Genomic DNA, 115,343 nt, shown 5'->3' with positions numbered 1-115,343 from the left:
CTTCAATTCCTAAATTTCCTAATTCTTTTTTTGCGTTAAACAGAGTTGTTTCTTGTACATAGTCTCCTCTTAAACTTGATTCCTCTATTTTTTTATTTAGAGTTTGACCACCATTTTCATACCAAGTGTATAAAAATTCATGAAGCAACCTATCATTTACTACATTATCTTTTGGAAACTCATTATTGAAAATATCATTTATTTCTTTTATTATCCCTTCTTCTGAATATTGTGTGCTTATATTTGCTTTCTTCAATGTATTCAAAATAATTTCCCGTTCACTTTCATTACTAGCGGAATTTAACATCGCTTGAATTGTGTCGTTTTCATTTTTTAATTCAAAGTTTTTACCGTAATCATCAGTTTTTATTGAATTTAACCCTAATAGCCCTGCCATTTGTATGAATGGGAAATTTTCATTATTTCGCCTGTCTATCATTTTTTCTTGTTCTAAATTTACCATAGTCAGTAATGCTGGATAATGAATATCCCCCTCAGCTAAATGAGTACCACCTAAAAAGCGTTGATTATTCTTTTTCATGTCATTCGTTATGGGTAATTGTGTGGTTTTTGTTCCTAATTCTCCAAGAGATTTATGATTCTTATAATTATACCAAGTTGCTGTAGTAAACCTTCTTGTATCTTTCATCCTTATTCCATCATACTTGTCATACCATTTTTTCGCGTTTTTATTTTTCTTTACAGATATGGACTGTAAGTCTCCATTTTTATGGATTAGTGCATACGGATATTGTTTAATATTACTTTTCTTACAAAACTGGCATCTAAGTTCCGGGTTTTTTCGTGAAATATCTTCTATAGAGTAGTATTCATGAACGTTATTACAATTTTGGTTTTGACAATAAAAAACAAATGGAAACAGAGAGTACTCAACCTCATCTACTTCTCCAAAATAATAAAGTTCATCTACATCTGGGAATAAGTTATTGTTTAGATCAGAATTTAATGACCAATCTGAAACATATTTCTTTACAGCTTTAAGTAAATGGCTAGTATTTTCACTTAACTTATTAACCTTTAAATTTGTTACTTTATACCACCTTTTATCTTCCATGAAAACTGATTCTGGAAGGTGTCTAAACATTATTTGACTTTTTCCTCTTTTTATTTTTCTCACTAATCTTTCCTCCTTTCACTTACTAGAGAAGCATTTCTTAAAATATGTGAAGTTTCAGTATCCATTCTAAGTTCAATACCTTCTTCTATATCTCTAAAACTTGTAATAGGATTGAGTGCTTGTTCATCTTTTAGTTTTATAGTTGATGATTTAGTTAATAACAAATGTTCTTTTTCTTTGAATAATTGTTCTACTAATACATTTACTTTAGTTTTAGCTGCTAGCGTAAAATAATCGTTGTCTGTTCCGTAAATACGTTTCAACTGCTCAATTAAATGCAATCTCACCGAATTATTTCCACTTGTATTCAAAGCAACATAATCACGAAATAAGCCACAATTATAAATAGTCTTATTATGATTTTGTGAATGAATGTTTAAAAGTATTCCAGATAGTAAGCCAGGCAACGACCTCTCCACTGCCTTTAAGGAATGCCGATTAATTGGAACTGGGTCAACTAGTCTATCCATAAACTCATGATTTTGCATAAAAAATTGATATTGTGAACGTTCTCTTAAGTCATTTGGCCTAAAACTTACTAGTACTATGCCAACATGGGATCTAGCAGATCTACTAGATGCTTGTATATACTCAGCTTGTTTTGATGGCATACCAGCCATAAAGAAATTGTTAATTCTATCGAGGTCGACACCGTGACTAATTAAACTTGTAGCTATTAGTAAATTAAGCTTTTCTCTAAAATTCACTTCAACACCTTGTGACTCAATTTTATCCATGACTTCAATTATTTTATCCATATCATTTTCGCCAGTTAAAATTTCAGACTTCAAGTTTATTCCTAGCGACTGCAACTCTTCCACTCTTCTAGATATATCATTTCCAGTAGCTTTTTTATTAACATAGATTGTAGATAGATCATAAAGTGAGAGAAGTTCTTCAAAATCCTTCTCAGATTTTATAGTCTCAAAATTAAAGTATTTATAATTGCCTGTAGAATATAGCCTCTTTATTTCATTTTGATATAAATACAGCGTTCTACCAATTACCTCCTCTTGCGAACGAGAATGAGGTAATACCCCCAAGTACAGTCTCCTTTTAATTTTGGGAGTACTTGTTGCATAAAAAGACTCCCCTTTTTTATATCCCATTGACGGATACTTTCTCGGTGGACGTAAGTATAGATGATTAATATGATGTTCATACGATTCAATAGTTGCTGTTGCAGCAATGATTTTTGGTAAATGAGTTTCACTTTTCCCAAAAGAGCGAGCCATTTCGTTTAATGCTCCTTCATAGTGTCCATTAAGAGCACCTAATTCTTCTTTAAGTAAATGTAATTCGTCTTGTATAAATAATAATGGCACAGGATCATAAAATGTTTTTCTAATATCTTGCACTATCTTTTTGTGCTTTAAAGTTGACTTTGCTTGTTCATTACAAGACTGATATTCATCGTACATTCCTACAATACATCTATCTGAGTAATAGCCATGCTTAGAACATATCCCTCCAACTTGGCCAAAAATATGAGAGAATTCTCTATACCTTCCTAATATAGCTAGCTTATCAACCGTTCCACACAACACACTTGGTACAAAACGATAAACTTCTGAATCAGTAATATATACAGGGATATGCCCCTTCAAAATATTACTTTTTGCCACAAAGCAATTATCATTTGTACACCTATGTATAAATCTCCAAGCACTCTGATCAAACTCTAAATTTAATTTATTTTTGCACATTGGACATTTATGAATTAGCATTTTCCGCATTTTTGTTCTCTCATTTTCAAAATACTTTTTCATTACTTTTCCCTTAAGAAAATTATCTGTATTGCTTCCTCCTGCGAAAAAACCTATTGAAAAAGGCACTCCTTTATCTATAAAATTATTTTCTTGTCTATACTTCTCTGCGTATATAATAACTTTTGCCAATCGATCTAACTGGTTCTTTGAAAGCATTCTAAGAGGGAATCTAATCCAAGAGCTACATCCCCTTTGCTTACCTCTTAAGCGATCATAAAATAAAGTAGTAATAATTAAACCAAGATAAGCCTCTGTTTTACCTCCTCCAGTGGGGAACCATAAAACATCAGCATATTGGGAGGATTTATAAATTTCCTCTTTCCTATGTTCATCTTCAGACATTTCCCTATAGTACAAACTTGGTAAAATCCTAACAATAAAGACAATTTGGAAGAGCCTCCAAGAATCATATTTTCCTTCTACTGATTCATGAAAGACCTTATTCATTATTATAAAAGCGTCCAATAACTTCTGTTCTTTTTTTAAAGAATATATTCCTAATGCAAAGGATTCAATTTCTTCCTCAAACTCTTTCATATCTTTAATACACTTTTTCAATTCATCTTCAGTGCTAAACTTAACTTCTTGATCACCTTTATTATCAATAAAACCTTTCCATTGATGATGAAATTTTTTCATCTCATATAAAATATTTTCTAAAGATGTAAATAAGGTATCCTCAGTAAATAGGTCTGTAAACTTCACCGCTAAATCTGACTTAGTACGATAATAATCTTGAAAGAATGAAGGTATTGATTCTGTATAGAGAAAAAGGTTTTCTTTCTTATAATTTGATAAACCCACACAATTAATGCCTTTCACTTTATACTCTTTATCGAATTTATAATCATCTATCGCACCATCAAATTCAAATGACACATGATTCCCTTTTTCCAAATTTATAGCAAATGTGGTATCAAAAAACTCCAGTGAGTGACCACTTGGTTTTTCCCCCTCTTGAAGGTTTGGTACTAAAGTTTGATTAATTAGATTACAGCTTACCTTAATTAAGTCTTCTCCATGCTTTCCTTTATAAAACACTGGATCAATAAAAATACGTCCATCCCAATCAGGAAAGTTTAGATTTTTATCTCTAATTTTGTTAATGAAGTCATTGAACTCTTGATAATCTGCAGGCTTTTTATTTAGTGCAACTACCCCAGTTTTAGCTATATAGTCTTCTTTTACTGAAAAACTATCCTCTCTATCTGATAGTTTTATAGTCGCTTTTTCAATAAATTCTCTAAGAGATAATTCCTGTTTTTCTAAATTGTTTATATCTATATTAAATTCAAGGTTAAATTTTACTTCATATTGTTCATATCTTTCTAATAATTTTAACCCTTTATCCCTATCTTGATTTTCCGGTTTTATTGTTTGTTTGTGTTCAATATAATCTTCATTTAAATAATCAAGTGAATCCATTTGTTGTTTAAACTCTGGAAAAAAGCGCGGATAAAGATTAAACTTACCTGATATAGTACCTTTCACGATATCCTCACTTGGACCAACTAAAAACTCTAAGCCCATGTTACAGTTCTTAGCCAAACTTTTAAATTGAGGCTGGGGATCGACTCCATTTTCAGTTGATACTTGATTTGTAAACTCATAATTTGGGAAGAGCACACCTGAAAAAAACCTTTTAGAAGGTTCTTCACCAGTAACCAAATATTCTTCTGAACCTTTAAGCCCCTTCTTTAATACGTTCTCCATATGTTCCACGAATTTTTTTTCATCATTGTTTTTTAAAATTTGATTGCTTTCCATATTTAACAATGCCTCCTTTATAGAACTCTTCACACTTTTTACTGGTTAAAACCTTACCTACTATACGTGCATCTGCACTATATTCTTTTTCGGCTTCTACTTGTTCTACTTCAAAAAAGCTCAATAAATCCATAAGGTCGTTCTTCGAAATTCTAATTTCATTTCCTAGGTCAATCCAACCTAAATCCTCTAACCATCCACTCCCAATATATTCTCCCGCTTGTTCAGACGCCATTTTCCCAAGGGATTTCCCTAATGCAATATGAATTCCCCATAGCTCTTTCATTGCTTTAAATATTGATTGAACACGGTCTAGATACTTCTGGTCTTCTAATAAAGTAGCAATTGCTAAAAGATTTTTATATGATCTAACTAAATTCACATTACCATTAACCCAATTAGATACTGTTAGAGTTGACTTTACTTCCCCCCCAACCCTATTAATTTCATTAAGTATTAATTCTTGAGTGTGTCTTTTATAATTACCACTTCTATGATATTTGTGCCACAAAACATTCATCATATCTTTCCATTCGCTAATATTTGACTCTATCCATCGCATAAATAATGTATTTGATGATAATTTTAAAACTTCATTAAACAGCTCTTCTCTTTCGTCTTTGTTAATTTTAATCCAAATATCACCAGATTTAAGCTCCAAAGGCTTTACATTTTTAACCTCATCTTCATTAAATAATTTAGCCTTTACTTTCTGTTCGAGTGGTAAGAACGTATATTTATCATTAACACTATGAACAAACTTCTCCTTGATTCTTATTTTCACACAATTGAAAAATACACTCCCTTGAGTATCAATAGTTGAATTCACTATTTCTGATAAGTTAATATTCTCGTCACTTATTCCTTCACTAATTATTTTTATTAACCTTTGGTCATCAAAACGTTCGATTATCTTATTTTTTGTCTCAATTGAGGAATCCATATTGCCTTTAACCAACTCATTTAAGTTATACTCATGGTGTTTAATATCAAAAATTAAATTATTTACAGAAGTATAATTTAAACTATCGCCAAACAATTTGTAGAAGCTATTTTTAAATTGCTCTCCATATGGGTTATCTTTAATTTTATTTATTTGATACTTTAATAAAGGTAGCTCATTATAAAGTTCCAATATATTCATTTCAGTCTTATTTGAGTAATAAAATGAACTAATATACTTTTTTACCCAAGGGTTAGTTAAAATTATTACATCTGGTTCAAGTGATTCTTCTAAATATATTTCTTTAATTTGTTTTTCAGCCCATTCTTTTTGTGTTACTACATCAATCTTATTTAGCTGATCTAAGCCTAATTCCATATAACTTCTCAACCAAACTTTCAATTCATTAGAAATAATCTTTTCTGAAACAATAATAAGTATTTTCTTATTATCTTTTAGATTATTATTTAATACTTCACATAATAGAACTCCTCTTGGAGTTGCATCCATTTGATATAAATCTTCATATACATCCCTGACACAATCAATTAAATCTGGCATTAGTGTATGAGTTATTACTTCTTCTTCAAAGTCTTCGCTAGGAATCTTTGAAAAAGTATTTATGAGTTCTTTTATTGTAGGTTTAGTACTAGGCCATAACGTCCTCTCATACCAGTTTAAAGGTATAGGACTAGAAAGAATTTTTGTAAATAAACTACTAATTTTTTTAAAGCTCTTAGGCTGGTAGCCATTTTTTTTATAAGACTTAGAAATGAGACTATATATATAAGAAACTTTTTCGTGAAAACTTCTCATACCTCTAACTGAATTTATATTAACTATTTTTCGGGCCTCTTTAATAAATGGAATAGAGGTTTGCAAGCTCCATGCTGAAGAAATTGGGCTAGGTAAAGATTTTTTGTTTAACTGAAAGGTATTTGTAAGTTCTTCTAAGGTATTGTAGGTGATTGGAATACTTAAACCTATTCTATTAGCTATGGTTAATGAAGTATCATCATTACATGGCCCAACAACAATCACATGTTCTGCTTTAGATTGAGCCCACTTTAGAAGATTCAATGCTCTTTTTCGGTGATGAAATGGTAGAAGGTCAATTATAATAACTTGTGGTTCTTTTTCTAATTTCTCGGGAAGCTTATGTCTATATGCACGATAAAATGCAATCCAGGGTAGACTATCATCTTTCAAATTTTGTTTTCTTTTCTCAGAAGAAGAATCATTAAAGTTAAACAACTTAAATTTATCAGCCTCAATATTAAAAATATTTACAAACTTTCTCAAAAAGTTCTTGTTAATTGAGGTTCTCCATATGTGTGATAGCATTTCTATATTATCTGAAAGCACTAATATTCCAGTACCCGGTTTAAATCGGCCCTCATTAATTTTAGTCAAACTCCCTGCTAAATGCTGTAGTACTAAATGAAAAGATAATAATAATGAAAAGCCATAAGAGTACGGAGGTATAGAATAAATGATATCACCTTTATTCTTTTCTTTCTTAGACTCTAAAAAGGCCTTAAAAGAAGTTGTTAAAATAATATTATCTATATCGAACACTTCTACTTTAGCAGTTTTTTTATCTGAATCCAGAGTTTGAATTGATTCAGTTAACCCATACTTTTCATGATTAAGCATACCTCTTGCATAATCACTATTAGAAAACTCCAGAAAATTACTCAAATCATCTTCTTTTATATTTTCATTCAAAACAATCTTGTTTGGGGTGATAGATTTATTTGCCTCCAGCCTCTGCTCATTAGTTAATCGGTTCAAAATAACCACCTCTTAAATACATATATTTCTATTTTAAAGTAATCTAAGTACTAACAAAAGGTTTTTCCAATTTTTGCACCATTTCTTTAACGAATTTTTTGAATATTATTTGTGTTCAAAAACAAACAATACCCCTTCATGCAGTGCATGAGGGAGTATTGTTTGTTTTAAAAAACATTAAATTATTGTTCAACAGTTAAGCCAAAAAACTATAAGATATGGTGTTACATGAAACGAAGCTCCAAAATCATATATACTGCTAACTTTAAAAATTGTATTTCTTCAATATTTTCTTTGACCTTAAACTGTAATTGAGGTCAGGAGCAACACCTTTATACAATACTAACACTCTGTCTATAGATGTAGCTTTCCCTTGAGTCTTTCCCCAAATCCTAGTTACTTTATCTTTAGATGGGAGGTGATCTTCAACTATTCCATAAAGGTTGAGATTTGTTTCAAATTTGACATTCTCCCAAACATACTCTGCTAAGTTCAATGGGTCTTTACCTGGTTTTGCTACATCTCCAATAACGAAGCATGCTAATCCTCCATCTTGCAAAACTTTTTCACTCTCTCTAATTATATCAAGCATGAAATTCACATATCCGGATAGTGTATGATTATCATCTAGCTTTAAGCTTTTATCGATTAAATCAATATCCTCCCCTAATAACCACAATCTAATCCAATTGAATGTTCCATAATTAACAACCTTTAGGTAAGGTGGAGAAGTGAAAATCATTTTTACATTTTCGTTTTGTATATGCTCATTTTTAATTCGAGAAAAATTCTTAGCATTTTCTAAGTATGAAAACCCTTGTTCTACTGGCTGATTATCTTTATATACCCTTTGTACTTTTTTTAATAGTTGATCAAACACATCTACCTTGGGCTTAACTAGTCCATGTTTTTCTATGTAATTTTTCACATAGTTTGGTGACATTGAAAATGTATTAGGCATACTAATTGATAAATAACTTGTACCAGACTTATTAACTTTCCCGTGCATAATACCTGTTAAGCAAGCTAATAAAAATATATCTGCATTTGAGCAATTTTCTTTCCAATTTGAGAACTTCTCTTTTATAAATAATAATTGTGGCAAAGTAAGTTCATTATCATATAACATTTTAATTTTCAAGGGAATTTTGTTTATCTGCGTTATATCAGGTTTAACATACTCATTTCGTAACTCTTCTACTCTTTTATATAACTCCTCTACACTTGGGGGGGTAGTTTTTGCTCTAGTCAATAAATATGCCAATGGATTTAAATCAACACCTATACCAATTCTGCCTGCTATACACGCTTCTAATGGAGCGGTTCCTCTGCCGGAAAAAGGATCAAGTACTACATCTCCTTGTTTAGTAAACTGTTCAATGAAGTATCTAGGTACCCCGGGAGGAAACATTGCTAAGTAAGAGCAAATCGGATGAAAACTATGTCCCCACCTTTTAGGCATATCCCTCCAACTATATGATATTTTTCTTTTTTTATCTGGATAGTTTAACATTACCACCATAAAACACACCTCATGACTGGTTTTAACAATATAATATACAATGATTTTAACATAAAATACTAATTATAGACTTAACTCCATCTATTATATCAATTTTGTTCATCTATATTTCTTTATAATTTCATCAAAACGTTCGCGAAGCTCCTTTCTTTTTCTTGAATGATTTGCTTTAACTTCCTAAATTGTACTTAATTTTACTTTTTTCTTTCTCTTAAACTGTACTACCTTTTCTTTACCTTCCTGCATTGCAACCTTCCTTAATAAATTGATATATAAAAATAAGCGCCTGACCCCCCACTGCAGTAAAGCGTTAACACACTGGGGGGTTAGGCACTTTTTTTCGGATAAGGCATATGGATGCCTCCGCCTGCTCCATAGTTATTGATAAACACTTGGCTGGATCGAATGTGATCAGAGGGGCTCCGCCAACGTTTTCGCTCTGTTATCAGCCCATAATCGGTGTCATTGGCAAGGCGGATCGCTTCGTCTTCCCCATCAAATTCGAATACAGTAAAAAGAAGAGCTATTCCAGCTCTTCTTTCGAATCTTTAACTCCTAATTATATTACTTTTGAAGGATAAGGATATCTTCTCTTAGATCATATTTGTGAGATGTACTCTTCTTGTGTTGCCACAAAAGGATCTCTGAGCTACTGTAACCGATTTTCAATCCTATTTCTTCAAGTATTTTTGCTGTTTGTATATGAACCATCTTAAAGGCATGTGAATCGCTCACTAATAAAGCAATCTTGCCGCCAGGTTCTAAAACTTTATAGCATTCCTCAAGAGCCTTAAACATTCCTCCAAAGTATTCCCAGACCAGTTTTGTATATAATTTTTCAAATCCGCTAGTTGCACCATCATGGTCAAGTCTTTCTTGGATCAGGTCTGTAACTTCTCTTATACTTTGTAAATCTTCTACAGTCTCCCTATCATTATCATCTTTATATATATTAGTTGTAGAGCCTCTAATCATTCTCTTTTTAATAGTTCTAAATTCTTGTATGTCACTTGCTAGCTCATCAAAGATTAGTTCTAACCTTGTATGTTTAGTATACTCATGATCACCTGGATATGGTGGTGAGGTAATCATTAATTTTACTGAATTAGGTTCATAATAGTCACTAATTTTCCTTGCATCTCCAAGGTGTACAGTTGAAGGTGTGTTTTTTTGTTCCTGATTTAATGATTGCAAATCATTTATCATTCTGTTTATCTTTTCGCTAAAGACACTATATACATCTACATCATCTTTAGCTTTTTTCACACCAAAGCCAGGACCATAACTCACATTAGAAATTGGGACTAAAATTGATGATAATGACATTTTAAATAAATCAGTATACTCACTATCAATAGTATCTTTTATTGCCTCTTTTATTATATGCGCTTTTACAAATGGTTTGTCTGACATATATCTTTCTGAAAGCATTTCAGGTCTATATTTATCTGCATATTCTTTAAAATCTATTAGATGAATACTGTTATCAAAAATTGACATTTGTGAGTGTGAATAATCTTGCTCTGCAGTCCAGTCAACTTTCGAAAATTCCTGTTCAACTTTTTCTAGTAATTTATTTTTATTCTTAATGATCCCCTCAATGTCTCGAGTCCAGTCCAATTTAACTGATGCAGCAAAAGCCATAAAATCATTTGCATCTACTCCACTAGAAGGGATACCAAGATATTTACAAGCTACTAATGTAGTCCCTGAGCCCATGAATGGATCTACTACAAAATCTTGATGAGTAATATTTTCTCTCTCCAACATAAACTCTGGAAACTTAGGCGTATATCCTAATACAAAATTATACCAATTATGAAAAGGAAAATTATTAGCAGAAGATGCCCTTCCACTTTGAGTATCAATAATGGGTTCTATATCTATCTTTTTTAATTCATCACAAACTGGACAGGTTGTTCTGGTGGGTGGGTGATATGTAAAAGCCATGTAGTTTCTATTCCTTTCTGTTCGAAAACTCTAATGTGTTTAGTCACTTATATCAAACATCATTATAACAGAAAAGAACATTTTAAATCAAAGCCAAGCTGTAATTTGAGGATCAAAAGTAACTTTAATGAATTTGTACATTTTTAATTCTTCATCCTCTTCCTCAAATAACCCTATATCTATTCCATTTATAACCATGCGTACAGCTACAGGAATTATATCCATGTGAGGCATTTTACTTTGTATGGTTTTATAACCACCTAAGAGTTGAACTAAATTAATATCATCTCCTGTACTTAATGCTTTAGCCTCACAAGGAAAGAGAGTGTCATGCTGTTCGCTATAATACAAACCATCTATTTCATTTGGTTGCCACTTTTTAGGGTTTTGTACCCTTATTACTTGATTAGGCTTATTATAAAAGGCATGGGATAACACATCACAATAGTCAATAACAGAAAATAAAGCGCCTTCATCTCTGCCTAAAAGTCCCTTATTTATAATTGAGTGAGGAACAGTATTTTCTATTACTACTTCCAGATCAGGGATTGATGGCCATTCCAACCAAGCATTAATAGATTTACCAACACCCACATAAACAAACTCACCTGCTAGATTACCCTGTGGAGATCTACCAGTTCTTTTCCTAAGATCATATCCATGTTCATAAATTGTATCGGGTAGTCTAGATGCTATCCCTGTATTTTTCCTTGTCAAGTCTAAAATTGTATTTGATATTGATACTGGTTCATTAATACCGCATGCTCTATATCCTTCTGCAATATCACTTAATGTAAATAGATGATCTTCCCCTATTCCTTTCTTACCATTGTCTGTTTTTTTATTGAAAATGTACTCTAGCATAGGATGTTTTTTTGACCTATACTTTTTCCCATCATAATAAATAGGCATATTTTAAAATTCCTCCCCCTCATTAAATTCTACTAACTCACTTAAAGACACTTGCAAAGCTGTAGCTAATTTATAGAGATTAATTAAGGAAATATTTCTTTTCCCTGTTTCAATCTCTGTATAATATGACCTTGTGAACCCTGCCTCCTCTGCTAGTTGTTCTTGTGTGTAATTCTTTTTAACCCTAATTTCCTTTAAATGCTTACCAAAGTTTTTTAATACTGTATTATGTAAATTGCTATTCTTTTCCATAATATTAATGTTGCAAAGTTTCGCCACTTTATCCACCTGATATAAGTGACATTGTTTCAATTTGATTGCAAAACTTAATTACAAAAAATAAAAAAAAGCCTTAAGCATATAACGGCTTAAAGCCTTTAGCAATGTAATTCAGTTCTTATACTCATAAACATCCTAAAGTACAAATATTATTTCTTAATCATGTACCTTGTTCCATTTAAATGCTAGTCATGTTTATGGTACTTCTAACTAAATTTAATTTTGATAGATCACTCTTTTAACTATATAAGAAAATCAAATATGCCTGACCCCACTACACTAAAGCGTGAAATTTTGTGGCAGGAACTATATAATTCTTAATCTACGACCTTTACAGGAAATCAGGTCTGCCTTTCCAAATGTAATGATCTTTAGTGCGACCAAAAATGGAATGAGCAAATCCCGCGAAAAGAAAGCGCCTGACCCCCACTGCAGTAAAGTGTTAACTACTGGGGGGCAGGCACCACATTTCCAGCCTCTACGTCACAGAATAAAAAAGTTGTCTGGAACTCTATTAGGAAACTTATTAAATATTTGATAATTACCAAGTGATTTTTGGTGATGAAGTAACTTTCGCACCTTGGATGATGTCATCTGCACCTGTTCCTACACCTATTTGCAAATCATAGAGATGAAACAATGTACCGTAATCGTCTTTTGATGGTGATTCCAGTTCATCATAATTAAATGAAACATTAGAGGATAAGTTCCTTACAAAGTTATCGCCTAATTCCTTACGTGTCTCTTCATTGAGACTTGCTCCTACTTGGAGGGTCATCGTTATCTCATCGCCGTTTACTTCAATATAAGCATCCTTTACGCCCTCGTACCCCATTATAGTATCATAGGTCATTTCTTTCATTTCTTCTGTAATTTCTACATCATCTGATTGTATAGTAGTTTCTTCTTCACTTACTTCTTTGGTCTCTTCTTCTTGCCCATTTGTAGTTTCTTCTCCAGTATTTGTTTCATTTTTTTCTGTAGATTCTGAAGCATCCTCGGAACAAGCTACTAACAGAATAGCAAATAAAAGCATAATTATGACTAACATTCTCTTTTTCAATTGTGTATTCTCCTTTCTTGATATCGTAAAATTAGAAATGCCTTCAAAATTATACCATCGTATAATTATTAGTCAAACGCTTATTACTAGGGACTTACACAATTTTATATAGTCCCTTTTGTATTTCCAGTTCTTGCAATAAAAATAAAAAGAGTGCCTGACCCACACTGCAGTAAAGCGTTAACTCACTGGGTATCAGACACTATTTTATCCAATAGTGACTACCAATACAATCACAATTCCAATACCTGTATACAAAAATGACCGGCAGTCAGCCGGTCTTTCGTTATACCATCATTCTAATAAAAATGTACCGTCGTTTCAGCTGGTTTCGTTTCCGATAAAATTTTTCCGTGGCGGATCGAGTAACGGACAGCCGACTGCTTTCTTACCGCTTCGTATTCATCTTCGGCATCGAGTATAATCAAGTTGGCTGGTCGACCTTCGTCTAAGCCATACTTGTCTCTCAGGTTTAAAATCCTGGCACTATTTTCAGTAATGAAGTCCATGCCCTGTTTGATTTGATCATATCCCATCAGGTGGGAGAGATGGAGCCCCATATGAAGAACTTGCAGCATGTTGCCTGTTCCGAGCGGGTACCACGGATCGAAGATGTCATCGTGACCAAAACCTACGTTGATGCCGGCTTCCTTTAATTCTTTTACCCTCGTTAAACCTCTCCGCTTTGGATAGCTATCGAACCTGCCCTGCAGATGGATGTTGACGAGGGGGTTAGCGATAATATGAATGCCGGACATCTTCAACAGACGGAACAACTTCGATGTGTAGGCATCGTTATACGAGCCCATGGCGGTCGTATGACTCGCAGTCACCTTCTCCCCCATACCTCTTTCTAATGCCTCTGTTGCGACGACTTCCACAAACCGGGATTGTTCATCATCAATTTCATCACAGTGCACATCGACAAACCGGTCATATTCTTGAGCGAGATCAAAAGCAATTTTCAAAGATTCCACCCCATACTCGCGGGTGAACTCAAAGTGTGGAATAGCTCCAACCACATCTGCTCCAAGCTTCAAAGCTTCTTCCAGCAATTCTTTTCCATTCGGGTAGGAAAGAATGCCTTCTTGTGGAAAAGCAACGAGCTGAAGATCGACCGCTTCTTTCATTTCTTCTTTTACTTCTAACAGAGCTTTCAAGGCGGTCAGCTCAGGATCTGTGACATCGACATGGGTACGCACGTGCTGGATGCCGTTTGCGATTTGCATTGCCAGAGCCTGCTTTGCTCTTTCTTTTACATCCGCTGCGGTCAGCTTATCTTTCCGTTCCGCCCAGCGCTGAATTCCCTCAAAAAGAGTACCGCTTTTGTTCCACTCGGGATCTCCGGCAGTCAGGGTCGTATCCAGATGGATATGCGGTTCGACGAATGGAGGGATGACAAGCGACCCTTCTGCGTTGATAGTGGTGTCATCTTCCTGGTTTATTTGGTCCTGCGTAATCTTCTGGATGACGCCATTATCTATCACTATCGACCAAAGGCCTTCTTTTCCTCGGAGTTTTGCTTGTTTAATAATCATACAACTTCTCCTTCTTCAACTTGGTGGTGTACGGTCTGTTCGGCTAACTTAGACAGCACAGTATAGACAAGGATGGAAGCAATCAAAGCATTCACTGGTGCAATGCCTGGTACCCATTGGGCGGCCGCGACACCTGCTGCCCAGGCGATGATTCCGGTCCATTTAACTTTTTTGAATGTCTGCTGTTCAAATGCAGTTATGTCTTTACGGCGGTATAAATAATAATCGATTAAAATAATCGCTCCAATCGGCGGCAGGGCAGAACCGAGCATCGTCAGCCATCCGATGAAATTGTTATACAGCCACATCGCGGCCACTGTTCCGACAATCCCGTTAAAAATGACAACTTTGTTTTTAGTGATTTTCGTAATGCTTGAGAAACCAAGTCCAGAAGCATAGAGTGCATTATCGTTCGTTGTCCAGATGTTCATCCCGAGTACCAGAATGGCTGGAATAATCAGACCTTGCGTGAACATCACTTCGGATATATCCGCTTTTCCTGTCGCCATCGCACCTACTGCACCGAATAGAAACATAAGCGAATTCCCAATGAAAAATGCAATGACCGTGCTTGTGACGGCAGATTTTTTCGTTTTTGAAAAACGGGTGAAATCAGGGGTTAACGTACCAGCACTAATGAAGGAACCGATACAAATCGTCAGTGCAGCCGCAAGTCCAAGTGATTCAGACGGGCTGTGCGCCATCAGTTGCTCAAAGCCACCCATGCTTCCAGCCGCTCGAAAAACGGAAAAGCTTCCAAGAATCGTAATCAGGGGAACTGCGATAAAGCTGAGCAACATCAGCGCCTTCATCCCGAAGAAAGCCGTAGCTGTCATTAACACTCCAGAACCAGCGATCAGCCAGATCATATCGATGCCGGTCACTTTCTGAACAGGAAGAGCGAACATGACCACTCCGACACCAAACCATCCGACCTGCGTTCCGCCAAGCAGCAGCGAAGCAAGGTAGGATCCTTTTTCACCGAAAGCATAACGGCTGAGCAAGTGAGTGGAAAGACCAGTTTTTGCAGAAATATAAGCAAGAGAACCTGTATAAGCGCCAAGGATAAGGTTACCGAGCAGGACAATCGCCATAAACTGAACAAACGTTAAACCTGTACCAAGTGTTCCGCCTGACCACATGCTCGCTGAGAAAAAAGTGAGTCCCATCATTACCATTAGCATCTTCCAAAATCCGTGCCGTTCTGACTGAGGTACAGCCTTTAATGCAAAATCGCCATCTGTCATTTTCATATTCGATTCCTCCAGTATCTGTAATAGATACCGGTACCGGGAGCGGGAAAGATCCGGCATAAAAAAAGGCTTCCTGCCGTTATCCGACAAGAAGCCCTAAGATGCTGCATGAAAAAGATACAACTCTCTCGGAATTGTACGTCTTTCACAGATCTTTCCTTAAAACGCTGTCCTTGTCAGCCTCACGGGACTGAATTAAAGGTACCAGTATGTTGTTAGTCAACATTATGACAAAATACAGGGGAAGTTGTCAAACTTTTTTTTGCCTAACTCCCCTTCTTCTGCCACTAGAAGAATAGTTTTTCATATATATTTGCTTCCTAATGCACTGCTCCAATATCCAATCAGAACATGGTTTAATCATCCGAAACGAATGAATATATTATCCCCCAACCTTAATATCGAAATGTTGGAGGATTTTCAGTTTTAAGTAAGAACTTTCCAGGTACTCCAGCTTTTAAAGTAAACCTCCATAAATAATCGTAGAAACAATCACGATTACAATCCCAATTAACGTTTCATATGGCAGTGCTTTCAGTCGTTCTTTCATATGCATGAAGAAACTATCCCGTGAAATGTGAAAGAGGGGACCATGCGGTAAATGATCAAAAGAAACCGCACCAGCATTGATCATCGTTGCAGCAGCTAAAGCGCTGACTCCATTCTCTAACAATATTTCACCAAACACATTACTGGAAATCGCCGCAGAAGATGTCGCTGATGCAGTCGCTAACGCCATAAACGAACCTGAGAGAGGTGCTATGAAAGAGATGGGTAAATCAAATGTTTTCAAGCCGCTCATAATCATGCTATTGAGTGAGGAATTCACGATAATGCCGGCTAACGTCCCCGTCGCTAGTATTAAAATGGATATACCAGCCATTTTTTGAAGCCCACTTGACATATAAGACTTTAAATCTGTTGTTTTTCTCATCACGACCGCCCCAAAGAGCCCTCCACCTGGCAATGCAAGTAATGAATCAATTTTAATTTCGAATAACGGTTGTAAGGATAGGAGAAAAATCGCAAACAATGGCCCTGAAATGGCCGCAAAAAAAGGAGGCTTATTCATCTCATCTGTCTTTTCTTCCCTGTTTTTAGTGACCATCGAACCTTTAATATTTATTTTTTTGGCAATAAAATATGTAAACGCCGCTCCGACGACCGCTGGTACTAGTCCAGCAAACATGACGCTCGTTAACGGTAAGGAAAAGCTTTCAGCCGCTGCAATGGTATTCGGGTTAGGTGACATTACATTTCCTGCTCTCGACCCACATACGACGGCGATTAAAACACTTAGTCTTGAAACTCCGGTTCGTTTGGCAATCATTAAAGCAATCGGGGCCACTGTAATAACAGCTGCTGCGATAAACACACCTACTGCTGTTAAAACTAATGTGGATACCGTAATCGCTAATAAAGCTCTTGTTTCTCCCATTCTTGTAACAATCGTATTCGCAATGACGCTGGCCGCGCCTGATTCTATTAATACCCCAACCAAGACTCCTGCTGCTAAAATCCGTAATACGGCTGGTGTCAGTAATTGAGCACCTTCGATCATGAAGTCGAGGGTAGTTGCTATATGAAGGCCTCCGACAATTCCGCCAGCTAAAGCACCTGCCATCATGGCATATGGAGGGTTAATTCTCCTGAATATCAAGATTATCGTTAACGCCATTGCTACTAACACACCTAAAATACTAACCTCTGAATTGATTGGCCTCACCTCTCTTTCCTAGTTCTTAATTAATGCCTGACCCCAAAAGATCAGACGCTTTTATGTAGCCTTTACCCTTTTTTGATTTTTGGTGTATAAGTTTTTTCCGGGCCATCATCAAAAGTAATAGCAATTTGCTTTTTATCTGCCTTTCCCTTGTAAATCATCTCTTTAGTTACCATACCAGTTATTTGTTTCGGATTCACTATCGAAGCAAGACCTAATAATAACGTTTCTTCCGAGCAAAAGTGCCTGACCCCACTGCAGTATGGCGTTAACTCACCGGGGGTCAGGCACTTTAAATTTTTCCATTGTAATCCGATCCACACGTTTGTTACGAAATTACGTTTTTTTGATGTCTTTAACGAAAATTCGTTATAATTGGAGGAAAGAAAAGGAGTGGATAATTTGCATATACGACCAATGAAACAGGAGGAACTCCCATTTGTCCGAAACCAACGGATCGGCTGCTACGAGGAATACAAACCGCTTGTGTCCGAAGAACACTGGAACGCCTTGAAAGGAACGCTTTCTTCTGAAGATGACTTGAAAGAAGGTGTGAATATCTACGTTATGGAAGAAAGCGGAAGCATCATCGGAAGCATTGTACTTTTTCCTGCTAATACAGAAGCTTATGAGTGGCTGGAAGAAGTAGCTGACTATCCAGAAATACGGATGCTTGCAGTAAATTCCGTTTCCCGAAAAAAAGGAATCGGTAAATCCCTCGTTCTTCATTGTATCGAAACTGCCAAAAAAGAAGGTCATGCCCATATTGGTCTACATACTGCTGATTTCATGAAAAATGCCATGGCACTTTATACAAATATGGGATTTGAACGTATCCCTTCCCAGGATTTCGAACCTGCCAACGATGGTGTCATTGTCAAAGCTTTTAAAAAACCACTCAGATAAAACCTGAGTGGTTTAAACTTCATAACTTCGCTTCTTTTGTCACTAGAGGAATTTATCAGATGGAAATACAATTGCCACCTTTCTCCCACTGTTTTTCAATGACACTTTTAACATGCACGGCGTCATTTTTGCATATGATATAAAGGATGACACATGCTTTTATCCCTCTTTAAATACAGCTTGACAGGCAAGCCGATAACCATCGTCTATTTTCCCTCTCAGCTTTTTTTGCTCCCTGTCATTTACAGAAGTGATCAAAGCATCTCCTTTTAACACGTTTATCTGACACTTTCCACACGTTCCTTTTTTACATTTATAATCCAGGTTGATTTTTTGGTTTAAAGCTGAATCTAACACGGTAACGTTATGTACAGGGGTTACTCTATAAGTCGCTCCATGCTGCTCTATTTCCAGTTGTTTTTTTTCTGATTTAGAAGGTGCTGTCCTGCTTTTCTCTTCCTGGTTATAAGGTACTTGGCTGCCCGGCTTTAAAGAACCGATCGTCAACTTTTTAATCACATGAATCACCTTTCTGTGCATTGTGCTCGTTAACTTGATTCAAAATGTTCTTGACCATCCACTTATTATCACTTAAAATGATGATAATGAGAATCGTTATCAAGTGAAGGAGAGGTATCATGATGAATAAACAAATAAGCGGATTCGAAGATATGAATACCATCCTTGCGAACGAAAGAAAAATTGGTGGAGTCATTGAAAGCGATTATCTCCGCCTTTCTACTGGGGATGAATATAATAATATCGTCATCACAAAGGTCGAGTTATTAGGATCTGCTCTCTGTTCTATTGGATGTGTCACCGAAGAAGGTCAGCTGTTGATTGTAAATGCAAAAGAAGTCAGCATCATCCATCAGCCTAAACATAAGAAAATTCATGAATTATCCAATCAATCCTACAAACATACAAAGATGCAAGAGAAACTAAAGTATTTAAAGCGCCTTATTGAACTCAATGAGGGAAGCTATAACCCGTTTTTCCGTGAGGAAGCCTTATTGGTAATCAAAGATATCGGCCTGAAAAATGTTAAAAAAGAAATAGATGTCAGTGCCGTTTACCCCGAGGAAAAGATTTATACAATCGCCTGACCCAAAAATCACAAATATGCGCAACAAGGTCAGGACTCACACAGGGTCCTGACCTTGTTGTATGTTACACATTATTCTTCACTAGGTTCAAGGGTGCATATGGCGGTAGGACGCTTAATTCTCAATACAATCGCTTCATATACCCGGAATAGATAGTTCATGTTTTCTTCATCGAGGAAAGATGTATCAAAATCACTGGCTATCGCAAGATCAATATTTTGTTTCCCTGCGTCGACCACAACTCCACGGCTTCCTTTGATCATAGGCGATTGGAATACGCCGGCAGTCATCAGTTCACGCACATGATCAATTTCTAATACATGGGTATCCTGATGAACACGATGGATCAATGCGTATAGTTCTGGAGAAAGCACCAGAGCAAATGGACCCGTATGCCCCATCTTCAACAGTTTATTTCTCGCCTCTACCACATCGGCAAATGCATTCCCCGACTTCATCCAATCATTACGGATGTGGGACAGCTTCCCTTTTATATTCATGATCCCTTTGAGATCAAATTCCTTTGCACCATTAAAAATCAGGTCATCTTCCACAAGGGCACATTGCTGTGCAGCATTGGCAGAAGCCGAAAAATCAATTGGACTGCCAAGGGTTTTGGCTTGTTGTATATCTCTCCAATAAAGGATAAAGTCTTTATACAACAACGGTACCGTCAGATTGACACGGCGTGCGGGGTTGGAGAGCTCGGAATCCTGCCCTTGCAGACTAATTCCTCCACGGCCCGGTGCTTCGTATATGTCTGTCGGGACCGATTGTACTCCTTCTCCCAGTGGACCATATATATCAATAAAGCGTCTGCCGACCAGCTGTTTTTTTGCATGATCGAACACGGTCTGGTCCAATTCGTTCCATTCTTCATTACTTAAAGGTGAGTCTGCAAATAGTGTTGTTTTATCCATACATTGACCTCCTTATGAGTGCTTTAAGCTTCCTACTGTAAGCTTTTTCCGAGTTGTGTACTTGTTTGGTTCTTCCTTTTTTTCAACTTCCCCGGCAGGCAGGGAATACGCCTCAACTTTCAGGCTTTTGTCGATATCCTCTTTTTCATCCGTAGGCACCGAAGCCTGATAGTCAGCCATCTTGAATTCTTCATTCAATCGTTCCAGTAGCTGTTTGGATTGCTGGTAATCTTCTGCTGTCATATCACGTAATTTCTGGATCGGCTGTTCAAATTCTGTATCCTTAAAGGTATACAAAGATAGATCCAGATGTTCAAGAAAGTTATGTAACCCGAACTTCTCCAGACTGATATCCTGCAACAGGTATACAAACTCTCTGTCGTCCGTTGATACACTCCCCTCGTTACGATTAATCTGATTAAGCTGGGGCAATAATTGATCCAATCGGTCTGAACGATGATCTTCTTCCTCATAAATATGATGCCAATACAGGCGCTCGTGATCATCCTCCGCCTTCTCGATCACTGGAGTAATGATATCTTTAAATTCATTTAAAGCTGTTTGCGTCCGGTTGAAAATTTCTTCCATTTGTTTAAAAGATGACGTCATAAGCACACCTCCTATTGCCCATATTGTAACCGATTTCATTATTGCTTAACAAGCAAACGGAAAGAATCCTATAAAGTGACCCCCACTGCAGTAAAGCGTTAACTCACCGGGGGTCAGGCACTTATAAATTCAGAAAACGTATAGATTCTTTCTCTGATGGTTACATTGGTAAAAATACATGCATAATTATCGCTTTTTTGGAAAGGGGCAGCAGTATGGCGGATGAAAATACAAAATCGACGATGTCGCGACGACGATTTATCAAAAACTCAAGCTATGTCGCAGGAGGCGCCATCGGTGGTGGATTTCTCGGTACCATCCTTGGCAGAAATGTCTTCACCGATAACCAGCAGCAGGCATCTCCTGAGAAAAACAACAATGCAAATGACTACAACCGGGCATTGATGTATTTCACCAGGCAAAAGGACTTCGATATTCTCAGCGCAGCAACCGAACGGATTTTCCCGGAGGATGAAAACGGGCCAGGAGCTATCAAATTGGGGGTTCCCTACTTTATTGACCATCAATTAGCTGGAGCCTATGGCCATAACGACCGGGAATATATGCAGCGTCCATTCTATCCGGGTTCTGACTTCCAGGGTTATCAGACACGGCTGAAACGGCATGAGGTGTTCATGGTAGGCATCCAGGCGATTGAAAACGAAAGCCAGAAGGGGTTTGATTCCTCCTTCCTGGATCTCGAAGATAAACAAAAGGATGAAATACTGCAGAAATTCCAGGATGGTAAGGTAGATTTAAAAGGGGTCACCCCTACCACGTTTTTCGAATTATTACGTTCGGCTACACTGGAAGGCGCCTATTCCGACCCGCTCTATGGCGGGAACGGCAACATGGAAGGCTGGCTGATGAAAGAGTACCCGGGCAACTACATGAGCTACATCAATGATATTGGAAAAGATAAATTTATCAAAAAGGAACCAAAACCATTACGGGCGCATTTCGCTTCGTAACCAAATGGGAGGTAATTAAATGGCTAAGAAGCTGAAGAAAGTAGATGTGGTCACTGTAGGAGTCGGCTGGACTGGCGGCATCATTGCTGCAGAACTGACCAAGCAGGGTGTCCAGGTCGTAGGGCTTGAACGCGGGAAGGCGCGGTCGACCGAGGATTTCCAGCATGTCCATGATGAATACCGGTATGCCATCCGCTACGAGTTGATGCAGGATCTATCAAGAGAGACGATCACCTTCCGTAATCATCGGGATGAACGGGCACTGCCGATGCGCCAGCTGGGATCGTTTTTGCTTGGTGAGGGACTTGGCGGAGCCGGGGTTCACTGGAACGGGCAGACGTGGCGGTTTTTGCCTTATGATTTTGAAATAAAAACAAAGACCGAGGAGAAGTATGGGCCGAATAAACTCGGCAGTGATTACACCCTGCAGGACTGGGGCATCACTTATGAAGAACTGGATCCTTATTTTTACAAATTCGAACAGATGGCAGGGATCAGCGGGGAAGATAATCCGAAAGGTGCACCAAGAAACAATCCTTACCCTACCCCGCCGATGAAAGAAACGCCGATAACGAAACTGTTCAAGGATGCGGCTAAGAATAAAAACCTTCATCCTGTCCATATTCCGTCCGGAAACCTGTCAGAACGATACGAAAATCCTGATGGACAAACGATTAATCAGTGCCAGTATTGTGGTTTTTGCGAGCGTTTCGGTTGTGAATATGGTGCCAAAACATCTCCGAATGTCACGGTTATTCCGACCGCTAAAAAAACCGGGAATTTCGAACTTCGCACCCATGCGAATGTTACGGAAATCCTGTATGACGGAAGCAAAGCGACAGGAGTCAAATATGTCGACCTGCAAACGGGAGAAGAATTCATCCAGCCGGCAGATGTCGTTGTCCTGACAAGCTACGTCATGAATAATGCCCGTCTGCTTCTGCAGGCAGGCATCGGTAAACCTTATGACCCGGAAACACGTACTGGTGTGATCGGGAAAAACTATTGCTATCAAATATTGCCGGGGGCGACCGGATTTTTTGAAGACAAAAAGTTCAACACCTATATGGGAGCGGGGGCCCTGGGTGCGGCCGTCGATGATTATAATGGCGATAATTTCGACCATTCCAAGCTTGATTTCATTCATGGCGGTGTGCTGGCCATCTCACAAACCGGACAGCGGCCGATCAACAACAACGTGGTACCGAATGATACACCGAACTGGGGCAAAGAGTTCAAAGCCCAGTCCATCAAGTATTATCACAGAAACCTTGCAATCGGTGCGCAAGGAGCATCAATCCCGCATCGGAACAACTATCTGAGCCTGGACCCGGATTATAAGGATGTGTTCGGCTTTCCGCTGTTGCGCATGACGTACGATTTTACGGAACAGGACAGGAAACTTCACGATTATTTAAGTGGCAAATGCGCCGACATCATGAAAGAAATGGGCGCTGACATTGTGGAGCCAAGAGAGATCAAAGACCATTACAGCATCGTTCCTTATCAGACCACCCACAACACGGGCGGCGTGATTATGGGGGCTGACCCGGAAACCTCAGCCGTGAATAACTACCTGCAAATGTGGGATGCAGATAACCTGTTCGTGGTCGGTGCCTCCGCTTTTGCCCATAATGGCGGATACAACCCTACCGGAACCGTGGGCGCTTTAGCATACCGGGCAGCGGAAGGTATCATGAAATACAGGGAAAATAAAGGTCAATTAGTCAAAGCAAAAGCAGCAAGCAAACGAGCGTAACCATTTTCTATAAAAGGAGAGACGACCATGGGACTGACTAACATAGGAATACCGGGGCTGATCATCATACTTGTCGTGACACTGATCATTTTCGGACCCAAGAAACTGCCGGAAATCGGAGCTGCATTCGGACAGACATTATCAGAATTCAAAAAATCAGCCAATAGCCTGATGAATGATGAATCTGACGAAAAAAATGATGATAAATCCCCGAAAGCGTAAACCAGGCCTAAGGGGGGAATAGTATGCGAGAAGTCAAAGCCGAAATCGAAAACTACCCGACGGAAGAACAGACACTGGTCGAACATCTTTCTGATCTACGGAAAGCGGTCCTCTATTCTGCCATCTTCTTTGTCGTTTGCTTTGTAGTGTTTCTTTTATCTGTTAACCATGTCATCCCGTTGTTGACAGACGACCATAAATTAGTGATGCTCGGACCGCTGGATGTCATCCGTTTCTATACCGGGATAGCCGCGAGTCTGAGCCTCGGGGTGTCCGCTCCCTTTATCGGCTATCAGACCTGGAGGTTTGTCAAACCAGCACTGTCTGATAAAGAAAGCAAGACAGCTCTAACGTTCATTCCCGGGATTTTTTTCAGTTTCCTGGCTGGAATTGCCTTCGGTTTTTGGGTGATTTTCCCGACCGTATATGGATTTCTCCTAAATATCGGAACCACTAATTTCAGCATGATGATCACGGCAAAAGAATACTTTTCTTTCCTGTTGATGACTACGATACCCATCGGATTCCTTTTTGAAATACCGCTCGTACTGATGTTTTTGACAGCCGTGGGAGTAGTAACTTCAGAAAAACTCGGCAAAGTGCGAAAATACGGTTACCTGCTGATGGCTGTAGTGTCCGCCCTGATTACACCACCTGATATCATATCGCAGTTGATCGTATTAGGCCCCCTGTTCGCCCTTTATGAACTGGGCGTGTTTCTTTCCAAACTTATGGAACGCCGAAGAAAAGCAACAAAAGTATGACACTTTAAAGGAAACTCCAGTATCATTGCAGATACTGGAGTTTCTATATTAAAATCCCTATATTACTTCACTCTGACTTCTTGTCCAATTTGCAGATTTCTTGGCTCAATTCCTGGATTTAAGTCATATAAGTCATCAACTGTGACACCTTGATGAAGGTTTGCAATGCTTGTAAGTGTGCTTCCAGGTTTTACTGTATAAAATTCTTTGTCGTATCCATCAGCTCTGCTGACTCTAACTTCCTGTCCTACTTGGAGATTACGAGGTTCAATGCCGGGGTTTAATTGATATAAGTCCCATAAGTTTACACCTGCATGGAGATTGGCAATGCTTGTAAGCGTACTACCAGGAGTTACGGTGTGAAAGACTTCATTTGGGGTTTGATTATCACTCGTTTCAAAGATGATTTCAGATCCTATTTGAAGGTTATCTGCCTCAATACCGGGATTCCATTCATATATATCGTTTACTGTCACATTTTCATATTGTTGAGCAATACTCCATAGCGTGTCCCCTTTTTCAATGTCTACCGTCACTTTTTCTGCCGAAACACTATTGGAACTAAATCCAAATGTCATACCTAAAGCTAAAACTGGTGCAAGATATTTTCTCTTTTTCATGATTGACCCCTCCTAATAATTAATAAAATATCTTACATTATTTACATTTCGGGATATTCTGTAATTTAAACGTAAAATTTTTGAAAGATAAGTGATTTTTTGTAATAAAATTATATTATTATGTATGAACCACCTTTATTATAGGTTTGATAGAATTTGAAAAACATGTAAAACTTTTTATAGATTCCTGTTTTAATATAAAAAAGCCTGCCCCCACTTCATGAAAGCATTAACTCGCTGGGGGTGGGGTCAGGCTTTTTAAAGTCTTCAGCACTTAATGGACGTGACCTGGCATCTCTCCTCCAATGTTCACATTCATCAAAAAGAGAATCAGACCGAAAATGATCAATAGAACAGCCCATATCAGATCAAAATTAACGATATATTTTCGTATCTTCATCATGCCAATACGGTACACAATAAAGGCTACCACAGTCATTGAAGTAAGCATCGCAAGTTCATGAAATACATAGAGCGGCAGAATGTCAGCAATATGATCCGCTCCTAAGATGAATGGAGAAAGCAGCAGTCCGGAACCGTGGGTAGAGGCTGCGAGAAACGACCAAAGCAGCAGCTGTCCGTACCCTACCTTCAATCCTCCAGTCCATTTCACATGACGAAAATAACGAAACAAACGATAGATCCCGTAGCCAAGCACAATGGAAGCGATGCTCAAATGGACGATATGCAACGGGAGTTGAAATCGGGCGATTGTCTGCAAGAGGACGACCGCTCCATCCCCTAACATTTGCCCTATGCCTATCGGGATAATCGCATAAATGAGCACCCGCCAGTCGTCTTTTTGAACGGCAAGGAAAACGGCGAAGAGCCAGCCCATCGCAGGATTCAGTCCGTGAAAGGCACCAAGAAGGACAGCAATGGCAATCTGACTGCCCTCAGAAACCAGCATTTCCATTTTATTTTCCTCCGATCAATATCATGGATAACAGAACGTATCCGTCGAGCAGTCTCCTCCATCGAGACGGATCTGGTGGGCCCTGCCCTTCTCTAACTGAATCAGGAAATCCCGATCGATTTCCATACCTCCTCCTGAGAGGATATCTACTTTTACCACCGCTCCTTGAATGCCTTCCGGATAAAATTGATCGTCCCAGGAACTGTAGAGGGAATTACTGAAATAAAGCCGTTTTCCGTCCCGGCTTAACTCCACCATCTGCGGCCCGCCGGTGATCCTTTTTCCATTCGGATGTGCTTTCTTGTTCACGATTCCTCCAATCTCCACTTTGCCATTCAATTTCGCGTTAAACGGATCACTGACATCATATTGTCTTAGTTCCCCGGTCCCCCAGCACGGGACATAAAGATAACGATCATCAAGGGAAAGCACAATGTCGGTCACTAACGGCGGGACGGCACCAACGTCTTTGAGTGCCGGCGGAAGCTGATCTTTGTCGGCAGGTTGGGCAGGAATTTCAATAATTTTTTTCACGTCCCATTGCCCATCCTCCTGGTACCACGTCCAAATCGAGCTGGCCAGATTGGTAACATCGGTGACAACACTCACAAATCCATACGTTTTCTTCGGATTATGCGCCGGACGAAGCTCTAATACCATCTGATGCTGATCGCCAAAATCAAGTTCAGTCAAATGCTTTCTGGAACGGCTGTCAAAAAAATGCATTTTATGTCCGTACTTTCGTTGCAAGAGGGCATCCAGGTTTAATCCATTTTCAAAAAGATCCGGTGTTGCCCATTCACTGGTGACCGTCACATCATGAGCGATATGCCACCAAAAGTCATAGGAAAAATGCTGCGGTCCGCGGTCCATTTCCCAGGCACCTAACACATTAAAGTTAAAGTGGTCTAATAGAAGGATACCGCCAGGACCACCGTCACCCTCCCCGGAACCGAGGGCACTGATAAAGATTCCCTCCGGACCACAATGAACGGTATGCAAGCGACTGTAGCCCGTTCGTTCCTTGATTTCTTCCGGTTCAATGGTCCGGACAATATGTGGACGCTTCGGATCTGGCTGCGTATCGACAATATAGATACGGGAAGAGCGAATACCAGGCAGAATCAAATAACGTCTTTCAAGCGTGGGATGAAAAGCGGTAGGACAAAGCGCAGAGCTGCAGGCATTCCAGCCGAAATGATGAAGTTCGTCTTCCTCCTCCCCCGGCAAAAGCAATTGATGAATCAGTTGTCCGTAGGTCTCTGAGTCAGGGTCAAGATCGATCACCCCAAGGGCATCCGGCTGCAGGAGCGCAACATAAGCAAGCTTCTCCCTCGGAGCTTCCATAGCTGATTTAGCAGAAGGATAAAATGTGGGATCAGTACCAACCCACTTAGCCATAATTCGTTCACCTCTCTAAGATAGTTATACTCAGTAGTACAAAACTCAACCACCAATTAATACGAGTGGTTTAGTTGGTTTTGAGTTTTTATAATGTATGTAAGCCGAAACCATTTGATACTTTTTCTTTAGCACAATTTCACAGCCTTTTTTTATAATACTTTATCTTAAATCATTAACCCCCATCCCCCCTAAAGGGATAATTCACATAAAAGCAGCTTCTTTGTTATCTACAATTAAACTTAATAAATTGTGCCTAACCTGGAGTTGGCCAGTTGCATGAAGTTATAAAGAAAGATCACAGCACCCGTAAAGATACTGTGATCATTTGTTATGTTTATTTACTTTTTTACTGCATTGGCTGCAGCTTTAACCAGCTCAACGGTCTGGTCTACTGTATCCATACGAAACTCCTTAAATTCCTCAGTTATATAAACACTCGTATCTTCAGGATAGTGTTCCTGAGCAGCTACGTGCAGATGGCCCCCAGGGATATCGTAGGCACCAAGACCAAGTCTTACACGATTAGAGCGGTATTGACTTTCATTCGATAGATAACTTCCTCCCCCGCCAGCCCGAGCTTTTGAGTCTTCAGTTGGACCATCATCCTGACAAACATAAGGTGCATCCCGGTATTCTGGTGCCAGCCATTCACAGACTTCATTGTTCCTCTCTACCGGCCATGGACCAGTGTCCGCATTAACCATTGCTTCCACTGGCAAAGTAGTCTCGATAAATTCCGGAAGCTCTTCCGGCATTGGCCAATCAGAAACGGTCGGTATCACGCTTGATCGCTCTTCCAGGTTGTTCCCGACTCCTGTATGCCAGCGTCCGGCAAACCCTTCAATTGCCATCACACGAGGGCCTCCCTGGCTGATGGTCATCATCAAGTCTACCTGTTCTTTACTTTCTTCTAAATATGGACCAAACGTATCTTCCACAATACCTTCCTCAAAATCTTCCCATCTTACCGGGAAATTAGCAGCCTGGATGAAAGCCGGCCCATCTTGTGTCATGACCTTTTGTCCATCCAGTTGTAAAGCAGCAGCACCAGATGGATTACTCCGTCTGAATTCCTGTTCCAAGCGGTATGGGTCAAACCCTGTCACTAGTATGCGTTTCACTCCTTTTCCTTTTGGAAACTTTATCGAAGTGATGCCCCTTGATGTATATTCCAGTTCTTTCATTAATTCATTCCGTTCTTCTTCAGAAATTGAAAAGTCAGGTTCCCATTGACGCAATGCACTGGTCATACGTAACCTTGCCCAATATAACGGACGGTCATCGTAGCGATCAAGATCACCTAAATCAGGACGTTTTCCTTGTGCCCTGGCTATCGCAGTATCCCATAACTGCTCCCCATGGTTACTAATCAATTTCTTTGCCTGCTCCACACTTTCCGCTTTACATAGTTGCTCCTCAAACCTTTCTGCAAATTGGGTGAACTCCGCATCATCCATAATCTGTTGAGGGACCGGAGCTCCATCTTCCATTCGCTGCTCTTCCGGTGTTAAAGACACATCTTCGTTATAACAATGACTTTCGGCTTTTACGACAGAAGTTGTTCCAAAACCTGCAATAAGTATAGCTGTCCATGTCATAATAACGGTCCTAAGTTTCAAATGTTTCATCTCCCTCTTCCTCTATTTTCGCTTGTGCTAGTTTACTAGTTTTTATTGTAAGGAGTTCAAGTGATAATTTTCAAACTTTTCTAAGTATTTCTCCGGAAATTGGTAGGTATGACATGGAAATGTAAGTCGAAAGAACTGGGGTATTTTTCGAGTAAATTACTACTAACAAGACATTAACAATAGGAAATCCCCGACTCCGAGATTTCCAATTATTTAAATGTATTGGTCTGTTCGTAGACATAAAAAAAGTGCCAGACCATCAAGACCTGGCACACCATATTTATTTTATTGCTTTTTTTTCCGAGGAGGACCAAAGCCGTATGCCTGGCCATCTTTATGGACAATTTCATCTTCCCAAGGCAGACGATAATTACCTTCCTGAAGATCCTTCATATAAGTATAAGGCGAATCCATGACGCCACCTTCTACTGCGACATAACCTCTATGCCCGAGCTGATAAATATTATTTTCAACAGCCCAATGCTTTCGAGCTTCCAGTGCCAAATCAGGACGTACCTCTCCTGTAATGATTTCGTCAGGTCGGTCACTACCCTCTACTAACGGCACCCCATCGAAACCGACAATCATTCCTTCACCCATGGAATCATTCGTTCCATCACTGCCGCACATAGCTACCGAAGCAGTGTATGCCAAGTTGCAAAACGCATTCGCCTGGTTAGTGATTCGCCAGGAGTGGCGAATTGGGCGCGTGTAACCCGCTGTGCGTAAAATGACGTCGGCCCCTTTGTAAGCTAGTTCGCGACTGACTTCCGGGAACATTCCATCATGACAAATGGCTAATCCTAAGGTGCTTCCATTTGGACCCTCACAAACAGGCAGCCCTACATCTCCCGGTTCCCAAGGTTCTACTGGCGTCCAAGGATGTAATTTTCGATAGTTCAGTTTTATCTCGCCATGATTATCAATGATTAATCCCGTATTGTAAGGATTGCCATTTGGATTATATTCCATTATGGAAAAACAGCCCCAAATATCGTTTTCTTTACAAACTTCTTTGAGCTTAGAAACCTCAGGCCCATCGATTGAGCACATTATCTCGTCATTGGTGTCCATCGAAAGGCCATGCAGCATATACTCCGGAAAAACTACTAAATCAATCGGTGCTGCGAACCGCTTGGCTTTCCGTACCATTTCGCACACTTTCTCTGTCTGTTTAGTCAAATCTTCTTTTGAGTCCACAACCGGAAGCTGCAGCTGCACTAAACCGAGCACTACACCGTTTGGAGATTTATTCAAACCGCCTTAACCACTCATTAACTTGTCCTCCTTTTCCTATTTGTTAATAAATTCCCTATTCTATTACCTGGTAAAACATACAAAGAAGAAAGCGCCAGCCCCTTAAAGGTATAAATCGTTAACTACCTTTAAAATTTACCTATCCTATTTTAGATTGGCCAGCTTTAACTTGAGATTCTTCATGTGAACTATTTCTAACATCATTCAATACCCTTCTTGTTGCATCGCTGATCTCTGCCTTAAAATAAGGTTCATATGCTTCAAGAGGAGCTTTTTTAGTAGAATAGACAGCAATTAATACCCCTATTAGTGACGCAGCTACAGCAATTACAAATGGCACGGTATACCCCATTGCCTTAGCCACCACATACACCACCGCACCGATGGTAATTCCGGCATAGGCTCCTGCTCTGTTCATTCGCTTCCAATAAAGACCCAGGATAACAACCAGGAAAAAGGCTGCTCCAAATCCTCCGTATATATAGACAAATCCCATTGCTAAGAACCACGGTGGTTTAATAGCTAATACAACTGCTACGGCTGCAATAGCAAAGATACTCAACCGCAGCCAGTTCTTGAACTTTCTGTCACTGATCCTTTTGGAAGATATATTCAAGTACACATCATAATAAAGGGAAGTGGCACAGTGCAGAAGCATGGAATTAGCCGTAGATATCGCAGCCGCACAAATCGCTACCAATGTAATACCACCTATGATAGGCGGTGTGAATTCCTGAATCACCAACGGAATAATATAGTCTGTCGTTTTTCCTGCAGGTATGCTTGGTATCAGAACTTTTGCCCCTAACCCGATAATGATTAATGGGCCCATGATGAAGATGAGCACAAGGATGGTGCCCATCACTTGCATGATCGCTACTTTTACATTTTTAGGGGCCAGCATCCGGGTGACCCAGTGTGGGGAAGATGGTGTTCCTAATGAATTAGAGATAAAGATGGAAAACAGCGCACCCAAGCCAAACGTTCCTAAAGGGGATAACAAAATTCCTTCTTCAAGAGGTGGTCCCCCTTCAATGGTAGGAGCAGTAGTCGTTGCAAGCGTTTCTACTATATTACCTAGCCCACCCGTGAGTGACCATATGACGCCACTCGCGAGTAATACACCGACTGTAATCAGGATGGTATTTAATGTATCCGTGGCAGCAACAGACCAGAAACCGCCAACACTTGTAATTAAAATAAATAATAAAAAACCGAATATCGCCAGCTTATAATCAATGCCTGTGATGCTGGAAAACACAATTCCAAATCCAGTCACCTGAATGTTGACTAACAGCAAATAACCAATAAACATTAAAATACCAACAATCGCCTGCAATGTACTCTTTTTCTGAAATGGTTCAAACCGATGCCGGATATACTCCGGAAATGTTCTGGCCGGTTTTTCCGGCCTTCTAATTTTGTAAGCAACAATCGGAATTAAACCTCCACCAAAGCACCAGCCAGCTACCCAGCCTATCACAGCAGCAACACCTGAACTGTATAGATATCCTGGCACCCCAACAACGGAGGCCACACTAACCCAGGTTGCCGCAGTCGTACCAATTCCAAGTAATAAACCCATTCTATGTCCGCCAGTAGTATAATCATCCACCGATTCTGCTGTTTTAAGACTTTTTACATTAGCCCATATAAGAAAAATAATATAAAAACAAAATACAGTTACATACCAAACCATGTATCCATAACATCCTTCCCGAAACTCTTATTTGTATTTAAACAATTTTCCATTAGCTCCCCATCTTTTCACGCCAGACTTCTCGACTTTATAGCAAAGTAACGTGCCTAACAGCAAAGAAAAAACCATTGTTCCAACCCAAGTCATCATTGCGATTACCATATGGATATCCCTCCTATCAACAATTTTTCTGCTCCAGCTTGGTGCCAACCCTCCCTTTTCCAATAAAAAAAAACCCTTCCCTCACGAAGAGAGAAGAGTCGAATACAACCGTTTTAACGTTTGCCTATCGATTCTCATCTTCGGAATAGCTTTCGCCTTCCTCTGAAATTGGCACCGTGCAAGATTTGCCGGTTGCCGAGGTTTCATTGGGTCAGTCCCTCAACCTCTCCAGATAAGAATATTGATAATACTTATAAATAAACTAGGCTTTATTCTATCATAATCAGGTCTTGCGTCAATCACTTTTTAAAATATTTAGTAAATTCATTTGTGTCAAACACTCTTTTGGTGTGTTAAATCCTCCACCACTCCCTTTCTGCTATATTTCCATTTACTGGAGGACCTGGGGTGAATTCGATACTATCTTACACCACCAGCACCTACCCGGCGTGTAACCGTTACAGATGCTGCTTCATCAGTTTCAGAAGTTGCCGTAAATGTCAGTTCTGTCGGTTTGGATCGTTGATAAGGAATCTGTACATAAACAGGCACCTCCACCGTTTCACCGGCAGCTACTTCTACTACATCATGTTGAAGCATGGTTTCCCATTCATCATCTACTTCCGCACCCACGCGGAAAATGTCTGTTTCTTCCCCAGTATTGGTAACTGAGAAGTTATACGTAGCGACTCTACCTGGAACCGCGCGAGCCACTTCTCCAGCTTCCGCTTCGACACTACGTTCAAAGTTGCCTGCTCCATCGAGATGACGAACCGCCACTCGATAGGAAAGGACTCCTTCTTCATCTCTCTTCTTATCTAATACATAGAAGTGAAGACGGTTATGTTCATCGACATATTCATCGACTACCCCTTCGTCCGTACCGGCTTTGAATAAACCATCGGCCAACTGGCGATAATCTCCCTTAGAGTACATGGCAGCGGAACCATCAGGTCTGATGAAGTCCACTTGATCGATATCTTCTGGATGAGAATCAATTGCCCAGATGTACGGTGATCTATCCTCATTCTTTGTTTTTGCCATTAAAACACCGGAATCTGTCTGGAACGAGTCAAACCCAACGCGGTCAACCACTTCAATCGTGTAATTGTCGTACCATTTTTCCCCTCGCTGCATATCGGCACGCCAGTCATCTTCCAAGGAGTTTGCAGGTGTCAAATCTTCCATTTCAATATTGATGCCAAGCAATCCATCACGGCTGAACTCTTCCCCAACAGGTACTTCCCTTGCTGTAATATCAGCAAATACTGGTCCTGTCTCTGCCAGCTCGTCCCGGTTGACATTCAAGTATTGATCTTCGGTAAGAAAACCTTGCTTGATTTTATTACGCAGCATATGATGCGACGGTGCGGATGCCCCTAATGTCGGCATGACCATCCAGCGGGTATGCGGGCCACCCGGGCCGTTGAAGCTTCCGCGGCTCATCAATTCCCACGGTCCAGAGTAACTCCGTGACACAGGGTCGCCAAATGGATTGTTATAGTTATCGCCAAGGTTCATGATGTGTCCAAATTCGTGCGCGAACGTCCCCATTCCGTCATTCTCACCCTGGATGGATACTCCCCTGCCCGCGCGTGACCATAGGCTTTTGGCAGCTACCCAGGAAGTCCAGTCGACATAGCGGGTATTTGCCCAGTTTGGCATATCCGGATATTCTGCCGGCGGACCGAATTCATCGGTCACATCTTCCGGTCCCATGAACATCATTTCACCAAATTCCTGCCAGACACCGGACTCATCATAGCCGGCATGAAGCACAAACGTAAAATCATATTCCTCACCCGATGCTTCTATGTCTTCTTCTGCTATTTCCAAAGCATCGCTTCTCAAATCGTAGGTTTCTTCATATCCAGGAGGCATATTTTCCTTCTGGCCGAACTCACCCATACCGTATTCAAACTCTGTGTGTTCCATCTTGTATGTACCAAATGCATCGATTTCAACCGCCCATTTCCCATAGGAATTTTCTCGCCAGAACTCATTGATAGTGCGGTAGTTATTTAACGCACTCGGCTTCGTCAAAAAGTCTTCCCAAAACTCCGGAATGTCTTCCCTTGGTATGTTGCCATTAACCGGATTACCAGCCAGCTCCGAGCCTTCCGCCTGACTCAAAATAAACTCACGATCCGGAAAGTCTACCACGACAAGTGCACCTTTCAGCACCCTGTCCGGTTCTACATCGGCATTACGCCAATCAATTCCTGGGACCGGTTTATAATCCTCCCACGTCATGTCCTCCGGCAGTTCCCAGGACTGTTCATCAACTGGTTCCGGAAACGAAGGCAGTCCAGGTTGCGCTGCAAAAACTGAAGTGGCTGATCCAAAAGTAAGAAGTAAGACAAATACAAGCGACAATAAACTTCTAACTGATCTCAAATCTATCATCCTCCTTAGTAGATTTGAGAATAATTCTACCACCCTATCTAAGCCTTTAATAATCATAATATTCCAAATTTTGAAAAACAGGTGGAAAGTTGTAAATTACTAGGTATTTATGCAGATTGTTTCTTGTCGAAATCTCGTTTATTATGCTATCAATTTTCATCACCATGATAACCGATTCCTTATCGTCAATACCTAAAATGAAAAAGCCTGACCGCCACTGTAATAAAACATAAAACAGTGGGGCAGACACACGATAAACTATTATTCCAAAGGGATGATGTCCAAAATATATTCCGTTTCTCCAAAACTCCCATTCCCTAAGATCGTGTTCACACACGCAAGGCCGGAACTCCCATTAAGAATGACAAAGTTACTTCCTTCTCCTACTGGGACGGCTTTGTTTCTTCATTCAGGAAAAACCTGCCCAACGAAGTATTGTCCTGCTGCAAATTTTTTCGGGGCTTTGCCGGTTTCTACTACTATATTAGTCAGTCTTTCGATCTCCTCTTCTAACCCTGAGACTTCTTTCTTTTCAAGAAAAGTGCCTGCCCCCCCCCACTCTGGTAAAGCTTAATTCAAGGGGATTAAGCACTTTCAAGACTTCATTTGGCAAATAACTAATTAAGCTCTTACAGGCACAAACAAAGGTTAATATTTTTTGTTCCATATCCAAGCAACTATAGGCTAAACGGCGGAATATATCTGCCATCAATATCGGTAAACTGATACTCTCTGGCTAAATCACCCGCTTTTAATACCTGTCCGCTTTTCTCCATAACATTCGGATCACTAGCCAAAGCTGTGATTCCCCGTCCAACATAATGTGGCGTTTCGGTTCTTGTCAGATCTTCCGACTCCTCCCAATGTTCTTCATCCGCTTCATGATGCTTCAACACAAGTTCCGTTCGCATAAATCCTGGGGAAACGGCAAGTACGGCAACATTGTCTTGTTTTAATTCGATCGAAAGACCATAAGCCATACGAATTAATGCATTCTTCGCTAAGTCATAATAAAACTGTCCGGTGTATTTGCCATCCTCCCAGAAGGTTGTGTGAATAATAATCGATTTTTCATTTTCCCGAAGTAGTGGAATGGCATAGTGATTCGTAGCCAGCTGGGCTCGTACACCAGCAGTGAACATCGTATCCCAATGCTTCAATGGCAATTCCCAGAACGGTTTAGCATCAACCCCAAGATCATGCGCTCCCCACACGTTATTGACAAGAATATCTAACCTTCCCTGTTCCTGACGAATTTGATTGATGACAGACTTTGTTTCTGAATCATCCGTATGATCGCAACGAACCGCCACACCTTTTCCACCATGGGTTTCAATTTCGGCAACCGTGTCATCAATGGTGCCTGGCCAGTCATTGGTGGAATTGCCTCTTGTGCTGCGGCCGGTGACGTAAACGGTAGCGCCAGCTTTTCCTAATTCAATAGCAATGCCCCGCCCGGCACCTCTGCTAGCTCCTGTAACAAGCGCAATCTTTCCATTTAATGATTTCATATCACCCATTCCTTTCATTAACCAAGTACTATCATTATAACGATCAATTCTTGACAACTAGTGTCATATTTCATTAAATAATATAATTATAATGAAAAAGGTGATCAAAATGAGGGGAGATCGTTTAGTATCCATTCTTTTATTATTACAGGCCCAGGGTCAAATGACAGCCAAAGAACTGGCGGAGAAGCTGGAAGTTTCCGAACGAACCATTTATAGGGACATGGAAGCCTTGAGTGGAACAGGGATTCCTGTTATTGCCGAACGTGGAAAAAATGGAGGCTGGTCACTATTAGAAGACTATCAGACAGATTTAACAGGTTTGAAAGAACCTGAAATACGCGCTTTGTTTGTATCGCCTTCTGCGCAATTGCTTGAAGATCTTGGTATGGCCCGAACATCTGAAGAAGCAAGAAATAAACTAGCCGCTTCACTGCCATCTATCTATCGGGAAAATGCTAAAAATGTATGGAACCGAATTCATATCGATACAAGTGGATGGCGAAAGCAAAAAGAAGAAATAACTTCCTTCGAAGTCCTTAAAGATGCCATATGGAATGAAAATAAATTGAAAATCAGCTATCAACGTGCAGACGGAAAGAAGGATGACCGTATTGTAGCTCCCCTTGGTCTGGTGGCTAAATCAGACCTGTGGTACTTGATTGCCTCCAAAGTAAATGGTGAGCTAAGAACTTATAGGGCTTCACGGATTCAGCATGCGGTTCCTGTTAATGAAACCTTTGAAAGACCAGCCAACTTCGACCTTGCCCAGTATTGGAAATCTTCGACACAGGCCTTCGTGAAAAATTTACCTACCTATGAAGTGAGTGTTGAAGTCACGCAGTCTATCTTACCAAGGTTAACATTCACCGGTCGTTTTGCCCGTATCATTGAAATTGGAAATAAGAAAGAAGATGACTGGATACCTGTTAAGCTCTCTTTTGATACAGAAGAGGAAGCAAAGGGCTATATATTAGGATTTGCAAACCAAATAAAAGTAGTGGAACCGAAAGAATTACGAAACAAAATCTTTCAAATGGCTGAGTCCATTGTTAAGTTTTTAAAACATGAAAAATGAAGTAATTATAAAAGTGCCTGACCCCCACTACAGTAAAGCATTAACTGAGTGGGGGTCAGGCACTTTTAAGTCTGGGGTGAATGAAATTCAACCTTACAATGGCGAACGACAGACACCTGCTTCTATGCCAAGACTATTATAATGACCTTTGATCACTTCGATTAACGGGCGATCTGCAGCTTCATCAATCAGCCTTTTATATTCTTCATACCTGCTTCCTTTGTTCTGACACAGGTCCTGCAGCATATCTTTCATTTCCTTGGGATAGATATTTCCAACCATGCTTGAAAGCCCGTTGCAGCCATCCTTTATTTGCTGATCTGCCTCCATGTCCCCTGCTGCATACATTACGAAATCTTCAGGGAAGTCAATATCAGAATGGCGTCTTTTATCGCCGCCATCTTTCATGCCGACAACCTTCGGGTGTCTTCTAAGAAGCTCCCGGAAGGACTCCGTGCTCAAGTCAAAGCCGGTTCTTGGGGGGTTATTATATAGGATCACATCCTTGCTGGTAAGACTCAGCAATTCTTCTACATAATGAACAGCCTGGGCTTGTGTCGGTTTAATATAAGGTGGAAAGCCGAGCAGCAATCCATCGAAAACAGACCCTTCCAACTTCTTTACAAGTCTTTGCGCGTCTTTCAACCTCGTGGTAGCCACCCCAAAGATCAACTCTATCTCCGTGAAGTCCTGTTCGTTAAAATAATCGATGATTTGCATTCTTTCTTCAATGCTCATCGAATGCTGTTCGCCGGTGGTCCCGGAAATGACGACAGATTCGACCCCATTCTCTTTCAAATGGGTAATGATCGGACGGAATCCTCCCACGTTCAGCTGCTCACCTTTGGAAAAAGGTGTTGGAATAGCTACATTAAATTCCTTCATACTTGTGTCCTCCCCTGTGCCTCATTCAACCTGGGTTACTTTTCCTCGCACCACCGCAGAATGAAATCTGCGATAACGTTCGTTACCGTCTTCAAACTGTCAAGGTCAATGTATTCATTGGGAGCATGCATATTGGCGCCGACCGGACCATAGCAGGTAGCCGGGATGTTAAACTCACCGTATGCTCTTAAATCCGTTGTAGCAGTGAAAGCCAGGTTCTCCACCTGATTGCCAGAAATAGCATTATGAGCGTTGCTCATCTCTTGCATGATGGCTTCTTCATTGGAAATCGTGTAGCCCGGCGCAGAGAAACCGAAAAATGTAATTTCCGGTGCCGCTTCTTTCAGCCAATCATCTTCCTTGGCAGCATCCAGCAACCACTGTTTGACTTCTTTTTGCACAGTTTCTGGATCGGTTCCCGGGTAAAAGCCGACTCTCGCATCAAAAGTACACTCTGTCGGCACACTGGAAGCCCAGTCCCCGCCTTCTACTTTACCGACATTGACATTGAGCGGATGCGGGTGATGATCGAAATCAGGGTGTTTAGGCTGGCTGTTGATATGCTCTCGATAATCCATCAGCGCATCCATCAGTTTATGAGCCTTCATGATCGCATTTTGCGCACTCTCTGCCCGTTCGACGTGCGCACCTGCTCCCTTTACTTTCACCTGGAGCCACATGACGCCCACTTGTGAATGAAGGAGACGCAAATTGGTCGGTTCCGGAATCATCGCTCCATCCGCTGTGTAACCCTGGTCCAATAAAGCCAGCGCCCCGTTTCCGGTGCACTCTTCTTCGATGACACTTTGGATCTGCAGGTCTGCGCCCAGCTCTACGCCGAGGTTACGTAAGGCTTTGACTGCGAAAACAATGGCCGCAAAGCCGCCTTTCATATCAAGCAGACCTCTGCCATACATCTTGCCGTCCTTGATGACAGGCGCATATGGGTTCGTATCCCACTGGTCTTCAGGGCCGGCACTGACTACGTCCATATGGCTCTGGAGAATCAGGCTTTTCCCTTGTTTCAGACCGGTGCTTTTCCATTCTCCTACGACTACCGGGCGGTCTTCGTAAGACCAGTTGGGTTCCCCGAAGTTCGCATAGTCTCTCAGCCGCTTCGGATCAACCTCTACCGACTCCGTCTCCAGCCCCATATCCTGTAGATAGTTATAGATAAATTCCTGTACTTCTTTTTCGTTTCCTAACGTACTCGGGAAACTTCCGAGCGTTTTCAAAAACAGCTTTTCTTCTTCCCATAATTCATCGATTTTCTTTTTTACTGACTCTTTGTTGGTTCCCATCACTAATGCCCACCTTATTCCGATATTCTAATCTATTCCTCCGCTAATGCCAGCGTGGTTTGATAGAGCACGTTGGCACCGCTGATGATATCTTCATCCAGCGTCAGTTCCGATGGTACGTGACTCTTGCCGTTGACACTCGGGAGAAAAATCATCGCAGTCGGACCAATATTGTTGATGTACTTGGCATCATGTCCCGCTCCGCTGACAATTTTTCTTGAGGTATAGCCCAAGTCTTCAACACTTTCTTCAATGGCATTGATAATTCCTTCGTCAAAATCGATTTTTTCTGTTTCCCATAGATCCGTCGTCTCGACGTCCACTTGTCTTTCGTGGCATATATCCCGTATAAGCGCCCTTGCTTCTTCTACTGCTTCTCCCCGCAAAGAATCATCGGTGCTCCGGATATCTACGGTGAAATAAACCTCACCTGGAACGCAATTGACACTGTCAGGTGAAGCGGAAATTTTGCCGACGGTTACCGTCACCTCTGTATTCGCGACTTTCTTTTCCAAATGGTGCATGATTTCCGCCGCTGCCATCAGCGCATCTTTCCGTAAATGCATCGGAGTAGGGCCGGCGTGATCCGCTTCCCCTGTAATCGTCACTTCCAGCCAGCTGATGCCCTGAACACCTCCCACGATCCCGATCTGCTTGTTTTCCTCTTCAAGAACCGGTCCCTGTTCGATATGGAGTTCCACAAAAGAATGAAAGTCTCCGAGCCTGTTTTCTTTTTCGCCTTTGTAGCCGATTCTTTGCAGTTCTTCCTGGAAGCTGTGTCCGTCACGATCTGTTCTGCTATAGACATACTCCTGATCAAATACACCGGCTATACCACCAGACCCGAGCATTGGTGGTTCGAACCTCGCTCCTTCTTCGTTCGTGAAATTGACTATTTCCACAGGCCTGTCTGTTTCGATATGATGATCATTCAATGTGTTGATTACTTCAAGTGCCAGCAGCACACCGAGCACACCATCGAACCTGCCTCCTGCCGGCTGCGTGTCGAGGTGAGAGCCAAGTACGACAGGAGGAAGAGCTTTCTTTCCTTCTCTTCTGCCATACATGTTGCCAAAGTCGTCCACCCGTACACGCAGACCGGCTTTTTCACACCAGGTTTTGAATACATCGCGCATTTCTTTATCCTCATCGGAAAGAGCCAGACGCCTTAGCCCTTTCCCGGGGATAGCACCGATTGCCGAGCTCTTGGATAAATTACGAAATAGCCTTTCTTCGTTGATGTGATTCAACGTCATCTCCCTCCTTCTTATCTACAAGCCGAGTTTAATAAAGAAATAACCCCATACTATAACGGATATAAATGTGAACAATACAGAAACCGTAATAATCTGTTTATACTGCTTTTTAATCTTTTGAAGTCCGTCCGGCTGTTTCATGAATTCCTGAATGGTTATTTTGGCCATTCCAGTACTTTTCATCTCTGTGAAGTAATTCAGTTCGTATGAGCTTGGTTTCGTTACAAGCGCTGCAATAATCAGTGTAGCGATCGAGACGAGAAGGGCCAGCATCAGTTCATCCACGCCGGTCGGAAGTGTCATAATTCCTGCCTTAATGAGCTCACCGAATAAGATGAACGAAGCTACGCCTGCAACCATGCTGATGGAAGCTGCTTTACTATTCATTTTCTTCCATTCGAACGAAGCTACAATCGTTGGCAGCCAGCCGACAGCGAAGATGGATCCGGCATAAATGGAAATCCAGTAGATTGCGGAAGGCTGCGCGATGGCGATGGCACAGATGACAACCGCTACGATTACCTGGCCGATTCTCGCGGCAGTAAGGCTTTGTTTTTCATTGAGCTCTTTTTCAAACAATCTTTCATACAAGTCCCGGGATAATGCGAAACCTACGAGAACGAAAAGAGTTGAAGCTGTGGACATGATAGAAGCCATTAAAGCAGCGAGGCCTACTCCGGCAATTGCAGGGGTGGTAAATTCCATAAATCCGACAATCATGGCATTATCCGCTGGAGTAATGTTTGGTTTAAGCACTTGCATGCCACCTGCAGCAATGAAAACCGTCAGCTGCATGAACGGTGCAAAAAACACACCGATAACGGCAGTTTTTAAAATAACGAAGTCATTTTTGGCAGGAAATACACGGGATACAAGGGCAGGCATACAAGTAAAGAAAAGGATCCATACAAGGAACTGGGAAATCGACCACCCAATGGAGCGATCTTCCGTACCGCCGATCGTCCAATAGTTAGGCAGCGTCTCGGAAAGGCCTTTCATCTGTTCAAATCCTGCCTGTCCAATAATCATTGGAGCGATGACAACAGAGATAGCCAGCATCGTGAAAAACATTAACGTATCGGTCACCACGACCCCGTACATGCCTCCAAAAGCGGTGAACGCAATTAAAGCGACCGTAAACAGTACGATAAGCAATTTGAAATTAATTCCTGTGATTTCAGCGAGTACCAGTCCTGCTCCAATGAACTGGATAACCCCGTATCCAACTAATCCGACAATCATAATAACAATCGCGATGATACTGACCCATTTGTTATTGAAGCGTTTATCAAAGAAGTCCGGCATCGTCTTACAGTTTAACGCTTTCATTTTTCTTCCAACATACACAACCGCAAGCAACGTTCCGATCCATGCACCAAATGATCCAAGCGTCGCGATAACGAGAGGTCCCTCTGCATAGGAAACCCCGGCAATTCCTAATAATGTTGCGGCACTAAGATAAGTGGCTGCAAGGGTACCTACAATCAGTAATGTCGATCCCCTTCCTCCCATTGTATAGAAATCATCACTATTTTTAACATAACGGGCAATAAAAGCCCCGACAGCAACATAAATTAACAATACTAATGCAAATATAGTTAACGCCATATGTCATCCCCCCTAAATATTACTCTTGATGTGTTTATTCTCATCTTTCACGTTTTCTTCCTTATCCTCTTTCTTTTCCAACTCCCTGATGACAGGGAGGTACTGCTTTCGCAGAATTGCTATCACTACAATCGCAGATACGGCTGTCACAAGCGTCGCGTTTAAAAATAAAATCAGAACTTCGACATTCATCATTCCACCTCCATTTGAAAATAAAGTCTATTGAATGCCTCCAATGGACAGGTATTTTGTTTCTACGTATGGTTCAATCCCTTCAGGACCACCTTCACGGCCGATGCCGCTTTCCTTCACACCACCAAATGGGGCGTGCGCTGCAGACGGTGCTCCATCATTCCAGCCGAGAATGCCAAATTTCAGGTGTTCCTGGAAATAGATACCGGTTCGGTAATCATTCGTGAAGAAGTAGGCAGCGAGACCGAATGGCGTGCTGTTGGCAATTTCCACAGCTTCTTCGTTTTCACGGAACGTCGTCAATGGAATAACCGGGCCGAACGTTTCTTCCTGCATGATGTCCATTTCTGCCCCGACATTTTCAAGAACGGTCGGATGTACAAAATAATAGCCTTTTTCATCATCCTTTTCATATTGATGACCATAAAGCACCCTGGCACCTTTAGCCACAGCGTCTTCAATCTGCCGATTTATCTTTTCATATCCTTCCCCATTGATGACCGGACCAACATCCGTATTTTCATCCAGTCCGTTTCCGACCTTCAGCTGTTTGACACGGGAGGTCAATTGCCCGGAAAATTCATTAGCGATGTCTTCATGGACCAGGACACGGTTCGCACAGATGCATGTCTGCCCTGCATTTCGGAATTTCGATGCAAGTGCCTGCTCGACAGCATAATCAATATCGGCATCTTTTGCGACGATCAGCGGCGCATGCCCTCCGAGCTCCATGGATACATGCTTCATGGTAGCGGCACTGTTTTTCATCAATAATTTACCGACCGGCGTGGATCCTGTGAAAGTAATTTTCCGAACCAGTTTGCTGTCCGTGAAAATCGGTCCGACGTCTTTCCCGTAGCCATTCACATACTGAACAGCATCTTCCGGGATGCCTGCCTCATGGGCCAATTCTACAAGCCTCATCGTAGTAAGCGGTGTTTCTTCGGCAGGTTTTACGATAAACGTACAGCCGGCAGCCAACGCGGGAGCGGCTTTTCTCGTCATCATCGCTGCCGGGAAGTTCCACGGCGTGATTGCCGCAACGAGGCCGACTGGTTCTTTCGTAACGATGATCCGTTTCGTTTCCGTATGAGAGGGAACAGTCCGGCCATACAGGCGCTTCGCTTCCTCCGCATACCAGTCAATGTAGCTCGCTGCATAGGCGACTTCTCCGCGAGATTCTTTCAACGGCTTGCCGCTTTCCAATGTCATCACTTCTGCTAAACTTTCTGTTTCCGCTTTTATTTTGGCGGACCACTCTTTTAGAAGCGCGGACCGCTGATGGGCATTCACCCTGGACCATGATTTAAATGCATCGTCTCCCGCTTGTATCGCTTTTTCTATATCGGCAGCCGGTGTGACTGCCACCTCTCTCACTACTCCCCCTGTAGCGGGGTTGCTCACTTTTATCGTATGACTCATCACTATTCTTCCTTTCTTTATCAGTCTGCTGCTGCGTCAAATGCTTTATCCAGAATGGCCAATCCTTCTTTCAGCTCTTCATCCGTGATGACCAGTGGGGTAAGAAAACGGACAACGTTACCTTTCACACCTGCGGAGAGCAATAGTAATCCATTTTTATTCGCATAGGAGGTAATAGCCGCGGTTCGTGTTTTGTCAGGGTTTCCTTCTGCATCATTGATTTCGACAGCGACCATTGCACCCAGCCGGCGGATATTTCCAAGGAAATGATGACGGTCTTTCAATTCGTTTAATTTCTCTTCCAATACAGCACCAATCTGCTTCGCTTTATCATTCAGGTTTTCTTCCTCGATAATATCGATCACCGCCAGTGCTGCTTCACAGGCAAGCGGGTTTCCTGCATAGGTTCCACCGAGTTCTCCCGGAGAAGAAGCATCCATGATCTCCGCCTTACCGACGACAGCACTAAGCGGAAGACCTGCGGCAAGTGACTTTGAAAGGGTCATGAGATCCGGTTCGATATCAAAATGCTCACTTGCAAACAATTTTCCTGTACGGGAAAAGCCTGTCTGAATTTCGTCAGCGACAAACACAATTCCGTGCTCCCTGCAGAACTGCTGCACTTCCTGTACAAAGCGTTTTGGAGGTATGATGAATCCTCCTTCCCCTTGTACCGGTTCCATCACGACACAAGCTGTCGTTTCCGGGGCAACCGACGTTACGAAGAATTCTTTGAAGCGATTGATACTGAAATCAATATATTCCTCATCGGTCATTTGCTCTGGCTTATTTGACATATACGGGTAGGGAGCCTGATATACTTCTGGTGAATATGGCCCGAAGTTGAATTTATACGGCTTCACCTTACTGGTCATTCCCATGGTCAGGTTCGTACGCCCGTGAAAAGCCCTTTCAAAGGAAACAACGGCCTGACGGTTGGTATATTTTCTAGCGATTTTCACTGCATTCTCAACAGCTTCTGCTCCCGAGTTGAACAGTATTGCCATCTTATCGAAAGAACCAGGTGTTATTGTACACAGCTTTTCCGCCAGGTTGATGTAACTGTTATACATAATGACGTTGAAGCCAGGATGAAGATAACGGTCGGCCTGTTTTTTTACAGCTTCCGTCACTTTGGGATGCGTATGCCCAACATTAAGCGTCCCGATGGCGCCGGCAAAATCAATCCATTTGCCACCTTCGTTATCCATCACAGTCGCACCCTTGGCGTAGTCAGCGATATGGGTATTTCCGTTTCCTAATCCTTTTGGTATATATTTCTTTCTTTTCTTTTGTAAATCATCTTTTGTCACTGTTTGATCCGTCACTTGTAACCCTCCCTCTAATTTGTAGATTATTATGACAATTATCTGGTATAATTTAAAGGACCAGTTTTTAAAATTTAATGGCACCAGAATAAATAAGGAGGGAAGACCCGTGTTTTTTCAGATAAAAAAAGGGGATGAACATCCCGCTATCTACAAACAGATTTATACACAACTGAAGGACTTGATTCTCGAAGAAGCCCTAACCGAACGCAAACTTCCCTCAAAACGGAAACTCGCGCAGGATTTAGGTGTAAGTGTCAATTCTGTCGCTCATGCCTATGAACAATTGCTTGCGGAAGGTTATATATATAGCGTAGAACGAAAAGGATATATGGTGGAAGATATTACCCGTTATATTAAGAAGGACTGGGAGAACGATCCGTTCCCCGAGGAACTGAAAGAAAACGGCAAGCAGGAAAGTTTTCAGCCGGAGGTTACTTTTTCACACATCGCAACCGATGCGGAGCATTTTCCATTCAAGAAATGGAGAAGGTACCAACAGAATGTAATCAATCATCACAAAAAGCAGCTTTCCATCCTGCCGCACCCCCAGGGACCTTATGAACTCCGCCAATCTATCGCTACTATGATCGCCCTGACCCGCGGTGTCCGCTGCAGACCGGAACAGATTATCATCGGCTCAGGAACCCAGCCACTGATTCACAAACTGATGTCCCTTCAGCCGCGTTCGACCACCATCGCGGTAGAAAATCCAGGATACCAGCGTTTCTATCAGCTTTTAAAAGATATGGATTTTACAGTAGAGCCAATCGATCTCGATGACCAGGGAATTTCTGTTGAAGCTTTCACGGACAGGTGTCCTAAGTGGGTTTTTGTCACCCCGTCCCACCAGTTTCCGACTGGGACAATCATGCCCATAAACCGCAGAATAAAACTGTTAAATTGGGCTGCTGAATCGCCGGACCGCTACATCGTGGAAGATGATTATGATAGTGAATTCAAGTACGAGACGGACCACATCCCTTCGCTTCAGAGTTTAGACCGTAACCGGCAGGTGATTTATACAGGAACATTTTCCAAAACACTGCTGCCGAGCCTGCGTATCAGCTATATGGTGCTTCCTCCTGATTTGTTGAAACGGTACCGCAACGCATTCAGTCATTGGATTGACGGTCCATCCGGGCTCAACCTGTGGACGCTGAAGTATTTTATTGACAAAGGAGAATACAGCAGGCACATCAAACGGATGAATGCGCGCTATAAAACGAAACGAGCGAAGCTCATTCACGAGTTGCGTCGGGTTTTTGCAGATAAAATAACGATTCATGACATTCCTGCCGGTCTTCATTTTCTTGTGGAAATAGACACCAGCCTCTCCTATCAGGACATAGAGGAGCAGGCAAAAGAAAGAAAAATCGAATTATATACGATTCGCCGTTTCTTCCTTCAGAATATCAACATGGCTGAAACCGATAAGAAAAAGCTCATCATCGGGTTCGCCAACATGAAAGAAGAAAAAATACGGGAATCCGTAGAACGTCTGGCTTCTCTATTCTCCTGACTCTCTTCTTTAGTTATTAAAATGCCGCAGCCGCTGTGATCTCCACAACGACCTGCGGCATTTTCTCTGCAAAAAACCTGTAGCAAACACGGGGGTTCTCTACAAGCTGAGAGTAAAGGATTAACTCACGGGTCATCTGACACTTTTCAATTCACGCTTTTACATATCGGTGATACAATTTTTTCGCTTCCTGTACATCATCCACACCATGGATCAACGTTCTTCCGTCTTTAAAAACGACGAACCTCTTTTCTTCCATTTGAAACCGGAGGAGTACCTCATTCACCTTGGGTTCCCCGGCAAGCGGTTCGATCCGCCGGGCTAATCGCTCGAAATTGACGTTTTCTTTCCGCCCTGGTCTGACCTGGACCGTATCCCTTCCGCAAAGGACGGCGGTACGGATGCCTTTTTCCTTTTTTAAATAGGTGAACTGGGCGGCATCAGAGCAGGAAGCACATTGTGGATCCTTGAGTTTTGCTACATCAATCGCACTGTATTCCCTCCCCCAGACATCAAAAGAAACCAAATGCGTCGACATCGGGTGACCGGTAAGAAACCTCAGGCATTCTGACGTCTGATAGGCGGCGGTCATTTGGACAGCAGGCCCGATAATTCCAGCTGTCTCACAGGTTTCTCCGTCCTGTGGAAGCTGATCGATCAGACATTGGAGACATGGTGATTGACCCGGCAGGATGGAAAGCGAGATGCCATGGCTTTTGACACACCCGCCATAGATCCACGGAACTTTATACTTACAAGCAGCGTCATTGATGATAAACCGAGTGTCAAAATTATCAGTTCCATCGATCACCATATCTACATCTTTCATCAACAGCTCTGCATTTTCCGGGTCAAATTCCTCTGCGATGCCTTCTACTTCTATACTGGAGTTGATCGCTTTCAGCCTGGCTTCCGCAGCTTTTGCTTTCGCCCTCGAGCTTGCAGCGTCTTCTTCCGTGTACAATTGCTGCCTGCCCAGGTTGCTCCATTCGATATAGTCGCGGTCGATGATCGTGATCTTTCCAATACCTGCCCTCGCCAGCATTTCAGCATTGGCACAGCCTAAGGCGCCTGCTCCAACGATGAGTACCTGTTTTTCAGCTAAGCGAGTTTGTCCTTCTTTCCCGATCGGGGCAAAACGTTCCTGGCGGGAGTACCGTTCAGCCATCAGGTGACCAGCCCGCTTTCCGGACTGCTTTTTATTCCATAGGCCTTCTTCTCGATTCTTCCCGCCTCATACCCAAGTCTTCCTGCCTGAATGGCGAGTTTCATGGCCTCTGCCATTTTGACCGGATCATCAGCACCAGACACGGCAGTATTCAATAGGACACCATCAGCCCCTAGCTCCATCGCATGGGCGGCGTCCTTTGGAGAGCCGATTCCTGCATCGACGATGACCGGGATCTCAGACTGTTCGATGATGAATTGCAGATTCATCTCATTGATGATCCCCCTTCCCGAGCCGATAGGAGAAGCTCCAGGCATAACCGCATGAACGCCGGCTTCTTCTAATCGTTTCGCTAACACGACATCGTCCGACGTATAGGTGAGTACTGTGAATCCTTCCTCCAACAGCTGCTCGGAAGCTTTTATCGTTTCAAATGGATCAGGTAAAAGTGATCTGTCACAGCCGATCACTTCGACTTTGATCATGTCACATAAACCGGATGCACGGGCAAGGCGGGCAATCCTGACTGCCTCTTCCGCCGTTTTGGCACCAGCCGTGTTCGGGAGCAGGCTGTATTTTTCCAGGTCCAGTTCTTCCAGCAGGTTCGGTTCATCTTCATCAAAAATATTCATTCTCCTGACAGCAAACGTTAGAATTTCCGTTTCCGAAGCAGCCACCGCTTCTTTTTGCATGGCAAAACTCGGATATTTCCCAGTGCCCAGCATCAATCTTGAACGGAATGTCTTTTCACCAATCGTTAACATGTTCATCCTCCTCCAACAAAATGTACGATTTCAATCCTGTCTCCGTCAGCAAGCTTCGTCTCTCCATAGTCCTCTTTATGGATAATTTCTTTATTTTGCTCGACCACTGAGATCTTTTTCTGGATGTCATAAGAATCGAGGAGTTCCGAGACTGTGGTGACATTGTCAGGTAAGTCAATCATTCTCCCGTTCAGTTGTATATTCATAACTGAATGCTCCTTTCCTTTTCAAAACGTTCAGGGGAAAGCATCTCCCGAAAATCCTGGCGTACGTCCTGTTTCGTAATCAGATCCTTCATCATTCGCCCGGTAGCAGGTGCCAGTAGAATGCCATTTCGATAGTGACCGGTGGCAAAGTAAAATCCCGTAACTGCAGGGTGCTCCCCGATAATCGGCAAACCATCGACAGACCCTGGCCGGACTCCTGACCAGAACTCCTGCATCGGTTCTTTTTTCAGTTCTGGAAATACAGCAAACACACGATGCATCAGATCCGCCAATCCCCCGGCGGTTGTACCCGTACTTAAATCGCCAGTATTGGACGTCGCCCCAACGATATACCGCCCATCGGGTTTAGGGACGATGTAAAAATCCTTAAAGAACAAAGCTTCCTTAAAATAATGCCTGCCTGGTTTAATCGAAAAGCATTCCCCTTTTACAGGCACGATCGGATTAGCCATTCCTGCCGCTTCAAACCACCGTCCACTGTCCGATCCAGAAGCTGCCACGACATGACTTGCTGCTAAGGAAGCGTTTTCTAATTGCACAGTGAAAATGTCCTCCGTTTTGGTGATTTCAAGGACATTCGTGTTTTCCAATAAGTCGCCGCCATGAAGTAAGGCCGCTCGTTTCAAGGCCTCGCAAGTTGCTGCTGGTTCAACATGACCATCCTTGCTCATATATAATGCCCCGGATACCTCTTGTGGAAGAGCCGAAACTTTATCTCTAACCTGTTCTGCATCCAGCCATTCCAGGGAGGTGAACGCATGCTTTTTCTCAAGCAGTTCCTGTTTATGCGTTTCATTCATCGCGATTTCCATCATTCCAAATGGTGAAAGCCCGATATCGATCGCTGTTAATGCATGAAGTTCCTTGCTTAAATCCTGATATAAATTTCTGCTGTGCTGACAAAATTGATGGTAGCTGTCTGATGCCTGGTGCTCCGTATGAACCCCAAGCATCCCCGCAGCTGCTTTCGTAGCTTTGCTTCCACTTGCCCCTTTTTCGATTACGACAGCGCGGACTCCACTCTTGTTTAAATAGTAGGAAATTGCATGACCGATGATGCCGCCGCCAATAATCGCCACATCATAATGATCTCTCATGGATCGTTAGCTCCTTTACATACCTTTTTACAGCCTGAAGCGGGTGTGCATCCCCGAATATCCCTGACATGACGGCAATCCCCGCGGCACTTATCCCCTGTAGTTCCTGCAATTTATCGGGAGTGATACCGCCAATCGCGATAACAGGAATATCAATTGAGGAAGTGATATATTTGAGCTCGTCGATGCCCCTAGGCTCCAGTCCTTTTTTGCTGTTCGTAGCATAAACATGACCAAACATCACATAATCGGCACCTTCCGCCTCCGCCTGTCTTGCCGCTTGAAGCGAATGAACCGAAATCCCGACCTTCAGAAAAGGATGCGCCTGTTTCACACTCTTCACCCCGGAGCCCTTTTCTTTGAGATGCAGGTTGGGAACACCTGTCTTACAGGCTATCTCTACTCGACTATGGATACACAGCTTGTCCCTATCAGCCCCGCTTGCGATTAACTTCTCCACCATTGCCTGATAGTCAGCATCACCCATGTGTGGTTCTCTTAAAATAATGGAATCTACCAATGGTTCAATTTCCTTGACCCTTGACCAGGCCCCCGCTTCCACCCTTCCATTCGTCACTGCCACCAGTTTCATACCACCCCACCTTTAAGCCATAAAAAATACCACTTCCCCCGGAGGAAAAGTGGTATGTACCATTTACTTTAGTTGGCAATCATGAAAGATACATAGAGTTTCTCTTTCATGAAGCCCAACGTCGTCACTTTCCTCCGCTGGTGTTTCAAGCCAGATCAGGTTCCGAGGGTCCCAAAGTAATACTTTGATCTCAGCCTTTAAGGAAAGGCACCCCTAGTGAATATTTTTATGCAGTTTTTGGTAAACGCTTCATATATTACACTAAACTATTTTGATAGACTCGTCCAGTCCATTTTCTGATTTTTTAAAAAAAACGCCTGACCCCCACTGCAGTAAAGCGTTAACTCATAGGGTGGGGGCAGGCACTCTTTTCTAATCAATTATATTTTTGAAACCCAGACACTTTTCACTTCAGTATAATTCTCCAGCGCATAGGATCCCATCTCTCGGCCGATACCGGATTGCTTGTACCCACCAAATGGTGAAGCAGCATCAAAAGCGTTGTAACAGTTTACCCATACCGTACCTGCTTTAAGATTATCAGCAATATAATGGGCTTTTCCTACATCTCTAGTCCAAACACCAGCAGCAAGACCATAGTCACTGTCATTGGCCCGGTTGATCAGCTCATCCAAATCATCATAAGGCATGGCTGAAATGACTGGGCCAAAAATTTCTTCTTTGGCAATCGTCATTTCATCCTGTACATTGGCAAATATAGTTGGAGATACAAAATAGCCTTGTTCGGATGGCTTACTACCCCCGACTAATAGTTCCGCACCTTCATCTCTTCCTTTTTCTATATAGCCTAATACCCGGTCCTGTTGTTCGGTAGAAACCAGTGGACCAATTTCTGTGTCCTGATGAATCCCTGCTCCCTGCTTAATTTTTTCTGCATGACTGACCATATCAGCAACGACATTATCAAAATGTTTCTTTTGTACAAATACACGGGAACCTGCACTACATACTTGACCCTGGTTGAACATGACGCCATTCAGGGCACCTGGAATCGCTTGATTCAAATCCGCATCAGGTAAGATGATATTCGGAGACTTCCCGCCTAATTCCAGTGTGACGCGTTTTAAAGTTTTGGAAGCCCTTTCCATAATTTGCTTTCCGACTACAGTAGAACCTGTAAAGGCGATTTTGTTCACTTCCGGGTGATCGACAAGTGGCTGGCCTGCAGTTTCTCCAAATCCAGGAACAATATTAATAACCCCTTCCGGGAAACCAGCCTCCTGAGCCAGCTTTCCCAGGTAAAGAGCAGAAAGAGGTGTCTGTTCAGCCGGTTTTAATACGACGGTACACCCCGTTGCCAGAGCAGCACCCAATTTCCACATCGCCATTAATAACGGGAAGTTCCACGGAATGATCTGCCCAACTACACCGACAGCTTCATGGCGGGTATAATTTAAAAACGGTCCGTTTACTGGAATAGTCTGGCCGACAATTTTGGTAGACCACCCTGCAAAATAACGCATATGCTCGATAGCCAGCGGTACATCTCCGTGTGTCGTTTCCCTGATCGGTTTGCCGTTATCCAATGTTTCCAACTGAGCAAGATCGTCCTTATGTTCTTCCATCAGATCCGCGAGTTTATACATTAAGCGGCTTCTCTCTGCTGTCCCCATTTTAGACCAGGGACCTTCGTCAAAAGCTTTTCTGGCTGCTTTGACGGCTGAATCAATGTCTTCCGGTCCTGCTTCAGACACATGAGCTAACACTTCTCCCGTTGCTGGATTATAGCTTTCAAAAGTCTTTCCGGAGACACTTTCCACAAACTCTCCATTGATAAATAGCCTTTTATTACCAGATAGAAAATTTTCCACTCTTTCCCTTAAATCGACAGCTAATTGACTCATACGATTCCTTCCTCCTTCGTTTTATTTAGTAGGAATTACATTAAATTGAAGTTTATGGCAAGGTGGGGTTAAGTCGGCTCTGTCAACATGCCGACTAATTATCTACCATTTATCTACTACCGTCACTCCGATATTTTCATAGGTTTGCATTTCATTAAAAATTCTGGGTGCTTCTTCCAACGGGATGGTATTGGTAATCAAAGATTTAGGACTTAACTTGCCTTTTTCCACCATTTCAAGCATATATGGATATCTGGAAGGCTGCATGCCAAGGGATCCAATTACTTCGATTTCATACTGAACGATCAGGTCAATGGGAAGTGGAATCATGCCTTCTTCCTCTCTGGTCGTCAACCCAATTTGCAAGTGTCTTCCCCGCTTGCGCAGACTGCTGACAGAAGCCTGGCAAGTTTGTTGAATACCCAGTGCATCAATCGATACATTGGCACCACCCTTTGTAATATGTTGAATCGCCTCTGGAACATTTTCTTTTTTAGCATTCACTGTTGCGACTGCACCTAGTTTTTTCGCAAATTCTAACTTATCATCAGCGATGTCTACCGCAATGACATTAGCACCAAGAGCCGTGGCGATTTGAACCGAGGATAACCCTACGCCTCCGCAACCATGGACAGCAACCCATTCTCCGGCACCTACACGCGCCTGATCAGTCACCCCATGAAAGGCAGTCATAAAACGACATCCCATACCCGCCGCTTCCACAAAGCTGATATTTTCAGGAAGCCGGACTAAATTCGTATCTGCATTCGGTACATGGGCAAACTGACCATAACCGCCCCAAGATGTAAACCCAGGCATCTGAATATTTTCACAGATGTTATGATGGCCGCTTTGACAATAAGGACATGTGCCGTCACCAATAGTAAATGGAACGATAACACGGTCTCCTGCTTTGAAATTTTTTACGTCTTTCCCGACTTCCTCGACCACTCCAGAAAACTCATGTCCTAATACATGTGGCAGTGGAATTTCGATTCCAATCCAATCCCAATCCCCCTGCCAGGCATGCCAGTCACTACGGCATACGCCATTGGCTTCTACGCGGACAATCACCCCTTCTGGTGAAAGCTCAGGATCTTCCATATTCCTAACTGTCAAAGGTTTTTTAAATTCTTCTAAAACTAGTGCTTTCATTTCCACCATCCTTTTTCGTATACAGCATTTGTGTTTCCTATTCTTTACTATCCATTAGCTAACAGTCCTGATGCACCCAAGATTGGCAGTGAATCGATTGATCGAGCTAAACAATCCACCTAACAGAAAACGCTTACAAATTTTACTACGATCAACCTCCTTCTGACTATTTAGAACTTGTCTCAACCTAAATTGATTGCAAAATTCATGCCAACTCTCAACCCTTCTATTCCAAGGGGACATAAATAATTGAATGTTCCAAAATGGTACAACTGTTCCAGTTTGGAACAACGCTATTGAAATATTTCCAATATAATGTAGTAAAATGTCTGAAAATTATGGTAATATTTTGATATCAGTATTATTTATTGTGGAAAGGGTGAAAATGATGCCACAAAATGAAGCTATATGGTTAAAAGAATCCTGGGAACGAAGTCAAATGCAGAATGTGGATCCCTCAATTGCTGGAGAAGCAATTATTGAGGACTCGGAATTCAAGATTTATAGAGAACAATATAAAACCCTTTTTCAGAAAATAATTCCTACCATGGATCGTTTGGCCAGGTGGTTGAAGGGGACCAGCTCTATTGTTAATATTTGTAATCCCTCAGGATATGTATTGGAAGCCAAGGGTGATGTGAGGTTCTTAAAAGATATGCAAGCAATTCATGTACACAGGGGAGCCTGTTGGTCAGAACAGGTGCAGGGTACGAATTCTGTAGGTACGGTCATTATTGAGAAAAAACCGTTAGTTGTAGTAGGAAAAGAACATTATTTGGAAAGAAACCATCGTCTATACTGTGCTGCCTCACCGATTTTTGATTCCTCTGGAAAGCTATGTGCTGTACTAAACATCAGTGGCCATTATAAAAATTATCATCCCCATATCCTTGGTATCGTAGATGTAGCTGCCAGAGAAATAGAGGATCGTATTCTAATTGAAGATTCGAACAACCACCTGATCATCTCTTTGAATTCCGAAGACAATCTTTATCGACAGGCCTTGCTTGCAGTGGATGACGACGGGGTTTTAACAGGCGTCAACCGGGAGGCAAAAGAAATCATTGATATTGATCATCAGTCGCTTGGAAATATCCACCTTTCCGAGATCTTCTCTAATGTTAAACCGCTTCTCAAGCGTTCAAGCATTTTATCTTCTCACAATTTTTTATCTCTCAAAAGTAAAAGGAATAATCAGCTCATATGGAAATCACAGATATTGTATGACAAACGCAAATACATCTCGGGAAAGAGCCAACAAACAAGCAAAAAACATCTACAAGGAAACCAATCCTCCCTATGTAGATTCGATCAAATCTTCGGATGTGACCAAAAGTTTAATGCTGCCATAGAACTTGCCAAAAAAGCCGCCAGCACCGACTATACCATCCTGGTTACCGGGGAAAGTGGCACAGGGAAGGACCTGGTGAGTCAGGCCATCCACCATTCCAGCGACCGGTCTCATCAACCGTTCATAGCTGTTAATTGCGGCGCCATCACCAACTCCTTGCTGGAAAGCGAATTGTTTGGTTACGAAGCAGGGGCTTTCACGGGAGCCAAGCAATCAGGGAAGCCTGGAAAATTCGAGATGGCTGAAGGCGGAACATTATTTCTTGATGAAATTTCCGAAATGCCGCCTGAGATGCAAGTGGTTTTACTGCGTGTATTGAATGATAATACAATTACCCGAGTTGGGGGAACCAAGCCTCTTCAACTTGATATCCGCATAATTGCAGCTACGAACGAAGATTTATGGGAAAAGGTTCAGGAGGGAAGTTTTCGGGCAGATTTGTTTTATCGATTACAAAATCTACATATTAACTTGCCACCGCTGCGCGAACGTACTGATAAGCTGAATATAGCTGAATTTCTCCTGGAAATTATTCAAAAAGAATTGAATAAGAAGATCCTCAATCTCTCTACTGATACTAAACAATTGATAAGCAGCTACGACTGGCCGGGAAATGTTCGTCAGTTAATTGGTGCATTGCGACAAGCTGCTTTTTTAACCGAGACCCGGCATATCGAACCCACTCACTTTCCACACTATATTCTTACTGACTTGAATCAGAAAAAAACGATCAGTTCGCTCAAAGAATCTGAACTACAGACCATTAATGAAACCCTGAAAAAAACTGAAGGGAATATTTCACAGACCGCAAGAATTCTTGGTATCGGAAGAACTACATTATACAGAAAGCTGAAAAATTTAAATTAAAGATTCCTCGGCGTCATTTTCCATTAACTGGAGGACCTGGGGTGAAACATGGTATCTCTCCATCCAAGCTGAGATATATTTGTACCTCTTTCCATCGGTAAATAACAAAAAGTGCCTGGCCCCGAGTGAAATTACGCGATAACTCACAGGATGTCAGACACTTTTTTAATCAAAATATCTTTACCAATAATAAGTGCTGCCCGGATTAAAATACGAATTACACCCATGCCTATTTTGCTGCCCTGGCATCATGCTGCCTTGCCCTTGGCCAGCCCCTGGGAATCCAGGCATCATGCCTCCGCCCGGCATACCGCCTTGACCATTACCTGGTCCAATACCTGGCATACCCTGGCCGGGTCCTGGAAATCCAGGCATGCCGCCTTGACCGGTTCCTCCCTGGCCCGGAAATGGAAGCTGCGGCATCATACCGCCTGGCATACCACTTCCCTGACCTTGGCCGGTTCCTCCACCATTGCCCTGACCCGGCAGTGGAAATTGTTCCAATATATCACCGTATGGTATTCCTTGCTGCCCACCGTTTCCTTGACCATTTTCTTGGCCGTTTCCTTGTCCGGTGCCTTGCCCGCTTCCCCCAGGTGCTCCCTGTGCCGGGACAGGATAACAGATGACAGAGAGTTCGTCTTCGCCGATAGTCCCTTCCATTCCTCCTTCAATTTGTGGCGCACTGTCCTTAGGAAAGCACACCATTGGACCTTGACCGCTATTTTGCTGGCGAGGATAAGGGTTAGCTAGCGGTTGATAAGGATCATAATAATACATGTCATTCGCCTCCTTGATATACACCCTCATCCTATTCATTTTTTTGCAGCTTCGGGTACATTCATCCATAAATTGATTCATCTGCCCATATTTTTAAAGGCTGGAAATGGTGAACCTCTATATTAATGAGAAACTGATAATAGAATGGATTAGGATTGATAACAGCATAAAATATCCCTCCCTGGCTTTCAGGAAGGGATTTTAAAAAGTTATTAAGCTACATCTGTACTGTCCTCTTCCTCATTGGTTTTCGATCTGGAGCCGAGGAAGAAAAGAATTCCTATGATGACTAAAACAGCTGCGAATATGATACTGTTCGCTTCTACGATGCGGATCAGGTTACCAAGGACAATACCTACGACACCGAAGTCAGCATCTCCGAAGGTTGTTCCCTGGAATCCGAGCGAGCCAAGTACCGGCAGCAACAGTGCTGGCAAGAAGCTGATGATGGCGCCATTGGCCATCGAACCAATGATCGCTCCTTTTCTTCCGCCGGTTGCGTTCCCGAACACTCCGGCAGCTGCACCGGTGAAGAAATGAGGGACCAGTCCCGGCACGATGACTTTCAATCCCAGCAACGGCAGGAATAGCATACTGACCAGACCGGCAATAAAGCTGAAGAAAAATCCGATGATAACTGCGTTTCCTGCGAATGGGAAGATAGCAGGACAGTCCAATGCTGGTTTGGCATTTGGAACAACCTTGTCCGCAATACCTTTAAAGGCGGGTACAATTTCACCTAATAGCATACGCACACCAGCTAAAATGATGTAGACACCAGCAGCGAATGTAAGTCCTTGCATAAAGGCGAAGACAAGAAAGTTCTGTCCGCCGCTCAATTCACCTTCAACGAAGGCCGGTCCGGCAGCACCTGCGACGACAAAGAAGAGGATGGCCATCGTCAGGGACACGGAAACGGATGTGTCTCTTAGAAAGCTGAGGGATTTCGGTACTTTAATTTCTTCGGTTGATTTCGAGCCTTTTCCGACAGCTTTTCCTACTAAAGCGGAAACCAGATAGCCGAATGAACCGAAGTGGCCGATGGCAAAGTCATCCGAACCCGTAATTTTACGAGTGAACGGCTGCAGCATAGCTGGGGATAAAACCATCAGGGAACCAAGGATGATCGAGCCCAGGATGATCATAGATGCTCCGGAAAATCCGCCTGTGATTAAAATAACAGCGATTAAGCAGGCCATGAACATCGTATGGTGACCAGTCAGAAAGATATATTTGAAGGGACCGAAGCGGGCGAGAAGAATATTGACAACCATACCGAACAGCATGGTCATTGCCGTCTCTGTACCAAAGCTTTCCTGCGCGAGGGCGACGATGGCTTCATTGTTCGGGATTACTCCGTCTACGGAAAACGCTTCATTGAACATGCTGCTGAACTGACCCAGGGACTGGACAAGTACATTCGCCCCGGCCCCAAGAATCACAAAGCCCATCACGGTTTTCAGTGTTCCTGAGACAACATCTCCGATATCTTTGCGTTGCACAAGCAGTCCGATCAGCGCGAATAAACCGACAAGTATGGCAGGGGTTCCTAAGACATCCTTCATTATTAAATCAATCATGTGTAACGCTCCTTTGTTTTAGATTTAATTCCCGTCGCCTCTTACATATTTTTTTCTAATGCTTCACGGAGCTCATTTTTATCCATCAGGTTTTTCAGTTTCACTACATTTTTATTTCCATCTTCCAGGCTTCCGACAATATCCTCGGAACCTAAGAAGAGGTCTGCTTGTTCCGTCTTTGCTGTCGTCAAGTCTGTATGGGACACTTCTGCTTCTTTCCCCATTTCCTTCAGTGCCGCTTTCACATTCATCTCGACAATCATGCTGCTTCCTAAACCATTTCCACATACCACTAATACTTTTTTCATTTCCGATTCCTCCTCATTTTTTTAAACTTCCACAGTTTCGTCTACGATTTCGATCACATGCTTCGGGTCACTAGCTGCAATTAGCTGCTCGACATTTTCATCATTGGATAACATCTCCGTGAGCTGAGCTAATGCTTTTAAGTGGGTTTGATTATCAATTGCCGCCAGGACGATGACCAGCTGGGCCCGGTGTTTTTCTTTATCTGAAAAATAAACAGGATTTTTCAGTCTTAGAAAACTCATTCCAAGTTTTTCTACTCCTGCTTCAGGTCGGGCATGGGGAATTGCGATTCCCGGGGCAATGACGATATAAGGCCCCAATTCATTAACATTATCAATCATCGCCTGAATATACTCAGGTCGAATCGCCTGCTGTTCAATCAGGGGTTGAGCAGCTGTTTTAATAGCTTCCTCCCAGCTGGAGACATGATCTTTGAAGTGTATCGTTTGTTCCGTTAATAGCTCGTTGAGCATAGGCTTTCGCAGCTCCTTTGTCAGCGGGGTATTTTGTTCTAAAAGATGGACCAGTTCACTTTTCAGTTCTTCTTTCTGGTGAATAGTTGCATAGCGTTCAATCACATCCATCAGCAGATCCGTCGAATCCTTCTCCTGATGCTTCGAATGGAAAAGCTCATTCATCCGTCGCATAATCTGTTCCTTTTCAAGATTGGTCAGGATTGCTGGAACATGGATGACAGGAATTTCTTTTGCCTTAATATAATTGGTAGAAAAAATAACGTTTGCATCAGGTTCGATCGCTTGGTATTCCCTGATGGACATGGTCCTCGTTACATTCAAACCGACAATCAGATTTTCCAATTGGGTGCGCAGCATGTTGGAGGTTCCAATCCCGTTTTCACAAACTATGATCGCTTTGAATTTCGTTTCGACCTGTTTTTTCTCTTTTGTCAGCCACCCACCAAAGTGGAGTGTTATATAAGCCGTCTCTTCATCGGGGATTGTCTCTCCAACATAAAGCTCTAAATGCTTCATCACGCGTTTCGTCAAGTGGAAAATGTCCGGATAATTTTCCTGAATACGATCAGCTAAGTCATTGGCAATTGTCACACCGTACTTCAAACGGTAATACGTCGGCTTGATATGAGAAATCAGGTTTTCCTCAAGCCCTTTTTTATCATCAAACACGACACAGGAATACAATTGGAAGTCAGCTATCATTTCCCGAACCACATTCCGCAGCCCGGACAGTTCACGTTCCGTATAACGGCTGAAGTCATCGTGCTGGACCTTGGAGCCTAATAGATTCATAGTAATGAAGCAAATTTCATCATCCGGGAAGGAAATCTCCCATAATTCTTTCAGTTTATTCGTAATGAGCAGGGATGCCTGATATGCTTCCGTCTGCTGCAGCACCTGTTTTTCTTCTTCTTCCACCACGATATACTTCTGTAATTGGATTCGCTTCATAATCATTAAGATTTGCAGAGATAGAATCTCCACCATCTCATCGGTCAACGTCAATCCTAATGTTTGTTCCGCTTCATAAAGAAGATTTCTTACCGTAAGCCGCTGATCTGTCTCCTGGGACGATTCCTCGGCTCCCGGTTCGATCATCTGATTAATTTCATGGCGGACATGCTGCCATTCCGGATGAGAAAAAATGACGGCCAGGATATCGGAAAGCATCTTCCTTTTCGCTTCCTCCCGGCCACTCAATCGGTAGCCGGCACCTTTCTGATAATACAGCTTCAGCCCTGCCTGTCTGAATTCGTCTTTAATGACTTTAAGAACTTTAGCGACCGTTCCCCGGCTCATGCTCGTCATATCCATGAAGCTCTGCATCGAGGCATCCTGTTCTTCTAACAATATTTTCGCTTTGATGAGCACTTCCCGTTCTTCTTTCGATAATTGATATTGCCAATCCTCAAACCCCGCATCCTTTTGAAGATTCAATTTCGTTTTTGATGACTCAGGCAGATAAACCCCTGCGCCATGCTTGCTTTCAATCGGTGCTAATTCCTGATCCTCTAACCAGCTGTTGATCTGATCGAGATCATAATAAACGGTGCGTTGCGACACGTTCATTTTTGCAACCAGCTCTTTTGTCGGGATGGGATCAGTAGATTGTTGAATGATGGATAATAAGTGTGCACGTCTTTTATCCAATACCATGGGGATCCCCCTTACTTTCTTTTGCCTTCAAGATTATTTTTGCAAAATTATACGGCTATTAATTCGATGGTCATCTTATGACCTTAGTATAACGGCTTATTGATAGTTTTGTAAGGGGTTTCACTGTGCAGAGTTTGTAATGGTATGTTTTGCAATTTTGAACACATAGGTTAAAAGTTTATGTATCAAGGACTTCGTGTGAATTTTTATCCATATAAAGGAAATCTGTTTTATGACACAAAAAGGCCCGACCCCATTCTAATCAACTAGAACTCACTAGGGTCAGGCAATAACAAATTAGTCAAGCTTTATATATTATGATTCTTTTTTTCGTGGAGGACCAAAGCCATAAGCCTGGCCGTCTTTATGGACAATCTCATCCTCCCAAGGCAGATGATAGTTCCCTTCCTGAAGATCCTTCATATAAGTATAAGGCGAATCCATGACACCGCCTTCTACTGCGACATAGCCTCTATGCCCAAGCTGATAGATATTATTTTCGACAGCCCAGTGCTTCCTGGCTTCTAATGCTAAATCGGGACGTACCTCTCCTGTAATAATTTCGTCAGGCCGGTCACTACCATCTACTAATGGCACGCCATCAAAACCGACAATCATTCCTTCACCCATGGAATCATTCGTGCCATCACTGCCACACATAGCTACGGAAGCAGTGTATGCCAGGTTGCAGAATGCATTGGCCTGGTTGGTGATCCGCCAGGAGTGACGAATTGGGCGCGTGTAACCTGCCGTGCGTAAAATGACATCGGCTCCTTTGTAAGCCAGCTCTCTGCTGACTTCCGGAAACATCCCGTCATGACAAATGGCTAAACCTAAGGTACTTCCGTTTGGTCCCTCACAGACAGGAAGCCCTACATCACCCGGTTCCCAGGGTTCAACCGGCGTCCAAGGATGTAATTTACGATAATTGAGTTTGATCTCCCCATGATTATCAATGATTAATCCTGTGTTGTATGGATTGCCATCCGGGTTGTACTCCATAATGGAAAAACATCCCCAAATATCGTTTTCTTTACAAACTTCTTTGAGCTTAGAAACCTCAGGCCCTTCGATCGAGCACATGATTTCGTCACTAGTGTCCATCGAAAGACCATGCAGCATATACTCTTGAAAAACTACTAAATCAATCGGTGCTGCACCGCTTGGCCTTCCGTACCATTTCGCACACTTTCTCTGTCTGCTCGGTTAAGTCTTCTTTTGTCTCCACAACCGGCAATTGTAACTGTACTAAACCAAGCACTACACCGTTGGGAGATTTATTTAAACCGACTAAACCACTCATTACCTTCTCCTCCTTTTCTTTATATTTGTTAATAAATTCCCTGTCCTGGCAACTGCTAAAACATGTGAAGAAAATAATTACCATTTACTGGAGGACCCGGGGTGCATTGCCACGCGTGTGTGATCTCTTTTTTGAATGAAGTATATGATCAGCGTAGCGGCAACCAGTAATCCCATCATCATGTAAAGAGAGCGATAACCTGTAAACGGAATGATGAACCCTAATACATAGGGACCAAAGCCTAGCCCCGCATCCAGAGCGATATAATAAGTGGACGTTGCCAGCCCTACCCGTTCCACTGGTGCCGCCTTGACAGCAATAGCCTGTGTGATCGATTGCATATTTCCAAAACCCAAGCCGATCAGTACACCCGCCGCCAGCAGGTAGACACCATTTCCTGCTGCACTTAGCAGGAACAATCCGGCAATGAACAGGATAAAAGCAGGATACATGACCGACTTTTCTCCTTTAAGATCCATCATCCTCCCAGTAAATGGCCGGGATACGAGAATCGCTATCGCATAAACTACAAAAAATAGACTTGCCGCGTCTACAAGATCAATTTCAATAGCGTAAAAATTAATAAAAGAAAGAATGCTAGAGTAGGCAAGGGATACCAGCAGTACGACCAGAGCAATCGGCAGTGCCTTCAGTTCGATGAAGCTGGACAGGCTGAACTTCTGCCTACCTGTCGTTCCCTTAGCCAGGGCTGCCCCTTTTGGAATCGTGACAAATAATGAACTCATAAAGCTGATGAGGCCAAGAACAAGGCAAAACATAAAAATCATTTGATAACTGGTTTGCTGGCTCATATAAAGCCCGATAAACGGCCCTACAGCTGTAGCAAGGGTGATGCTCATGCTATAGTAGCCGATGCCTTCCCCTTTTCGCGACTGAGGAAGAATCTCTGCAATGATGGTGCCGGTCGCTGTGCTAACTAACCCAAGCGCGATACCGTGAAGAAAACGGGTGAACAACAGAAAGCTGATTCCGTTTTCTATAAAATACAGGCAGGAGGTTAACAGGAAAGCTGTCATGCCGATATAAAGCATCCTCCTATTACCGATCGTGGTAATCATTCGTCCAAGAAACAGCCTTCCGATCAATGTGCCAATGATGAAAATACCGGTCACCAGTCCCGCCTGGCTTTCCGGGGCACCGAACTCCTCTACGGCATACACCGCCATCGTAACCAGTAATAGGTAAAAGATTAAATAAATGAAAAAATTCGCAACGGATACAAGGATGAAATCCTTTGTCCAAAGTCTGCGATCTCCGTTCATAACTAAAACTCCTTAACTGTTGATATTCTGTCTAATCTGTTTCATGATGCCAATCACTTCGATTTGCTTTTCTTCACTGATACCTTTAAGTATCTCCTGTTCAAAATGGTCGATGGCGACCCGGACATCCTGATAAACTGCTGTCCCTTTTTCCGTCAGCTTCATCCGCTTTTCCCTTTTGTCCCGTCCGGGGATCTTTTCGATGTAGCCAGCTTCCTCTAACCGGTGGATCGTCCTCGTTATGGTAGGCTTCTCCACACTTTGATAATGAGAGATTTCCACATTTGAAGCAGGTCCTTTCTGATAAAGGTAATAAAGGATCGTCCACTGTGCCCGCTGCAGGTTATGCCTGGCGAGCTTGAGATTCAGCTTATTCTCAAAGGGCCGATAAAGCATTATCAACTCCTGGAAAAATTCCTGTGCCGTTTTCATGACCAGTCTCCTTTTTTCAATTAGTTATCATGGGTAATAGTTAGCATAGGTAACTATTTGATTTTATCAAATAACTGCCCGGAAAGCTACAAGGAAAAGTTAGACGAGGACACTACAAACTAAAATGTCATTTTTATCGAATTAAAATATTAAATCTCAGCAAAATAAAAAAGTGTCTACCCAAAGGACAAATCTTCACCTCAAGGCAGACACTCTCTATATCATTTTCATCCATTTTACCGCTGTGACCTGCGTTCCAAGGCCAGGCGTAGATTTTATATTAAACTCATCCATCATTTTCTTTGTTCCGGGCAGACCGGCACCGAGACTTCCGGAACTGGAATAGCCCACCGTTAAAGCTTCCGATATATTTATAATTCCGGGACCTTTATCTACTGCTGTAATCCTTAGCCCTTTGCTATGAGTAGCCTGGACCAATTCCAACCGGATCCAGCCATTCCCTGCATAGCGATAAATATTTCTGGCAAGCTCCGAAACAGCAGTAATGACTCTTGTTTTGCTGATCGTCGGAAAACCGAGCATGTCTGAAAACTCCCTGCCTGTTTTCCTGGCAATGACGATATCTTCTTCATTCGTGATAGGAATGACGATAGAATTCTCCATTAACAGACTCCCCTTCATAAAGCATTCCGCTTATATTGGTTCCCTGTAAAGTTCCTTAAAAAAAGCCAAAAGAAGACAAGGTACCTTCTTTTGGCTTATGACCAGTTCTATCGCCTAGTACATTACTGCCGATTTATATTCAAATTATAATTTTTAATACTAAACAACTATGTTACTTGTATTCACTCCATTTGTCAATAGGTTAATAACATTTGGATTCTACCATATAGTTATTCCTCTTCAACCAGATTTTTCAAGTTACCCAGCTTGTTATCCCAATATTGTTCAAAAAAGGAAACCCATTCTTTCACTTCCATCAGCTGTGCGGGCTGAAGGGAGTATATTTTGGCTCGTCCTTCTTTTCGATCACGGACGAGCTGTGCCTCTTGCAATACTTGCAAATGCTTGACGATAGCTGTTCTGCTCTGGGAATAAGTGTCAGCGATTTCTTTGATGGAGGCATCTTTTTCTGCCAATTGCTTCAGGATTTGACGTCTGGTTGGATCAGCGATTGCCTGGTATACGTCATGCCTGGCAGTGGCAGCCATCAGTTTTCAACCACTTTTCGTAAACGATCATCAACAATTTTATCCCAGCCATTGTTCATTGTGTTACGGACATCCTGTTGTGTTCGGTTGGCAGGGCTCATCAGCTCATCAGGTGCACCCCAACCAGAATGAATTAACGTGAATCCGGTCTTGCCATCCAATTCTGACAGATAGAAAGTGATAACCCAGCCTTGCTCTCCCCAGGTAAAGGAAACTTCATTTGGTTCAACTACTTTCAATACCTTACATGCAGATGTTTCGAACTGTGACTTGATGTAAAACTCGTGACCCTCTACAGGTTCAAAATTATTGGGCATGAACCACGCTTCTATTCCCTCAGCGGTAGTAACCGCCTTCCAGACTTTCTCGATGGGAGCATCAAACACTACATTTTTTCTAATTTCAGGCACTGACTTGTTTTTATCACTCATTTTACCTCTCCTTTTATAACACCTTTTGGTTTCATATATAATATAACACCAATTAGTTATATGTCAACACTCTTCAGCCCCACTATAGCTAAACGTTTACTGGCTTGGTTCAGACTCAGTGGCGCTTCAGGTTCTGCATTCTAACAATAATTCCTGTGTGTCACTATATTTTTTTATCTCATCCTTTATACGTTAGATGTGCTCCTTCTTGTAATTTGGGCATGTGATTTTGTGTCCCACGCCCCTTCCATAATATGGTTATTGAATATTCTATAGAGAATACTATGGCGAAGGAGTGAAACGATTGATTGGAAACTTTTTTGGAAGAATCATTTGCAGAGATAATAGGCAGCTGAGAGAACAATTAAAAAAAACTATTAATAAACAAATACAATTGATTATCCCAGCATGTCCGCCGGCAGGAAGGCGCCCGAATATCACAGGAAGATTACTTGAAGTTTATGAAGATATTATCAAGATGCAGCTAGGAGAAGAACACGACAGCCATACCCCAGAAGCCAGTCAGGAGCCAAAAATCGGAATCTATCATATAGACGATATTATCGGGTTTGTACCGGCAACAGAGGGAGGATGCGGTGAAAGGGATCCTCTTGCAGACGAGTTGCAGAACCTTATCGGCCATCGAGTGGAATTAATCACCTCGAGCCAGACAGAGCCCATTACTGGTGTACTGCTTGACGTATCGGCTGAAACTGTCACGTTGGAAGTGGAAGAGCATGACGGCAGCAAACGTGTTGTCACACTGAAATTAAGTGAAGTAACCGGTTATATAGACAGCGGCAGACCGGACCCTGGTAATGAACCAGGAAAAGTTGTCCTTGCTGTTACGGTCCAATGGCCCGAAGGCACGGATCCAAGAGAAGTGGATGTTTCTCTGATCAGGGAAGATACGGAGACGATCATACGTACCGTGGATGGTGTAGCGACATTTGTAACCAACCCAAGCGGGGATATCGTTATCAGAGGTGAAGATATACCTGGTTTCATTACACCTGCAAAACAAATCCGTCTGCCTGGCAGACAGCAATATGTAACAGAAACGCTGGAATATGTCGCAGCCTCTGTACCTGTCGCAGGTGTCGGACTGGACCAGGAAAACCTGCAGCTACTACCAGGTGAAGAAGAACAGCTGATTGCTACGGTCTTCCCTCGAAATGCCAACAACCAGGAAGTCTCCTGGGCGAGCAGCAATCCTGCGGTTGCCACCGTAAATAACCAGGGAGGCGTAACAGCAATTTCTGAAGGGACTGCGGAAATTACAGTTACTACTGCCGAGGGAGGCTTTCAGGATCAGGCAACCATACAGGTTGTCGTAATTGAGAGTGTACGAAATCCATCATCGATTACCGCTGTAAGTAATCAGGTTGTGTTGCTGCCTGAGACTGTTATCGTAGAAGTGAGTAACAACACAATAATGGAAGTTCCTGTGACCTGGTATGATGGGTCCGAACAATTAGGTAACACATTTGTTGTACCGCCTAACCCGGCTGCTTCCTATACACTAAGAGGAGATGTATCCGGTACAAATCAGGATGCTGAACTGGTTATTGAAGTTACTGCCGCCCCCCCTGGAGCTGTGCCTGTAACAGGAGTAAGTGTAATGCCAAACACCGCAACCGTATACGTTGGCAACACACTTCAATTGATCGCTGAAGTAAGCCCGGCTGATGCTACAACAAAAGCAGTCATCTGGTATTCTTCGGATGAAAGTGTGGCAACTGTATCGGAAACTGGATTGGTGACAGCACTATCCCCAGGCCTTGCAGTAATCACTGTCGAAACAGTAGATGGGGGACATCGTGCTATGACGCAATTATCCATTGCCCCTGCTCCTGAAATAGAGTTGATTTATCCAACACAGGAAGTGTATACCCGTCCTCAGGACGTCGTGATCAACGTCGAAAACCTGGTAACTTATAAACCTATTGAGGCACCGACCACGTATTATGTAAAGGTGGAGCAGTCTGGAAGTAATCGGATACTTGGTGAAGGGGAAGTTGTAATCACACCAGATACTATAGAGTTTAACCTGTATACAGCGACACTTTTCGAAACAACACAAAATTATAGTGCCCGCTACTTTGTTTCAATGAGCACAGACCCAAGTTTTCCTCCGGAAGAAGATTTAACGTTACGAACGAACTTCACGATCGGCACCGCCGTTCCATCTGTCCCTGAAGATAATATTCATGTCTCCCTGGAGATGGTAGGCGGGCGTTTGGACGGCAATCCTGAAGGGATAACGTTCATCCTTGCCAGAGAACTTGGTGATATCCCAATCGAGGAATTGACCTGGGAAGACTATTGGGACAGTGACAACCAGCGGTATAGTGATGAAGTGAAGCTGATCGGTGTCACAAACAGCCAGGGAATCGTTGAATGGCAAGTGCCCCGAGAAACGCTGAAGCTTGGAGGCTATGTTTTGCTTGAAGAAACCCCGGCAGGTTATGTCGATAACCTAAATCTCGTAAATCCTGAGTCAGAGGATGGCTCCCTGATCAAAGAAGTCCGTCTCTCAAGAAATGCAACAATTGAACGTAACATCATCAATACGCCTGGAGATTAAAGGTTAGCGTTTATGAAGAGCTTCATCCAGGGATGGAGTTCTTTTTTCTTTGTCAAAATAAAATTGCCTGACCCCCACTTTAGTGATGCGTTAACTTATTAGGGAGCAGGCACTATATATATTAACTTTTAATTAGGAATTGGCCTGTTTGTAATGGTCCCCTGATGAAAATATAACTGCCATCTCCCTTCCCGGTGTTTCCAAATCGAGCTCCGAAGCGTATTGCGATTTTTAGTTTTGTTGTGGATGAAATAAGTGGTCAACACGACATCTGCTCCCAGTGGATGAAGCTCAAAATCATATAGCTCCATTTCATCGGGGTCAACCCCATTCGTAATACATTCTTCCTTGTAAATCATTAGCTGCCAATTTCAAAAAAGTCATCCGCCAGAATGTTATCCAGCTCTTCTGAAGATTTCCGTACTTCCAGATTCAAATGACTCTTCTCCAATTCCTTCATTTGTTCCATCAGATTATTATTCATATCTCCACCACTCCCCTCTCTGCTATATTACCATTTACTGGAGGACCTGGGGTGATCCAATCACCATTCCCAGTATGAAAAGCATTCCGAATGCCCAGTGATGCAAGGCAGCCCGCTTCATCGCCAGCTGTGCTTCCTCCTGCTGAGCTCCAAAAGAACGAGGAATCCGGATAGCAAGCGGAAAAGCGAGGAGCACAACCAGCACTCCAACTGGAACAAAGGAAAAAGTGACAAGTATGATTACCAGCAGATATGCACTAAACAACAACCCTTTCAAAAGACGGATCGCATTCCGGTGGCCAAGCTTCATTGCGATGGTACGCCGGAAGCCTTCGTCTTTTTTGATGTCCCGGATGTTATTGGTAAGCACCATCGAACTGATTAATAATGCAAAAACGATTCCAGTCAGCACAGCCTCCACAGTGATCGTTCCGGTTTGGACGCTGTACCCGAGAAGCGTTGTCACCATTCCCAGAAATAGCCCGGCAGTCCATTCACCAAGCCCGCGTGATGCGAGCGAGCGCCTGCCGGCAGAATAGGAAATTCCCGCAAGGATACCGAGGATTCCTACAACCGCCACCCACCACCCGGTGAGGAATGCAAGCCTTCCCCCAAGGAGCACAGCAGCAGCCATCAGAATCGCACCGGCAGCCGGAACCTGATGATGACAGGGGTACCTGTTTGTGGAAGATCCCTGTACTTTGTGCCAGCGTTCGTTATCCTGGCCATGCCGGAAGTCGAAATAGTCATTGAACAGATTGGCACCGCTTTGGATCAGCAATGCGGCAATAACCAGTAACCCGGTCTTTTCGTAGTGTAATGCATTTTCGCTCCCGGCCAAAAGACTCCCTGCCAGAATGGGACTGATGGTTCCACTCCATGTCAACGGCCGCATCAGCTGCAGCCAGGACAGCTTGCAGGTATAAGGAATGTCCTTCTCCAGCTGTGGTGCTGTTTTGTATGCCCGCACGTTTTTCGCCCCCTTACCATTTCACCATAAGAAAAATAAGCGCCACCAAACTGAGCACTTCCACCGACTCTAAAGCGGCAAGCCGGAAAAGATCCCGCGAAAGGGCTTTCCGGCTGCCAGCTGCTGCTTCTTTCCATAAATAATCGTCCGTGAATACGAGCATCATTTCCCTGTAACCCACAAAAACTCCCCAGAACAAGGCGAATGTTCCGATCGAGAGTGCGGTCAGCCAAAGATGTCCGTACGTGGTGCTGCGAATGGTATCCCAGCTGTGGAGGGGGCCGAATACGGTTCCGAGTATGATACCGGTGAGGACCACTCCTGTTCCCGCCATCGTAAACAAGTAATGCGTGTGCTTCATCAGACCAATGAGGAAAGTACGCTGTCTTTCCACAGGCATTTTTGCTGCCGCGGGAAACACGCCCCAGCCGATAAAAAGAATGCCCCCCGCCCACATGACGCCAAGCAGAATATGGATGAATAGAACCAGTTCGCGCATTTCCCTCCCTCCTTATAAAAAAGAAGCCCGGGCTCCATCAGCGCCTCGATACGTAAGATTTCTTGGAATTCGATGCGTTTTTTCCAACACGAGCCGGTAATTGCGATCGATTGCGCGCAGCATCCCGAGGAGCAGCATCGCACTGATTACCAACTGGATCATTCCCGCGAATATCAATAGCTGACCATCCAGTAAGACCATTATGCCCGCCAGCAGCACTATTTCCACCGAGAACATTTTCACGCTTCGGAGAACGACCGCCGCCGCCAAAGCTAATAGACCAGCATAGAGGACCCAGGCATACACTTCCGGGAGATACATCATATCTTTTCCTCCCCTGCTTCCAAGTCATCGAACCTGCGCTCATCAATTTTAGACAGAATATATCCCCCGCCCAGACCTTCATTGATCATCCGATCCACATCCAAATCAATAGAAAGCAATGCTTGATTCGTCATAAAACATCTCCTCCTTTGTTTTCCATTATCCTCGCCTTAGTCCGTCTTTTCTTTGACCCAGATCAAGTTTTCACAAATTCTGTGCCCATAATTTCATGCGACCATCATGCTATAATGAAAGAAAATGGAAGGAGGATACGTGGATGAGTATGATGAAAAATTCCGGTGACCGGCCCATTTGCCAGCATTGTCATCAGGCTTCCGGCCATACGTGCGTAGCCCGGGTACCGATTTTCAACCACCTTGATAATGACCAGATGGATGCGGTCACCGAAGCCATCCGGTCGCTCACCTATCAAAAGGGAGATATCATTTACCGGGCCGGTGATCCTTCTGACTCGCTATATATCGTCAATACGGGCTCGGTACGTATTTACCGGATTTCCGATTCTGGTAAAGAACAGGTGGTACGTCTCCTGCAGCCTGGGGATTTCACCGGGGAATATGCGCTATTCAGTGAATCGCTTCATGAGTCGTATGCCGAAGCAAATGAGCCTGTCACGATTTGTACAATCCGCCGAAACAACCTGCAGGATTTTTTAATGCGCTATCCTTCCATCGTCTTAAAAATACTGAAGACCTATTCCGCCCGCCTCGAACAATCGGAAAAACAGACCACCAGCCTAGCTACGGAAAGCGTCGGAAAGCGCCTTTCCCTGTATTTGGCAGAGCTGGCGGAAGCATCAGGCAGTGATACGATCCGCCTGCCGATGAACAAAAAAGACCTTGCCTCCTTTCTCGGTACCACACCGGAAACGATCAGCCGCAGGCTCGCCGACCTCGAAGCAAAAGGACTCATTCATAAACTTGATCCGAAACGCTTCCGCCTGCTTGATAAAAACCGTCTGGAAAACCTGTAAATGCCTGACCCTGCGTGTTCCATCACCAGAGTCAGGCATTTTTCCAATCATAAAAAAACGCCTGTTCCTCTGCGTGTTAACAGAAGTTCAGGCACGTTTAATATGACCGCTATTTATTGTTTTCCTGTTCCAGAATTAGTTCCTCCTGTCTCTTTCTTAATGCTGCCACTTCTTCTTCCAGGCTTTCTAGTTTCATCATTACCGGCTTAAGAACTTCTTCTAACATCGTATGCAGCCTCATCGCTTTATCGTCCTGTCGTGTGCTCATCCGTTAAGCCCTCCTTCATGTATTAGGGTTAATCCTATTTTCCTGCTACTTAAATTATAAAGCATAAACAGATGAAAAGATGCACTCCCAGTACATCTTTGAAAAATTGTCATATTTACTAGCTGATTAAAGAAGCGTTAAGCCCTAACATAAAAAAAGCCTGTGATTACAGGCTTTTGGCTTTCCTTCACTAAATTAACAGCGTTTTAAAAATCTTTTCTTAATCATTCATCACGGAACATATGCTCCACCATTTTATCTACATGGATCTCCATCGTATTAATGAGCGGGATAGCAACGTCCCCTTCTTTCAGAATCATCGGAAGCTCGGTACACCCAAGAATCAGCCCATCAATGCCAGACTCTTCGATCATCTGATTGATCACGCGGAGGAAGTCCTCTTTCGTATTTTCCTTAACGATTCCATTTTCCAACTCATCAACAATTTTTTCATGCAGGTGTGCCTGCTGCTGTTCAGATGGGACGGTGATTGGTTCCTTATGCTTCCAGAATTGTTCCTTGAAAAAGTCATGCTCCATCGTAAACTTCGTTCCCAGCAGACCTGCATTTTTTATTCCAAGCTCCCTGGTCCGCTCATAGGTCGCTTCGACAATACTGATCATTGGAACGTTTACCTGTTTCCGGATTTCCTCAAATACGATATGCGGCGTATTGGCAGCAATCACAATGAAATCAGCACCTATCGATTCCAGTTGTTTTGCAGCACCCCCGACATATTCAATCAGCTCATCCATTTGGTTCTCAGAAATAAAATGGAAAATATTATACATATTGATGCTGTTGATATAGAGTTCCGGGAGCTTCTGCCTGCTGTTCACACGCTGCTGGTACTTCTCAATGAAGAGCTTATAATAATCCACGGTCGACTCGGGCCCTAAACCACCTATGATACCTGCACGTTCCATATTCACATCCACTCCTTTCGCAACTTATTATTATTGTCGCACGAGCCATCGATATCTACAATATGAAAGCATCCTAGTTTAAGTCAGAAACTACCATTTACCATATACTGGAGGACCCGGGGTGTTTTATATTCCCGTTTTATGGATATAGTCTTATATCCATGAAACAACAGGAGGTATGACAATGAAATCACTTGATCAGGCATTACAACATAAAATTGGCCTTGGCACAGCCCCGTTAGGAAATATGTTCCGTGACGTGCCCGAAGAAGAAGCACGGGAAACGATTCAGCATGCATGGGATCAGGGTGTACGTTATTTCGATACAGCCCCCTTCTACGGAGCAGGTTTAGCGGAGATGCGCCTTGGAGAAGTTCTGCCCAACTATGATCGCGATGACTATGTGTTAAGCACCAAAGTCGGCCGCTACATGACCGATGAAAAAGAAGAAAAAGAGGGGTTATTTGCGGATGCACGAGACAATAAGGTCATTACCGATTACACGGAAGATGCTACGAAGCGGTCGATTGAGCAAAGCCTGGAGCGGTTAAAGACCGACCGGTTGGACTTCGTGTTTGTCCATGATGTTTCTCCCGATTTCCATGGCGACGAGTGGATCGACAAATTCGCCGAGGCTAAAAATGGAGCGTTTCGTGTATTGACGCAACTCCGCGAAGAAGGAGTCATCCGCTCCTGGGGACTAGGAGTCAATACGACGGAACCGATTGAACTGGCCATGGATCTGGAGGAAACACAGCCGGATATGTGCCTGTCTGCCACCCAATACACGCTTTTGCAACATGAGCATGCCTTACAGCGCATGATGAAGAAGGCCGAAGAGAAAAATATTGATATTGTCGTAGGCAGTCCCTATAATTCTGGTGTTCTGTTAGGTGGAGACCATTACAATTATGAACAAGCCCCACAGGAGATTGTAAACCATGTTAATCAATTGAAGAAAATTGGCGAGCAGTACGATGTACCATTAAAAGCGGCAGCCCTGCAATTTTCCACTGCCCATCCTGCCGTGAGAGCCGCCATTCCTGGCTCAACGCGACCGGACCGCATCAAAGAAGATATTGAAATGATCCAGCGGGACATCCCGAAAGAATTCTGGGAGACGTTAGTGAACAAGGGCTTCATTTCTCAGCAAGCACCTCTGCCTAAAAAATAAATGCAGGAATGGACGAAAGAATGCTCGGAGATTGTCCTCCGAGCATTTCCTGTGTCTTGCTTACCACTTGGTGAATGGATTATTAATTAACGGATAAAGAACCGTGTGCCAGCCAATTCATTTCACTTCAAGCTTCACATTATCAATGAAAATTTCATGCTGACCTGAGAAATTACCCATCAAAAATTTCAACGAAGCTATATCATCTGCTGTCATGTTAAAAGTGTATTCGTAGTGCTGCATTTCCTCCTCCAGGGACACCACTTCACTGAAATAACGGTGATAGGATCCATTTTCGATGGTCAGTTCTATCTGCCTTGCTATAGAAGCACGGGCCTCAAACGATAACGTATACGTGACTTCCTTGCCTAGAGAAAGGTTCGGCTGTTCCATTAACACACTCCAGGTTTCGTTCCCCGCATTCTCAATATCTAACTGCAGTTGTTCCCCTGCAATAGAGGCCTGTGCCTGGGCGTCAAAATGAATATATTCTGACCAGAATTCCATTCCATTTGAAAAATCACCATTTTTCAGTGGCGCTTCATCGATAGCTTTGGAGGTCTGGATAAGCCTGATATCATCCAAATGCACATCTCCGCCCTGTCCACCGAGCAAAAAACTTAATTGCCCTTCTTCAACAGAAGTGTCTTTCGGCATCTGGAACGTGATGGTGGTAGCATTCATTTCATTTGTCAGTTGCACTGTTTTTACTAGTAAATAACTGGAAGTACCATCCTCATTTACGATTTCAACCTGAATACTTCTTTTTTCTGACGCTTGGCCATTAAAGGTGAGCTCGTATTCCTTGTTTGTCTGCAACGGGATCCGTGTTTGCTTGAAGACAACGTCTTCCGGATGCTCTCCTTCAGTATCAATTGCGATTTCAGCTTCCCGAGTCGATTCAGGCACACTGACTTCAGCGGTAGCACCATTCTCCGAGGATAACTCCCAATAATTCAGGCGGGTCATATCCCCCTGATCGAAGGTGCCGTTATAAATGAGGTTGCCATCCCCTAACGCTGGTTTAGATGTATCTTCAGCGACTTCATCGGTTATGTCTTCCACACGCACGTTCCCAATCCACACAGGAGCGGTACCATTCGCTCCCATATTGAACTCCAGTCTTGCCCCTAAATCTGTATCCTGGTTCAAGGTAAATGTGTAGTCATAAGAATGGACATTTTCAGTCAGGGACATCGTTTTTTCTCCAGAATAATTGGCATAGCCTCTCTCAGCTCCACCTGATACCTTTGTCATCAAATTTCGGTGCGTGTCTGATTTCGCATCAAACGTCACCTTATACGAATGGCCTTTCAAAATCGGGAGTTTCTGGATTTGCTGTAGCGACCATAAGGCGTTCCCTGGGTGTTCGATCTCTGTTTTGGCAAAAGTAACTCCATCCACTTCAGTAGTAGTAATAACCCCCTCACCTTCAAAGTCCGGCAGCTTCACAAAATTCCAATCCGTTGGATGAAACTCTGCTTCGGAGTGTTCAATAACCGTGATCGCTCGTTCATAGTTCTGATCATAAATCAGATTCCCATCCTCCAATGGCTGTTTCGCATCCTCCGGTAACGTTTCTTCCTCAACCGTTGGTTCTACCGGGTCTTTATAGTCTCTCCCTGTCAATTCATAGACTCGGACATAGTCTACTTCCATTTGCCCTGGGAATTCGGTTGTTTCATCGGGATTTCCCCCATACCAGCCACCCACAGCTAAATTCAGTATCAAGTAGAATTCCTGATCGAAAGGAGCAGGAAAAGCGTATTTATCCGCCTGGTTTTTTCCTTTGCTGAACCATTCATTCTGCGTCTGATACAGTTTCCCATCTACATACCAGCGAATTTCACCAGGTTCCCACTCTACAGCATACGTATGGTAACCTGTGTAATCTTCTCCCTCAGGAAAATGATATTCTTTACCGCTGTACGTGTTGTTTGGATATTCTTCCCCATAGTGAATCGTGCCGCCGATTTCACTTGTGTCATTTCCGGCTGCCTCCATGATGTCAATCTCTCCGGATGTCGGCCAAGGACCGTAAACGTCATCCTCCGGCATCATCCAAAAAGCAGGCCAGAACCCTTGTCCTTCCGGCAGTTTCATCCTGGCTTCGAATTTCCCATACTTTTTACTGAACAGGCCTTTTGTCTTCAGCTTTGCAGAAGTATAATCATAGGATCCAAATTCATCCGTGATCGGCTCGGCTTCCTTTTGAGCTTCAATAACAAGTTTTCCATCTTTGAGATAAGAGTTCTCATCGGAATCTGTGTAATATTGCTGTTCGTTATTTCCCCAACCAGGGGCGATCGGTTGTCCTTCCTCATCAACGATCCAGTTCCCAATATCATAGGTCCACCTGGATGGGTCAATTTCGTTGGCTAAAAATTCATCCGACCATACTAGCGACCAATCCGATTTTTCTTTAGAAGGATTAAAAACAACGATTGGATTCAAGTCAGAACCGAGGGTGGTGACCTCATTTTGCATATCTTCATGGATATAAACCGTGCCAGAAACCGTTACGTCCTGTAAAGTGATGTCTTTTCCACCAGTAATCACCAGGTCACCATCGATGGTAGTTTCCGAGAGTGTAACACCGGCATGATTGATCCACGCGTTTCCATTAATCTCTTCCCCTGCATAGTCACCCTTTTTGTAATAGTAAGCAGCGATGAAAGCATCCACCATTTGGAGAATATTTATTCGCTTAACCGGCTGGTCAGTATCCAACAGTTGGTTGAAGTCCTCTTCCAGCTGGGAAGGAAGAAGTTCAGCGAGTACCTTCTTTGCTTTCTTATGGTCAATGACTGACTGGGGGTGTACTTCCTGATCGCTAAGCTCTTGTGTTATTTCGATGACTTCTTTCGCTTTCACTCCAAACAAATGACTGAGTACAACTGCATATTCCTGATGGGACATGGATGCGTTTACATTTTTCTTATTGTTCAAAGTATCAAACAATTCTTTTTCCTGCCAATATTGTTCCAACGCGGCAGTATTGTCTCCTTGTTTGGCGTGCGCTGGTGATAAACCTCCCCAAACAATAAACAGCACAATAAAGAAATAAAAAGCTTTTTTCAATCCGTCTCCTCCTTAAGGATTTATTGATTTAAAAAGGGAAGCCGAACACTTTCCGTGAGATTGCCCTTCCTTGTAACCTCTGTAACAGGAATAGGAGTTATTTCACAGAAGTATCGAGCTTCCCCTTGTTATAGCTGCCAGTTTCCCGTAAGAGCGAAACCGGTTTCCTTAACCGTCAAAAAAATTATACATGGAATCCTTGATTTTTCACGGTCTCTTTATACCAGTAATAACTGTCCTTCTTCGTCCGTTCAAATGTAGCGTAATTCACATGGATGATGCCGAATCTTTTCTCATACCCTTCAGCCCATTCAAAGTTGTCCAGTAGAGACCAGACGATATACCCTGCAATTGGCACTCCAGCTTCCAGCGCTCGATGCAGCGCTGTCAAATGCTGCTTAAGATATTCAATGCGGTCTTTGTCATGAACCCTTCCATCTTCCACGCCATGATTATAGCAAGCTCCATTTTCCGTGATATAGATGGGAACGTCACCATAAGTTTGATGGATATCGGTAAGTACTTTATAGAAACCATCGGCATAAATCGGCCAGTCGATATCGGTGCGGCGTTCATCCAGTGGAATTTCTTCTACCTGGAACAAGCCTTCACCTTTTTTGAATCGGCCGAGACTGCCTGTATAATAGTTGATTCCCATAAAATCGACCGGCTCGGAAATGATGGCAAGGTCCCCTTCTTCGACATTCAGCTTTGCATTATGCTCAGCAAAGAGCTGGACCAGCGTTTCGGGATATGTACCTTTAAATACAGGGTCCATAAACCATTCTTTCTGCCACATCATCGACCGCCGGCAGGCATCTACATCTGCTTGATTAGGACTGTAAGGCTCCAGCCATCCAACATTAGGAGCGTATCCAATTTCGCCATCAGGTATTATTTTTCTGAATGACTGTACAGCCTTTCCGTGAGCAAGCAATAAGTGATGAGAAACATCGACAGCCGTCTGCAGGTTTGTCTTCCCAGGGGCATGGATCCCTAAATAATTGGACAAAAAGGAGGCACACCACGGTTCATTGATTGTCAGCCATTTCTTCACCTTATTTCCGAACTCTTGGAACATGGTTTCCGCATAGGACTGAAATGCTTCGACTATTTCACGGACTTCCCATCCTCCCGCTTCTTGAAGTGCTTGAGGAAGATCCCAGTGATAAAGGGTGATCATAGGCTCAATCCCGTTATCAATCAGTTCCTGGATCAAGTTTCGATAGTAGGTTATACCTTCTTTATTTAACTGTCCCGTACCGTCCGGAATCACCCGTGACCAGGAGATGGAAAAGCGATACTGGTCTATCCCGAGTTCGCGTAAAAGTTGAACATCTTCTTTATATAAATGATAACTGTTACAGGCGTGATCCCCTGTGTCACCATTTTTTACTTTCCCAGGAGTATGGGAAAAAACATCCCATATCGAAGGAGAACGTCCGCCTTCATCTGCTGCTCCTTCAATCTGATAGGAAGCCGTTGCTGCTCCCCACTTTAACGTGTCAGGAAATTGTATGTTTGTCATTGTCTAACCTCCAGAAAGTCTTTAGGAAACTAGCGTTCTAATGTAGATCCCCGGGGAATCAGTTCAGGATCGACCTTTACATCCTGAATTTCACGCTCGTCATTCTCATCCTTAATAAGATCTTCAAGCATAAAAGCTGCCAGTTTACCTAATTTATGTTTATCTTGTTTTACCGTTGTCAATGGAGGATCACTGTATCGGCAGGCTTCAATATCATCGCATCCGATCAGCTGAATGTCTTCAGGTACAGACAGGCCTTTCTCTTTCATTGCCTTCAATGCTCCAAGCGCCATCATATCGGAAGCTGCAAACACTGCTTCCGGGAGCCGATCCCCACTTAAAATCTTTTTCATAGCTTCATAGCCGCTATCCTCAAAGAAATCTCCGTACTGAATCCAATCCTGATTGACCGTAAGACCGAACTGATTCATAGCATCAATAAAGCCAATATTTCTGATGCTCGCAACCAGAGAGTCCTGTTTACCACCAATATAGGCAATGTTCCGTATTTGGTGTAAATATAAATATTCCACAACTTTCAAACCGATTTTTGCATTGTCTGTCATGATATAGCTGGACCTTGGTCCCTCCAGTTTTAAATCGATACCGATACAAGGGATGTCGCTTTTTGCAATTTCATGGACAGCTTCCTCGATCTCATCACCAGCAATGATAAGACAGCCATCAACATGGAAATGCTGACACCTTTCCAGGTACTTGCTTTCCCCCTGATAGAATTTTTCGTTGGAAAACAACAGGAGATCATACCCGAGACCACCCACTGTTTTTTTGAATGTATTTACCACTTCGTTGAAAAAAGGGTGTTTAAAATCAACATTGATCTTCCCTGCATAAATCAGCCCAATCAGATTCGATTTTTTCGTCGCCAGTGATTTGGCTGAAAACGTTGGTTGATATTTGGTATCCTCGATAACTTTGAAAACTTTTTGCCTTGTCGACTCGCTGATGCCTCCATAATTGTTGATAATTTTTGATACAGTGGCCGGAGATACACCAGCCATTTTTGCGATATCCCGAATTGTTAAGTTCATGCCTTGTTCTCTCCTTAAAAGGTGCGGTCAATTATTTCCATCTATTGTATCAACAATTGGAAGAAAAGTTATATTATTTGATCGAGCCTTCTGTAATACTTGCTATGAACCAGCGATTGAAAATCAGGAAAATGATGATCAATGGAACCGTGGCCCAGAACACTCCTGAGAGCAGCATACCGAAGTCAACTCGAAAAGCATTGTTCAACGAGGCAAGAGCTACTTGCAGTGTGTAGGAAGACGGATCACGCAAGACCGTAAACTGCCATAAGAACTCACCCCAGACAAGCGTAAACACAATGATACCTAACGTTGCAAAAGCAGGTTTAATGATAGGAAGCACGATGCTCCGGTAAATTCTGAAGTTAGAGCAGCCATCTAATTTTGCTGCTTCAATCAATTCATCCGGAACCGATTCACTGATATATTGACGCATCAAAAATATTCCAAGCGGATTTAGTAAAAACAACACACCTGCTCCAAGTAATGTATCCAGCCACCCCAGCTGAGAAATGAGATAATATTGCGGAATCAATCCCAATTGAGGCGGGACTACCATTGTCAGCAGGATACAGATGAAAAAGAAATTCTTCCCCGGAAACTGAAATTTCGCAAAAGCGAAGCCTGCCAGAGAACTGATGATTAAAACTGCTATCGTCACTGTCGTACACAAAATAATCGTATTCCACATCGCTTGAAAGAAGGGAATAGTATCCAGTACTTTCATGAAATTATTTACCAGCTGGCCCCCAGGTAAAAGTGTTGGTGGAATGGAATTGTAAGCAGCACTGGGCCTTGTAGCCATGACGAACATCCAATAGAAAGGAAACAGGGATAAGAGTGAAGCGAAAAACAGCACAATATAAACAGGGAGCGATCCCGATTTCAACTTTTGGTTTTTTCTCATCTCTTACACCTTCCTTTTCTTTTTGCGGCCAATACCAGAAGTCAGCCATGTATTCAATGCCGCTGCACCAACGATGATGATCAACAATAATACGGCAGTCGCTGAAGCGGTTCCAAAGGAGCCCAAGTTGAAAGCATCCCGATAAAGATACATCACCACAGTCATAGCCTCGTCACGGTTGAACGCGGAAGAACCTAAAAAAACAGCCGGTTCTGCAAACAATTGCAATGCCCCTACTGTAGACATGAAAACAGTAAGGATAATAAATGGTTTCAGCATCGGAATCGTAATATGGAAAAACTGTTGAACCTTGCCGGCTCCATCAATGGTGGCTGCTTCGTACAAATCTTTTGGAATGCTCTGTAAACCTGCCAGGTAAATGATCGTATTATATCCGACCCACCTCCAAAAAACCATTAGGGATATAGCAATTTTAGCTCCCCATTCAGACGTCTTCCAACTGACAGGATCCAAGCCGAACAAACCAATCAAATAGTTAGCCAATGCTGTTTCACTGCTGCTGAAGAAAACCCCGAAAACCAATGCAACGGCAACCATTGAAGTGATGTAGGGCATAAAAATGGTCACCCGGAAAAAATCAGTGAAACGAATGACAGCCATGTTAAGAAAGAAAGCCAGGATGATACCGACAATCAATTGAGGGGCTGTTCCCATCAAACCGATGACGACTGTGTTATATAATGACTTCCAGAATAATGGGTCTTGCAGTACGATTGAAAAATTGTTCAGGCCGACATATTCCATCGCTCCCAGACCATTCCATTTTTGAAAAGCGAGCACAATACTGAAAACGGCCGGGTATAAACCGATTATTGCAAAAATGATAAAGAATGGTGCGATATACAAATATCCGGATAGCATATCTTTTTTCTTTTCAGACATTTGTGCAGCCGTCTTTTGTTTTGAAATGTGTTGTTGTTTCTGCACATTCTCCACTAGTTTCCCTCCTCATTATGTAAGGAGGGCCAGACAGTTTCATCCAGCCCTTTTCTTTTTAACGTTCTAACAGACCTTTGATTCGCTTAATTGCTGCTTCCCACTCTTTTTCAGGATTTGCCCCTTCTTGTACATTTCTCAGAGCAGTAAGAACTTCATTATTGACTGTCACGTATTTCGGTCCTTTATACACTTCTGGAATTTCTTTTGCTGCTTCTGCGAAGACAGCAGCGGTATTCTGGCCCCCGAAATATTCATCCTTGTTATTTTTGAATGCTTCCATTTCGTAAACCTCAGGAGCTGATGGGAACAACCCGCTCTCCGTAAACGATTTCAACTGATTTTCAGGAGATACCAGCCATTTCGCAAATTCATATGCTTCTTTGCTATGTTCTGTTTCAGCTGGAATGGCTATATAAGATCCTCCCCAGTTTCCAGTAAAGTTAGTAGGCAGAGGCGTGACACGCCACTTTCCTGCTGCCTCAGGTGCATTTTCTGTCATGTACCCTTTCAGCCAGGCTGGTGCCATCTCAACAGCAAATTCCCCTTGATTCAATGCATTCGCCCACTCAGGCGTCCACATTTGATATTCGCCGACTAGGCCTTGCTGTTGAAGTTTGACCGCATAATCATATGCTTCTTTCACTCCATTGTCCGGCTGATCGATCAATAGTTCCCCGTCACGATTAAAATAGCTGACTTCTAATGCATCCATATTGGCACGGAAAGCCATTTCCATACTGTCAACCATTGGTTTCCCTGTAGCATCCAATACTTTCTTTCCAGCCTCAGCAAACTTCTCAGGAGAAGATATCAAATCACTTACCTTATCCGGGTCTGTCGGAAGTCCTGCTTTTTCAAAAACCTCCGTATGGTAATACATCGCTTTTGGGCCTATGTCCGTCGGCAAACCGAAAAGGAAATCCCCTTCACCATTTTCCGCCATTTGCCATTTCCAATCTAAGTATTTATCTTTGATTTCTTCTGCACCTAAATCATATAAATTCACAAATCTATCTTGTGCTTCCCGGTAACGATCCAACTGGTCCACTTCAATCATCGTAAGGTCAGGTGCGCCTGTCCCTGCAGAGATGGATGTAAATAAACTATCATGATGATCCCCGAGCTCTGAATTTTTGATTTTAATATTCACATTCGGATTTTCTTTTTCATACTCTTTGGCCAATTCTTCATAATTGGTGGCACCAAACACCCAAAAGTCCAATGTCACTGTACCTTCCCCTGAAGCTGATTGATCATTTTCACCATTACACGCATAAAGGAACACCGACAAACTCAATACCAGAAACACAAGTAAGTTTTTCTTCACCTAAACCTTCCCCTTTGTTTGATAGATTTGAAGTTTTTAAACATTAACGAAACCGGTTTCGTTAATGTTTAAAAAAAACCAGCAAAAATGTAACTTCAAGGTGATTATAACTATAAATGTATCCGGTTTCAATATATTTTTTGAATTTTACATAACTTTTTCTCTATTTTTCAGAAACCGGTTTCGTTGATAGGTACTGGATACTCCCTCCTGCTGTAACTCACCGGAGACAAACAAGTGCCTGACCCCCACTGCAGTAAAGCGTTAACTCACTGGGGATCAGGCACTTTTTAACGTCTCTTGTTCAACCTTTTTGCTGTAATAACTTTAAGAGATCCAGAAAATGGTCGTCTCGTTTGTGAATGGCTTGTTCACCGTGATCGTCATATTCGTAAAAACCCTTATTTGTTCTGATTCCAAACTGTTCATTTTCCACCATTTTCTTCAAGAAAGCTGGGACTTCTCTTGTATTGGATAGATCTTCTACTATCTTTCCAACCATCGCCTGGGTGGTTTGCAGGCCGGCTAAATCCTGACTTTCCATTGGTCCGCAAAAAGCCCATTTAAAACCCATACTTCCTTTCATAGCAACATCAATATCTTCCGCAGTAGCTACTCCCTCTTCCATTAAATAGAACGCTTCCCGAAGCATAGCTACTTGAACACGGTTAACAATAAAGCCTGAAATTTCTTTTTTCAGCACTACCGGATTTTTTCCGATTTCTTGTATTAGCTTATAGGTTGTTTCTACCACATGTTCCTCTGTTTTTTCTCCCTTCACAATTTCCACAATAGGTACAAGCTGTGGCGGATTAAAGAAGTGTGTAATGACAAACCTCTCCGGATGCTTTGCTTTTTGAGTTAATTCCTTTAGCGGGAAAGTGGAAGTATTAGAAGAAATAATCGTATCGTCTGAAACAATACGTTCAATAACTTCGTAAGTATCGAGTTTCTTTTCAAGATCTTCCGGAATGGATTCAAAAATAAAGTCAGCACCTTGGATAGCTTCGTGCAAATCCGTGGTATACGTGATACGGGCTAACGCCTGGTGCATCTCGTTTTCCGTCAGCATCTCTTTTTCAACCATAATTTTCAAGCTATTCGTCATAAGTTCTCTTGCATCTTCTAATGATGACTCGCGTCTGGCCCGGATTTTTACATTTTTTCCTGCCTGGGCAAATAATTGAGCGGCACCATGCCCCATAACACCTGCTCCAAGTACCGTAATATTATTCATCATTTCACTCCCCTTCTTTCGTTATTCAAATTCGATCATTAAATCGCCTACATGAATGGCTTCATTACTTTCTACATAGATATCCTTTATTTTTCCATCAAAAGGCGCCTGGACGGTTGTCTCCATCTTCATGGCTTCCGTGATCATTAAATGATCGCCTTTTTTCACCTGTTCACCTTTTCCTGACAGCACCTTAATAACCGTTCCCGGCATCGTGGCACCAATGTGTTTATCATTCGATTTATCTGCTTTAGGCCGCTCCTGGACAGTGGCTTTCACATTCTGGTCCTTGACGACTACCTCACGCGGCTGGCCATTCAGCTCAAAGAAGACGGTCCTCGTTCCGTCGATTTGCGGCTCCCCTATAGAAATCAATTTGACAATCAGTGTCTTCCCCTGCTCAATATCCAGCTCGATTTCTTCACCGAGTCTCATCCCGTAGAAGAACGTCGGGGTATCCAGCACGGACACATTGCCGTATTGCTCCATGAACTTTTGATGGTCCATGAATACTTTCGGATACAAGGCATAGCTGATCATATCAAAACTGGTGACCTGCCGATCAAGGGAATGGAACAGCGTCTCTTTCAGGTTATTGAAGTCCACAGGCTCCAGCAGTTCACCCGGACGGACACCGATCGGCTCGCGACCTTTCAGGATAATCCGCTGCAGTTCGGCAGGAAATCCGCCATAAGGCTGACCCAAATAACCTTGGAAAAACTCGACCACACTATCCGGGAAGTCGAGAGATTCCCCTTCTTCATAAATATCATCCTCATTCAAATCATTTTGCACCATATAAAGGGCCATGTCCCCGACAATCTTTGAAGATGGTGTCACTTTGACGATATCCCCGAACATATCGTTGACGCGACGGTACATGGTCTTCACTTCGTCCCATCGGGAGCCAAGCCCGACTGCTTTGGCCTGCTGCTGAAGATTACTGTACTGCCCGCCAGGCATTTCATGTTCATATACCTCTGTGTGCGGGGCGTTCATGCCGCTTTCAAAGTCCTGATAGTATTTTCGTGTATCCTCCCAATAGCGTCCCAGTTTTTCGTAAGCGCTAATATCAACGTTCGGCTTTCTTTCGTTTCCTTCTAAAGCGTAGTATAGGCTGCTGGCACTCGGCTGGGAGGTCAATCCTGCCATCGAACCTGCGGCCACATCTACGACATCAACCCCTGCTTCAACGGCACGGGCATAGGTGAACAGGCCGTTTCCGCTTGTATCGTGGGTATGCAAATGAATCGGTATATCAATTGTTTCTTTCAAGGTGGAAATCAATTGATATGCTGCTTCCGGTTTTAACAATCCAGCCATATCTTTAATCCCGAGGATATGTGCCCCGGAATCCTGCAGCTCTTTCGCTACCTTTTGATAATACGCCAGGTCATATTTCGGACGGCTGGAATCAAGGATATCCCCGGTGTAGCACATCGCCGCCTCAGCTACCTTGCCACTTTCCCTGACCGCATCAATGGTCAGCTTCATGCCATCAATCCAGTTAAGACTGTCGAATATACGGAACACACCGATACCTGCATCGGCACTTTTCTCTACAAATTCACGAATCAAGTTGTCCGGGTAGTTTTTATATCCTACCGCATTGGAAGCCCTCAGGAGCATTTGGAACAGTACGTTCGGTGCCTTGTTGCGCAGTTTCAATAACCGCTCCCATGGATCCTCATTGAGGAACCGGTAGGCTACATCAAACGTAGCGCCTCCCCACATCTCCATGGAAAACAATTCCGGAAGCAGACAGGCTGTCGGTTCCGCGATATTTTCCAGATCTTTTGTCCGGACCCTTGTCGCTAATAAGGACTGGTGGGCATCGCGGAAGGTTGTATCTGTCATAAGTACTTCTTCCTGTTCCTTCAGCCATTCGGCCAGCCCCTCTGCTCCACGTTCCTCCAGAATCTGCTTGGTCCCATTTGGGATCGACTCGTAATGTTTAATCTTAGGAATCCTGGGTTTGGAATACGCTGGTTTCTTCCGGTTTCCATTCCCTTCAAAGCCGTTAACCGTCCGGTCCGCAATATAGGACAGCATCTTCGTTCCGCGGTCTTTTCTTTTCGGAAATACAAACAATTCCGGAGACCGGTCGATAAAAGTTGTATGGTACTCGCCGGATAGGAATTGTTTATGCTGAATGACGTTTTCCAGAAATGGAATGTTCGTCTTAATACCGCGGATGCGGAACTCTTTTAAGTTACGTACCATTTTTTTGGCAGCCTGATCAAAACTTAATGCCCACGTCGACAGCTTCACCAGCAAAGAATCATAGTATGGGGATATGACCGCTCCCTGGAATCCGTTTCCGGCATCAAGCCGAACGCCGAACCCGCCCCCTGTCCGGTAGGCCATGATCTTCCCTGTGTCAGGCATAAAGTTGTTCAACGGATCTTCTGTGGTGACACGGGATTGGATGGCGTAGCCATGGGTATGGATCTCAGCCTGTGCAGGAATACCAATTCGATTGCCATGGAGACTGTATCCTTCTGCTACAAGGATTTGCGTCTGGACGATGTCCACTCCTGTGATCATCTCTGTGATCGTGTGCTCCACCTGGACACGGGGATTCACTTCAATAAAATAAAATTCATTCTCTGTAACAAGGAATTCAACGGTTCCTGCATTGATGTACTTGACATTGTCCATCAGCTTGACGGCTGCCTGGCAGATCCGCTCCCTCAATTCGTCCGTCAAGCTTACGCTCGGAGCCACCTCTACCACTTTCTGATGGCGCCTTTGCACCGAACAGTCTCTTTCATATAAATGGACAATATTGCCCTCAGCATCCCCGATGATTTGCACTTCAATATGTTTCGGCTCTTCGATCAATCTTTCTACATAGACTTCATCACTGCCAAAAGCAGCGCGTGCTTCGGAACGAGCTCTGTCGTACGCTTCATCCAGGGTATCGGCACTCCGGACCACGCGCATCCCGCGTCCGCCGCCACCCATGGCTGCTTTTATCATTAATGGATAGCCGTGTTCCTCACCAAAGTCGCGGATTTCCTGAAGGCCGCTTACGGGTCCATCGCTTCCAGGAATTACAGGAATATCTGCCTGAACCGCTTGATCCCGTGCTTTCACTTTATCCCCAAACATATTTAAATGTTCGCTCGTCGGTCCAATAAAGGTGATCCCTTCCTGCTCACAACGGCGGGCAAACTCTATGTTTTCGGATAAGAACCCGTAACCAGGATGAATCGCATCAACACCTACATGTTTAGCGATTTCAATGATCCCTTCGATATCCAAATAGGCGTCGATCGGTTTCTTTCCTTCCCCTACTAAATAAGCTTCATCCGCTTTATACCTGTGATAAGAACCAGTGTCTTCCTGGGAATAGACTGCTACGGTGCGAATATCGAGTTCTGTACATGCACGGAAAACGCGGATAGCAATTTCCCCGCGGTTTGCTACTAAAACTTTATTGATTTTCTTAACGTCTGCCATAGTCCACTCTCCATTTCGTTCTTTGTCTGCTATGATCATTTTTCCACCATTACTTTAAATGAAAAAGGGGAATGTTGCCTCCAACATTCCCGAAAATATCTATACAAATGACAGCCAGGGATTCAGGGGGCGTGCCCCACGCTCCCTAGCCGAAGAAGTTTTCGGCTTTTTCCAGTTGTTCTTCCTGTTCGGGTGTTAACTCATGTTCATCGAAGATTGCCTCAACCGGGCAGGCTGCAACGCAAGCACCACAGTCTATACAAGTATTTGGATCAATATAATATTGATCCTCCCCTTCTGCAATACAATCGACCGGGCATACGTCAACACACCCTGCTGCCTTTTCATGCTGGCAAGGACTCGTTATTACAAATGCCAAGATGATCCTCTCCTTTTCTATCTGTTTTGATGACTTGTTTCCAATCTGTCTCAATCATCCAGTTTCACTTCGTACTATATTCCTTGTTGACCGACTTCAAGTAGTCTTCTTTATTCAGATTTAAGAAATCTAAAGCATTCATCGCGAGAATCTTTTCCTTTTCCGCTTCACTCAGTGTCGACAATTGGTCTACCACTTTACCGGATGGTGCTTCACGTAATAAGAAAGGATAATCAGAACCTGCTATGATCTGATCAACACCGAATTTATCGATCATAAACTGTAAATTATCTTCCTCGTAAACGAGTGAATCATAATAAAGTTGTTTCGCATAATGACTTGGCGGCTTTTCTGTCTTCCTGATTTGCGGCCAGACATGCCAGCCTTTATCCATTCGTGGTAATAAATACGGCAAAGCACCGCCGCCATGGGCGAAACATAATTTTAATTTTGGATACCTATCCAGCATCCCGCTCATAATGATACTTCCGGCTGCCAGTGCTGTTTCAGAAGGCATCCCTACCATATACATGAAGTTATGGCGTGGCATGCGTTCTCTTCCTAATGTCGCCCAAGGATGCACAAACAATGGCACTTCCTGATCATTGGCAGCTTTGAAAAAACGTTCTAATGACTCGTCATCGAGATTCTTGCCTTCCACGTTACTTCCGATTTCGATCCCTTTTAATCCCAGTTCATTGACTGCCCGACCCATTTCTTCTATGGCTAAATCAACATCCTGTAATGGGACGGTAGCTAACCCAATGAACCTGTCCGGGTGTTCCCGTGTGACGGATGCAATGAAATCGTTCTGGAACCTGGCCATTTCCAACCCTTGTTCCGGGTCTGCCCAATAACTGAATGTAACCGGTATCGGGGATAAAACCTGGATATCAATACCTTCTTTATCCATGTCACTTATTCGTTTTTCGGCATCCCACGTCTGGTCCGTTATCTCCCGGAATTTGTTCCCCTTGATCATGATATTGGCACCACAATCACAGGTTTTCTCTAACACAGGCCAGCGGTCATCGCCATATTTTTCAGCTAAATTCAAAAATTCCTCGGAAATGATATGTGTATGAAAATCAATGTTAATGTTTGATTGCACAAATGACCTCTCCCAGCATTGATAGTTTCTGAATAAAGAGACTAGTAAACTAGTCTCTCTATATCCATTACTCTCCTATTTTGGTTCCATAAGTCAGATAGGATTCCGGCGGTGTGCTTCCCCACATTTCCAAGCCTAGCTGGCCAACATCCGAAGACCATTTGATCGGTTCCCAATCCGGGGAGAACATAAGGATGCCGCCTGTCCAGATTTCCACACGATGTCCTGAAGGTTCAAAGACATAGATGAATTGTGCGCCGCTGGTACCATGCTTACCAGGACCCCATTCAATCTTGATGCCGTTTTCTGCCATGATATTGGAGGCACGCAGCAGTTCATCCGGAGAATCCAGGTAATAGGCTAAATGGTGGAAAGCTGCCCCGTCCTGGTTGGAATTTCTCATCAACGCGATTTCATGCGCAATGTTGGTACGGCTCAACCAGGAACCTAAGCGGACATCCTCCTGGTTCTGGATATAATAGCGGTGATGAATACCAAGCAGATCCGTCCACCACTGCTGTTCTTCGGCAACATCATTCACCATCAGGTTGACATGATCAAAACGGCGAGGGGAGACACCTTTTGCCATATACTTACTTGGATGACTTGGTAAGTTCGACTTCAAAGCCGGGTCATCGGTAACAAACAATTCTTTTTCCCAATATAATTCAACCGGGATGCCGGCAGGGGATTTAAACTGAAGCGTGTCTCCCAATGCTTTCTTTTGACCGCCGTCTACCCAGTGATAGTCGATATTCATTACTTGTAATTGCTTTTCAAATAGTTCCAGGGATTCCTTCGTGCTTACACGCCAGCCCATGCGGTTGACTTCGGATGTGTTGGACGCCTTCAGAACGAGCGTGTGATGGTCAAAGTCCTGCCATGCCCTCAGGTAAGCACGATCCCCATCTGTTTCGGTTAATACAAGTCCCATGACTTCGGTAAAAAACCATAGCGATTGTTCAAAATTGGTTACGCTGATTTCAACATGGCCGATGTGGGCAACTGTACGTAAATACGTTTCCAGCCTCTCCTGTGCTGATTCCTTACTGATGATATCTTCTTTTACTTTTGACATATTATGTTCCTCCTCTTTTATAAAAACAGCCCTTTTATATCAAGTGACTACTTTTTCTTTCTTCTTCTTATCCTTCCTGCTCATGATGGATGTACTATGAGCCGCGTGTAAGGATTCGTTCGGATTGATATAAACCTTGGCATTACTCACGGCAATCGGAGCTTCACCAAAACCGGTTGCCATCAATTTGACTTTGCCAGGATAGGTTGAGATATCCCCCGCGGCATAGATGCCGGGGATACTGGTTTCTGCTTTTGAGTTTACCAGGATCGAGTTCTTTTCTATTTCAAGTCCCCAGTCATTAATAGGGCCAAGATTGGATATAAACCCGTAATTGACCAGGTATTCATCGGCTTTTAATTCCATAAATTCTTCTGTTTTGGCTTTTTTCAGCTTTACGCAATCTATTTTTTCGTCTCCCAGTAATTCACATGGTGAATACGGAGTCAGAATATTAACAGACGAATCCTTTAATAAATTGACACTATGTTCATGTGCTCTGAATCGATCTCTGCGGTGGACGATATTTACTGATGAAGCAACATTCTCTAACATGAGCGCCCAATCTACCGCAGAATCTCCGCCGCCGCAAACGACCACATCTTTATCTTTAAAATCATTGATATCCTCGATACTGTAATGAAGGTTCTTCCCGGTATACTGTTCTTCTCTTTCCAAGTTCATGTTACGCGGTTTAAAGGCACCATTTCCTGCAGTTACAATAATCGTTCTCGAGTAATGGGTCTGGGTATTGGTTTTGATGGTGAAAATATCATCTTCTTTCGTCACCTCTGTGACTTCTTCCCCCAGGCAAACCTCATTCTCAAATTGATCCATTTGCTCTTTCAACTGGGACACTAGATCCTTGGCTTTCACCTTAGGAAATCCAGCAACATCATAGACATATTTATCAGGATATAATGCAGCCAGCTGGCCGCCCAGCTGTGGCAGACTCTCAATCACTTTCACACTCGCCTGGCGCATCCCCGCGTAGAAGGCAGTAAACATACCTACTGGACCACCGCCTACAATGGTAATGTCGTAAACTTCGTGTTCGTTACTCATACCATTCACCACCTCTCTGTTCGGAATCTATCAAAGAATTAAACTGATTTTTCCATGTGGTCGTAAACTATCCAGATATAAGACCACTTTTTTACTCTTAATCGCAAGTTCGCCATTTTGCTGAACAATTTCATACGTGTGTTTTCCAACAAACGTATCTAACACTTCTCTTTTGGTCCGGTGTGTTGTAAAGTTGCACTCCACCGTGATCACATCAGATTCAAGACCACTAACCAGGATATTATGGTAGTTGCGAAGCGTGGTAGAATGCGGATATTCCACATGGGCTTCTTTTTTCAATAGCCGCTCTGCCCGCTCCTGCAGACGTGACCGGTTATCATGGACATAGAAGAGCGACTCCGTCGGGCTGGCATCCGGTTCGCCGATCGGCGGAACCTTATACGTGCCCTCATCCGTAAATAAAGCGGCCCATTCTTTTAATTTCCACTCATCCAGTAATTTGGCTTCCTGATATAGAAAATCAATGACATCCTGCCGTGTCAGCGCTGCTACTGTCATGTCTGAGCAACCTCCTTCTTCATGGATTCCTCGATTCTGACCTTGTATTGCCTCCAGAAGCTCCTCATTTGAAGTTCATCCGTTGCCATGGCATTTTCTTCTCCTCTGACCATGCCTTTCGAAATATCATTCCATTGAACTTCCTGATTATTGTTATAAGCTTCCTGACAAAGTTCCAGTGCCTCGTTATCATCCGGAGTCGCAAAACCGCCTGGTCCGAGGAATTCTAAAAAGTTATTATTTCTTGCCATTCGATGCTCTGCATCTTCTCCTTTAGGAGCCAGTGAATAGCCGGAAACTTCCATATAACCAGGGCTTGATGGATAGAAAGTTCTTGCTGTAATCGCCATGATGTCGTTGATAACCAGATTAGGGAAAATGATAATGTTGCGGTTGTAGTTAGCGATGCGATCGGCACGTTCTTCTCCGAACCTTTCCACTAATTTTTCTTTCATTTTCTCCATATCCTGTTTTAAATCTTCACTCCAAATAGGTGTCCACTGAGCAACCGGTCTACCCCACGGTGCCACATATTCCATGACAGCATGACCGTTACCCAGGTCTTTGCCCCTTCCTTCCAGCTTCACGCGTTTCAAATCAGGATCCTGGGCTTGTTTAATATCAAAATACGTCTTATGGGTTGGCATCCCGTGATAGAGGTCGACGCTATTTTCAGCTAACAGCTTCCAGTTGGCCCGGACACTGTATTGCTGTACTCCGCCAAGAACTTCCAGTCCGGCTTCGGATTGGTCTGCCGCCAAGTCAATATACTCTTTCGCATCCGCTAAGTACTCCTCTAGGGAAACAGCCTGATCGTCGAAGTTGACAAACATGAACCCACGATAGCTTTCCAGGCGATTAACCGCTTTCATATCTTTCGTGCCTTCGCAGTTGAAATCATCAGGGAAACCATCTTTACCCGGCATCCCGTTCAATTGACCATCATTTTTAAAGCTCCATGCATGGTAGAAACAACGGAATACTCTGGAATTACCTTCGTTTTCCCTTGCCACAAGCGCGCCGCGGTGTGGACATGTATTATATAGCGCTCTGATTTCACCATCCTGGCTATGGACAAGTAGCAAGTTACGACCACCAACTTTTTTCCGTTTGTAATCCCCTTTTTCAGGAACTTCTGTTTCATGTCCAATAAACAGCCAGCACTTATTAAAAATTTCTGCACGTTCTCTTGCCAGCATTTCTTTGTCTGTAAACACACTTCTATGAACTAGAAATTCATTTTTCTCCCGATTATCACGGATTAATTCTTCCATTTTATTCACCTCATTTTTAGATTACTTAAGCCTGGCACTTCTGCGATTGACTGATCATGTACTCGGCCATGTATTCCCGGTTCTCTGTTTTGAAAAGATTCCTTGGCGCAGCGTTTGATGTTCTTTTGTTAACGCTTGCATTTGTTTACTCATCAATCTTGTAAACACTTTCATAAGTTTTCGCAATTCCTCCTTAACTGTTTTTCACTATATTCGTGTTGTTTAAATTGCTTACTTACCATTATAAAAGTCAGAATTTTTAGATACCAATTGAATTATTTTTTGCTTTCCTGCGAATAGCAAAAAATAATTTATACAGCGGTTTCAAAATACAGAATTGTCTGTAATCCAGGTTGACAAGTTCACTTTTTTATCAATATAATCATCGTATGCTAATCTCTAAGGGGAACTTTTCCCCTATTAAATAGTAGATTTAACAGATTCTTGGGTAATTGATCCCTAAATTTCCACCATTTCTTAGTAATCTTTGAAAGCGCTTTCTACGGTTAAAGCAGATAAGCTACTTTTTTTAACACCTTTTTTAAGATAGTGGGGCCGTTACCATGAGAGGAATGGGATGGTCCGGGAAAACAACTCGCTTTCCTGCGGGGGAGCTGGCAAGCTTCCTCGGGCTAAAGCCCTGTGGGATCTCGCCTAGCCCCTTCTCCCGCGGGAGTCTCGCCGTTTCCCTTCCCATCCAGCCAGTTTTGTCATAAACGGGCCCTTCAATTAGGAGAATGAAGGTACAACTAAAAGCTTCATCCAAACTCATTTATAAAGGGTATAAAGATACCAATAACTTCTTTTTATTTTCATGGGGCAATTTTCACAAGTGTGATTACAAGCCTCTTATGGCAAGGGGCGTAGGGAAACCGTGAGACTCCTTGAAAATGCTACACATTTCCTTCGTGCGTGGATTAAGTCTGGATGAAATTCAACGTCCTGTGGGATATACGGGATAGCTGAAGTCCCGCAAGACGAAGTCTGAGGAGGATCAGCGCATGCCTGCGGAAAGGGAGTCGTTCCCCACCGGACCGTTATTCAGATAAACTTCTCGAAGTAAAGTCTTCGACTTTACAAACATTTAGTTGAATAAGCCTCTTATCAAAAATCTGCATCATAAAGCAGAGATTATTAATAAGGAAGATTTAGGAGGAAACCAGATGAATGAAAGCCAATTACATACGTTTCTTACCGTCGTCCAGCATAGAAGCTACTCCAAAGCGGCTGAAGACCTTAAAGTTACACAGCCGACCGTTACCTCACGAATAAAGGCGTTAGAAGACATCCTGCAATGTCAGCTCTTTAAAAGAATCGGACACGAAATCTTTCTAACAGAAGAAGCCAACCTGTTCATCGAATATGCCAAAAACATCCTAATCTATATCAACCATTCCAAGGAAATCCCAAACATGGTGAAAGATCCGATCATCAAAGTCGGCTTCTCTCCGGGATACTCGCATTCCTTTATCGTAGAACTCTTAAAAACGATCAAATCATTAGGGGATATTGATGTGCAAGTGATCGAAGGTTATGATTCTGTCAGTTTAAATGAACGGGCTTTATCAGGAGAGGTAGATTTGATCTTTACGAGAAATGTTCTAGCGAATAATCCTGACATTACTTCCGAATACTTATTTGATAATAATCTGGTGGTTGTCCTTCCAAAAAACCATCCATTATGTCAAAAACAATCACTTCTTGTGAAAGACTTAAGCGGAGAAACAATCATCAGTTATAGGAGAAATTCCACGCTGTGGAACTTGATTGATAAGCAGCTCATCGGTGCCCAGAATATAACACGTATGGATGTCGACAATAATGAAATGCTGCTCAATGCTGTTGCCAATGACATCGGGATTGGCATCATTCCTAAACTGGGGATTGATAAAAGGTACGATGCTGAAGTGGAAGTACGGGAAATCGATGAAATTTATAGTATTCCTAACGAAGTCTATGTCCAGTTTCGCAATAATTCCCGCATCGAGAGTTTGGCTAAAAAAATCATTTACTCGATTATTAACCATAAGTATACTGAAGTCTAAAAAAGCGCAGAGACAATTCTTCACCCTCCAACAGGTGGAAGTCAGAAAATTGTCTCTGCGCTTATTTTTATTTTCCTAATTGTTTGGCACTCGTACCTCCAATAGACCAATGCGTTTTTGGTACTTCGTTGACAAGCACACGTACATTTTCCTTGGGGGCACCCAGTGATTCACTGACTGTTTCGGTTAGATTCTTCATCAGTGTTTCAATTTTTTCTGGATCTCTACCCTCCATTAATTGTACATTAATAATTGGCAAATCCTTCACCACCTCTAAAGCATTCCACTATTCTTTGATTAGAAAAACTGGCTTATCGCCAAGTACTTATGGCGAAAGCCTTAGGTTCTTCTTATCCTTTAGCCCTCAAATAGAGTTAAATATTTTAACGTACCGTAAAGGACACGCTGCCTAACCCGCCGTATTCCGCCTGGACAAAATCACCAGGAGATAGTCGCACTGCTGCAGTGACACCGCCGGTTAAAATCGGCTGTCCCGCTTTTACTTTTTCTCCTTTTTTACTTAACATATTGGCCAGTCTCGCAACGGAATTGGCTGGGTTTCCAAGCACAGCAGCCCCGGCCCCCAATGATTGAATTTCACCATTGATAGATAATGTTACACCGACCACATCAAGGTCTAACTCATCAGGGTTTCTTAAATAAGTTCCAAACACAGCACCTGCTGCAGAAGTGTTATCTGCGATAACATCCGGCAGCGTGAAATTGAAGTTCTCATACCGGCTGTCGATAATCTCTATTGCAGGAAATACATATTCTGTGGCTCGTAGTACGTCAAGAGCGGTCACGTTTGGTCCTTCTAAATCTCTTGCTAACATAAACCCGATTTCAGGTTCCACTTTCGGATGAATATAATCCGAGATGGAAATAGAATCTCCATCCTCAACCACCATATTGTCGAATACATAGCCATAGATCGGATCATCCACATCCATCTGCTTCATTTTGGCCTCACTGGTAATACCCATTTTCGGACCAATGATTTGTAAGCCTTCCGCTTTCTTTTGGCGAATCAGTTCTTCCTGAATGATATAGGCCTCATCAATAGAAAGTTCCGGATATAAATCTGCCGTAATTTTTGTGATTTCCCGTTTTTCTTTTTCTGCATGATGTACATAATCAGCAAGCTCTTTGATTTGATTATTATCCATAATAAACCCTTCCTTTACTCCGTGAATGAAACATGCACTTCTCCCAGCTCTGCGAATTTCGCGTAAAAATGATCACCAGGTTCAGCAGGCATGGCAGCAGATAATGCTCCTGATAGAATAATTTCTCCCGCTTTTAATGTAATGTCATAGGCTGCCAGTTTATTGGCGAGCCAGGCGACACATTTGGCCGGATCTCCCAAGGCAGCAGCACCAACACCTGTATTCAATAATTCATCATTTTTATAAAGGGCCATCCCCATATGCTTCAGGTCGATGTCTTCAATCTTTTTTGGCCTTCCTCCAAGGATGTACATACCGGAAGAAGCATTATCGGCCACGGTATCAGCTAACGTAATGTTCCAATCTTTGATACGGCTGTCGACGATTTCAAGCGCTGGAACCACAACATCTGTTGCCTTTAATACATCTAATGTCGTTACATTGGGTCCTACTAAATCATCTTTTAAAATAAAGGCAATTTCTCCTTCTACCCTTGGCTGTAACACTTGGGCAGAAGAGATCTTCCCCCGGTTTGGACACTCCATTTGGTCTAACAAATGGCCATAATCCGGCTCATCTACACCAAGGGAATCTTGCATGGCCTTAGAGGTCAGGCCGATTTTCTTCCCTGTAATCCGCTGTCCCTGATTCACTTTTTGTTCAATTGTATATAACTGTACCTGGTAAGCTTCATCAAGGGAGAGCTCAGGATCCAGCTCCGTAATCGGCTGAACCCCTTCCCCTTTACTCCAGGCATCTAACAAATGTTTCGCATGAGTTTCCTTTTTGGTTACGTTATCTGTTTTCACTGTCATCCTCCTACATTTTTAACGTAATATTTGTTAATTCAGAGTAGAAATCAAAACTGTGAGCTCCGCCTTCGCGGCCAATACCACTACGCTTCATTCCTCCGAATGGTGTACGCAAGTCGCGAAGGAACCATGTGTTCACCCAAACCATCCCTGCTTCAATCTGGCCGCTGAAGCGGGTAGCACGTTTGATGTCACTCGTCCAGAGGCTTGCACTCAAACCATAATGCGTATCATTCACTTGTTCAAGTACTTCTTCTTCTGTATCAAATGGAACAACGGTTACGACCGGTCCGAAGATTTCTTCGCGTACACATCTGGCTTCACTACTGAGCCCGGTAATAATTGTAGGTTCTACGAAGAATCCTTTATCAAAGCCTTCAGCAGGCTTACCGCCGGTCAGGAAGGTACCGCCTTCTTCTTTGGCAATATCAAGGTAGCTGACCACCTTGTTATAGTGTTCTTCACTGACCAATGCTCCGACATTTGTATCAGGATCAAATGGATCGCCAACTTTGAGTTCTTTTGTTTTTGCTGCAAACTTTTCAAGAAACTCATCATAAGCCGAACGTTCCACATAAATTCTTGAACCGCACAAGCAGACTTCCCCTTGATTAATGAAGCTGGATTTTATCGTAGTTTCAATGACATCATCCAGGTCGGCATCGGCAAAAATAATGTTCGGGTTCTTGCCGCCAAGTTCAAAGGATAGCTTCTTAAGTGTTGGCGCGGCAGCTTTCATAATGGCTGTACCAGTCACCGTCTCACCAGTGAAGGCGATCGCATCGACATCATCGTGGGAAGAAAGGGCAGCACCTGTTTCACCAAAGCCGTGGACCATATTGACCACACCATCCGGTACCCCCGCATCCTTACAAATTTGAGCCAGTACGGTTGCAGTCATAGGAGTCACTTCCGATGGTTTCATGACAGCTGTATTTCCCGCCGCGAGAGCCGGAGCCAACTTCCATGTCATCAGGAAGAGTGGCAAATTCCATGGGTTGATGAGTCCTACCACACCGACAGGTTTACGAACGGCATAATGAATAGCAATATCATCCTGCTGGTAAGCCTCGGTTCCAACTGTTGTCATATAATCTGCAAAGAAATAGAAATTGTTGGCTGCCCGATCGATATCAACCTTGTTGGAAAGCCATAGCGGTTTACCCGTGTCCAAGGATTCCAGCTCAGCGAGTTCCTCTTTTCGCTCCAAAATCAAATCCCCGATTTTACGGATGATATTTGATCGCTTTTTTAATGGCATAGTACCCCATTCACCTTTCAGGGCTTTTCTGGCAGCGCTTACTGCCTGATCAACTTCTTCCTTTCCACCTTCCGCAACGGTGCCCAGTACTTCTTCTGTTGCTGGATTAACATTTTCAAACGTTTTCCCATTTCCTGACTCGGCATAGGCACCATTAATATAATGGGCACAATCAATAGCTTTTGTTTTTGTAGATTGCATATAGAAAGCCTCCTTAATTTTTCGGAAACCTACAGACTGTTTCCGATAAATAGATATCAAAAATCCTTATTTGTTCAATACATGTTCATTATAGAAACGATCCAGACTTTTAAAAATCCCTATGTTCCTCTATATGCAACAAAATTAAAAATAATCAAGTTTTTCTTCAACTGCTATTTAGAAAATGGCCCTAATTCTATATAATTAGCGTATAATTACTTTTCTATCACGCGACAGAAACGTTCCCTTATAAAGAACCACACTTAATAGAGGTGAAAAAATGCCAAAAAAGAAGCAGCCGCAAACCCTTTCTTCTGTAAAAAACGCATTGCTGATTTTAAAAAGTTTTTCTACCTATGAGCCGACCAAAAAAGTAAGTGAACTGGCAGAATCCTTAGGCCTGGCCAAAAGCACGGTCAGCCGCTTACTATCTACCCTTGCCAGTGAAGGGTTCGTCATTAAAGATCCAAAAACCAATGCCTATCGATTGGGGATGTCCGTCCTTACGCTCGGTGGTATCGTCACCAACAATCTGGAAATCCATAAAGAATCTGCTCCAGTTTTATATAAACTGGTCAATGATACCGGGGAAACAGCACACTTAGCAATCATGGACGGACTCGACACGATTTATATCCATAAAGAGGAGTGCAATCATCCCGTCCGGATTCTCACTCACCTCGGTAGGAGAAACCCTTCCTACTGTACAAGCTCAGGCAAAGTATTACTTGCCTTTAGTGACGATCACATTGTAGAAGCTGTCATTAATCAGGGATTAGTGGCCCATACGGAGAACAGCATTACAGATCCTGACCTTCTTCAAGAAGAACTTCAATCCATACGGAAAAAAGGCTACGCGGTCAGTACAGAAGAACTGACTGAAGGAACGAAGTCCGTTGCTGCACCGATACGGGATTACAAAGGAAAAGTGGTCAGCGCCATTACCGTAGTCGGACCCATCCAGCGCATGAAAGATAGTAAAATACCGGATATTGCGAAAAAAGTGATGGAAGCTGGAAAAGAGGCGTCGGAACGCCTGGGGTATGATGAACGATATTTCAGACGCCTTTAGTGCTTGTTCCACAAAAAAATGTTATCAAGTGAATGAAAAGGAAGGCAGCCATTTCGACTGCCTTCCTTTTTATATCCAAGTAAAAAAACACCCGTTTCTTTAGTGTAAACTATCGGCTGACGTTTTTTCTGTTTAATAAATTTCTTTCACTGCTTCCTATAGTTTTCACCATTATTACTACGCTTCTATTCTTGAGCATACAAGCTCATACAATCTTACATCGGAAAGGCGCTTCCTCCAAGTGACGGAAATATATAATCCATTCAGCTCCTGCCCTATTCTTTCATCTGAAATTTCAAGCCTGCCTTCTTCCGGATTGTTTTGAACGGTTGTGTAAAAAACCTCACTTCCGGAGTTAATCGTTACCTCGTAGTTCCCGCTTCGTGGCAGCATATAATAGTCATCGGGAAAGAAAGAATGATTTAAGATCTTTCCTTTCACTTCATATAAACGTCCCATCATGACAGACAGATCATTTACCTGCCCTTCCACGATTGCGCGTCTAATCCGTGTAGAGCTTATCTTCTTTCCCAGGTACTCTACTTTGTTGACCTTTGTCACATCCAATCTACCGGCAGAATCCTCTTTCAGTCGATCAATACTTCCCTCGCCCAACTTGCCATAGTGAAAATCATATCCAGCTACGGCATGTACAGTGCTGAATTTCAAAAGATATTTTTCTACATAGTCTTGAGGGGAAAGAGAGGCAAAATTCATATCAAACTCTACGATATAGAAACGATCTACCCCGAGTGATTCCAGCACCTCGGCTTTAGCTTTCAGCGGCATCAGGTAGTTAAACTTTTTCTTCCCTCCGGAAAGCACAACTTTAGGATGGGGGAAAAAGCTCATCACTGTTAAATCCACACCTCTTCTTTCCGCTTCTTTTTTGGCTTGCCGTATTACTTTTTGATGTCCCTTATGCACGCCATCAAAGAATCCTAATGCAATTACATTTTCTCTGGAATGTTTCTGCCAGAAAGCAAGGTTTTGTGAATGTAAATAAATAGTTTTCATTTGCTTTCTCCCCTTCCATTGGTCGATTAACCTATATTGCAGGTAACATTAATTCAATGCAATACAAATATTTTTAGCTTCGGTGAAAAACTCCATACTATGATGACCGCCTTCCCTACCGATCCCACTCTTTTTAAATCCGCCAAATGGTGCACGAAGATCACGAACGAACCAGCAGTTAACCCAAATCGTCCCTGCACGAACGTGATGAGAAATACGATGTGCTCTTTGCAGGTTTTCTGTCCAGACTACCCCGTTTAATCCGTAATCCGTATCATTAGCGATATGGAGGGCCTCTTCTTCTGTATCAAATGGAATTACCGTTACAACTGGACCAAAGATCTCCTCCTGACAAATCCGGGCTTTAGAATTTTCGTGGACATATATTGTCGGTTCGAGATAATAGCCATCGCTCAAATACTGCGGCAGTTCTGGACGTTTGCCTCCACAAATTAGTGTAGCACCCTCTTCTTCCGCAATCTCCAGGTAGCTTGTTACTTTATTGTAGTGTGTTTCACTTACCAATGGCCCCATATCTGTACCGTTTTCTTGGGGATCGCCTACTTTCAAATCCTGTGCAGCTTTCTTAAACTTCTCAAGGAACTGATTAAAAATGGAGCGTTGTACTAGAATTCTAGAGCCGGCAAGGCATACTTGCCCAGAGTTCATGAATGCTGCTTTAATAGATTCTGGTACAGCTTTTTCCAGGTCTGCATCTTCAAAAATAATATTGGCTGCTTTTCCCCCTAACTCAAATGATACTTTCTTCAATGTATCTGCTCCGCTTTTCAGAATCCTCTTTCCGGTAGCAGTTGAACCAGTGAAAGAAACTAAATCGACTTCTGGATGAGTCGTCAAAGCGTTCCCGACGATATCACCTCTTCCTTGAACAACGTTTACAACTCCATCAGGAACCCCCGCTTCTTTGGCAATGTCACCGAGTAGTGAAACAGATAGAGGAGTGTTTTCAGCTGGTTTAATGACAACCGTATTCCCTCCTGCCAGGCAAGGTCCCAATTTCCATGTCGTTAACATGAATGGGACATTCCAAGGTGTAATCAGTGCAGCAACACCCACTGGCTCATATCTTGTATAGTTGATAAATTCTTCACCCATTGGATATGTTTCTCCACCTTGCTTTTCTGCAAAATCTGCGAAGAAACGGATATTATTCGCTGCACGGGCAACTTCATGACCTACAGTTGCTTCATATGGCTTTCCAACATCCATCGCATCATATCGTGCAATTTCTTCTTTTCTTTCTAAAATGATATCTGCCATCTTCCTTAGTTTTGCACTACGTTCAGCTACGGACATTTTTCCCCACGGCCCATTTTCAAAGGCGTCTCTTGCAACTCGACAGGCACGGTCTACATCCTCTTCCGTAGCCTCACTGACACGGGCAATGATTTCTTGTGTAGCTGGATTTGTCACCTCAAATATGTCTTCATTCTCCGCAGGCCCATACTCTCCATTAATATATAAACCAATATCCTTAACATCTGCAGTTACTCTTGGCATCTTATTTTTCCCTCCGTTTTTTCACTGATTCTCCAGCTATTCCCCAGTGTTCGGGTGGGAGTTCATTAATCATCACCCGTACACTTTGCTCAGGCGCATCAAAAACTTCTGTAGCTAAATCTGTCACTTCACGAATAAATCGCTCTTTTGTTGCTGGTGCTCTTCCTTCTAAAATATTTACTTGAATAAATGGCACATTTTTCACCTCTATTGATTGTTTTTATTCTGTAAACATCGCATGGACAGAACCGATGCCATCAAAACTGGCGGTAAAAATATCTTTTGGTGAAATATCACCAGCAGCGGATAGAGATCCACTTAAAATCACTTCCCCTGGCTTCAAACTCTTATCAACTTTTTGAAGTCGATTGGCAAGCCAGGCAATTGCTCTTGCGGGATGTCCCATTACAGCTGCTCCAGCACCAGTTGCTGACACTTCTCCATTTTTTCTAAAAACAAACCCCATACGTTTTAGATCCACGTTTTTAGGATGGTAAAAACGCTCCCCGATAATAAATCTGGAAGAAGAGGAATTGTCACTTACCGCATCAGCTAAAGTAAATTTATACCCATAAAATCTACTATCAATAATTTCAATAGCCGGTGCGACATATTCTGTTGCGGTCAGTACATCAGCTACACTTATATGCGCTCCTTTTAACTCTTGATTTAAGACAAATGCAATTTCCGGCTCTGCCTTGGCATGAATAAATGGAGCGGTCGAAATCCATTCACCCTCATATAATTGCATACTCTCTAAAAGAACTCCGTAAGAAGGCTCATGTACACCGATCATCTGTTGTTTTGCTTTACTCGTCAAACCTAGTTTCCAGCCAACTCTCTTTGTGTTTTCTTCTTTTTCTTTCATTTCAACTAATCTATCTTGAATGATATATCCCATTTCCTCATTTAAATCAGGATATTTATCAACAAAATTATTGAGTGCAGTTTTATTCTTTTCTGCTTCCAGCAAATTTCTTGCAATTGTATCCACTACATCCGTTTTTATCATGGATTCACCTCTTTCCTTCTATCATTTAAACGTCACACAAATAGAGCCGATATGATCAAACTCAGCTGTAAATGTGTCTCCACCTTCTGCTTCTATTGCACTCGTTAATGCTCCGGATAATACAACTTCTCCTGCTTTAAGGTGAACATCATAGTTGCTTAATGAGTTTGTCAACCAAACTACCGACCATAGTGGATTCCCCAAAACCGCCGCTCCAGCACCAGAATCAATCATTTCACCATTTCTATAAGCAACCATTCCAATATGAGTTAAATCTATACCATCTAATTTTGTAGGTTTTCCACCAATGACAGCAGCTGCTGAAGAGCCATTATCTGCTACCGTATCTTCAAAGTTAATTTGCCACTCCTGGATTCTGCTATCAATAATCTCAATAGCAGGAGAAATATAATCAGTTGCTTCTATAACATCCATTACCGTCACATTTGGACCCTTCAAGTCTTTCTTTAACTTGAAAGCAATCTCAAATTCTACTTTTGGCTGTATAAAGTCATCTATTTGGAGCTCATCCCCTTCGACATGCAACATGTCGTCTAATAGATGGCCATAATCCGGTTGCTCTACGCCAAACATACTTTGAATTGCCTGGCTGGTCGCTCCAATTTTCTTTCCAACTATGATAGCCCCTTCGTCAACTTTATGCCGGATAATTTCTAATTGAGTATGGTAAGCTTCATCAACGGTTAGACCTGGAAATGTCTCCGTTAAGGGTGGAATAACATCTTTTTTCTTCTCTGCCTCCAGCAATTTTGTTGCTGCTTCTTGTGGTACCATATATCCTCCACCTTTACTTAATACTTTGAAGACCTTTTTTCTTCTCTGCCAGTTCAATTGCTACATCTATAATCCAATCCTCTTGACCTGCAATAGCTTGACGTTTTCCCAGTTCCTCCATAATTTCAGTAGGATTTAAATCAAATTTTTCCGCTGCATGTCTTACATGCAATAAGAAACTATTGTATACCCCTGCATATCCACTGGATAAATTATCACGATCAATAACTATTGGAGACGGGATAATTGGCGCTACAACTTCTTCTGCCAAGTCCATTAATACAGATAGACTGATGCCCGTATCAATGTCCATTTTATTCAAAGCGGCTACGATTACTTCTGTTGGTGCATTGCCTGCACCAGCGCCCAACCCCCTTACAGTTCCATCAACTTGATCTGCTCCTGCCTCCAGTGCCGCTATTGTGTTACCGATAGCTAACCCTAAATTATTATGGGCATGCATCCCTACATCAATAGTTAATGCATCTTTTAGAGCGGAAACTCTTTCCCTTACCCCATCTGGAACCAGTGCCCCTGCTGAATCTACTACATATACACAGTCTGCTCCATAAGATTCCATCAGTTTCGCCTGTTCTACAAGCACTTCTTTAGGTTGTGTATGAGACATCATTAAAAATCCAACAGCCTCAATTCCTAATTCTTTTGCCAAATGGAAATACTGTTCAGTAACATCGGCTTCTGTACAATGCACAGCAATTCTTACCATCTTGATCCCAATTTCTATTGCATCTCTTAATTCTTCGCTTGTACCAATACCAGGTACAAATAGGGAGGCAATTTTTGCTTGTTTAGCTGTTTCAACCGCTACTTTGATCAGTTCGGATTCTGGGGTTTTAGAAAATCCCTGCTGAATCGTAGAACCATTCAAACCTGCGCCATGACTCACTTCAATTACCGGAACACCCGCCTTATCCAGACCATGGACAATATCTTTCACTTGATCAGAAGTATAACTATAGCTTATCGCGTGCGAACCGTCTCTTAATGTCGTGTCCGTAAGCCTTGGGATTTTCACTGCTGTACCTCCTCTTTTTGTAAGATATGACTAGCGTATAATTCACCGACTTTTCGTGCTGATGCAGTCATGATATCTAAATTTCCAGCATATTTCGGGAAAAAGTCTCCCTCACCTTCCACTTCATTCATAATAACTACCACAGGCAAACGTCCCCATGGAGTCTCACGATAGTCAATAATTGGCTCCGCTTTTAACCGGTAACCTGGAACATACTCAGATACGTTTTTAACCATATCCTTGATAGATTTTTTGACTGCATCCACATCAAAATCTTTTTCTTTAATCACTGTATAAATCGTGTTAACCATTGTTATTGGCGGTTCTGCAGGATTAAATACCGGTACTGCTCTTGCACTTATGGAACCGCCAACTTTTACTAAAGAGTTTGCGGTAGTTCGCGTAAACTCATCTACATTTTTTCTTGTACCCGTCCCGATTGCACGACTGGCCACCGTTGCAATCGTTTCTGCGTATTGAACAGGAACCTCCCGTGAAACAGCGTGAACAAGTGGTGTAGTTGCTTGGCCGGCACAAGAAACCATGTTTATATTTTTCGATTCGATATGATCATTTAAATTTACCGGTGGTACCAGATAAGGCCCGACAGCTGCAGGTGTCAAGTCAATTGCCATTTTATTTTCTGCTCTCAACTTTTCAGCAGCTTGAATATGAGCCTTTGCACTCGTTGCGTCGAAAACAATCTTAATATCTGAATCAGCTAAAATATCATTAATTCCTTCATGGCTTGCTTCTATCCCCATTTCCCTCGCTCTCATTAGTCCTTCAGAATTGGGATCGATACCGGCCATTAATGATAGTTCCATAGGTCCATCGTTTTTTAAAATTTTATACATAAGGTCCGTACCTATATTTCCAGACCCTAAAATGCCTACCTTTACTTTGGACACTTCTTTTCACCTTCCTCTCTACTAACTAAAAAAGCCAGGTTACTGAAAACGATAAAGCTTGTAATGGAATGATTTCTTTAAAAAAGAGTAGACCTTTTTAAAGAAATCATTATCCACTGATTACTTTTTGGCAATTTCAGGAACAGTTACTGGAGTCCCTTGATTCCACCAGGAATCAGGAAACGCGGTTCCGATCCATGTATCTCCATAACCAGGCGTGTCTTTCATTTCCCATATAACAGGTTCAAATGTGGGATCGGTGATTAAATATCCTGCATCTCCAAATAATTCCACACGGTTTCCGCCTGGCTCATATACATACATACAGAACGCTTGACTAATGCCATGTTTGTTAGGAGGTACTTCGATAAATATCTCATTTTCTTTCAAGAGGTCTGCAATATCATACAAATTTTGCGGAACTCCATACCAGTAACATAAATGGTGCAACTTCCCTGGAATTTGATTTGGTTCAGGCATGTAAGCGATTTCATGAACAAGATTAGAAACACTCATCCAGCTTCCCAGAACCTGTCCATTATCCTGGATTTGTTCTCTTAATCTGAACCCAAGCGCATCCACTAAAAAGTCTGTATCTCTTCCGGGATTAGAACTCATAAGATTAATGTGGTCCAATCGGCGAACAGGTACCCCACGATCTGGACGTTTTACATTCCGATTTAAAAGTCTTGTTTTTTCTTCTTCCCTAGGCTGATAATATTCTACGTCAAAAAGGAGTTCCATCTTATGGCCGTCAGGTGTGGTGAATTGATATGCAGGACCATGGCCAACATCTCCATCAATCCAGCCTTGACCTAAACCGGTATTTTTCACCGCTTCCACCCGTCGCTCTAACGCTTGAGGAGACATGGTCCGCCAAGCTGCATGGCCTAGACCCGCCTCATTTGATTCCGTTATTTTTAATGTGTTGTGGTACGTATCCTCATATGCTTTCAAATAAACAGACTGGCCAGCCCTGGCCGTAACATCCATTCCTAAAAATCTAGTAAAAAATTCTACACTTTCTTCCGGCTTCGGTGAAAAAATCTCAATGTGTGCTAATTGCGCTACATCGAAAATCGGCTCTTTAAATTCGCTCATTACTAATCCCTCCACTTTTTCAGTTTAATTGCTAAAAGTTCAAGAAATTTACATAACTTCTTCGGAAGCCTTCATACAACAATATTGTCCTTTATAAAAAAGCAACGGATCTGAGCAATCCTGAAGCTTAAGATCAATGACTTTGCCGATAAACAGGGTATGGTCTCCTTCCACGTGTTCATTGACAACTTCACAGGAAACTTGAGTATGTGCTCCTTCAATTACTGGTAACCCTGCTAATCTATCAAAAGAAACATCTCTGTCTTCTTTGATTTGTCCAGCGAATAACATGGATAATTCTTTTTGATCCTGAGATAGAATGCTGACAGCGTACTTTTTACTTTTTCTAATTTTTTCTAACATGCTTGCCTGCTCGCCAACGGAAATGACTACTAACTTTGGATTTAACGACACTGACATAAAGGCATTAGCAGTCATGCCGTGAATATTTCCATCTGCTTCTGTTGTAATGACATTAACACCTGTTGCAAATTGTCCCATTGCAAATCTGAATTGACGATCATCCATTATAAATCCTCCTCTTTAAAAGTTTACTGTTTCACCAAATCTTCTACTTTAGATGGGTTAACCCATGTATTATTCGTCCATCCATGCAAATCATAATCACTCATTGCTGATTCTGCAAAGGCTTTATAGGAATCTGCTGCACCTGAAAACTCTGCATGTTTCAATGTCTCAATGCGGATATTTTCGGTATTGCCGGCATAGTTTATTTCATAAAGTTCATGACGTCCTCCAAATTCGGAACCAATTGCATCCCAAACCAACTTCAGTAACTTCACCCGTTCTTCCGCAGAGATACCTGTGCCACGGTAATATTTATCAATATGTGTCCGTAATTCTTCATTTAGGAAATCCTTAGAACTCGATGGCAACTGAATTAAACCGCCTGCAACTACTTGTTCGAAGATATTCTTTACCTTTACCCAAGTATTCGGTGCCAGTACACGATAGGCATGTGATGAAAAACTATTTGGTACCGCTACACCATTCATTCCTACATCTGGATCACTAGCCATTGCAGTTGTCAGACTCCACATCATATTACGTAAAGCCAAAACTTCACCTACATTGACTTGAACTCCTCTAAATTGTTTCGTACCAGCTCCCTCTGTAGCTTTAAGCAGTAACCCTGCCATAAAATCAAGTTTTACAGCCAATCTGGTTCCACCATGAAAAGAAAATCTATTTACAAAGTTCGTTCCTGGTACAAAGTTATTTGATACCTCTACGTTTTTATAAGATAAAACATCCTCCCACGGAATAAATACATTATCCAGTACAATCACTGCATCATTTTCATCAAATCGACTTGAAAGTGGGTAATCAAATGGTGTGCCATTTGTAGCGGCCTGTAATTCATAGGAAGGACGACTAATCATCTTCACGCCTGGCGCGTTCATTGGTACCATGAAAATAAGTGCGTGACTTTGATCGCCATCTCCTAAATCTTTGGGACCGTAGTTCGCAACAAAGTTATAGTGTGTTAATGGAGCAGATGTACCAACCATTTTGGCACCGCTTACTATGATTCCATCATCTCTTTCATCGACTGCACGGACAAATACATCCTTATTCTCATGAAGTGGTTTTGAACGATCCACTTGTGGATTAATCACCGTGTGGTTAACAAAGGATACATCCTTTGATACTTTCCTATACCATTCTTTGGCATTATCTTCGAACCCCTCAAAAAAGTCGGCATAACCATGTAAGTGACCAATAAATGAAGCCTTATAATCAGGAGTACGTCCCATAAAACCATAATTTAACTTGGACCATTCCGCTATTGCATCTCTTGTTTTTAATAGATCTTCTGAACTTCTAGGTGTTTTAAAAAACCAATGCGTTTTATCGCCGTATTCATTTTCGGTTACTAATTTTTTACTCAATTCCGGATCATGAAGGCTGTCATACAGTCGTGCATAAGAACGAGCCGAATTGCGAAATGCTGGGTGTGTTGTTACATCCTCCACCTTTTCCCCGTTTAAATAAACTTCCCTGCCGTCTTTTAAACTCTCCAAGTATTCTTTTCCTGTTAACATAACTAATCCTCCCATGCAGTATATTAATCATTTAAATAGTGCTTATCTTTATTTTTTAATAAAAGCGCTTTCATTACAACGACACCTAGCGTCTGAATATATACAATTTTCAAACATTTACTGTCAGTTTTGTAACTATTAAAAAATGCCTCCTGTTGAGGAGACACTTTTAATAGTTTGAAATATTTATTTTTCCTATAGATAGTAACGCTTGAATAGACAGCAATAACTTGTACGATACTTCCGGGTTTCTTAAGTCCTGTTCCATCAGATCTTCTATTTTTCTTATTCTATATCTAAGTCCACTTAAAGATAATGCCATATCGGTAGCAGTTTGCTCTAAATTCCCCCCATTAAGTAAATACATATACAACGTTTTGATTGTTTCCATTTTTTTATCATCATCTAAATCATCACAAAGTGGCCTTAATGTATATATTGCTATCCTTTTTACTTCTTCTTCATTATTTGAATTGATTAATGGACCTAATATCCCTAAAGTTTGAAATTCTATGACGTTATTTTTATTAGTTGTCATTCTTTGGGATGTAACAGCCTCATGATAACTATTTGAAGCGTTTTCTATTTTATTCGACTGCATGCTAATTCCAGCAGAAAACACTACAGATGGATACAAATTAGAAAGGTGATCTAAGTACTTTGTACAAGTAGCTTTAATTCCTCGATCAGCAATTTCGCTTTTTAAAAATAAAAGAACTAAGTCATTTGCCTGTTGCCCTAAAAGTATATTAATATCAAATCTCTGGAAATACATGGTGCTTTCATTTTTAACCTCTTCCAAAAAAGTTAATTCTTCTTTATAATTTTGATTAGGTTTTTGAAAGTTTATTACTACTATGTAATACGGTTGAAAAAGATCCAAACCAATAAAGCTGCCTCGTCTGAGAATCTCCTCATTTGTATACTCTCCATTTAGAATCTGCTCCAAAAACCTCCCCTTCATTCGCTCTTCTGCTTCTGTTTCAGTTTTCTTGTTTAAGATATATAAAGCACATATCGATGAGATTCTCTCAATTATCATTTGGAGAAATCTTAATTTTTCTTCCTCTGAATCTTCATAATAAACAAACGAACAATACCCGATTATTTTCCCTTGAAGGAATATCGGAGTAACAATTCTTTTATGTTCCTCTAATTTTATAATTTTTGTTTGGTGTAAAGTCTTTTTCATGGAATTTTTGTTGTGAATATAATTAAAAAAAGAATGATTAATCCCGTCCAAATCTTTATTGGGTACACCACCAGATGCAATCAGTTGTAATTCTGGACTTTCGATTAATATTGCTGTTTTAGTTAAGTTGTAGACAAAATCCATGATCGTATCCAAATCTTTCCCTTTTAAAATTTCTTCCGTTAATTGGTTATAGATAACGGAAGCCTTTTTTAAATAGTTTCTTTCTTCCAGTAATTTTTCATAAGTTAACTCCAGCTCTTTTACAATTGGTTCTTCCTTGTAATACTTCAGTTCATCATTCATTTCATTTGTCCAATAATCAACTGTTCTCCCTACCCACTTACATACCTCATCTCCCTTTCCTACACAAGATACTTCCTTAAATAGAACAGTTTGATTGCATACCTCACTAAGAAATCCACTCGCATATCCAACCAGTGTATTACAAACAGGTTCATCAGATATTCCGAATTGTTCAATATGTTCCTCTGCCTCATAAGAATGCTCCCAGGTACCTTCTATATAAGTGGATACTTTATCATCATAGTGTTCTACTTTAATTTTAGTTAAAGTCGGAACAACATGTCCTTGTAACTGATGATAGATTGGGCCTTTTTTTATAATCGTCTCTTTGGATTCATGATTAAATTTTTCCTGGATGATCTTTGCATCTTTGCGACCAAGATCCGAACCATAACGCATTAAGAAACCCTTCACTCGCTCCTTACCTATGTTTGTATATAAATCTTTTCTCAAAATACCGAAAGAAGACGTGGGGACTAAGATGGCCCTGTTATCCTCCGTATAGATCAACCCGTCATCTGCTAATTTTAAATCTCGTTCAAGCTCCAGAGGCTTTTTCAAAAATCCTTCACTCCTTTTAAATTACAATTTATTAACCCGATTCTTCGTTTAATTTTTTCAATATTCACATTATAGTGAATGATCTTTACGTATTCAAATGCGTGCAAAGTACTGAAGCTATCTGGCTAACTATGCTGCCAAGGGCTGCTTTGGATAATGGTTCTTTGACGAATAGGAAGTAAATGTGATGATTCCCACAGCCAGCTCTATAGCTGATGGTTGCAATCAGGATTCTGGAATGCTTTCCATTTTCATTGAAAACGCCTGCACTCATCATTTTAAAAAACGTAATCCATCACTCATGGATTACGTTTTACACTGAAAGAAGGACCTGTGATTCATACATTCAGGTTATCATTTAATAAGAAGTACCTGGCCCATATATAGTATTATGTTCAGTCACTGGGGCGCAGGTACTTTCTTCGGTTAAATTAAAGAAGAGATTAATAGACTACTTGGTTCTCCAGTTTCCCTATGCCTTCTATCTCTAATTCGATTTGATCGCCTGGATTTAGAGGACCCACTCCAGAAGGGGTTCCAGTGATAATAATATCACCAGGGTTTAACGTCATCACTTCTGTAACTTTGACAATTAAATCCTCAATCTTATAAATGAGGTCATTCGTGTTGGAGTGTTGTCTGACTTCTCCATTAATTGTCAACTTAACCTCTACATGATTAGGATCAAGCTCTGTTTCAATTACCGGCCCTAGTGGTTTAAAAGTAGGAAAAGACTTAGCTCTTGTAAATTGACCATCCTTTTTTTGAAGGGTTCTGTCAGAAATATCGTTATTGCAGGTATAACCAAATACATAAGACAGTGCATCATCCCTGGAAACATTTTTAGCTTTCTTGCCTATCACGACTGCAAGTTCTGCTTCATAATCAATTCTGTGCTCTAAGTTAGGCAGGATAACGTTGTCTTCATTACCAATAATAGAAGTTGGAGACACCATGAACATCATCGGCTCATCAGGAATGGGCATCCCGCTTTCTTCTGCATGAAGCGCATAATTCAGACCAATTGCTACAACCTGTCCTGGTGAAACGGGTGGTAAAAGTTTCACTTCATTCAGGTTATAAGTAGAATCCAGTTTGCTTGGTTTGCCTTGCAAAAAGTCTCCATCCAATGGAATGATTTCATCCCCTTCTACTATTCCAAACATCACTTCATCTTTGTCTTTAAAACGTACATACTTCATTCAATTAACTCCTCCCTGAAATATGATTCACTTTCGCTTAGTAGAGTAATTTCTTATTCAATTGTTATATACTCAGCTTTATCAAAATCGTATTGAACCTTTTCAATTTCACCGGTGAATGGAAATTTTCCCTCGTCCGCATATTCAGGGCTGACAGGATATAATAAATCTTTTCCAATATCCAAACCTTCAAAAGACGTTTTAAGTGGTAGAGTTTGTATTTCCGTTTCCCCAACAGGCTCATCATTAACGAATAATGTACCGGTACCTTTGTTTTCCCCTGTGTTTTCAAATACAAATGTGATCAGATTCTCACCTTCATTTAAGCTCTTATCCGAGTCGATAATAAATCTTTCTCTCCCATTATGATATTCATAATGGAGAGTATTTTCTTTTACATAGAAGGTATAACCGCTCTTATCGTTACCTAAAGCTAATAATACCCCCTCATCTTCTTTAGCGTAATCTATCGGAATGGTGATCTTATGATTACGATCTAATGTAAGCGGTGCAGCCGATTCACTTAAATGTGACATTCCTGGATAATACGTAAATGATTTCCTTGCTCTCAAATTATCCTCAGGTACATTTTTCAGGCCTTCTAAGAATTTTTCTGATAAAGGGAATACATCATTCTTTTCTGCTTCCTTATTCCAAAGGTCAATAAGTTTTTCAAGTATGTCCGGATGTTCTTTTGCCACATTATTCAGTTCTGAAAAGTCTTTTTTGACATTGTAGAGGGCCCATTCATCGTCTTCAAAATCTGTACTTGGTTCATGCTTTGAAATTGCTTTCCATCCATCATGATAAATCGCTCGCTTTCCGCTATGTTCAAAGTATTGGGTGTCCTTGACCGTTTCTGCATTGGATTTGTCAAAAGTTTTAGCAAAACTGACTCCAGTCACTTCCATTTGCTCGATGCCATTTATCTGATCTGGTATTTCAATTCCCAGGACGTCATATATTGTTGGAGTAATATCACTGACATGTGTGAATTGTGTTCTGGTTTCGCCTTTTGACTTTATACCATTAGGCCAGTGAACAATCATAGGAGTGCGAATTCCTCCAGCAAGTGTCGTTCCTTTAAATCCTGCAAATGGTGTATTACTGACTTGAGACCATCCAGAAGGATAATCGCTATTCGTCTTTTCCCCTCCAATTTGATCGTATTTTTCTAAGATGGATTCAAAATCTTCAGGAATTTTATTATAAGCCAAGGCTTGATTCGTAGCCCCATTCTTTCCACCTGAGAAACTGGCACCATTATCGGAAATCAATACAATAAGCGTATTATCTAATTCGCCCATCTCCTTTAAGGAATCAACTAATTTACCGACTTGTTCGTCCGTATGCGTTAGAAAGCCGGCGTATGTTTCCATAAACCTGGTGTATAGTTTCTTTTGGTCTTCGTTCAGGCTATCCCATGCTGGAACACCTGGGGCCCGAGGAGCAAGTTCTGCATCTTTGGGAATAATGCCCAGTTTCTTTTGTTTTTCAAATCGTTCTTCCCTAATTACGTCCCATCCCTCATCGAATTTACCTTCATACATTTCTATATATTCTTCAGGTACCTGATGTGGCATATGCTGTGCACCAAATCCAAGATACATAAAGAATGGATCATCTGGTCGAATGGATACATGATCCGTGATATATTGTCTTGCATTTTTAACAATGTCCTCTGAATAATGATAATCTTCCACATCAGGTAAAGGTACTGCACTATTATCCCTAAATAATTCTGGACGGAACTGATCAGAAGAGTCCTCTAAGTTTCCATAGTATCGATCGAATCCTCTTCCAAGCGGCCATCTATCATACGGACCTGCTGGAGAAAGCTCTACAGTCGGCGTAATGTGCCATTTCCCAACCCCAAAGTTGGTATAACCATTCTCCCCAAGAACTTCTGTTACGAAACCAGCTTCTTTTGGTATTTCAGCTCTGCTGCTTGGATGTCCTTCTCCAAAATCAAAGTTCGCAACATTCCCCATGCCAACAGCATGATGATTCCGACCCGTTAATAAGGAGGCACGTGTCGGAGAACAAACTGGTGTTGCATGAAAATTGTTATACTTTAAACCGTTTTCTGCAAGCTCATCTATATTTGGGGTACTGATTTCAGATCCAAAGCTACCTAAATCAGAAAAACCTGCATCATCTAAAACTACATACATTACATTTGTTTTCTCTTCTACCTTTGCCTGATTTTTGGTATCTTCTTTTTGAATTTCATCCCCTTCTTCTGACTGAGCCTGGCAACCACCTAATAAAACGGTTGCTGACAAAGCCACCGAACCCAACATCGAAATTTTATTGACATACTTAGCCCAGGGTTTTTCTTCTCTCTTTTTATACTCCAAAATTATTTTCCTCCTTTTAATGATAGACTACTAACGTAATTTCTTTAAACATCTCTCACACAACGAAAACCAATATTCCCTGACGCACTATCAGGAGTATTTTTTGACCTTGCTGCTACTCGGTAACGATTACAATAAGAATGATGGCAAAGATAAGAACCCCCACGCATAACACGAAATTCACCTGATTTTGGCCCTTTGGGATTATTCCTTCCACCTCGATCTCGCATACTTCTTGCAAACCAATCTGAACACCATTCCCATACGTTACCAACAACATTGTAAAGACCGTATCCATTTGGCGGGAACGATTTGGCTGGCGCAGTACCTATGTAACCATCTTCTACTGTATTAGTCTTTGGAAACTCTCCTTGCCAAACATTACAAAGATGTTCTTTATTTGGTGAAAGATTATCTCCCCATGGAAATTTCTTATGTTTCAATCCGCCACGTGCGGCAAATTCCCATTCCGCCTCTGTTGGCAGCCTTTTTCCAGCCCATTTACAATAAGCTTGCACATCATTCCAGGACACATGTACAACAGGATGATCCAATTTCTCCTCAATGCCAGAGTCTGGGCCTTCGGGATGTTTCCATGATGCTCCATGTACGACGAGCCACCAGGGTGTCTGTTGAACGATTTGTTTCACTTTGCGTTTTGTTTGATCACTAACAAATTGATAGAATACAAATGACCATCCAAACCTCTCTGATTCCGTAATATAACCTGTTTCTTTGACGAAGTCTTTAAATTCGGCATTCGTAACAGCATGGGCATCCATATAAAATGAATTTACCTTTACCTTTCTAACAGGTCCTTCGCCATCCTCAGGGTAACCCTCCTTATCCTTTGCCCCCATAAAAAAACTACCTCCAGGTATGT

The 115,343-nt window shown here is 42.4% G+C and carries 99 protein-coding genes, 2 pseudogenes and 2 riboswitches (1 of these 103 cut by a window edge); of the genes and pseudogenes, 14 read left to right on the top strand and 87 right to left on the bottom strand.

Features of this window, described 5'->3' with window-relative positions; translation table 11 throughout:
* The 12 genes from P855_RS20355 to P855_RS0103150 all read right to left on the bottom strand — a co-directional run.
* Positions 1-1,138: the 5' portion of a hypothetical protein gene (locus tag P855_RS20355; RefSeq protein ID WP_235062606.1), read on the bottom strand. 767 nt of this gene lie to the left of the window's left edge; 1,138 of the gene's 1,905 nt are visible here — the first part of the coding sequence; its start codon is at positions 1,136-1,138; its stop codon lies beyond the left edge, outside the window.
* Positions 1,138-4,674 carry a helicase C-terminal domain-containing protein gene (locus tag P855_RS0103200; protein WP_028782231.1) on the bottom strand — a complete coding sequence of 1,179 codons (3,537 nt, stop codon included), beginning with the start codon at positions 4,672-4,674 and terminating at the stop codon, positions 1,138-1,140. The genes P855_RS20355 and P855_RS0103200 overlap by 1 nt, the downstream gene beginning before the upstream one ends.
* Positions 4,643-7,411 carry a DrmE family protein gene (locus tag P855_RS0103195; protein ID WP_028782230.1) on the bottom strand — a complete coding sequence of 923 codons (2,769 nt, stop codon included), beginning with the start codon at positions 7,409-7,411 and terminating at the stop codon, positions 4,643-4,645. The genes P855_RS0103200 and P855_RS0103195 overlap by 32 nt, the downstream gene beginning before the upstream one ends.
* Before the next feature lie 265 nt (positions 7,412-7,676).
* On the bottom strand, positions 7,677-8,933 hold the full coding sequence (locus P855_RS20350; RefSeq protein WP_051353060.1) for a DNA methyltransferase: 1,257 nt from the start codon (positions 8,931-8,933) through the stop codon (positions 7,677-7,679).
* Positions 8,934-9,259: 326 nt separating this feature from the next.
* On the bottom strand, positions 9,260-9,460 hold the full coding sequence (locus P855_RS22735; RefSeq protein WP_152526215.1) for an aldehyde dehydrogenase family protein: 201 nt from the start codon (positions 9,458-9,460) through the stop codon (positions 9,260-9,262).
* Between the two features lie 37 nt (positions 9,461-9,497).
* A complete protein-coding gene (locus P855_RS0103180; protein WP_028782228.1) occupies positions 9,498-10,883 on the bottom strand; it encodes a DNA methyltransferase in 1,386 nt (461 codons plus the stop codon).
* Between the two features lie 87 nt (positions 10,884-10,970).
* Positions 10,971-11,795, bottom strand: coding sequence for a hypothetical protein (locus P855_RS0103175; protein ID WP_028782227.1), 825 nt, complete (start codon positions 11,793-11,795; stop codon positions 10,971-10,973).
* Between the two features lie 3 nt (positions 11,796-11,798).
* Positions 11,799-12,074 (bottom strand): helix-turn-helix domain-containing protein, encoded by a 276-nt coding sequence (locus P855_RS0103170; protein WP_235062605.1) that lies wholly within the window; start codon positions 12,072-12,074, stop codon positions 11,799-11,801.
* Positions 12,075-12,615: 541 nt separating this feature from the next.
* Positions 12,616-13,137 (bottom strand): hypothetical protein, encoded by a 522-nt coding sequence (locus tag P855_RS0103165; protein WP_028782225.1) that lies wholly within the window; start codon positions 13,135-13,137, stop codon positions 12,616-12,618.
* Between the two features lie 299 nt (positions 13,138-13,436).
* A complete protein-coding gene (locus P855_RS0103160; protein ID WP_028782224.1) occupies positions 13,437-14,675 on the bottom strand; it encodes a cytosine deaminase in 1,239 nt (412 codons plus the stop codon).
* Positions 14,672-15,928 carry a cytosine permease gene (codB, locus tag P855_RS0103155; RefSeq protein ID WP_028782223.1) on the bottom strand — a complete coding sequence of 419 codons (1,257 nt, stop codon included), beginning with the start codon at positions 15,926-15,928 and terminating at the stop codon, positions 14,672-14,674. The genes P855_RS0103160 and codB overlap by 4 nt, the downstream gene beginning before the upstream one ends.
* 457 nt (positions 15,929-16,385) lie before the next feature.
* On the bottom strand, positions 16,386-17,645 hold the full coding sequence (locus P855_RS0103150) for a GntP family permease (RefSeq protein ID WP_028782222.1): 1,260 nt from the start codon (positions 17,643-17,645) through the stop codon (positions 16,386-16,388).
* 399 nt (positions 17,646-18,044) lie between these two features.
* On the opposite strand from P855_RS0103150, the gene P855_RS0103140 reads away from it, so the two are divergent.
* Positions 18,045-18,557 (top strand): GNAT family N-acetyltransferase, encoded by a 513-nt coding sequence (locus P855_RS0103140; RefSeq protein WP_419177255.1) that lies wholly within the window; start codon positions 18,045-18,047, stop codon positions 18,555-18,557.
* A gap of 159 nt (positions 18,558-18,716) precedes the next feature.
* Here the strand turns inward: P855_RS0103140 and P855_RS20345 are convergent, their stop codons facing one another.
* On the bottom strand, positions 18,717-19,076 hold the full coding sequence (locus P855_RS20345; protein ID WP_051353059.1) for a 2Fe-2S iron-sulfur cluster-binding protein: 360 nt from the start codon (positions 19,074-19,076) through the stop codon (positions 18,717-18,719).
* Positions 19,077-19,195: 119 nt separating this feature from the next.
* On the opposite strand from P855_RS20345, the gene P855_RS0103130 reads away from it, so the two are divergent.
* Positions 19,196-19,663 carry a hypothetical protein gene (locus P855_RS0103130; RefSeq protein ID WP_235062604.1) on the top strand — a complete coding sequence of 156 codons (468 nt, stop codon included), beginning with the start codon at positions 19,196-19,198 and terminating at the stop codon, positions 19,661-19,663.
* Positions 19,664-19,734: 71 nt separating this feature from the next.
* Here P855_RS0103130 and P855_RS0103125 read toward each other — a convergent pair whose 3' ends face one another.
* Positions 19,735-20,583, bottom strand: a complete 849-nt coding sequence (locus P855_RS0103125; protein WP_028782219.1) for a family 1 encapsulin nanocompartment shell protein — start codon at positions 20,581-20,583, stop codon at positions 19,735-19,737.
* 12 nt (positions 20,584-20,595) lie between these two features.
* Positions 20,596-21,192, bottom strand: a complete 597-nt coding sequence (locus tag P855_RS0103120; protein ID WP_028782218.1) for an IMEF encapsulin system ferritin-like cargo protein — start codon at positions 21,190-21,192, stop codon at positions 20,596-20,598.
* 215 nt (positions 21,193-21,407) lie between these two features.
* On the opposite strand from P855_RS0103120, the gene P855_RS0103115 reads away from it, so the two are divergent.
* From P855_RS0103115 to tatC, 4 genes are read left to right on the top strand one after another with little or no spacing between them, the layout of a single operon-like run.
* The gene (locus P855_RS0103115; protein WP_028782217.1) at positions 21,408-22,163 is read left to right on the top strand and encodes a gluconate 2-dehydrogenase subunit 3 family protein; all 756 of its coding nucleotides are present in this window, start codon (positions 21,408-21,410) and stop codon (positions 22,161-22,163) included.
* Positions 22,164-22,182: 19 nt separating this feature from the next.
* Positions 22,183-23,922: a GMC family oxidoreductase gene (locus tag P855_RS0103110; RefSeq protein WP_028782216.1), complete on the top strand. Its 1,740-nt coding sequence runs from the start codon at positions 22,183-22,185 to the stop codon at positions 23,920-23,922.
* A gap of 27 nt (positions 23,923-23,949) precedes the next feature.
* Positions 23,950-24,144, top strand: a complete 195-nt coding sequence (gene tatA, locus P855_RS0103105) for a twin-arginine translocase TatA/TatE family subunit (RefSeq protein ID WP_028782215.1) — start codon at positions 23,950-23,952, stop codon at positions 24,142-24,144.
* Between the two features lie 23 nt (positions 24,145-24,167).
* The gene (gene tatC / locus P855_RS0103100) at positions 24,168-24,908 is read left to right on the top strand and encodes a twin-arginine translocase subunit TatC (protein ID WP_051353058.1); all 741 of its coding nucleotides are present in this window, start codon (positions 24,168-24,170) and stop codon (positions 24,906-24,908) included.
* A gap of 62 nt (positions 24,909-24,970) precedes the next feature.
* Here tatC and P855_RS20340 read toward each other — a convergent pair whose 3' ends face one another.
* The 9 genes from P855_RS20340 to P855_RS0103050 form a co-directional block, all read right to left on the bottom strand.
* Positions 24,971-25,528 carry a LysM peptidoglycan-binding domain-containing protein gene (locus P855_RS20340; protein ID WP_037985593.1) on the bottom strand — a complete coding sequence of 186 codons (558 nt, stop codon included), beginning with the start codon at positions 25,526-25,528 and terminating at the stop codon, positions 24,971-24,973.
* 274 nt (positions 25,529-25,802) lie between these two features.
* Positions 25,803-26,444, bottom strand: a complete 642-nt coding sequence (locus tag P855_RS21475; protein WP_051353057.1) for a hypothetical protein — start codon at positions 26,442-26,444, stop codon at positions 25,803-25,805.
* Positions 26,445-26,465: 21 nt separating this feature from the next.
* A complete protein-coding gene (locus tag P855_RS0103085) occupies positions 26,466-27,845 on the bottom strand; it encodes a selenium-binding protein SBP56-related protein (protein WP_028782213.1) in 1,380 nt (459 codons plus the stop codon).
* A 341-nt stretch (positions 27,846-28,186) separates the two neighbouring features.
* On the bottom strand, positions 28,187-29,476 hold the full coding sequence (locus P855_RS0103080) for a hypothetical protein (protein WP_028782212.1): 1,290 nt from the start codon (positions 29,474-29,476) through the stop codon (positions 28,187-28,189).
* A gap of 285 nt (positions 29,477-29,761) precedes the next feature.
* Entirely contained in the window at positions 29,762-30,733 is a 972-nt protein-coding gene (locus P855_RS20330) for a formamidase (RefSeq protein ID WP_200865937.1), read from the bottom strand.
* 139 nt (positions 30,734-30,872) lie between these two features.
* Positions 30,873-32,432 carry a sodium:solute symporter family protein gene (locus tag P855_RS0103070; RefSeq protein WP_028782211.1) on the bottom strand — a complete coding sequence of 520 codons (1,560 nt, stop codon included), beginning with the start codon at positions 32,430-32,432 and terminating at the stop codon, positions 30,873-30,875.
* A gap of 27 nt (positions 32,433-32,459) precedes the next feature.
* Complete coding sequence (locus tag P855_RS22600; RefSeq protein WP_268744477.1) at positions 32,460-32,594, bottom strand: hypothetical protein; 135 nt, start codon at positions 32,592-32,594, stop codon at positions 32,460-32,462.
* Positions 32,595-32,725: 131 nt separating this feature from the next.
* Positions 32,726-32,833: riboswitch (SAM riboswitch) on the bottom strand.
* A 181-nt stretch (positions 32,834-33,014) separates the two neighbouring features.
* A complete protein-coding gene (locus P855_RS0103060; RefSeq protein WP_028782210.1) occupies positions 33,015-34,991 on the bottom strand; it encodes a M6 family metalloprotease domain-containing protein in 1,977 nt (658 codons plus the stop codon).
* Positions 34,992-35,677: 686 nt separating this feature from the next.
* The gene (locus P855_RS0103050; protein WP_028782208.1) at positions 35,678-36,511 is read right to left on the bottom strand and encodes an SDR family oxidoreductase; all 834 of its coding nucleotides are present in this window, start codon (positions 36,509-36,511) and stop codon (positions 35,678-35,680) included.
* A 109-nt stretch (positions 36,512-36,620) separates the two neighbouring features.
* Here P855_RS0103050 and P855_RS0103045 point away from each other — a divergent pair, with 109 nt between their 5' ends.
* A complete protein-coding gene (locus tag P855_RS0103045; RefSeq protein ID WP_028782207.1) occupies positions 36,621-37,589 on the top strand; it encodes a helix-turn-helix transcriptional regulator in 969 nt (322 codons plus the stop codon).
* Between the two features lie 93 nt (positions 37,590-37,682).
* Here P855_RS0103045 and P855_RS0103040 read toward each other — a convergent pair whose 3' ends face one another.
* Genes P855_RS0103040 through gabT form a run of 7 tightly spaced genes read right to left on the bottom strand, consistent with a single transcriptional unit; the run spans position 37,683 to position 45,581 of the window.
* Positions 37,683-38,474, bottom strand: a complete 792-nt coding sequence (locus P855_RS0103040) for a dihydrodipicolinate synthase family protein (RefSeq protein WP_028782206.1) — start codon at positions 38,472-38,474, stop codon at positions 37,683-37,685.
* Positions 38,475-38,509: 35 nt separating this feature from the next.
* Positions 38,510-39,775: an ArgE/DapE family deacylase gene (locus P855_RS0103035; RefSeq protein WP_028782205.1), complete on the bottom strand. Its 1,266-nt coding sequence runs from the start codon at positions 39,773-39,775 to the stop codon at positions 38,510-38,512.
* 32 nt (positions 39,776-39,807) lie between these two features.
* Positions 39,808-41,031, bottom strand: coding sequence for a Zn-dependent hydrolase (locus P855_RS0103030; RefSeq protein ID WP_028782204.1), 1,224 nt, complete (start codon positions 41,029-41,031; stop codon positions 39,808-39,810).
* Positions 41,032-41,046: 15 nt separating this feature from the next.
* Positions 41,047-42,639 (bottom strand): sodium:solute symporter family protein, encoded by a 1,593-nt coding sequence (locus P855_RS0103025; RefSeq protein WP_028782203.1) that lies wholly within the window; start codon positions 42,637-42,639, stop codon positions 41,047-41,049.
* 12 nt (positions 42,640-42,651) lie between these two features.
* Complete coding sequence (locus P855_RS0103020) at positions 42,652-42,831, bottom strand: hypothetical protein (RefSeq protein WP_028782202.1); 180 nt, start codon at positions 42,829-42,831, stop codon at positions 42,652-42,654.
* A gap of 27 nt (positions 42,832-42,858) precedes the next feature.
* The gene (locus P855_RS0103015) at positions 42,859-44,253 is read right to left on the bottom strand and encodes an NAD-dependent succinate-semialdehyde dehydrogenase (RefSeq protein WP_028782201.1); all 1,395 of its coding nucleotides are present in this window, start codon (positions 44,251-44,253) and stop codon (positions 42,859-42,861) included.
* A gap of 20 nt (positions 44,254-44,273) precedes the next feature.
* Entirely contained in the window at positions 44,274-45,581 is a 1,308-nt protein-coding gene (gene gabT / locus P855_RS0103010; protein WP_028782200.1) for a 4-aminobutyrate--2-oxoglutarate transaminase, read from the bottom strand.
* A 109-nt stretch (positions 45,582-45,690) separates the two neighbouring features.
* Between gabT and P855_RS0103005 the strand changes: the two genes are divergently transcribed.
* The gene (locus P855_RS0103005; protein WP_051353056.1) at positions 45,691-47,103 is read left to right on the top strand and encodes a PLP-dependent aminotransferase family protein; all 1,413 of its coding nucleotides are present in this window, start codon (positions 45,691-45,693) and stop codon (positions 47,101-47,103) included.
* 151 nt (positions 47,104-47,254) lie between these two features.
* Here the strand turns inward: P855_RS0103005 and P855_RS0103000 are convergent, their stop codons facing one another.
* The 7 genes from P855_RS0103000 to P855_RS0102970 form a co-directional block, all read right to left on the bottom strand.
* Positions 47,255-48,271: a ThiF family adenylyltransferase gene (locus tag P855_RS0103000; RefSeq protein ID WP_028782198.1), complete on the bottom strand. Its 1,017-nt coding sequence runs from the start codon at positions 48,269-48,271 to the stop codon at positions 47,255-47,257.
* Positions 48,271-49,041: a thiazole synthase gene (locus P855_RS0102995; RefSeq protein ID WP_152526171.1), complete on the bottom strand. Its 771-nt coding sequence runs from the start codon at positions 49,039-49,041 to the stop codon at positions 48,271-48,273. Before P855_RS0102995 ends, P855_RS0103000 begins: the two co-directional genes overlap by 1 nt.
* A complete protein-coding gene (gene thiS / locus P855_RS0102990; RefSeq protein ID WP_028782196.1) occupies positions 49,038-49,241 on the bottom strand; it encodes a sulfur carrier protein ThiS in 204 nt (67 codons plus the stop codon). The genes P855_RS0102995 and thiS overlap by 4 nt, the downstream gene beginning before the upstream one ends.
* On the bottom strand, positions 49,238-50,359 hold the full coding sequence (gene thiO, locus P855_RS0102985) for a glycine oxidase ThiO (RefSeq protein WP_028782195.1): 1,122 nt from the start codon (positions 50,357-50,359) through the stop codon (positions 49,238-49,240). The genes thiS and thiO overlap by 4 nt, the downstream gene beginning before the upstream one ends.
* The gene (locus P855_RS0102980) at positions 50,343-50,951 is read right to left on the bottom strand and encodes a thiamine phosphate synthase (RefSeq protein ID WP_028782194.1); all 609 of its coding nucleotides are present in this window, start codon (positions 50,949-50,951) and stop codon (positions 50,343-50,345) included. The genes thiO and P855_RS0102980 overlap by 17 nt, the downstream gene beginning before the upstream one ends.
* 112 nt (positions 50,952-51,063) lie before the next feature.
* A riboswitch (TPP riboswitch) is annotated at positions 51,064-51,176 on the bottom strand.
* 155 nt (positions 51,177-51,331) lie between these two features.
* On the bottom strand, positions 51,332-52,816 hold the full coding sequence (locus P855_RS0102975) for an aldehyde dehydrogenase family protein (protein WP_028782193.1): 1,485 nt from the start codon (positions 52,814-52,816) through the stop codon (positions 51,332-51,334).
* Positions 52,817-52,918: 102 nt separating this feature from the next.
* Entirely contained in the window at positions 52,919-53,971 is a 1,053-nt protein-coding gene (locus P855_RS0102970) for a zinc-dependent alcohol dehydrogenase family protein (protein WP_028782192.1), read from the bottom strand.
* A gap of 388 nt (positions 53,972-54,359) precedes the next feature.
* Here P855_RS0102970 and P855_RS20325 point away from each other — a divergent pair, with 388 nt between their 5' ends.
* Positions 54,360-56,189: a sigma-54-dependent Fis family transcriptional regulator gene (locus tag P855_RS20325; protein ID WP_235062602.1), complete on the top strand. Its 1,830-nt coding sequence runs from the start codon at positions 54,360-54,362 to the stop codon at positions 56,187-56,189.
* A 180-nt stretch (positions 56,190-56,369) separates the two neighbouring features.
* On the opposite strand, the gene P855_RS21470 is transcribed toward P855_RS20325, so the two are convergent.
* The 10 genes and pseudogenes from P855_RS21470 to P855_RS0102905 all read right to left on the bottom strand — a co-directional run bounded on the left by P855_RS21470 (position 56,370) and on the right by P855_RS0102905 (position 65,611).
* Positions 56,370-56,969: a hypothetical protein gene (locus P855_RS21470; protein ID WP_028782189.1), complete on the bottom strand. Its 600-nt coding sequence runs from the start codon at positions 56,967-56,969 to the stop codon at positions 56,370-56,372.
* Between the two features lie 212 nt (positions 56,970-57,181).
* Complete coding sequence (locus P855_RS20315) at positions 57,182-58,549, bottom strand: PTS ascorbate transporter subunit IIC (protein WP_037985591.1); 1,368 nt, start codon at positions 58,547-58,549, stop codon at positions 57,182-57,184.
* Positions 58,550-58,590: 41 nt separating this feature from the next.
* Positions 58,591-58,857 carry a PTS sugar transporter subunit IIB gene (locus P855_RS0102940; protein ID WP_028782188.1) on the bottom strand — a complete coding sequence of 89 codons (267 nt, stop codon included), beginning with the start codon at positions 58,855-58,857 and terminating at the stop codon, positions 58,591-58,593.
* Positions 58,858-58,878: 21 nt separating this feature from the next.
* Positions 58,879-60,990 (bottom strand): BglG family transcription antiterminator, encoded by a 2,112-nt coding sequence (locus tag P855_RS0102935; protein ID WP_028782187.1) that lies wholly within the window; start codon positions 60,988-60,990, stop codon positions 58,879-58,881.
* Positions 60,991-61,305: 315 nt separating this feature from the next.
* Positions 61,306-62,293: pseudogene (locus tag P855_RS20310) on the bottom strand (formamidase).
* 77 nt (positions 62,294-62,370) lie between these two features.
* Positions 62,371-63,576: an MFS transporter gene (locus P855_RS0102925; protein WP_028782186.1), complete on the bottom strand. Its 1,206-nt coding sequence runs from the start codon at positions 63,574-63,576 to the stop codon at positions 62,371-62,373.
* A 12-nt stretch (positions 63,577-63,588) separates the two neighbouring features.
* Positions 63,589-64,008 carry a MarR family winged helix-turn-helix transcriptional regulator gene (locus P855_RS0102920; protein ID WP_028782185.1) on the bottom strand — a complete coding sequence of 140 codons (420 nt, stop codon included), beginning with the start codon at positions 64,006-64,008 and terminating at the stop codon, positions 63,589-63,591.
* 216 nt (positions 64,009-64,224) lie between these two features.
* Positions 64,225-64,632, bottom strand: a complete 408-nt coding sequence (locus P855_RS0102915) for an anti-sigma regulatory factor (protein ID WP_028782184.1) — start codon at positions 64,630-64,632, stop codon at positions 64,225-64,227.
* Positions 64,633-64,862: 230 nt separating this feature from the next.
* The gene (locus tag P855_RS0102910) at positions 64,863-65,183 is read right to left on the bottom strand and encodes an ArsR/SmtB family transcription factor (protein ID WP_028782183.1); all 321 of its coding nucleotides are present in this window, start codon (positions 65,181-65,183) and stop codon (positions 64,863-64,865) included.
* A complete protein-coding gene (locus P855_RS0102905; protein WP_028782182.1) occupies positions 65,180-65,611 on the bottom strand; it encodes an SRPBCC family protein in 432 nt (143 codons plus the stop codon). The genes P855_RS0102910 and P855_RS0102905 overlap by 4 nt, the downstream gene beginning before the upstream one ends.
* A gap of 304 nt (positions 65,612-65,915) precedes the next feature.
* On the opposite strand from P855_RS0102905, the gene P855_RS21465 reads away from it, so the two are divergent.
* The gene (locus P855_RS21465) at positions 65,916-68,198 is read left to right on the top strand and encodes an Ig-like domain-containing protein (RefSeq protein ID WP_051353055.1); all 2,283 of its coding nucleotides are present in this window, start codon (positions 65,916-65,918) and stop codon (positions 68,196-68,198) included.
* Between the two features lie 128 nt (positions 68,199-68,326).
* On the opposite strand, the pseudogene P855_RS20300 reads toward P855_RS21465, so the two are convergent.
* The 5 genes and pseudogenes from P855_RS20300 to P855_RS22215 form a co-directional block, all read right to left on the bottom strand.
* Positions 68,327-68,682 (bottom strand): annotated as a pseudogene (locus P855_RS20300) (DUF4440 domain-containing protein).
* A 34-nt stretch (positions 68,683-68,716) separates the two neighbouring features.
* Positions 68,717-69,652, bottom strand: a complete 936-nt coding sequence (locus P855_RS20295) for a prenyltransferase (RefSeq protein ID WP_051353054.1) — start codon at positions 69,650-69,652, stop codon at positions 68,717-68,719.
* 13 nt (positions 69,653-69,665) lie between these two features.
* Entirely contained in the window at positions 69,666-70,151 is a 486-nt protein-coding gene (locus tag P855_RS0102880; protein WP_028782181.1) for a hypothetical protein, read from the bottom strand.
* Positions 70,152-70,163: 12 nt separating this feature from the next.
* Positions 70,164-70,475 carry a hypothetical protein gene (locus P855_RS0102875; protein ID WP_028782180.1) on the bottom strand — a complete coding sequence of 104 codons (312 nt, stop codon included), beginning with the start codon at positions 70,473-70,475 and terminating at the stop codon, positions 70,164-70,166.
* Complete coding sequence (locus P855_RS22215) at positions 70,472-70,609, bottom strand: hypothetical protein (protein ID WP_161628801.1); 138 nt, start codon at positions 70,607-70,609, stop codon at positions 70,472-70,474. Before P855_RS22215 ends, P855_RS0102875 begins: the two co-directional genes overlap by 4 nt.
* 143 nt (positions 70,610-70,752) lie before the next feature.
* Here P855_RS22215 and P855_RS0102865 point away from each other — a divergent pair, with 143 nt between their 5' ends.
* Positions 70,753-71,469, top strand: a complete 717-nt coding sequence (locus P855_RS0102865; RefSeq protein WP_084315606.1) for a Crp/Fnr family transcriptional regulator — start codon at positions 70,753-70,755, stop codon at positions 71,467-71,469.
* 109 nt (positions 71,470-71,578) lie between these two features.
* On the opposite strand, the gene P855_RS22210 is transcribed toward P855_RS0102865, so the two are convergent.
* Together P855_RS22210 and P855_RS0102855 are read right to left on the bottom strand one after the other, a co-directional pair.
* Positions 71,579-71,737 (bottom strand): hypothetical protein, encoded by a 159-nt coding sequence (locus P855_RS22210; RefSeq protein ID WP_161628800.1) that lies wholly within the window; start codon positions 71,735-71,737, stop codon positions 71,579-71,581.
* A 224-nt stretch (positions 71,738-71,961) separates the two neighbouring features.
* Positions 71,962-72,663 (bottom strand): aspartate/glutamate racemase family protein, encoded by a 702-nt coding sequence (locus P855_RS0102855; RefSeq protein ID WP_028782178.1) that lies wholly within the window; start codon positions 72,661-72,663, stop codon positions 71,962-71,964.
* A 184-nt stretch (positions 72,664-72,847) separates the two neighbouring features.
* Between P855_RS0102855 and P855_RS0102850 the strand changes: the two genes are divergently transcribed.
* Positions 72,848-73,837: an aldo/keto reductase gene (locus tag P855_RS0102850; protein ID WP_028782177.1), complete on the top strand. Its 990-nt coding sequence runs from the start codon at positions 72,848-72,850 to the stop codon at positions 73,835-73,837.
* A 117-nt stretch (positions 73,838-73,954) separates the two neighbouring features.
* On the opposite strand, the gene P855_RS0102845 is transcribed toward P855_RS0102850, so the two are convergent.
* From P855_RS0102845 to P855_RS0102780, 14 genes are all read right to left on the bottom strand, one after another.
* On the bottom strand, positions 73,955-76,918 hold the full coding sequence (locus P855_RS0102845; protein ID WP_028782176.1) for a carbohydrate binding domain-containing protein: 2,964 nt from the start codon (positions 76,916-76,918) through the stop codon (positions 73,955-73,957).
* Positions 76,919-77,102: 184 nt separating this feature from the next.
* Entirely contained in the window at positions 77,103-78,446 is a 1,344-nt protein-coding gene (locus P855_RS0102840; protein WP_028782175.1) for a GH1 family beta-glucosidase, read from the bottom strand.
* A gap of 29 nt (positions 78,447-78,475) precedes the next feature.
* Positions 78,476-79,498: a LacI family DNA-binding transcriptional regulator gene (locus P855_RS0102835; RefSeq protein ID WP_028782174.1), complete on the bottom strand. Its 1,023-nt coding sequence runs from the start codon at positions 79,496-79,498 to the stop codon at positions 78,476-78,478.
* 73 nt (positions 79,499-79,571) lie between these two features.
* The gene (locus tag P855_RS0102830; protein ID WP_028782173.1) at positions 79,572-80,405 is read right to left on the bottom strand and encodes a carbohydrate ABC transporter permease; all 834 of its coding nucleotides are present in this window, start codon (positions 80,403-80,405) and stop codon (positions 79,572-79,574) included.
* A gap of 3 nt (positions 80,406-80,408) precedes the next feature.
* The gene (locus tag P855_RS0102825; protein ID WP_084315662.1) at positions 80,409-81,308 is read right to left on the bottom strand and encodes a carbohydrate ABC transporter permease; all 900 of its coding nucleotides are present in this window, start codon (positions 81,306-81,308) and stop codon (positions 80,409-80,411) included.
* A gap of 112 nt (positions 81,309-81,420) precedes the next feature.
* The gene (locus tag P855_RS0102820; protein ID WP_037985590.1) at positions 81,421-82,692 is read right to left on the bottom strand and encodes an ABC transporter substrate-binding protein; all 1,272 of its coding nucleotides are present in this window, start codon (positions 82,690-82,692) and stop codon (positions 81,421-81,423) included.
* Positions 82,693-82,996: 304 nt separating this feature from the next.
* A complete protein-coding gene (locus tag P855_RS0102815; RefSeq protein ID WP_051353053.1) occupies positions 82,997-83,929 on the bottom strand; it encodes a 3-hydroxyacyl-CoA dehydrogenase family protein in 933 nt (310 codons plus the stop codon).
* Between the two features lie 21 nt (positions 83,930-83,950).
* Positions 83,951-87,394 (bottom strand): pyruvate carboxylase, encoded by a 3,444-nt coding sequence (gene pyc / locus P855_RS0102810; protein WP_028782169.1) that lies wholly within the window; start codon positions 87,392-87,394, stop codon positions 83,951-83,953.
* A gap of 145 nt (positions 87,395-87,539) precedes the next feature.
* Positions 87,540-87,773 carry an indolepyruvate ferredoxin oxidoreductase subunit alpha gene (locus P855_RS0102805; RefSeq protein WP_028782168.1) on the bottom strand — a complete coding sequence of 78 codons (234 nt, stop codon included), beginning with the start codon at positions 87,771-87,773 and terminating at the stop codon, positions 87,540-87,542.
* 64 nt (positions 87,774-87,837) lie between these two features.
* Positions 87,838-88,884 carry an amidohydrolase family protein gene (locus P855_RS0102800; protein WP_028782167.1) on the bottom strand — a complete coding sequence of 349 codons (1,047 nt, stop codon included), beginning with the start codon at positions 88,882-88,884 and terminating at the stop codon, positions 87,838-87,840.
* Between the two features lie 67 nt (positions 88,885-88,951).
* Positions 88,952-89,962 carry a VOC family protein gene (locus P855_RS20290; RefSeq protein WP_051353052.1) on the bottom strand — a complete coding sequence of 337 codons (1,011 nt, stop codon included), beginning with the start codon at positions 89,960-89,962 and terminating at the stop codon, positions 88,952-88,954.
* Positions 89,963-90,001: 39 nt separating this feature from the next.
* Entirely contained in the window at positions 90,002-91,027 is a 1,026-nt protein-coding gene (locus P855_RS0102790) for an NAD(P)/FAD-dependent oxidoreductase (protein WP_028782166.1), read from the bottom strand.
* A gap of 30 nt (positions 91,028-91,057) precedes the next feature.
* Positions 91,058-91,546, bottom strand: a complete 489-nt coding sequence (locus tag P855_RS0102785; RefSeq protein WP_028782165.1) for an aromatic-ring-hydroxylating dioxygenase subunit beta — start codon at positions 91,544-91,546, stop codon at positions 91,058-91,060.
* The gene (locus tag P855_RS0102780; RefSeq protein ID WP_037985588.1) at positions 91,543-92,820 is read right to left on the bottom strand and encodes an aromatic ring-hydroxylating oxygenase subunit alpha; all 1,278 of its coding nucleotides are present in this window, start codon (positions 92,818-92,820) and stop codon (positions 91,543-91,545) included. Before P855_RS0102780 ends, P855_RS0102785 begins: the two co-directional genes overlap by 4 nt.
* Before the next feature lie 1,163 nt (positions 92,821-93,983).
* On the opposite strand from P855_RS0102780, the gene P855_RS0102765 reads away from it, so the two are divergent.
* Positions 93,984-94,865, top strand: coding sequence for a LysR family transcriptional regulator (locus tag P855_RS0102765; RefSeq protein ID WP_028782162.1), 882 nt, complete (start codon positions 93,984-93,986; stop codon positions 94,863-94,865).
* 67 nt (positions 94,866-94,932) lie between these two features.
* Here the strand turns inward: P855_RS0102765 and P855_RS0102760 are convergent, their stop codons facing one another.
* The 4 genes from P855_RS0102760 to P855_RS0102745 all read right to left on the bottom strand — a co-directional run bounded on the left by P855_RS0102760 (position 94,933) and on the right by P855_RS0102745 (position 98,308).
* Positions 94,933-95,124, bottom strand: a complete 192-nt coding sequence (locus tag P855_RS0102760) for a 4-oxalocrotonate tautomerase (RefSeq protein ID WP_028782161.1) — start codon at positions 95,122-95,124, stop codon at positions 94,933-94,935.
* A 124-nt stretch (positions 95,125-95,248) separates the two neighbouring features.
* Entirely contained in the window at positions 95,249-96,034 is a 786-nt protein-coding gene (locus P855_RS0102755) for a 2-keto-4-pentenoate hydratase (protein WP_028782160.1), read from the bottom strand.
* A 14-nt stretch (positions 96,035-96,048) separates the two neighbouring features.
* Positions 96,049-96,843 carry a fumarylacetoacetate hydrolase family protein gene (locus tag P855_RS0102750; protein WP_028782159.1) on the bottom strand — a complete coding sequence of 265 codons (795 nt, stop codon included), beginning with the start codon at positions 96,841-96,843 and terminating at the stop codon, positions 96,049-96,051.
* A gap of 10 nt (positions 96,844-96,853) precedes the next feature.
* A complete protein-coding gene (locus tag P855_RS0102745; protein ID WP_028782158.1) occupies positions 96,854-98,308 on the bottom strand; it encodes an aldehyde dehydrogenase in 1,455 nt (484 codons plus the stop codon).
* Positions 98,309-98,588: 280 nt separating this feature from the next.
* Here P855_RS0102745 and P855_RS0102740 point away from each other — a divergent pair, with 280 nt between their 5' ends.
* Positions 98,589-99,380 (top strand): IclR family transcriptional regulator, encoded by a 792-nt coding sequence (locus tag P855_RS0102740; protein WP_028782157.1) that lies wholly within the window; start codon positions 98,589-98,591, stop codon positions 99,378-99,380.
* 177 nt (positions 99,381-99,557) lie between these two features.
* On the opposite strand, the gene P855_RS0102735 is transcribed toward P855_RS0102740, so the two are convergent.
* The 14 genes from P855_RS0102735 to P855_RS20285 form a co-directional block, all read right to left on the bottom strand.
* Complete coding sequence (locus P855_RS0102735) at positions 99,558-100,397, bottom strand: FAD synthetase family protein (RefSeq protein WP_028782156.1); 840 nt, start codon at positions 100,395-100,397, stop codon at positions 99,558-99,560.
* Between the two features lie 48 nt (positions 100,398-100,445).
* Positions 100,446-101,918 carry an aldehyde dehydrogenase gene (locus tag P855_RS0102730; RefSeq protein WP_028782155.1) on the bottom strand — a complete coding sequence of 491 codons (1,473 nt, stop codon included), beginning with the start codon at positions 101,916-101,918 and terminating at the stop codon, positions 100,446-100,448.
* 1 nt (position 101,919) lies between these two features.
* Entirely contained in the window at positions 101,920-102,114 is a 195-nt protein-coding gene (locus P855_RS0102725) for a tautomerase family protein (RefSeq protein WP_028782154.1), read from the bottom strand.
* Between the two features lie 24 nt (positions 102,115-102,138).
* The gene (locus P855_RS0102720; RefSeq protein WP_037985584.1) at positions 102,139-102,930 is read right to left on the bottom strand and encodes a 2-keto-4-pentenoate hydratase; all 792 of its coding nucleotides are present in this window, start codon (positions 102,928-102,930) and stop codon (positions 102,139-102,141) included.
* 21 nt (positions 102,931-102,951) lie between these two features.
* A complete protein-coding gene (locus P855_RS0102715; protein ID WP_028782152.1) occupies positions 102,952-103,725 on the bottom strand; it encodes a 2-keto-4-pentenoate hydratase in 774 nt (257 codons plus the stop codon).
* 13 nt (positions 103,726-103,738) lie between these two features.
* A complete protein-coding gene (gene dmpG / locus P855_RS0102710; protein ID WP_028782151.1) occupies positions 103,739-104,761 on the bottom strand; it encodes a 4-hydroxy-2-oxovalerate aldolase in 1,023 nt (340 codons plus the stop codon).
* Positions 104,758-105,672, bottom strand: coding sequence for an acetaldehyde dehydrogenase (acetylating) (locus P855_RS0102705; RefSeq protein WP_028782150.1), 915 nt, complete (start codon positions 105,670-105,672; stop codon positions 104,758-104,760). The genes dmpG and P855_RS0102705 overlap by 4 nt, the downstream gene beginning before the upstream one ends.
* 120 nt (positions 105,673-105,792) lie before the next feature.
* Positions 105,793-106,773, bottom strand: coding sequence for a catechol 2,3-dioxygenase (locus tag P855_RS0102700; protein ID WP_028782149.1), 981 nt, complete (start codon positions 106,771-106,773; stop codon positions 105,793-105,795).
* Between the two features lie 48 nt (positions 106,774-106,821).
* The gene (locus P855_RS0102695; RefSeq protein ID WP_028782148.1) at positions 106,822-107,301 is read right to left on the bottom strand and encodes a flavin reductase family protein; all 480 of its coding nucleotides are present in this window, start codon (positions 107,299-107,301) and stop codon (positions 106,822-106,824) included.
* Between the two features lie 23 nt (positions 107,302-107,324).
* Positions 107,325-108,839, bottom strand: coding sequence for a 4-hydroxyphenylacetate 3-hydroxylase family protein (locus tag P855_RS0102690; RefSeq protein ID WP_028782147.1), 1,515 nt, complete (start codon positions 108,837-108,839; stop codon positions 107,325-107,327).
* A 169-nt stretch (positions 108,840-109,008) separates the two neighbouring features.
* The gene (locus P855_RS0102685; protein WP_028782146.1) at positions 109,009-110,898 is read right to left on the bottom strand and encodes a XylR N-terminal domain-containing protein; all 1,890 of its coding nucleotides are present in this window, start codon (positions 110,896-110,898) and stop codon (positions 109,009-109,011) included.
* A 443-nt stretch (positions 110,899-111,341) separates the two neighbouring features.
* Positions 111,342-112,100 (bottom strand): fumarylacetoacetate hydrolase family protein, encoded by a 759-nt coding sequence (locus tag P855_RS0102680; protein ID WP_028782145.1) that lies wholly within the window; start codon positions 112,098-112,100, stop codon positions 111,342-111,344.
* Between the two features lie 53 nt (positions 112,101-112,153).
* A complete protein-coding gene (locus tag P855_RS0102675; protein WP_235062601.1) occupies positions 112,154-114,460 on the bottom strand; it encodes an arylsulfatase in 2,307 nt (768 codons plus the stop codon).
* Positions 114,461-114,504: 44 nt separating this feature from the next.
* On the bottom strand, positions 114,505-115,343 hold an 839-nt coding region (locus P855_RS20285; protein WP_037985583.1), incomplete at its 5' end, for a formylglycine-generating enzyme family protein.

The organism is Thalassobacillus devorans MSP14, assembly GCF_000496835.1.
GTDB classification, from domain to species: domain Bacteria; phylum Bacillota; class Bacilli; order Bacillales; family Halobacillaceae; genus Thalassobacillus; species Thalassobacillus devorans_B.
This window is presented reverse-complemented; position numbering and strand designations above follow the sequence as displayed.

Coding starts and splice junctions, on each gene's coding strand:
- P855_RS0102740 (WP_028782157.1), top strand. CDS start 98,589: ATGCCAAAAAAGAAGCAGCCGCAAACCCTTTCTTCTGTAAAAAACGCA.
- P855_RS0102840 (WP_028782175.1), bottom strand. CDS start 78,446: ATGACAAACATACAATTTCCTGACACGTTAAAGTGGGGAGCAGCAACG.
- P855_RS0102875 (WP_028782180.1), bottom strand. CDS start 70,475: ATGATGTATCTCCCGGAAGTGTATGCCTGGGTCCTCTATGCTGGTCTA.
- P855_RS0102980 (WP_028782194.1), bottom strand. CDS start 50,951: ATGAAACTGGTGGCAGTGACGAATGGAAGGGTGGAAGCGGGGGCCTGG.
- P855_RS0103070 (WP_028782211.1), bottom strand. CDS start 32,432: ATGGTTTGGTATGTAACTGTATTTTGTTTTTATATTATTTTTCTTATA.
- P855_RS0102905 (WP_028782182.1), bottom strand. CDS start 65,611: ATGAGTGATAAAAACAAGTCAGTGCCTGAAATTAGAAAAAATGTAGTG.
- P855_RS22215 (WP_161628801.1), bottom strand. CDS start 70,609: ATGACGAATCAAGCATTGCTTTCTATTGATTTGGATGTGGATCGGATG.
- P855_RS0102855 (WP_028782178.1), bottom strand. CDS start 72,663: ATGGAACGTGCAGGTATCATAGGTGGTTTAGGGCCCGAGTCGACCGTG.
- pyc (WP_028782169.1), bottom strand. CDS start 87,394: ATGGCAGACGTTAAGAAAATCAATAAAGTTTTAGTAGCAAACCGCGGG.
- P855_RS0103200 (WP_028782231.1), bottom strand. CDS start 4,674: ATGGAAAGCAATCAAATTTTAAAAAACAATGATGAAAAAAAATTCGTG.
- P855_RS0102755 (WP_028782160.1), bottom strand. CDS start 96,034: ATGGATAATAATCAAATCAAAGAGCTTGCTGATTATGTACATCATGCA.
- P855_RS0103080 (WP_028782212.1), bottom strand. CDS start 29,476: ATGAAACATTTGAAACTTAGGACCGTTATTATGACATGGACAGCTATA.
- P855_RS0102825 (WP_084315662.1), bottom strand. CDS start 81,308: ATGTCTGAAAAGAAAAAAGATATGCTATCCGGATATTTGTATATCGCA.
- P855_RS21475 (WP_051353057.1), bottom strand. CDS start 26,444: ATGGAAATGCTGGTTTCTGAGGGCAGTCAGATTGCCATTGCTGTCCTT.
- P855_RS0102730 (WP_028782155.1), bottom strand. CDS start 101,918: ATGCCAAGAGTAACTGCAGATGTTAAGGATATTGGTTTATATATTAAT.
- P855_RS0102940 (WP_028782188.1), bottom strand. CDS start 58,857: ATGAAAAAAGTATTAGTGGTATGTGGAAATGGTTTAGGAAGCAGCATG.
- P855_RS0103120 (WP_028782218.1), bottom strand. CDS start 21,192: ATGACGTCATCTTTTAAACAAATGGAAGAAATTTTCAACCGGACGCAA.
- P855_RS0102785 (WP_028782165.1), bottom strand. CDS start 91,546: ATGACAGTAGCAGCGCTGACACGGCAGGATGTCATTGATTTTCTATAT.
- P855_RS0102925 (WP_028782186.1), bottom strand. CDS start 63,576: ATGAACGGAGATCGCAGACTTTGGACAAAGGATTTCATCCTTGTATCC.
- tatA (WP_028782215.1), top strand. CDS start 23,950: ATGGGACTGACTAACATAGGAATACCGGGGCTGATCATCATACTTGTC.
- P855_RS20350 (WP_051353060.1), bottom strand. CDS start 8,933: ATGGTGGTAATGTTAAACTATCCAGATAAAAAAAGAAAAATATCATAT.
- P855_RS0102815 (WP_051353053.1), bottom strand. CDS start 83,929: ATGAATAATATTACGGTACTTGGAGCAGGTGTTATGGGGCATGGTGCC.
- tatC (WP_051353058.1), top strand. CDS start 24,168: ATGCGAGAAGTCAAAGCCGAAATCGAAAACTACCCGACGGAAGAACAG.
- P855_RS0103160 (WP_028782224.1), bottom strand. CDS start 14,675: ATGATTATTAAACAAGCAAAACTCCGAGGAAAAGAAGGCCTTTGGTCG.
- P855_RS0103050 (WP_028782208.1), bottom strand. CDS start 36,511: ATGAAATCATTAAATGGAAAGATTGCGCTTGTTACAGGAGCTAGCAGA.
- P855_RS0103025 (WP_028782203.1), bottom strand. CDS start 42,639: ATGGCGTTAACTATATTTGCATTAGTATTGTTAATTTATGTTGCTGTC.
- P855_RS22210 (WP_161628800.1), bottom strand. CDS start 71,737: ATGAGCACACGACAGGACGATAAAGCGATGAGGCTGCATACGATGTTA.
- P855_RS20315 (WP_037985591.1), bottom strand. CDS start 58,549: ATGATTGATTTAATAATGAAGGATGTCTTAGGAACCCCTGCCATACTT.
- P855_RS0102880 (WP_028782181.1), bottom strand. CDS start 70,151: ATGCGCGAACTGGTTCTATTCATCCATATTCTGCTTGGCGTCATGTGG.
- P855_RS0102695 (WP_028782148.1), bottom strand. CDS start 107,301: ATGGATGATCGTCAATTCAGATTTGCAATGGGACAATTTGCAACAGGT.
- P855_RS0102715 (WP_028782152.1), bottom strand. CDS start 103,725: ATGGTACCACAAGAAGCAGCAACAAAATTGCTGGAGGCAGAGAAGAAA.
- P855_RS0102700 (WP_028782149.1), bottom strand. CDS start 106,773: ATGAGCGAATTTAAAGAGCCGATTTTCGATGTAGCGCAATTAGCACAC.
- P855_RS0103115 (WP_028782217.1), top strand. CDS start 21,408: ATGGCGGATGAAAATACAAAATCGACGATGTCGCGACGACGATTTATC.
- P855_RS0103085 (WP_028782213.1), bottom strand. CDS start 27,845: ATGGCTAAGTGGGTTGGTACTGATCCCACATTTTATCCTTCTGCTAAA.
- P855_RS0102850 (WP_028782177.1), top strand. CDS start 72,848: ATGAAATCACTTGATCAGGCATTACAACATAAAATTGGCCTTGGCACA.
- P855_RS0103125 (WP_028782219.1), bottom strand. CDS start 20,583: ATGGATAAAACAACACTATTTGCAGACTCACCTTTAAGTAATGAAGAA.
- P855_RS0103175 (WP_028782227.1), bottom strand. CDS start 11,795: ATGCCTATTTATTATGATGGGAAAAAGTATAGGTCAAAAAAACATCCT.
- P855_RS0102835 (WP_028782174.1), bottom strand. CDS start 79,498: ATGAACTTAACAATTCGGGATATCGCAAAAATGGCTGGTGTATCTCCG.
- P855_RS0102830 (WP_028782173.1), bottom strand. CDS start 80,405: ATGAGAAAAAACCAAAAGTTGAAATCGGGATCGCTCCCTGTTTATATT.
- P855_RS0102915 (WP_028782184.1), bottom strand. CDS start 64,632: ATGGAGAATTCTATCGTCATTCCTATCACGAATGAAGAAGATATCGTC.
- P855_RS21470 (WP_028782189.1), bottom strand. CDS start 56,969: ATGTATTATTATGATCCTTATCAACCGCTAGCTAACCCTTATCCTCGC.
- P855_RS0102995 (WP_152526171.1), bottom strand. CDS start 49,041: ATGAACATGTTAACGATTGGTGAAAAGACATTCCGTTCAAGATTGATG.
- P855_RS0102680 (WP_028782145.1), bottom strand. CDS start 112,100: ATGAAGTATGTACGTTTTAAAGACAAAGATGAAGTGATGTTTGGAATA.
- P855_RS0103035 (WP_028782205.1), bottom strand. CDS start 39,775: ATGGGAACCAACAAAGAGTCAGTAAAAAAGAAAATCGATGAATTATGG.
- P855_RS20340 (WP_037985593.1), bottom strand. CDS start 25,528: ATGAAAAAGAGAAAATATCTTGCACCAGTTTTAGCTTTAGGTATGACA.
- P855_RS0102865 (WP_084315606.1), top strand. CDS start 70,753: ATGAGTATGATGAAAAATTCCGGTGACCGGCCCATTTGCCAGCATTGT.
- P855_RS0102970 (WP_028782192.1), bottom strand. CDS start 53,971: ATGAAAGCACTAGTTTTAGAAGAATTTAAAAAACCTTTGACAGTTAGG.
- P855_RS0102975 (WP_028782193.1), bottom strand. CDS start 52,816: ATGAGTCAATTAGCTGTCGATTTAAGGGAAAGAGTGGAAAATTTTCTA.
- thiS (WP_028782196.1), bottom strand. CDS start 49,241: ATGAATATACAACTGAACGGGAGAATGATTGACTTACCTGACAATGTC.
- P855_RS0103040 (WP_028782206.1), bottom strand. CDS start 38,474: ATGAAGGAATTTAATGTAGCTATTCCAACACCTTTTTCCAAAGGTGAG.
- P855_RS20325 (WP_235062602.1), top strand. CDS start 54,360: ATGCCACAAAATGAAGCTATATGGTTAAAAGAATCCTGGGAACGAAGT.
- P855_RS0103015 (WP_028782201.1), bottom strand. CDS start 44,253: ATGAGTCATACGATAAAAGTGAGCAACCCCGCTACAGGGGGAGTAGTG.
- P855_RS0102735 (WP_028782156.1), bottom strand. CDS start 100,397: ATGAAAACTATTTATTTACATTCACAAAACCTTGCTTTCTGGCAGAAA.
- P855_RS0103180 (WP_028782228.1), bottom strand. CDS start 10,883: ATGGCTTTTACATATCACCCACCCACCAGAACAACCTGTCCAGTTTGT.
- P855_RS0103030 (WP_028782204.1), bottom strand. CDS start 41,031: ATGACGTTGAATCACATCAACGAAGAAAGGCTATTTCGTAATTTATCC.
- thiO (WP_028782195.1), bottom strand. CDS start 50,359: ATGAGAGATCATTATGATGTGGCGATTATTGGCGGCGGCATCATCGGT.
- P855_RS0102720 (WP_037985584.1), bottom strand. CDS start 102,930: ATGATAAAAACGGATGTAGTGGATACAATTGCAAGAAATTTGCTGGAA.
- codB (WP_028782223.1), bottom strand. CDS start 15,928: ATGAAAATGACAGATGGCGATTTTGCATTAAAGGCTGTACCTCAGTCA.
- P855_RS0102935 (WP_028782187.1), bottom strand. CDS start 60,990: ATGGTATTGGATAAAAGACGTGCACACTTATTATCCATCATTCAACAA.
- P855_RS20290 (WP_051353052.1), bottom strand. CDS start 89,962: ATGTCAAAAGTAAAAGAAGATATCATCAGTAAGGAATCAGCACAGGAG.
- P855_RS0102780 (WP_037985588.1), bottom strand. CDS start 92,820: ATGGAAGAATTAATCCGTGATAATCGGGAGAAAAATGAATTTCTAGTT.
- P855_RS0103045 (WP_028782207.1), top strand. CDS start 36,621: ATGAGGGGAGATCGTTTAGTATCCATTCTTTTATTATTACAGGCCCAG.
- P855_RS0102745 (WP_028782158.1), bottom strand. CDS start 98,308: ATGCAATCTACAAAAACAAAAGCTATTGATTGTGCCCATTATATTAAT.
- P855_RS0103130 (WP_235062604.1), top strand. CDS start 19,196: ATGATGAATAAACAAATAAGCGGATTCGAAGATATGAATACCATCCTT.
- P855_RS22600 (WP_268744477.1), bottom strand. CDS start 32,594: ATGGTAATCGCAATGATGACTTGGGTTGGAACAATGGTTTTTTCTTTG.
- P855_RS0103110 (WP_028782216.1), top strand. CDS start 22,183: ATGGCTAAGAAGCTGAAGAAAGTAGATGTGGTCACTGTAGGAGTCGGC.
- P855_RS0102920 (WP_028782185.1), bottom strand. CDS start 64,008: ATGAAAACGGCACAGGAATTTTTCCAGGAGTTGATAATGCTTTATCGG.
- P855_RS0103020 (WP_028782202.1), bottom strand. CDS start 42,831: ATGAATGTCGAAGTTCTGATTTTATTTTTAAACGCGACGCTTGTGACA.
- P855_RS0103000 (WP_028782198.1), bottom strand. CDS start 48,271: ATGGCTGAACGGTACTCCCGCCAGGAACGTTTTGCCCCGATCGGGAAA.
- P855_RS0102690 (WP_028782147.1), bottom strand. CDS start 108,839: ATGTTAACAGGAAAAGAATACTTGGAGAGTTTAAAAGACGGCAGGGAA.
- P855_RS0102790 (WP_028782166.1), bottom strand. CDS start 91,027: ATGAGTAACGAACACGAAGTTTACGACATTACCATTGTAGGCGGTGGT.
- P855_RS0102765 (WP_028782162.1), top strand. CDS start 93,984: ATGAATGAAAGCCAATTACATACGTTTCTTACCGTCGTCCAGCATAGA.